Consider the following 94,673-nt stretch of genomic DNA (forward strand, 5'->3'; position numbering starts at 1 on the left):
AACCGCCGCCCACGCCCCACCCTCAACCTCGAAACCCCCGCCTACCGCCTCAACCAGCTACTTCTCGAAGCAAAAACCCCCGCGTTGCCCTGACCACTTGACTTTGCCCGCGCAAAATGGCCTCAAAGTCACGGCTCGGTGATTGAAACTCACGGCTCAGCGAAGCGGATGGCCGACCCGACCCGCCCAGATCCCGCCATCGACGCGAGCGGATGCCTGCACCTACTCGATCAGCGCGCGCATTCCGCGGTCGAGCTCGTCGAGGGCGGCCTGCGCCGCGGCACGGCGCTCGACCAGGGTGCCGACCGTGCTTCGGGTGTCGATATACACCTTGAGCTTGGGTTCGGTACCGCTTGGGCGCACCATGACGCGCGATCCGTCGGTCAAACGGATGCGCAACACGTCACTCGGCGGCAGGTCACCCAGCCCCCACCGAAAGTCGTCGATCTCGTCGACGCGAATGCGCCCGACATGGGTCGGCGGGGATTCCCGTAGGCGCGTCATGACCAAGGCGATCGTGGAGACTTCGGAGACCCGCACCGAGATCTGCCCCGAGGCATAGTGTCCGAACTTCTCACTGAACCGGTCAAGGTAGCCGGCGAGGGTTGTCCCTTCCGACTTGAGGTCGCTGACCAGCGAGAGCAGGGCGACCGCTGCCGAGATGCCGTCCTTGTCGCGCACGCTGTCCGGGTTGACCAGGTAGCCGAGCGCCTCTTCGAAACCGTAGACCAGGCCCGGCACCCGCGACACCCATTTGAACCCGGTGAGGGTTTCGACGAAACGCAGGCCGTAGGCATCCGCTACCGCGTGCAGAGCCGGCGATGACACGATTGAGCAGGCTAGCGCGCCCGGGTTTGAGGCGTCAGCAGTAGCCAGGGCCGCGGCGCGCCAGCCCAGAATCGCTCCGACCTCGTTGCCGCTGAGCCGGCGATAACCGCTCGCGCTTGAGAGGTCGGGAATGGCGACGGCAAGCCGGTCGGCGTCGGGATCGTTGGCAATAATGAGCTCGGCGCTCACCTCACGCGCAGTCTCGTAGGCGAGGTCCATCGCGCCGGGCTCTTCAGGGTTCGGAAAGGCGACGGTGGGAAAGGCCGCGTCGGGCGCGATCTGCGCGTCAACCAGGGTCGGCAGGTCAAAACCGGATTTTTCGAGCACGCGACGGGTGGTGTCCCAGCCGACGCCGTGCATGGCGGTGTACACCGAGTTCACCTGCGCCCGCGGTGTGTGGGCGATGCTGGCCGTTTCGGCGATGTAGGCCTGGACAACGGTTTCTTCGGCGGTCTCGTAGCTGGCGCGCGGCAGGTGCGGCACGTGCTCGTCGGCGGCGACGCGCAGAATCTCGTCCGAGATGGCCTTGTCGTCGGGGGAGACGATCTGCGCGCCATTGTTCACGCCGCCCAGGTACACCTTGTAACCGTTGTCGTTCGGCGGGTTGTGCGAGGCCGTTACCATCACGCCGCAGCTTGCGTCGAGATGCCGCACGGCGAAGGCGAGCACGGGCGTGGGCAGCAGACGCGGCAAGAGGATGGCGCGCACCCCCGCGCCCGCCATCAGCGCCGCCGTGTCGGTCGCGAAGACGTGTGAGTTCTTGCGTCCGTCGTAGCCGATGACGACTGACGGGGTCACCCCGGGCGCAGCGTGTCGCAGCAGGTAAGTGGCCAGGCCAGCGGCGGCCTGCGAGACGAGCACGCGGTTCATGCGGTTCGGTCCGGCGGAAATCTCACCGCGCAGCCCGGCCGTGCCGAAGGCGAGCCGGGTATCGAACCGGGAATGCAGATTGGACAGCGCTGCGGTGTCGCCGTCTCCGACGGCATTGATAAGAGCGCGCAACTGTGCCTGCGTCTCCGGATCTGGGTCCTGGTTGAGCCAGGCCCGCGCGGCCTGTAACACCGTCGCGGTGCGGTCAGTCGGGGTCTCCGGGGTTTCGTGGGCCACCGGCGCGGTCGCTAGGTCGTCGATCTCAGCGCCATCGTCGGTCGTGATGGTCTGAATGGCAACCGTCGCTTCCACGGTGTCATCGTCGTTGTCCGGCACAATGGTCTGAATTGCGACGGTCGGTTCTGAGCCGGCATCGTCGCTGTCCTGCACGATCGGGAGGGCGCGGGTGGGAGTCTCGGTCTCGTCGGCCGGGTCGGCGTCGGTGACGTGCGGGGAAGCCGGCGTGCCTGGCGGGGTGACTTCGACAGTCGCATCCGCTGGCGGGCCGGAGTGACGACCGCCACTACGTTCGACCGGCTGCTCGACGTTGTCGCGATCCGGGCCGCTCACAGCGCTGCCACGATCCGCGCGAGGAGCGCACTGATCACAGGTTCGGCCAGAGCACCGGCCTCGATAACCTCGCCATGGCTGAGCGGGGTCGACTGAATGCCGGCGGCGAGGTTGGTAATGAGCGAAAGACCCAGCACCTCCATGCCGGCCTGCCGAGCGGCGATGGCCTCAAGCGCGGTCGACATTCCCACGATGTGGCCGCCGATCGCCTTGGCCATCTGTACCTCGGCGGGCGTCTCGTAGTGCGGCCCGCGAAACTGGCAATACACGCCCTCGTCGATGGAAGGGTCGATGCCGCGCGCGACATTGCGCAGCCGCTTCGAGTACAAATCGGTCAGGTCAACGAAGTTTGCGCCCTCGATCGGCGAATCGAAGGTCAGGTTGATGTGGTCGCTGATCAACACCGGAGTTCCAGGCTTCCACGATTCACGGATGCCTCCGGCCCCGTTGGTCAGGATCATCGTCGTCGCTCCGGTGGCCGCTGCCGTGCGCACACTGTGCACGACCCGGCGCACGCCGTGACCCTCGTAGTAGTGCGTGCGGGCGCCGATCACGAGCGCGCGCTTGCCGCCGGGCAGCAGAATCGAGCGCAGGGTGCCAGCGTGGCCGGCCAGCGCGGGGGCGCTGAACCCGGTGATGTCGGCGGCGGCCACGGTGTGCGTGGTCTCGCCGATGAGGTCGGCCGCCTTGGCCCAGCCGCTGCCGAGCGTCAGGGCGATGTCGTGCCGGGGCACTCCCGTGATGCCGGCGATCTCCGCTGCGGCCGACCGAGCTGCCTCAAACGGGTCAGTTTCGGGCAGGTCTAACGGGTTGATCTCGTTCGTAAACATTTCACTACTCTAGAACCCCCGCCAACCAGGCGGAGATTTTGCGCGAATTCTGCTCATCGGCGCGCCGAACCGGCACTCTGGCGACAATACGGCTCGAATTGGGCCGATTTGGCGGACGATCCACGTGCCGCGAACATACCCACGGTTTGGCGGGGGGTGCGCAGGCCACGAGAATGGAGTACATGGCCTATGAGTTCGAACGCAAGCAACGCATCGCAGTATTAGGTGGAGGGCCCGGCGGATACGAAGCGGCCATCGCCGGAGCACAGCAGGGTGCCGATGTCACCCTCATCGAAAGCGTCGGTGTCGGCGGCTCCGCCGTGATAACGGATGTTGTCCCCTCCAAATCCCTCATCGCCACCGCCGAGGCGTCCAACTCCATCGGAGAAGCTACCGACCTCGGTGTGCAGTTCTTCGTACGCGGCGACACCGGCAAGCCCACGCGCCCCGAAGTCGCCATCAACCTGGCCGCAGTGAACAAGCGCCTCCTCGCGCTGGCGCGCCAGCAGTCCGAAGATATGAAGGCCACGCTCATTCGCGCCGGTGTGCGCTACGTGCAGGGCCACGGACGGCTCGACGGCACCACCGGTATCATCGTCGCCACCTCCGGCGACTCGACCGCGACCGACTTCGACCGCATCGACGCCGACACCCTCGTCGTCTCCGTGGGGGCCAGCCCGCGCGTGCTGTCCTCCGCACTTCCCGACGGCGAGCACATTCTCACCTGGACCCAGCTCTACAACCTCAAGGCGATCCCCGAACACCTCATCGTGGTCGGCTCCGGCGTTACCGGCGCCGAGTTCGCCTCCGCCTACCGTGCCCTCGGCGCGAAGGTCACCCTCATCTCCAGCCGCGACCAGGTACTGCCCGGGGAAGACGCCGACGCCGCCAATGTGATTGAGAACGTGTTCAAGCGCAACGGTATGACCGTGCTCTCCAAGTCGCGCGCCGGTTCGGTCAAGCGCACCAAGACCGGTGTCGTCGCTACCCTCGAAGACGGACGCACGGTCGAAGGCAGCCACTGCCTCATCGCCGTCGGGTCGATTCCGAACACCGCGAATATCGGCCTCGAGCAGGCCGGCGTGCAGATCACCGAGTCCGGGCACATTCAGACCAACCGGGTCGCCCGCACCTCCATTCCGAACATCTACGCGGCCGGGGACTGCACGACCGAGCTCCCGCTGGCATCCGTTGCCTCGATGATGGGCCGCACCGCGGTGTTCCACGCCATGGGCGACACCGTCAACCCGATTGAGATTCGCAACGTCGCCGCGAACATCTTCACGCAGCCTGAAATCGCGACGGTCGGCTACACCCAGAAGCAGATCGAAGACGGACTCGCCCAGGGCGATATCTACAAGTTGCCGCTTGCCGTGAACCCGAGGGCCAAAATGATGGGAATCAAGGACGGTTTCGTCAAGATCTTCGCCCGCACCGGCAGCGGAACCGTCATCGGTGGCGTTATCGTCGCCCCCAAGGCGAGCGAGCTCATCTTCCCGCTGGCTCTCGCGGTCGAGCACCGGCTCACGGTCGACGAGGTCGCTCGCACGTTCCCGGTCTACCCCTCGCTCACCGGTTCCATAACGGATGCCGCGCGCGCCATGCACGTCGTCCGGTAGCCCCTAAATCCCCGCGCAGTTCTCGGGGCAGCCCGCGTTCTCGACGCCCTGCCCCTGCTTTTGTGGACGGGGTTGGGGTTCCGAGGTAGGCCGCGAAAACCGGGTCATCCGCTCCTCGCTCAGACATCGCGGGTGCGTGGGAAGGGTCCGAATGCTTTTCTCGGATCCCTTCCTGAAAACCGGCATTGGTTGAGCTGAGGAGCGGTTGTCTTGTCCCCAACCCCGCCGGCAAAATCATGCGCAAGTCTGGTGTGCTGCCAGCCAATCGACGAGTGTCGAGCGGGCTACGCGGCGTCGGAGACGGTCAGCAGAACCGAACCGGAGGAGACCGTCGTGCCGACGACGGCGGCCAGGTTGCCCACGGTGCCGTCGCGGTGGGCGACGAGTGGCTGCTCCATTTTCATGGCCTCGAGCACGAGCAGCAGGTCGCCCTTGACGACAATGTCGCCCTCGGCGACCAGTAGCTTGACGATGGTCGCCTGCATCGGTGCCTTGATGGCGTCTCCGGTGGCGGTATCGACCGAGTGCAGACCGTCGCGACGCTTGGGGGCCGGGCCCACCGAGCGTGCGCTCGCGCCGCCGGGCAGCAGACGCGTCGGCAGGGTCACCTCGATGCGGCGTCCGTCCACCTCGACGACGATGCTGTGGCGTTTCTGCGGTCCGACGGCGTCTTCCATGCTGCCGGTCCACGGTTCGATGTCGTTGTCGAACTCGGTCTCGATCCAGCGGGTGAAGACGCTGAACGGCTGGCCGTCGGTCGGAGCGAAGGCCGGGTCGCGCACGACCTTGCGGTGAAAGGGCAGCACGGTCGGCAGGCCGGCAACCTCGAACTCGTCGAGGGCGCGGCGCGAACGCTCCAGGGCTTCCTCGCGAGTCGCGCCGGTGACGATGAGCTTGGCAATCAGGGAATCGAAGGAGCCGCTGATCACATCGCCGGACTGCACGCCGGTGTCGACGCGCACGCCGGGGCCGCCGGACGGCTTGAACACGTGCACCGGGCCGGGCGCGGGCAGAAAACCGCGGCCGGCATCCTCTCCGTTAATGCGGAATTCAAACGAGTGAGCGGATGCGACGGGGTCGCCATAGGTAAGCTCGCCGCCCTCAGCGAGGCGGAACTGTTCGCGCACGAGGTCGATGCCGGTGACCTCTTCGGAGACGGTGTGTTCGACCTGCAGCCGGGTATTGACCTCGAGGAACGAGACGGTGCCGTCCTGGCCGATGAGAAACTCGCAGGTGCCAGCGCCGAGGTAGCCGACCTCTTTGAGGATGGCCTTGGACGCTCGATACATCTCGGTCGTCTGTGCTTCGGTGAGGAAGGGCGCCGGCGCCTCTTCGACGAGCTTCTGATGCCGGCGCTGCAGCGAGCAGTCGCGGGTCGACACGACGACGACGTTGCCGTACTGGTCGGCCAGGCACTGCGTTTCGACGTGGCGGGGGGAGTCGAGGTACTTCTCGACGAAGCATTCGCCTCGACCGAAAGCCGTGATGGCCTCGCGGGTGGCGGAGTCGAACATCTCGGCGACCTCCTCGCGGGTGCGGGCGACCTTGAGGCCGCGGCCGCCGCCACCGAAGGCGGCCTTGATCGCGACGGGCAGACCGTGCACGTCGACGAAGGCGAGTACCTCGGCGGCGTCGGTGCAGGGGTTCAGGGTGCCGGGCGCCATCGGCGCGTTGACCTTTTCGGCGATCTTGCGGGCGGAAACCTTGTCGCCGAGCTGCTCGATCGCCTCGGGCGACGGTCCGATCCAGATCAGTCCGGCGCCGATCACGGCGCGGGCGAAGTCAGCGTTCTCGGCCAGAAAGCCGTAGCCGGGGTGCACGGCGTCAGCGCCGCTCCGGCGGGCGATCGACAGGATCTTGTCGATGACCAGGTAAGTTTCAGCGCCGCTGGTGCCGTCGAGACCGTACGCCTCGTCGGCGAGACGGGCGTGCAGGGAATCGCGATCCTGGTCGGCGTAGACGGCAACAGAGAGAATTCCACTGTCCTTCGCGGCACGGATGACCCGAACGGCGATCTCGCCTCGGTTGGCGATGAGGACCTTCGTTATGAGTGACACAATCACTTAGCCTATTGGGCCGCACCGCATCCATTTTGGTTCTCTCCCACAAAAAGACCGGCCAGATTCTTGCGGATGCCTACAATGACAGCGCTCCGGGGCGATTCCACAGCGTCGGCCACTCGTGCCCGAGGCCACGCACCAGCCGTCGAAGCGTCGGCAGCGACAGTCCCACCACGGTGGACGGGTCGCCGACAATGCTCGTAATAAAAGGAGCGCCGAGGCTGTCGATCGTGAACGCTCCCGCGACATAGAGCGGTTCGCCGGTCGCGATATAGGCGTCAAGCTCGGCATCGTCGAGGTCGTCGGCGAAGGTCACTTCGGCCACCGCAACCGCACCGACCGCGTCGCTCGGCACTCCGGCTGTCAGCTCGATCAGCCAATGCCCCGAGTACAGCGTTCCGGTGCGCCCGCGCTGGCGCTCCCAGCGTTCCCGCGCCGCTTCGGCGGTATGCGGCTTGCCGTAGATGACCTCGTCCAGCACGAACACCGAATCGCCGCCCAGCAGTAGCCCGTTCAACGGCTCCGCGAGCAGAACGGATGCCGCCGCCTCAGCTTTCGCCCGCGCCAGCAGCAGCACGAGATCCCGCGGCGCGAGCGCGGCTCCGGCGGCAGCCTCGGTCTCGGCGACGACTCGTGCTTCGTCGACGTCAGGGTTGATCAGCACCGGTTCGATGCCGGCCGCCCGGAGCAGGGCCAGCCGGGCCGGAGATGTGGAGGCCAGATAGAGGCGCATGCTTGTCCTTCGCAGTTTCGGTGACTCCATTCAATCAGGCTCGATCGAGCACGAGAGGAAGGGGGGGGTGTGGGATCATCAAGGAATGAGCAATTCGAGTCACCAGCCCCAGGCCGCCGCCAGCCTCCCCTCCGAAACGGTCGGCAGCGAGCTCGAGCTTGACATCACCAACATCGCGCACGGCGGAATCTTCATCGCCCGCCACGAGGGTCGCGTCATTTTCGTCAGCGACACCCTGCCCGGTGAACGGGTGCGCGCGCGCCTTACCGAGGCCAACCACAAGAGTTTCTGGCGGGCTGAGACGATCGCCGTGCTCGACGCCGCACCGGAACGTCAGCCGCACATCTGGAGCGCAGCATCCGTTGATCGCGCTCCCGAAGACCGCGCGGGCGGTGCCGAATTCGGGCACATTGAGCTCGGATTTCAGCGCGAACTCAAACGCCAGGTGCTCGCCGACGCGCTCCAGCGCATGGCCGGGATCGACAGCGACGTGGTCGTCGAACCGGTCGCGGTCAGCGCCAAGGCCAGCCCCGGCGACGCGATGGACGGCACCGGATGGCGCACCCGGGTGAGCCTGCACGTGGCCGCCGACGGCACCATCGGCCCGTACGCTGCCCGCAGCCACCGCGTGATCCCGGTCGACGATCTGCCGCTCGCCGAACACGAACTCGAGCTGCGCGCCCCGCTCGACACCCTGTTTCACAACGCCGCGAAGGTTGACCTGGTCGCACCGAGCAAGGGCGATGTGCAGGTGCTCGTCTCGGCCAAGGATTCCAACGGCAAGCCCAAGCGGGTGCCGCACGGTCTGATTCACGAGGTTGTCGACGGCCGCGAGTTTGAACTCGACCGGTCCGGATTCTGGCAGGTGCACTCCATGGCTGCCGACACGCTTTACCACGCGGTGCAGAACATCATCGACCCGGATCAGTTCGACCCGCGCGCCTCCAACCTCGACCTCTACGGCGGTGTCGGCCTGCTCGCCGCGGCCGTCGGCGACAAGTTCGGCGCGTCGACCCGCATCACCTCGGTCGAAAGCGACCCGGAAGCGGTCGCCTTCGCCGCCCGCAACCTCAAGGAATGGGCGGGCGCCACCGCCGAGGCCGACCGCGTCGACCGCTATCTGCAGCGTCTGCTACGCGAGGCGGATGCCGCGGAGCGCGCCCGCCTCGCCGCCGCCACCGTCGTGCTCGACCCGCCGCGCTCCGGCGCCGGCGCCGCCGTCGTCGATCAGCTGGTGGCCCTGGCACCCCGGCAAATCGTCTACGTGGCCTGCGACCCGGTGGCCCTGGCCCGCGACGTTGCGCTGTTCCAGAAGCAGGGATACCAGCTGCGCACACTCCGAGCCTTCGACCTGTTCCCCAATACCCATCACGTCGAGGCCGTCGCACTGCTCAGCAAATAGCTATCCTTAAGACGAGCCAACGAGAAGGACAGCGACATCGTGAGCCACGCACTACCTGATCCCACCCCAAGCACCCCCGAGCAGTCCGTTCGCGTCGGTATCGTCGACGACCACGAATCGGTGCGACTGGGACTGCAGGCCGCCTGCGAAAACTCCGGCTACGAGGTGCTGTTCGCCGCCGCGACCGCTCAGGCCCTTGTGGACGGCCTCGCCGGACGAGCGTGCGACGTGATCGTGCTCGACCTCTCGCTCGGCGACGGTTCGCTCGTGACCGACAATGTGCACCTCGTCGCGAGCACCGGCTCGGCCGTGCTCGTGCACAGCATCGCCGACCGGGTTGCCTCGGTGCGTGAGGCACTCGCCGCCGGCGCCGCTGGAGTCATCCCCAAGTCCTCGCCGACCACCACAGTCATGGCCGCCGTGGCATCCGTTGCCCGGGGCGACGTGCTCAACAACCTCGAGTGGGCCACCGCGATCGACGCCGACCGCGACTTCGCCAGGGCTCAGCTCGGTCGCCGTGAACGCGACGTTCTGCACTTGTACGCCTCGGGCCTGCCACTGAAGATGGTTGCCCTGCAGCTAGGCATCGCGCACTCCACGGCGCGAGAATACCTGGACCGAATCCGGGTGAAGTACGTCGAGGTCGGCCGCCCAGCGCCGACCAAGGTCGACCTGCTGCGCCGCGCCGTCGAAGACGGAATCCTGCCAGGACTCGACGCCTCCGACGGTGACCGCGGTGTCTAAACGGGCCGCCCGCCCGGGCGCCCTGGTGTCAACCGATACGGCCGCGTTCGGCGCGGTCAATCCGGCCGACTTCCAGGACGACCTGTTCGGACGGCCCCGGCACCCGCGCAATCCGATCAGTCACGCCCAGATCGAGATCGTCCTGTCCCGTTCGGTGGCCGGTGTCGCGGTGGTCTTCGCTCTCCAGACGCTGCCGTTTATGCTCGGACAGCTGGAAAGTCGCAAACCCGGTTCCGCCGTGCCCATCGGGATCGCCCTGGGCCTGTCAATTCTGGTGTTCGTGGTCGCAACGCTGGTTCGGCGCGGCATTCGCACTACGGCCGGCATTATCGCGGCCGTCTACCTCATCGCCCTCATCGTATGGCCGCTCGTTATGCGCGACCCCACGGTCGTTCTCGACAGCAAACCGTGGCTCTGGTACTTGTGCACCGTCGCGACCTCGTGCGCGGCGATCGCGTTTCCGTTGCTCTGGGCCATCATTTACACGGTCGTCACGCCCGTCGTCTTTGGACTCGTGCGGGTGTTGCCCTCCGGCGGTGAGGCCGAAAACCTGCTCGCCGCCCTCGATACCTGCTACGCCATGCTGCTCGGCGGTGTCGTGCTCATCATCATCTACGTGCTCCGCGACGCGACCGACAAGGTCGACACCGCCCAGTCCAATGCCCTGGCAAAATACGCCGTGGCGGTGCGCCACCACGCGACCGAGATGGAACGCGTCGAGGTCGACTCGATCGTGCACGACAGCGTTCTCGCGACTCTGCTCTCGGCCGCCGGTGTGCACAATTCCAAGGGAGCCGTGCTGGCCGCGGCGATGGCTCGCAGCGCCATCATCCGCTTGCAGGAGGCCAATGGCGAACGAACCCTCGACGATGCGACGACCGACGTGAGCCGTCTGGTCGACCGCCTTCGTGGCGCCGCCTTGAACACCGGCGCTTTCACCATCACCGAGCGGGGGGTCGACGGCCTGAGCATTCCGGAGTTCGTCGCCGAGGCCCTGTATGCGGCGAGCGTGCAAGCCATGGTCAACAGCGTGCAGCACGCCGGCCCAGCGCAAATGCGCAGCCTGACGATTTGCGGCAACGGTCGAAGCGGATGCCGCATCGAGATCAGCGACACCGGCTGCGGCTTTGATCCGACCAGCGTGGCCAGTGCCCGGCTCGGCGTGCGGGTCTCTATTCGCGACCGGATCGCCAGCGTGGGTGGCGTCGCCGTGGTGAACTCAAGCCCCGGCCGGGGCACGACCGTGGTCATCAGCTGGCCGCGGGTTGAGGTCTCCGCCGACAGCGAAACGGATGGGGGCAGCGACGCGGGGCTTCGAGTGGCGCCCGCATCGGTCGAGTATGCCGTCACCAGTCTCGACACCGACCGGGCGGGTGATCGCTGATGACCAGCGTTGTCAGGGTGTCGCGCACGCTCACCCTCGTCGTAGCGGCTCTGTTCTCGGGCTATCACGTGATTCTCGGGCTGTATTCGATCCAAGAGCCGACGTCGTCGGTGCCGATCCTGGTCGCCATGGGCCTGTATGTGGGGGCGACAATGGCGAGCCTCTGGCCGAGCAGCCCGATGCGCATGTCGTTGCCGCTGGCGCTGTTCAACGTCGCGGTCAGCGTGGCACTCCCACTGATCGTGGGCAGCCAGCTTGATGGCTCTTCGGGTAATCTCGGCTACGCCACCTGGTACGTCGCCGCCATCGGCACGCTGATGACCATCACTGCCACCCGCAAGCGTCCCCAACTAGCCCTGCTGGGTGTGGCCTTGCTCGTCATCCACAGTGTGATCTGGGCCGGAGTCGGCGAACTCGGGGGACTGGGCGTCATCGGAAGCGTGGTCTGGGTGGTCGCAGCCGCGGTGCTCTCCCGTGCCCTGGTCAAGGCCAGCCGGGACGCCCGCCAGTATGCCCGAGCCGAGCGCGAGGCGAGCGGATGGCACGCAGCCCAGGAGGCTCACCTCTACGAGCGCCAGGTGCGTCTCACTCAGACCATGCGCCTTGCTATGCCGATGCTGCGACGCATCAGCGAGAGCAACGGTGAGCTGACCGCAGAGGAACAGCAGGAATGCCGGTTTCTCGAAGCGGCCATTCGCGATGAGATCCGCGGCCGCCGCCTGCTCAACCACGCGGTGCGGGAACAGGTCATGGCTGCCCGGCGTCGCGGAGCCAGCGTTACGCTCCTCGACGAGGGCGGTATCGACGATCTGGGCGGTGTTGCCCTCGACGACGTGCTGGGCACCATCGCCCTCGCCCTCGAGCAGACGAGCGCCGACAAGATCATTGTGCGTACCGCGGCCGACAGCGCGACCGTCGCGGTGACCGTGGTGGGGCTGTCGAGCCCTGACCCGGCGGTGAGTGCCCTCGGGCTGGACTCTGCGGGTGACGATGAGGTCAACCTGTGGCTGGAAATCCCCCGTCAGATCACGCCCTAATCAACCAGCTCCCTGTTCGGGACCCTGGGTACGCGAAAGGGGACCAGCCGAAGCTGGTCCCCAACCGTTTATTCGAGAAAGGACGACAACCCGAATGCCATCCGTTCTCGCCCCCAACACATTCGCTCGCTTACCCTAGTCAGCGAATGATTGGTGGTGAAACTCCAGGAGTTGCACCGAGCAATCCCCAGTCTGCACTAATCTCCAAAGTCTCGCTGTCGGCATTTAGGAGGACAGACGCGAGGTCGGTTCTACCCCCGTCTGGGCCCACCTTGTGAACCGATGCCCAATTTCTAAACTGGGCCCGTGGACGGGGCCCCGTCCACGAAGAAGGTGGGGCGCCGGAGGGGGTCAGCCGGCGAAGCCGCGCCAGCGACCGGCGCCGGGGTGCACCGGCTGGCGGATGGCGCGCTGGCCCTGCTGCCAGGCGCTCCGGTGCTGTACGGGAGCCGCCCGACGCTCGTCGGATTCCTCCCGCAACAGCCCACGGATGATGGCGCTCACCGCCGACACCTCGACGTCGCTGACGTGTCCGGTGACGAAAATGAGCTCCGAGGGATCGAACTCTGAGGGCTTGGGCATTAGAGGGGGATGTTTCCGTGCTTCTTCGCGGGCAGGGTGGCCCGCTTGGTACGCAGGGCGCGCAGGGCCTTGACGACCGACACGCGGGTGGCGGCGGGCTCGATGATGCCGTCGAGCTCCCCGCGCTCCGCGGCCAGAAAAGGGCTCGCCACATTGTAGGTGTACTCGTTGGCCAGGCGGGTGCGCACAGCGGCGACGTCTTCGCCGGCCTGCTCGGCCGCCTTGATCTCAGCGCGGTAGAGAATGTTCACGGCGCCTTGGCCGCCCATGACGGCGATCTCCGCGGTCGGCCAAGCCAGGTTGGTGTCGGCACCGAGCTGCTTGGACCCCATCACGATGTACGCGCCGCCGTAGGCCTTGCGCAGAATGACGGTGACCAGCGGCACGGTGGCTTCGGCGTAGGCGTAGAGCAGCTTCGCCCCGCGACGGATGATGCCGGTCCATTCCTGGTCGGTGCCCGGTAGAAAGCCGGGCACGTCGACCAGGGTGAGGATGGGAATGGAGAACGCATCGCAGAACCGCACGAACCGTGAGGCCTTCTCACCGGCCTCGATGTTCAACGTGCCCGCCATGGCGTTGGGTTGGTTGGCGACGATCCCGATCGACCGGCCCTCGACCCTGGCGAAGCCCACGACGATGTTCGGGGCGTACAACGGCTGCGTCTCGAGAAACTCGCCGCGGTCCACGATGTGCTCGATGACCGTTTTCACGTCGTAGGGCTGGTTGGGGGAGTCGGGGATGATCGTGTTGAGCCGACGGTCAGCATCCGTTGTCTCAAGCTCCACCTCGCTGTCGAACACGGGCAGCTCGGCCAGGTTGTTGTCGGGCAGGTAGCTCAGCAGTGCGCGGGCAAAGTCGAGCGCGTCGGGCTCATCGCTCGCGAGGTAGTGCGATACCCCGGAGACCTTGTTGTGGGTGAGGGCGCCGCCGAGCTCCTCCATGCCGACGTCTTCACCGGTGACGGTTTTGATCACGTCGGGGCCGGTGACGAACATCTGGCTGGTCTTGTCGACCATGATCACGAAGTCGGTCAGCGCCGGAGAGTAGACCGCGCCGCCGGCGGCCGGGCCGCAGATGATCGAGATCTGCGGGATGACGCCCGAGGCTGCCGTGTTGCGGCGAAAGATTTCGCCGTACTTGCCGAGGGCCACAACGCCCTCCTGAATGCGCGCTCCGCCGGAGTCGAGAATGCCGATGATCGGCACCCCGGTCTTCAGGGCAAGGTCCATCACCTTGATGATCTTCTCGCCGGCGACCTCACCGAGCGAACCGCCGAAGATCGTGAAGTCCTGGGAGTACACGGCCACCTGGCGGCCGTGAATCGTGCCGGTGCCGGTGACGACGGCGTCGCCATACGGACGCTTCTTTTCCATGCCGAAGGCCACGGTGCGGTGCCGCACGAACTCGTCGAGCTCCACGAAAGAACCCTGGTCGAGCAGTAGGTCGACGCGCTCGCGGGCGGTCATCTTGCCCTTGGCGTGCTGCTTCTCGATGGCGGTGGCCCCGCTGGCGGTCACAGCCTCGTGATAGCGCAGCTTGAGGTCGGCGAGTTTTCCCGCCGTCGTATACAGGTCGGGTGCCGCGGCGGGCGTCTTATCAGTCACCATTTCACTCTACCGGCACCCCCCGACCGCTCCTCGTTGACGATGTTCTACAACTTTGCCCCGCAACACTGGTTCTTTCCCCCTCCGTCGGGTCCCTTGGACTGCAGAAACCGGACTTCCCCGTGCATAACTCCTGCAATTTCTTCAAAAACTACCCGAAATAGGTGTTTTGAGGCCAGATTCGAGAGAATTGCAGGAGTTATGCACACGAGAGGGTAGGCACGATGGATTTTTCGCTCAGCCGCAACGAGGTGAGCCGGTTCGAGTACCGTGCAGAGGCCTCCTCCACCAACGATGTGCTCAAAGATCTCGCCAGTGCTATTGGTTTATCTGAGGCGGATGCCGCAGCCTGGCCCGACCTCTCGGTGGTCGTCACCGACAACCAGACTCAGGGGCGCGGCCGGCTCGGTCGTGTCTGGTTGGCCCCGACCGGCAAAGCCCTGGCCATCTCCGTACTCATTCGCCCGGAGTTACCGTCGCACAGCCTCGGCTGGTTCCCCCTCCTGGCCGGCGCCGCCATGACCCGCGCCGTGCGCACCATCGTTGAGGCCTGCACGCCGCCGGTGCACGACGTAAATCTTAAAGAGGCCGAGGATCCCCGCCACGACACGACCCTGAAGTGGCCCAACGACGTGCTCATCGACGGCTACAAGGTGTGCGGCATCCTGTGCGAACTCCTGCCCGACGGCAAGGGCATCGTCATCGGCGCCGGCCTCAACCTCTCGCTCGATGAACACAACCTGCCCACCCTCACCTCGACCTCTCTCCTGCTAGTCACCCGCACCGCGCCCGACCCGGACGCAGTACTCGCCGCCTATCTGCACGAGCTCGTCACCCTGTATCGGGCCTTCGTCGAAGCCGACGGTGACGCACAGAAGAGCGGTCTCCACGCGGAAGTGTCGAGACTCTGCGGCACCCTCGGCAGCGTCGTGCGGGTGGAACTGCCCGGCGGAGTCGACCTGGTCGGCACCGCCACCGGCATCGACGCCGAGGGACGGCTCAGAGTCGTCAACCAGGCCGATGGCGAAGAACGGTCTGTCGCCGCCGGCGATGTCACCCACCTGAGGTATTAATAGAAGTAATGAAACCGAAGAAGACAGAGACCAACGAGACCGAACCCTCCGGTTACGCCCGGGAGAGTCGGCCGGAGGAGGTCGTCGCCCGCTTGCGCCCGCACGCCCGGGTGCTGCTCTGGCCTACCCTGCTGCTCTTCGCCGTGGCCGGCGCCACCGGTTACTTCGCCGGCAACCTGCCCGAACCCTGGCAGAACGCGGCCCTGCTGCCGGGCGCCATCGTGCTGGCCGTGCTGGGCTGGCTGCTGCCGCTCGCCGCCTGGCTGACCAAGCGTTACACGATTACCTCCCGGCGCATCATCTTTCGCCACGGATTCTTCGTGCGCACCCGGCAAGAACTGCTGCACAGCCGCGGCTACGACGTGAGCGTGCGGCAGAACTGGCTGCAGGCCGGGTTCCACTCGGGCACGGTGCTGATCAATTCGGGGCTGGAGCATCCGCTCATCTTGAAAGACATCCCCAACGTCGACCTGGTGCAGAGCGTGCTGCACGACCTGATGGAGCAGTCGGTGACCGTCATGGGTTCCCGCCGGCAGGAGCAGTCGGCGCACGCCGACGAGTCAGCGTTCTGGGGCCGCCGCTAGCGCAATCGCGCCACTGCGAGTGTCCGCATGGGTAACGGATGCCGACGCGCCGCTGCGACTCGGCGCAAACACCCAGTAGCGGTACAGCGTGAAGCGAAACACCGAGCCCAGAAAAAGACCCACCACATTGCCGGCGATATTGTCGGCGAGAACGCTGGTGTAGCCGAGCACATAGTGGCTGAACCACAGGCATCCGATGCCGATGCCCATACCGACCAGGCTCACCGCGAGAAACTCCAGACCCTCGCGTACCGTATGGTTTTGGCGATTCTTCCTGAAGGTCCAGTGCCGGTTACCGAGCCAGTTCACCAGAATAGCCAGCACGGTCGAGATGATCTTGGCGTAGATGGGGCCGGCGTGCACGTCGGTCGAGTCGAGCACTGTGGTGCGCAGCAGGTTGAAGACAGTGAAGTCCACCACGAAGCCGAGGGCGCCGACGGTGCCGAACTTCAGGCCCTGGCTCAGAAAATTGAGCAGGCGCTGCTTCAGTGTGATCGACATGCGTCCGTCCGCCGTTCGGTAAAGTGGCACTAGGAATGCAGTGAAGTCTCGCAGTCTACGGCGTGCGGAATTCTCCGGGCTGAGTACGAACGTGCGTTTAGCTGAACGCTTGCACAGAAAATGGTGAACAGATGGCTTTGACCGTCGGTGTGATTGGCGCGGGCCAGCTGGCCCGCATGATGATTCCCGCGGCTGTGAACCTCGGCATCGACCTCAAGGTACTTGCCGAAGCCGACGGTATGTCCGCCGACCTGGCCGCCGTCAGCGTCGGCGACTACCGCGACCTGCCCACGGTGCTGGCCTTCGCGAAGACCGTCGACGTGATCACCTTTGACCACGAGCACGTGCCGCAGGAGATTCTGCGCGAGCTCGTCAGCGCCGGCGTCAAAGTACATCCCGGCCCCGACGCGCTGCTGTACGCGCAAGACAAACTGCTCATGCGCGAGAAGCTGGCCGAGCTGGGCTTGCCCGTACCCGATTGGGCGCGCATAACGGATACCGCCGGCCTCGCCGAATTTCTGCAGGCGCACGGCGGCCGCGCCGTTGTGAAGACCGCCCGCGGCGGCTACGACGGCAAGGGCGTGCGCGTCGTCAGCCACGAACACGACGTTGACGACTGGTTTCTGGCGCTCGCCGAAGACGGCAACGGCGGCGCCCTGCTGGTCGAAGAGCTCGTGCACTTCAGCCGGGAACTCGCCCAGGTTGTCGCGCGCCGCCCGAGCGGGGAGATCGCGGTCTGGCCGGTGGTGGAGACCGTGCAGAAAGACGGTGTCTGCGCCGAGGTGATCGCGCCGGCCCCGCAGTCTGCAGGCCGCCTCGCCGACGTCGCCACCGACATCGCGGTGGCCGTGGCCAAGGGAATCGGCGTCACCGGGGTGCTCGCCGTCGAACTGTTTCAGACCACGGATGAGCGCCTCCTCATTAACGAGCTCGCCATGCGTCCGCACAACAGCGGCCACTGGTCGATTGACGGCAGCACGACGAGCCAGTTCGAGCAGCACCTGCGGGCCGTGCTCGACCTGCCGCTCGGGGCGACGGGCGCCCGTGACCCGTGGACGGTCATGGTCAACATCTTCGGCGGGCCCTCGGAAGGCTCGCTCGGCGACCGGTATCAGAGCGCCCTCGCGGAGCATCCGCTGGTGAAAGTGCACAACTACGGGAAGGCGTCACGGCCCGGCCGAAAGGTCGGCCACGTCACCGCGGGCGGCGACGATCTCGACGAAGTTGCCTACCAGGCGCGTGCCACTGCACAAATCTTTCAGTCTTGAGCAATAGGATCATCTGCGTGCCAGACAACATCGAGCCCTCCGCTGTGCCCATAAACGCTGTGCCCATTAACAGTGTGCCCGTGAACTCCAGCGCGCCGCTCGTCGGCCTGGTCATGGGCAGCGACTCCGACTTCACCGTCATGAGTGCCGCCGCGCAGACCCTCAAAGACTTCGGGGTGGCGCACGAGGTGCAGGTCGTCTCTGCGCACCGCACCCCCGAGAAGATGCTCGACTATGGTCGCAACGCGCAGGCCCGTGGCCTCAAGGTGATTATCGCCGGAGCGGGAGGAGCAGCGCACCTGCCCGGTATGCTCGCCGCCATGACCACGCTGCCCGTGGTCGGGGTTCCTGTTCCGCTCGGCCTGCTCGACGGCCTCGACTCGCTGCTGTCGATCGTGCAGATGCCGGCCGGCGTGCCGGTCGCGACCGTGTCGATCGGCGGGGCCAAGAACGCCGCGCTCATCGCGATCAAGATTCTCGCCACGAGCGATGACGCGCTGCGCGTGAAGCTCGAAGACTATTCCGTCGCACTCGCCGACCTGGTCGAGCAGAAGAACCGGGACCTCCAAGAGCGATTATGAGCAGTGTGACTGACCCGATCCGGCACCCGAATTCCGGCTCCACGCGCATCATGACGACGCGTGCGTGGTGGTTGGTCGTACTCAATTTCGTGCTCCCCGGTTCGGCGCAGGTACTCGCCGGCAATCGACGACTCGGCCGGTTCGGCCTCGGCGCCACGCTCATCCTGGTGGCCTCGGCAATCGTCGCCGGGGCTGTCTACCTGTTCTGGCCCGAGGCCGTGCTCACGGTGTTCACGAGCACGATCGGCCTCTGGGCCGCCGCCGCAGTGCTCGCGTTCTACGCGCTCACCTGGCTCGTGCTCACCGTCAACACCCTCAGCCTGATCAACCTGCTGAAAGCCGCGCCCGGCGCCCGCCCGCTGATCGCCGCTTTCTCCGCAGCCCTCATGGTCGTCGTCTGCGGCACGGCTGGCTATGGCGCCTTCGTCGCGACCTCGGCGAGCGGATTCCTCTCCTCCGTCTTCGTCGCCGGTCCGAGTGAACCGCCAGTCAATGGCCGCTACAACATCCTGCTGCTCGGCGGGGATGCCGGCGCTGACCGGGACGGCCTGCGCCCCGACAGCCTCTCCGTGGTCAGCATCGACGCCACGACCGGCCAGGCCACGACCATCAGCCTGCCGCGCAACCTCGAGGACGTGCCGTTCTCGGCCGGTTCCTCGCTCGGCGCGCTGTACCCCGAGGGATACGGATCGATCGACGGATGCGACGTGTCGGCGTGCATGCTTAACTCCATTTTCACCGAAGCCGAGCTCAAACGCCCCGAGTACTACCCGAATGCCGTGGCCGAGGGCAGTTCCCCGGGCATTCAGGCCACCCTCGAGGCCGCGCAGGGCATCACCGGACTCACCATTCAGTACTACGTGCTGATCGACATGCAGGGGTTCTCCGACCTCATCGACGCCCTCGGCGGCGTCGACATCGACGTGCAGAACCGCGTTCCCGTGCACACCGACGAGAGCTTCAGCGAGGTTCTGTTCTGGTTCGAGCCGGGCATGCAACACATGGACGGCTACCACGCCCTCTGGTATGCCCGCTCCCGCCACGGCACGAGTGACTACGACCGCATGCAACGCCAGACCCAGATGCAGGAAGCCCTCCTCGCGCAGGCCAGCCCCGCCAACGTGCTCACCAAGTTTCAGGGCGTCGCCTCCGCCAGCAGTCGCGTCGTGAAGACCGACGTGCCGCAGGGCATGCTCGGCTACTTCGTGAACCTGGCAGCGAAGACCAAGGAACTGCCGGTCGTGTCGGTGCCCCTGATCCCCGAAAACGGTATCGACCCCGAGAACCCCGACTACGCCGCCATCACCGCAATGATCGCCGCAGCCCTGGCCCCCGCGCCCACCGCCACTCCCGCCCCGTAGCCCTGAGGCTGCTCCTGCACGCCGTTGTGCGTGCGGATCCTGCATGTGCGTCCAAACGTTGCGCGCGCGTGGCGCGCTGCTAGCGCCAGCATCCGCTGTCCGCTCCGGCAGCTTTCGCCCGCGCGACCGCCCTTACCAATGCGCGCATTGCGAAAGCTGATGCCAACGCGCGCTAAATGACGATCACTTCGGGGCCACCAAGGTCTGACAAGACCTGGAAATCGGCGTCCTGGGTGTAGACGGTGAGCGAATGCACGAGTGCCGTGGAGGCAATCCACAGGTCGTTGACGTTGAGCCGACGTTCGCTCTCGCGAAGTTTTTGCCGCAATCGAGCCCAATGCGCGGCCACTGCCTCATCGATATTGAGCACCGTCGCGATTGACACTGTGTCAAGGGTCTGCAGTCGGGCTCCCCGTGTGTCGGCGTCCCGCGCTGCATGTACTCCGGCGTACAGCTCACCGAGCGTCACGGCGCTGACAAACTGCTCTTCTGGCAATCTGTCGAACTGTATTGCACGATTTGTCTCGAGCCCCACGAACACGCTGGTGTCAATCAGGCCCCGTGAGGGGGTCACTGGATGGGGCCCAGATCGTCCGTTGTCTCGTCGGGTTCCTCGTCGTCGTAGTATTCCGCGATCGGATCGCCGGGACGTCGCACCAGGCGTTGCATATCGGCTTTCGTGAGAAACGCCTGCTTGCCTGAACGGATCGGCACCAGCGTCGCGATTGGAACGCCGTTGCTGGTAATTGTTACTTCTTCACCCTGGCGCGCGCGCTCGATCACATCGGCGGTGTGATTGCGCAATTCTCGAACCGGAACCAAGCTCATGCGCTGAGTGTAGCCGGGAGTCGCACGCTGTAGCAAGCATCGGTCCCGCACGAAAGCGGATGCCTACGAGTGCGTCAACTGGTTCACTCGCTGCGTCGAGAGCCTGAGTATGAGGACGTGGATGCTGTCAGCCCTTTCACTCACCACTGCGCCGAAACGAAAACTTCTTGTGCCCGAAGAAGCTCAGCAGCGTCGTGACCACGAGAATCACCAGTTGGGCGAGCAGCGGCGGCACCCCGGCGACCTCAACCAGCAGCGGCAACGCCGCCGCATTGATGCCGATCGCCACCAGATACACGCTCACGAACCGGACAAAGTCCCGCAGCACGTGGCCACGCACCACAAACACGAATCGTCGGTACAGCACGAAGGCCAGGGAAATGCCAACCACGTACGAGAGAGCGAGGCTCAGCAGATAGCCGAGGTAGACATCCGCGAAGACCCAGAGTGTGAATGCCGAGAAGACCAAGTACCCGACGAGCGTGTTTGTCGCGCCGACCGCGAGAAACCGCACACGCTGGTCCTGTAGAAAGCTCGCCATGGCCTACAGATCCGCGTGCAGCTGCCAGACGCGCTCGGCCGAGTCCCGCCAGCTGAACGCCCGCGAGCGGTCCTGACCGAAGACGCTCATGCGACCCCGCAGCACGCTGTCGCCGAGCACCCGGTTCACCGCGTCGACGAGCCGCGAGGGATATTCCTTCGCGTTCGATCGCTCCACTGCGACGCCGGCGTCTCCGGCCGCTTCGAGCAGTGCCGGGGCGTCGGAGTGCACGACCGGGGTGCCGAGATGGAACGCCTCAATGATCGGCAGGGCGAAGCCTTCTTCCAGGCTCGGATACACAAACACGCTGGCCCGGGCAATAACAACGGCCAGGTCGGAGTCGCTCAGCCCGGAGAGAGCGCGAACGCGCCCCGGCTCGAGCCCGGCTTCATCGGCGACCGAGGCCAGGTCGAGCTCGCCCCAGGTGTCCGGGCCGAGCACGATCAGCGGCAGGTCCGGCGCGCCCGGCAGACCGAGCGCCGTGATCAGCGCAGTGACCGCCTTGCGCGGATCGAGCGACCCCGAGGTCAGAATATACTGCGACGGCAGGCCCAGCGCCTGTAGGCGCTCTTCCACGAGGGGAAGGGTCGGCAGCACGAGCCCCCGACCCACGGCGCCGCCGATCACGCGCACCCGGTCGCCGAGGTCCATGATCTCGGTCAGCTGGTTCGCCACGGCGTGGCTCGGCACGACAATGGCGTCGGCGTGCTTGCGGGCGCGCTTGAGCATGCTCTTGGTCCAGGCCACGGTTGTCGGCGTCAACGATGACGGATGCGTCCAGGCCAGCACGTCGTGCAGGGTCACCGCAATCTGGGTGCCGTCTACGGCCCGATCGTGGCGGCGCAGCGGGGCCAGTAATCCCGGCGCATGAATCAGGCCAGTGCCCGACGACGCGGTCACGCCAAGCGCCCAGGCCGTGGCCAGCTCGCGGCGGGCCAGCGTCGTCTTGAACAGGTTCGCCAGACCGGGCAGCGCGGCCTCAATGAGTTCATACTGTGCGGGCGGTGAGGACGAGACGATGCCCTCCACCGCGCATTCGGCCGGAGCGGTCGCAATTAGCGCACGCGTGAGTTCCTCGGTGTAACGCCCGACGCCACCCGGAACCGGGGCGACCATCTGGTCGACGACTACCCGCAGAGTGATCATGCTGTCTCGAAGACTCCCGCGGCGAAAGCTTCGGCCTGGGCCGACTGCCAGCTGCGCATCGGCTCAAGCCCGGCGGCCGCCCAGTTGGCGTGGCCGAGCACGGAGTACGCGGGCCTGGGCGCCGGCAGTACAAACGCCGAGCTGTCGGTCGGCAGCACGCGTTCCGGGTCAAGTCCGGCCAAAGCGAACACGTCGCGGGCCTGGTCGAACTTCGACGCCACCCCAGAGTTCGTGCCGTGGTAGATGCCGGCGGGCGCGTCGGAGTCGAGTAGCAACACGATCTGCGCGGCGAGGTCGACCGTCCAGGTGGGCTGTCCGACCTGGTCGTTGACGACGTTCAACGTGTCGCGCGTGCCAGCGGCCTTGAGCATGGTCTTGGCGAAGTTCGGACCGTTCTTGCCGTACAGCCAGGCCGTGCGCACGATGTAGCTGCGGGCGCCGTTCTCGGCGAGCACGAAGTCTTCACCGGCGGCCTTGGTGCGACCATAGGCTGAGATCGGGCTGTGCGGCGTGTTCTCGGCGTACGGCCTGGTCGCACTGCCGTCGAAGACGTAGTCCGTCGAGATCTGCACGAGCTTCGCCCGCAAAGCGGATGCTGCCAGCGCGAGATTGCGCGGCCCCACCGCGTTCACGGCGTAGGCCGCGTCTTCGTTTGTTTCGGCGTCGTCGACCTTGGTGTACGCGGCGCAATTGATAATGACGTCGTGCCCGGCGACTGCGGCCGTGACCGCGTTGAGGTCGGTCACATCGAGGTCGCTCCGGCCGAGCGCCGTCACCTCGCGACCGGCCAACGCCGTCTGCAGGTCGCGCCCCAGCATGCCGGTGGCCCCGGTGATCAGATAACGGGTCATGCTAGTTCAGCGCCGCCCGAGCCTTGAGCGGTTCCCACCACTGGCGGTTGTCGCGGTACCACTGCACCACGTCGGCCAGGCCCTCTTCGAACGGAACCTCGGGCGCGTAGCCCAGTTCGGCCTGAATCTTGCTGATGTCGACCGAGTAGCGCAGGTCGTGTCCGAGACGGTCGGCGACGCGGTCGACGTACGACCAGTCCTTGCCGGTCGAGTCGAGCAGCAGCTGGGTGAGCTCCTTGTTGGTGAGTTCGGTGCCGCCGCCGATGTTGTAGATTTCGCCGGCGCGACCGCCGACGAGCACCATGGCGATGGCGCGAGTGTGGTCGTCAACGTGCAGCCAGTCGCGAATGTTGTTGCCCTCGCCGTAAAGCGGAACGTGCAGGTCGTCGATCAGGTTGCTGACGAACAGCGGAATGACCTTTTCGGGAAAGTGGTACGGGCCGTAGTTGTTCGAGCAGCGCGTGATCGACACGTTCAGGCCGTGCGTGCGGTGGTAGCTGCGGGCGAGCAGGTCACTGCCCGCCTTCGACGCTGAGTAGGGGGAGTTGGGCTCCAGCGCCCGCTCCTCGTTCCAGGAACCTTCGGCGATGGAGCCGTAGACCTCGTCGGTGGAGACGTGCACGAACCGGGCCAGCTTGTGGCGGAGAGCCGCGTCGAGCAGCTGCTGGGTGCCCAGCACGTTGGTCTCGACGAAGATGGTCGAGTCCATCACGGAGCGGTCCACGTGGCTTTCGGCGGCGAAGTGCACGACCGCATCGAGCCCGGGAAAGAGTGTGTCGAGCAGCTTGCCGTCGCGAATGTCGCCGTGCACAAAGGAGTAACGGGGCGAGTCGGCGATCGGGGCGAGATTTTCGAGGTTGCCCGAGTAAGTCAGTGCGTCGAGCACGACAACTTCGGCGCCTTCGAGACCCGGGTACTTGTCTTCAATCGTGCGACGCACGAAGTTGGAGCCGATAAAACCGGCGCCGCCGGTGACGAGGATCTTCATATAGGAGTAACCGTTCCGTTCGCTTCAATGGCCTCCGCGATTCTACCGGACCCCGATTGGTAGACTGCCGACCGTGCAGATTCGCGAACTCTCTATCCCCGATTCATTTGAAATCACCCCGAAGCAGTTTGGTGACGACCGGGGAGTGTTCCTCGAGTGGTATCGATTCGACAAGCTCGAAGAGAAGGTCGGGCACAGACTCGACCTCGCCCAAGCGAACACTTCCGTGTCCAAGCGCGGTTCGGTGCGCGGCATTCACTTCGCGGATGTGCCGCCGAGCCAGGCAAAGTACGTCACTGCGGTGCACGGTGCCGTTCTGGACTACATCATCGATATTCGGGTCGGGTCGCCCACGTACGGGCAGTGGGACAGCGTCTTGCTTGACGACGCCGATCGTCGCGCGGTCTATATTGCTGAAGGACTCGGGCACTGCTTCGTGGCATTGACCGACAACGCCACCGTGAGCTATCTCGTGAACAGCACCTTCAGCCCGGGCCGCGAACACGGCATCAGCCCGCTCGACGAAGAGGTCGGCCTGGTCTTTCCGCCTGAAGCCGGGGAACTGCTGCTGTCTCCCAAAGACACGGATGCCCCCACTCTCGCAGCAGCCGCTGCCGCCGGCCTGCTCCCCACCTGGGACGCCGCCCGTGCCTACTACGCCACCTTGAACGACAGGAACTAACGCTCATGCGCGGAATCATCCTCGCCGGCGGCTCAGGCACGCGCCTGTGGCCGATCACCAAAGGCATCTCCAAGCAGCTCATGCCCATTTGGGACAAGCCGATGATCTACTACCCCCTGTCGACGCTCATGATGGCGGACATCAAAGAGATCCTGATCATCACCACCCCGGAGTACAACGAGCAGTTTCGGGCGCTCCTCGGGGACGGATCTGATTTAGGCATCCGCATCGAATATGCCGTGCAGCCTTCGCCGGACGGCCTCGCCCAGGCATTCATCATCGGCGAAGAGTTCATCGGCGATCACAGTGTTGCGCTGGTCCTCGGCGACAATATCTTCCACGGCGCAGGCCTGGGGGCGTCCTTGCGTGGAAATGCTGAGATCGAGGGCGCGCGTATTTTCGCGTACCACGTCAGTAACCCCACGGCCTATGGTGTCGTCGAGTTCGATGAGTCGGGCACCGTGGTGTCGATTGAAGAGAAGCCGACGAAGCCTAAAAGTAACTACGCCGTTCCTGGTCTCTACTTCTACGATAATTCCGTTGTCGCCATCGCCAAGACGATCGAACCGAGCGCCCGCGGAGAGCTGGAAATCAGCACCATCAATGAGCACTACCTCAAACAGGGCAAATTGCAGGTGCAGGTGCTCGACCGGGGCACCGCCTGGCTCGATACCGGAACTTTCGAGTCCATGATGCAGGCATCAGAGTATGTGCGCGTCATCGAAGACCGCCAGGGGTTCAAGATCGGCTGCATCGAGGAGATTGCCTGGCGGGCCGGTTGGATCAGCGACGCCCAGTTGGCCGAGCTGGCAGCCCCGCTGGTGAAGAGCGGGTATGGCACGTATCTCCAGGCCATTGTGCAGGCGGATTAAGACGGTGTGATCGCCGCTACCCGCGGGTAGCCCACCAGGATCGAATCGACAGGGTTCCTCGCAGTACCCACCGCACGGGCGCGAGATACCACGACCGGTACTTACGGGAAAGGAAAAGGTAAGCGCTGTCGTGGTGCGCCGCGATCATACGCAACGAATCCGTGCTGGTGGAGTGAGCGCCGGTGTGCGTCACGATTGCGTCGGGAACGTACAAGTTCTGCCATCCTGCCTGACCAAGCCGATAGCCGAGGTCAACGTCTTCGAAGTACATGAAGAAGGCCTGGTCGAAACCACCAATGTCGTCGAAGGCAGAGCGGCGAATGAGAAGGCACGCCCCGGAGAGCCATCCCACTGGCCGTATTTCGGTGCCGGTCGCGTTCTCAGAGCGGTACGACCGAGTCCAGGGGTTGGACGGCCAGATTCGCGAGAAGATCGCATGCCCGACCCCGGTTCGTAACGACGGGATGCGGCGGGCCGAGGGATATGTCGTTCCATCCGAATTCAGTACCCGTGGCCCGATCGCAGCGGCCTGCGGATTGGCCCGCATGACCTCTTCCAGGGTGCTGATGGCTCCGGGGTGCACAAGTACATCCGGATTGGAAACCAGTACGAACTCGTACGACAGTGGCACCGACCGCACGGCCGCGTTGATGGCACCGCCGTATCCGAGATTCCTACCCAGTGACAGCACTGTCGCGCCGAATTCGGCGGCGATTGCACGGCATTCGTCGATGTCAGCCGAAAGATTGTCGGCAATGGTCACGGGCGGTGGGCTCGGCTCGCTGACAATAACCGAATTCAGAAATGGGCCTAGGGCGGCGCTGGAATTGTAGGTGACGGTCACAACAGCAGTGCGAACTGCCGGTGAGAGTGGGTTGCCGTGCATTCGTACCATCATACGAGAACGCCGACAGAGGGGCTGCCAGTAGACGGGAGTCGCTGGCCGGGCAATGTATCCTTAGTGAACCCTGCGCCCGGTGGGGCCAAACGTCATTCAGGATGGATCTGTGGCTGTATCAAGCGAGTTCAAGCGGTCACGTGAGCTGTTCATCAACCTCACGCAGAGGGAACTCAAGGGAAAATACAAGCGCACGGTGCTGGGGCAGCTCTGGTCATTGGCCAATCCCCTGGCGCTCATGCTCGTTTACACCTTCGTTTTCTTCTTTATATTTCGCATCGCCCCACCCGTTGGTTCGCCCAGCGGTCTGGACGCCTTCCCGCTATGGCTGTTGTGTGGGCTGTTGCCGTGGATCTTCTTCTCTAACGTCGTGCAACAGGGGATGGGCGTGCTTCTGGCCAACGAAGGCCTGATCAAGAAGGTTTACTTTCCCCGCAACGTGCTCATCTTCTCCAGTGCGGCGTCCCTGGCGGTGAACTGGGGGATCGAAATGATGGTGCTTATCGTCGCTCTGGTCATCGCCGGCGCGTACGGCGTCATTCTCTGGCTTCCCGTCATCGTCTTCTTCATGTTCTTGCTCGCGGTGTTTGCTGTTGGTATTGCGCTCATGCTGTCGATCGCAAACGTTCACTTTCGGGACACGCAGTATTTTGTCGGAATCATTCTTCAGCTCGGCATGTACCTCACCCCGGTGATCTACCCGATCTCGTTGGTTCAGGCGCAGTCCGATCGTTTCGGGAGTCTGTTTGGCGTGTTCTCCTTGGTCGACCTGTACCGGCTCAATCCGATGGAGCGCTTCCTGAGCGCATTCCGTAGTCTTTTGTACGACAACACGTGGCCGGCTCTGGGCGATACCGTCGCCTGCGTGCTCATCTCGGCAGTTGTGTTCGCCTTGGGCTGGGTGGTTTTTCGCCGTAACGAGAGAAAGCTAGCTGAAATCCTGTGACCGAAGTAGCAGTGCACATCGATGACGTTTCGAAGAAATTCCGTTTGTACAAGGAGCGCAACCAGTCCCTGAAGTCAGCGATTATGCGCGGCCGCAAGTCTGTTCACGAAGACTTCTGGGCGTTGAACGATATCTCCTTCGACATCAACACGGGTGAAACCTTTGGACTCGTCGGGGACAACGGGTCGGGCAAATCAACACTTCTCAAGTGCATGGCGCAAATTCTTTACCCCGATAAGGGCAGCATCACCATGAAGGGGCGCGTTGCCGCTCTTCTCGAGGTAGGTTCGGGATTCCATCCCGAGCTCTCTGGGCGTGAGAACATTTTTCTCAACGGATCGATTCTGGGCATGGCCAAGCAGGAGATCGTGAAGAAGTTCGACTCGATCGTTGATTTCTCCGGCGTCAGCGAATTCATCGATCAGCCCGTCAAGAACTACTCGTCGGGAATGTACGTGCGGCTGGGCTTCTCGGTGGCGATCCACGTCGACCCCGACATCCTCCTCGTCGATGAAGTGCTCGCGGTCGGCGACGAAACATTTCAGCAGAAATGTGCCGATAAGTTTGTGGAATTCCGTCGGGAAGGCAAGACTGTAATCATCGTCAGTCACGCACTGGGCACGATGATGACGATGTGTGACCGACTAGCGTGGTTGAGCCATGGGGAGCTCCAAACAGTTGGGAATCCCGAAAGCGTTGTCGCTAAGTATCGCGGTGTCGCCAAGTAGAGAACGACCAGCTGCGCTCAAGCGCACTGACATTTATGACAAGACCCAAAGGTTTCACATGATCAGCGTCACCGCTCGACCGTCAAAAGCTCGCCGCAAACCTCTCCTCGTGTGGGCGCTGGCGGTTGCTTTGGTCTCCTCCTTCCTCGTGGTGGCGGCGCCGGCCGCCCCTCCGGCCCAGGCGTTGTCGGGTTCGGAGTTTGATCCAGGCAATATCATCAGCGATGCAAATTTCTTCACTCGCAGTGCGATGACAGAAAATGAAATTCAGGGTTTCCTTGACGCCACGGTCGGAACGTGTCTCAATACGAACTGCATGAACGTCTTTCAGATGGCCACGTTCACCCGCGCCGCTAAGGAAGATTGTCGGCAGTACGTGGGGGCAGCGGTCGAGCGCGTTTCACGAATCATCTTCAAGGTGCAAGAGGCGTGCGGCATCAGCGCCAAGGTCATACTCATCACCCTGCAGAAGGAACAGGGGCTGCTAACGAGCAAGCAGCCGTCGGCAGGTGTCCTCCGGAAGGCCATGGGAATGGGCTGCCCGGATACGTCTGTCTGTGATTCCGCTTACTACGGTGTTTACAATCAGATATACAGCGCCGCGCTGCAGCTGACCAGGTACACCAAAGGTTCATTCACCTACTTCCCAGTCGGTCGCCCGTCTCAAATCAAGTGGCACCCAGAGAGCAGCAGATGCGGAGCAGGCACTGTTACCGTAGCCAACCGAGCGACGGCCGCACTTTATTACTACACGCCGTACCAGCCCAACGCGGCTGCGCTTGCCAACCTAGGCGGCAGCGGCGACACGTGTTCCTCGTATGGAAACCGCAACTTCTGGGTTTACTACAACAATTGGTTTGGTTCTACGCAGGCCAGCCCCGCACCACTGGGCGCCTTTGAATCCATCAGCGCAACCGCCGGGCGAATAAACCTCAAGGGCTGGGCCTTCGACTACGACACCCAAGACTCGATCGCTATCCACGCTTACAGTGGGTCAGCGTTTGTCGGCGGATGGGTCGCGAACGGGTCGCGAGCGGATGTCCAGGCCGCCTACCCGTCGCGCGGCCTGCTGACCGGTTTCAGCGAAACCTTTGCCGTGAACCCCGGGTCGCGACAGATCTGCCTCCACGCCATAAATAATGGCGCGGGTAGCAATACGGCGTTGGGGTGCAAGACCGTAACGGTGCCCTCGACCGCTCCGCTGGGCTGGTTTGATTCCGCCACGGCAACCTCGAGTGGCGTCGCCGTGAGCGGCTGGGCTCTGGACCCCACGACGGCGGCATCCAGCAGCGTTCACGTCTACGTTGACGGGGCTTTCTCGGCGGGCTTCTCGGCCAGTAACATTCGTTCCGATGTCGGCAGCAAGTACCCAGCCCTCGGATCCCGGCACGGGTTCTCGTCGACCATCGCATTGAATGCCGGCAGGCACTCGGTCTGTGCCTACGCACTGAACGTTGCGGGCTCGCAATCCACCAGTCTTGGGTGCAAAACGGTCACTGTTGCGGCCGCGGCCGCGGCCGTCCCACGAGGGAATCTGGAGTCCGTCACGGCCACGCTGACCGGAGCGAATCTGGCTGGGTGGGCCTTCGACGCCTCCACTACCGCGTCAACGGACGTGCATGTATACGCTGACGGCCGCTTCGTTTCTGGTTTCTCGGCCAACGGAACTCGCACAGATGTGCAGCGGGCGTTCCCCAGCCAGGGGAGCCGGCACGGTTTCACCCAGGCGATCTCGCTGAGCGCTGGTAGGCATTCAGTCTGTGCCTTTGCGTTGACCGCATCAGGTTCGTCGTCAGCGGCGTTGGGTTGCAGATCAATCACGGTAGCGTCGTCGGCCCCGCGCGGATACCTCGACTCTGTGCAGGGGGTAAGCGGCGGCGCACAGGTTCGCGGCTGGGCTCTCGACCCGACGACCGCAGCGTCGACCGCAGTGCATGTCTATGTGGACGGTCAATTCAGCTCGGGCTTTTCCGCCAGCGTTGAGCGCAGCGACCTTCTCAGTGTGTACCCGGACCTCGGTGCCCGGCACGGATTCGATTCCCTGGTGTCGTTGACGCCAGGATCGCACCGCGTCTGCGTGTTCGGACTGAACGCGACCGGTAGCGCTTCGGTCGATCTCGGCTGTTCGACGGTCACGACGACGTAGGGTCGCACGGAGGGTCCGGTGACGGATCCCTGATCGGATGGGTAAAGGGCAAATGCGGGCTGAGTAACTCAGCCCGCATTCTGCTTTCGCAGCGCTCTTTTAGGTGCGTGCTCGTTTAGGTGCGTTCAATGTCGCGCATCTGCAGCGCCGCCCCGGGGTTTCGCCCGCGACCGACAACACGACCGAGTGGTCCGAGAACGCGTGCAACGCTGAGTGACAGACGATATTTCTGACTGTTCTTGATCTCGGTGAGTTCGTGCAGGTAGAGCGCCGTGCGCTGCAGCAGGTCGTCGGTCACGATGGTCATCGTTCTGACGGCCGAGTGGCGTCGACGCAGACGGTCCTGGTCGATCGGCGCGTCAAGGGTGGCGAGTACCTGGCCCCAAAAGTCCCTGTTGTAGTCAGCCAGGGTGCGTAACGCTGGGGCGCTCGACGTGACCAGCGGTTCGGCGTCGTAGGCCGTTTGAACGCGAGCAGTCAATTCGGAGAAGAGACTGAAAAAGCTCACGTTCTCTTCGAGAGCCAGTGCGGTGGTGACCTCTCGAGCCACCGCTGTATCGAAGACGACGATGCGCTTATTGAGCTGCGCAGCCTCGGGAACGGGTAATCCGAATCCTTCGTACGCCGAAGGGAAGAGCACCACACGCGCTCGCGAGTAGACGGTCCCCACCTCGGCATCGGTGAGGGTGCCCCCCGGCAGAGCGTGCATCATGGGGAATTCTCGTGCGATATCCGGGCTTCCGAGAATGACAATGGGCAATGCACTACTGCGCAGCGCCTCCAGGGCAGACCGAACTTGCTTGTGCGGAAATGCATTCCCGATGACGAGAACGTAGTTGCCGCGAGCGATGACTTCAGCACAGGCCGGGGTGATTGCCGCAGAGAAATGGTTGACTTCCGTGACATCCGCTGGCAAGCCGGAGCCCTGGTGCAGAACGGCCGTTCGAGAACGCAAGGTCTGCAGATCGGGAAAGAAATCCATGGCGTCATCGAGCGTGGCCTCGCTGATCGCGACGACACTGTCGGCATAGGCCAGTGCCGCATGCACGATTTCGGGCTTGTACGGCACCATGAGCCGCAGCCCCCAGGAACGCAGTGCGATGACATCGAGGTAGGAGACCACCCACTTTGCGCAGAACCGGTTGAGCGACGTTATCTGCCCCAAAGAGGTGACCGGCGCTATCGCGACGCCGACATCGAAGACCTCATCGATATCTCCGTAGGGGATCACTCGCAGATCCGACGAATGTAGGTCGAAAAAGTCGATGACGTCCTGGGGAGCAGCCACGGTCACTGCTATCGAACCAGGGTCGACGTTTTCCTTGACAAACTGCAGAAAACTCAGAGCATTCTTCGTGGATCCGTCGAAGGCTAGTGAGAGGTGGTGCAGGTCGATCAAGACCTTCTTGCCCGGACCATCCGGGTGCGCAATGATGTCCGCGAAGCGGTCGAGCACCGAGTACTCGTTCTTGATGAAGTTACTCACGGCGGCCGGATAAAACGGGTACCGGGCGTGCAGAATCTTGGAGTTCTCTGCCTCGAGCATCGCACGCTGTTCAGTACCAAAGCTCGTGCTTCCGACGTGGTAAACCAACGCATGGTTCGCGATGAGTGACGAATAGCCGAGGGCGTTGAGGCGCAGGCAGAAATCGTTCTCCTCGTTGTAGCCCATTCCGAATACCTCGTCAAAGAGGCCATTGTTGGCGACCAGGGAGCGACGGATCAGGAAACAGAATCCGATTGCGACCGGTGTTATGTAGTAGCGGGGAAGACTCGGCGAGATGGCATCAAACACACGTGCTGTGCGGGCCTCGTCGCGGTCCGCAAAACGGTCGCGCTGGTAGAAGGGCAGGGTCGCGATGGTGGCATCGTTGCTTCGCGGGCAGACGACCGCGTGGCGTTCGGAAAGGTTGAGCACCCGGCGCATTTCATCGAGCGAGCCTGGCGTGATGCGGGTGTCGCTGTTGAGCAGCAGAAGGTCGTTGCTCGTGCGATCGAGCTCGAAGGCAGCACGATTGCAGGTGCGGACAAAACCGAGATTCGAAGGATTGCGCTCGTATCGAAAGTTGGGCAGCCCGAAGATCATGCCCAGCAGGCCAGCCTCAATCACATCGGCGTCGGGCCCACAGTCATTGACGATCAGAACGTCGTAACTGTCGGCAGGTGCGTGTTCGATGAGAGCGGCAATGCAGCTGCGCAGGGATGCCCAATCTCCGTAGACCGGGACCACAATCGTGACGCGATTTAGATTCTTGTCCGCAGCGGGAGCCTGTGTCGAGGCGGAAGTCGCGGTGTCTTGTTCCTGAGGAGCGGGCATCCACTCAGCCTACCGGCGGGATCAATGAGGTCGGAAAGCTAAGGTTGTTCAGTGAGAGTTCTCTTGTTGTCGCATAGTTCCGCCGTCGAAAATCTGGGCGGCGCGGAATTGTCAATGTTGCAGATGATCGACAACTGGAGAATCTACGACCCGTCGGTAGAAATCATGGTCGTATCGCGCACCCCTGTGGGTCTTCTGCAGCCCGAACTCGAGCGGCGCGCCGTTCCGTGGCTGAACCTGGAATTTGGATCGTGGGTACTCCCGAAGCTGATCGTTGCGCCGGAGGATGTGTACCGAACCGCGCGTCACGACTTTTTGGCCACGAAGGCATTGGTGCGGTTGATTCAGGAGCTGGCACCGGACATCGTTGCAACCAACACGATCGTGGCTCCCTGGGCAGCGCTCGCGGCGAAAATGGTGGGCGTTCCGCACATTTGGTTCCCCAGCGAATACGGCGACGATCACGAGTTTGCGATCGGAGTCGACCACACCTTTGAAGACTTGGGAGCGCTGTCCGACCTCGTCGTCGCGAACTCGGGGGCGCTGAAATCGTACCTGTCGCGCTGGATTCCGGAAGAAAAGATGGCCGTCTTGTATCCCGCACTGGACTTTTCTGACATTGCAGATCGCGTGAAGGGGAACGCAGAGTGGGTAAATCCCTTCTCGGACGAACCCGAGACCCTCCGCGTGGTTTGTGTTGGCAGAATTGCGCCGTCAAAAGGGCAGGCGCGGCTGGTGCGCGCCGTGTCCGCGCTCCTAGAGCGCAACGTTCGCGTTGAGGTGGCATTGGTAGGGAGCGGCAGGGACGGTGACCTTGCCAGCATCCGTTCGCTGATTGAGGAGCTGGGCGTGGGCGACAGGATCACCCTCACCGGCGAGGACGCAAATCCCTTTCCGTATATTGCCGCAGCCGACGTCGGCGTCGTTGTCTCGGTCAGTGAAGGGTTCGGGCGCGTCACCGTTGAGTACCTCGCGACCGGAAAGCCGGTCGTCGCAGCGCGGGTCGGAGCGACACCGGAACTGGTCGCAGACGGTCGCACCGGGCTTCTCTACGACCCCACTGACGAATCAGCGCTGGAACGGGCGCTGCTTACCTATCATCAAGACCCGACGTTGTTGGCAGCCCACGGCGCGGCCACCCGGGCAGCGGCTGCTGAGATTGTGAACCGCAACACCCTGCCCGCGATCGTGCGGCAGATCGAGAGCTGCATTGTGGCCGGGTCTGCTCCCATCGAACGGATGCCCCACCTGGTCCTGTCGTGGATGACCCTGCCGGCTGCCGCGCAACAGATGTTTCGTGACGTCGGAGCGTCGATCGATCCGCACGACTCGATTACCTGGACTGTAGGAAACACACTGGCTCGGCCGCTACGCGTTGGCCGTCGAACGGCTGCGCGCTTGGCTCGGCGCCTAGTGCCACGCAGCATTCGGAACGGATGGCACTCATGAAGGTATTTATTCTCTCGCACAGCTCGGCGGTTGAAAATCTCGGTGGCGCCGAGCTGTCGTTGCTGCACCTGATCGACGCCTGGGCGAAAGATGATTCCGAGGTGACATTCTCGGTCGCGGCGCGCGGCCCGGTGGGACTGTTGCAGCCTGAATTGGCGGCTCGCGATGTGACCACCCACACCCTGGATTTCGATGCCTGGGTGCTCCCGCTCGTGCGCACAGACCCCGCCGACATTCTCGACACAGACCGTCGAAACTCCGAAGCCGTCTTGGCCATCGTTGGGCTCCTGCGCCTCGAAACCCCCGACGTCGTCATTACGAACACGATTATTTCGCCGTGGGCAGCACTTGCTGCGCGGTATCTCGGCATTCCCCACGTGTGGTTCGTGCATGAGTTTGGCGATCTGGACCACGGCCTGCAGTTTGAGATATCGCGCGCATCCACTTTTGAAGATATCGGTATTCTCTCCGATCTGGTCGTCGCCAACTCGCGTGCCGTTCACGAGCACATAGGCCAGTGGATTCCGGCAGACAAGCTCGCGATCGCCTATCCGGTCATCGACCTGGACCGCGCCCGAGATCTGGCCGGCCAGGAACCGTTGTACCCGATCGTGCCCGACGCCGCTGCCGAGCTCACCGTCGTGATGGTCGGCCGGCTGGCGCCGTCGAAGGGCCAGTGGCGTTTGCTGGACGCCCTGGCGGAGCTGCGCGATGAGGGAACGAGCATCGCGGCAATTCTCGTTGGCGGCGATCAGGGCGTCGTCGCCGACGACGTGAAGAACCGAATCCGTGCCCTAAACCTGAGCGGCCAGGTCGTTCTGACCGGGGAGACCGACAACCCGTTCTGGTACATCGAGCGCGGAGACGTCGGAATCACCGCATCGACCAGCGAAGCATTCGGCCGAGTGACCGTCGAATACATGGCCCTGGGCAAACCGGTCATAGCCGGTCATGGCGGGGCAGGCGCCGAGCTGGTGCGCGACGGCGTCACGGGGCTGCTCTTTGATGCAGACAGCCCCGATGATCTCGTGCGCGCGCTGCGACACGCCGTTGACCATCGAAATGATCTCCCAGGAATGGGGGAGTCGGCTCGCAGATCGGTCGCCGAGATCTCCAGTGCCTACCCGCTCAACACCGTGGTCGAGCGAATTGAGCAACTCGTCGCTCGCGGTGCGGGCCCGATGGCTCGACTGCCGAACGCTCTCAACCTCTGGCTTGATTTGCCATCTGCAGTGGAAGGCACCGGACGCGCGCTCCACGACCGCAACTCGGCGGTGCTTGGCTCCGCCTCGTGGCGGCTGGGCACCTATGCGCTCGCGCCCGCGCGGCTCCTCAAACGAACTGCTCGACGATTGGTGCGACGTGCCCGACGCAAGTAGGCGATTAGCTCGTGCGGTGGGAGTCACTCACTCGTCAGAGCCGGAGGCAACCGAGAACTCGCGACTGACCCAGCCCCTGCTCGCGCTGGTCATTGCGCTGGCCTTCTTTCTGCTCTTTCCGCCGGTCGGTTTCGAAAGCCGCTACTCACTCCTTGAGCTTTCCCTCGTGATTCTGGCTGCCGTCCTGTTGATTTCTGCGCACCGTCGAGCGGTAATTCGCGTTGTCGTCGTTCCGACGGCCCTCGTGGTCTTGCTCGGGCTCATGTGTGCGTCAGCGGCATGGAGCTTCGCCTCGTGGGAGACCGCGAGGGATGCCCTCACCTTTGTCGTGCTCGCTCTGGCGGCCGTGTTCGTCGTTCAGATTGCACGTCTCAATACAATCCTGATCGGCATTGTGGCCGGTGGTCTGGTCGCACTCGGGGGCTCCCTGGCACTTATCGTGCTCGCACCCGAGCAGGCGTTCTATCACACGGGCGCCGTGCAGGGCTTCTACGGCACTCGCAATGGCTTCGGCTATGTCATTCTTGCGGCGCTCCCAGCAGCCATGGCCGTTCGTCTTGCCTTCCGCGGGGGGTTTCTGGTTAAGGCCGCCATTGTCCTGGCGCTGGCAGGAGGGGTGGTCGCGAGCGATTCCAAGACCTCAATATTTGCCATGCTGCTCGTTGGGCTGGTCTGGGTGGCCCTCGCTCTGCTCAGGCGCAGCTGGATCTATCTGGCAGTTCTGGCGGTCGGCGCCGCAATAGTTGGTGTTGCTGCCGTCGCCAACTTCGGTCGCGTTCTGGATTTTCTGGGCAAGGATCAGACCCTCAATGGTCGATCCGAGATTTGGTCTGCGGTGCTGTCGGTCGTGCCACAGAGCCCGGTGCTCGGTTTTGGTTGGTCGCGGTCGTGGCCCGCCGGCTCTCCGCACAGCGCGGCGGTGGTCGATGCACTCGGTGGCGTCACCGTTTTTCACGCTCACAATGAGGTGTTGAACTGGCTCGTGACGCTGGGCGCGGTCGGTCTCATCGTGGTTGTCGCGCTCTACACCTTCGTGCTGTGGGGGGGCATCCGCATGTACAGCCGGCCGACTGTCGATGGTGGTACCTGGATTCTCCTGGTCGGCGTCATGCTCGTTGGGCGTGGCCTCACGGATATTAGTGAGACCTCCCCCCAAGGGTGGCTCATGCTCATGCTGGCGGCCTGCGCCGCGGCGAAGTACTGGTCGGCGAGGTCCGCGAATCCAACGTCACGCCTGGTCCTCCTCAGTTGGCATCAGCGCCAGCGCGCACCGCGACTCAACAAAGAACAAGAAATGGTAAATTCAGAGTGATGATAAACCGCACAGAGACCGTTGTCGTAGTTGGCCAAGGATACGTAGGGCTCCCCGTTGCAATGCGCGCCGTCGAGCAGGGGTACCGGGTCGTTGGGGTCGACGTCGACACTCGACGAGTCGACAGCCTCAAGGCGGGGGTCTCCTTCGTTGATGACATCTCTGCCGAACAGCTCAAGGCGGCGCTCGAATCCGGCGCGTATCTGCCGACCACAGATTATGCGGATGCGGCCCAATTCGATGTCGCAGTCATCACGGTTCCGACGCCTCTGCGCGAGAGCCTTCCCGACCTCACGTTCATTGAAGACTCCGCAGCCTCCCTCGCTCTGCTTCTCAAGAAGGGAGCCGTCGTTGTTCTGGAATCGACGACATACCCGGGGACAACGGAGGAACTCTTGGTTCCCATCCTGGAGAAGGGGTCGGGGCTCCTCGCCGGCGTGGACTTTCACGTTGGCTACAGCCCGGAGCGCATCGACCCGGGCAACAAGACGTGGGGCTTTGTCGAGACGCCCAAGGTCGTGTCGGGTATCACCCCGGCGTCCCTAGTCGCGGTTCAGGCGTTCTACGACAGCCTGGTGAATCAGACCGTCCCGGTGAGCACCCCCAAGGAAGCGGAGCTCACCAAGCTGCTCGAGAACACTTTCCGACACGTCAACATCGCGCTCGTGAACGAGCTCGCCATTTACGCTCACCAGCTGGGCGTCAACGTGTGGGAGTCGATCGAGGCTGCCAGCACGAAGCCGTTCGGTTACATGAAGTTCACGCCAGGTCCAGGCGTTGGCGGTCACTGCCTGCCGGTCGACCCGAGCTATCTGTCGTGGCAGGTGCGGCGCAAACTGGGTCAGAACTTTCGCTTCGTCGAACTCGCCAACGATATCAACGACCACATGCCCGACTACGTCGTGCAGCGCCTCATGCTCATGCTCAACAAGCTCGGTAAGTCGGTCAATGGGTCGCGAATTGTTCTCGTTGGCCTGTCCTACAAGAAGAACACAGGCGACATTCGCGAATCGCCGTCGCTGCGCCTGATCGAGATTCTGACCGAATACGGTGCAACGGTTGTGGGCATTGACGAACACGTTGAGGCACACCGTTGGCCGTCCGGCGTGGAAAAGGGCTCGCTCGATGCAGCCACCCTCGATGGTGCGGACGTGATTGTCATGGTCACCGATCACGACGACTTCGACTTCGACTTGCTCCGCAACACCACAACGGGCATCCTCGACACCAAGAACAAACTCTCCGGAGAGCATGTCGAACGGCTCTAGGGCGTTTTCGGCAAATCACGGCGGGGACCAATCGTGAAGTCGTTGCTTCCGACACTCGTGAATGCGGCATCCGTTTTGGCGGTGCAGGTCTTCGCTCTGGTGACCTTGGCCCCAGCGTCCTTTGGGCTGTTCTCCATTCTGTACCTGCTCTTCGCCCTCGGATCGTCGTTGTCGCTGTCGCTGATCAGCGAAGCGTGGTTGCGGGCCGACTTGCGTGGCGGGGGACGCGCGGAGTGGGCGGAGTACTCTTCGGCCAGTCTTTATTTGGCGGGGGCGGCCGGAGCTGTCACCTTGACCCTTTCCCTCCTAGTCGAGCCGCTGCGTTCGGTGGCGTGGCTGGGGGCATTGGCCGTGGCAGCGGCCGTCTACCGCAGCTCGGCACGGTACTATTCGGTGCGTATGGGCGAGGTGGGCGGCATCCTCGCGGGAGACGCGGCCGGCCTCATTCTGGCAGTGTTGGCCTGGGTCGCTCTCTACATCGCGGGCGTTCGCGAGCTATGGATGATGACCGCAGTTTGGGCGGTTTCTGCGCTGGCTGCCGCGGTGTTGTCGAAGCGTCCGAATCTCCTCAAGCCAAAGTCACTGCCGGAGTGGCGTCGCCGACATGTCAAGGAGATCCGCCCACTTCTGCGGGACTCGCTGCTGATGGACGCGGGTTCCATCGGGACCCCATATCTACTGGCTCCGGCACTCGGTCTTGCGAACTTCGGCGTCTATCGGGCGATCTCGAATGTTGCCGCGCCCGTTCGTCTGGTATTGAACCCGATTCGGCCGCAACTCGCCGCGGCACCCATCGAGAGTCAGAGATCCTCACGGCGAGTTACCGTGGTGATCGCCGGAAGCCTCCTCTTCGGGGGCGCTGCGTACCTGGGGCTCCTGCTCGTGGGTGTGCTCCCCGTGGACCTCGGCTCACTCAGCGCAATCATCGACTTCGCTCTGCCGGCATCGGTGTTCGTGGCCGCAAACTTTTTGGGACACTACTTCTACATAGTCGCCCGGTCGCACGCAAATGCTCGACGCTTGCTGGCTGGTCGAATCGTGCAGACGCTGCTCGCGATTGTGGTCCCGATCGCTGGCGTGATGGTTGGTGGCCTGACCGGGGCAATCTGGGGCTACGCAGGCTGTACTGCGGTGTCCGCTGTGGTTTGGATGGCGCTAGTCTTGCGGCCAACTCAGGGCGATGCCCTCAAGTCAGGTTGAGAGCTGTGCGCCAGGTCGGCGCCCAAGCCGCAAAACTGTAGTCCTCCGTGACTGTCGCTAAACCGGCGTTGCCGCGGCGGGCGCGTCGCTCAGGCGATTCCTGCACAAGTGTTTCCATGGCGGAGACCCAGTCGTCGGACGACGAGGCTGCCAAGCCGTCGCTACGCCGTAAAACGTCCGTGTTTGCGCCCACCGGGCTGCCAATCATCGGGAGTGCTGTGGCACCGTACTGAAGGAGCTTATAGGCGCACTTGCCGCGTGTCCAGGGTGTGTCATCGAGCGGCATGATGCCGAAGTCGGCCCGCGCCAGCTCGATAGGGACGTTAGCAGGGTGCCACTCGACTCTGTCCACGATTGACTCCAACTCGCCGAGAGGCGCAATGCCAGCGCTGATGACGGTGAGCCTTAGCCCCGTGGACTCATTGAGCGCCAAAAGTGGCTGGGCTACCGGGTTGAGATATATCTCGGTACTCGGAGAACCCAACCAGACTGCTCTGGGAAGATCTACCCGTTCGAAATCCAGCTTGGGCACGTACTCGCTGGGATTGACGCAACTCGGCACGACCACGACGGAGGAATTCAGTTCTGCCGCTGCTGCGGCGAGATACTCGTTCCCTGCTATCACGACGTCTGCCGCGGCGACCGATCGCGCCCAAACTTCGCGCTTGGACCAAGGGGTCGTCAAACCCCGTTTCGGTGAATGGAAGAGAGCATCATCGAAGTCGTAGACGCCATGTGACGCCTGTCGGAGAAGTCGCGATTCAACACCGCCATTGCTGAAGGGGCTCGCCTGACGAGACAGGAGAAGGGTCTCATCTCGTATTTTGCCCTTGAGGGTCCTGAGTCGAGATTCGGCGGCCAGAACACGCAACGGTGATTGAACCACAACTTTGGTTGAGTTCGAAGCCTCATTTAAATACGTCTCGTGGATTGCCTCAAGTCCCGTCCAATCAAGCCAGTCGAAAACTCTGACTCGAGCGCTGCCCGCTCTTGGGCCATAGGCCGTGACTGTGCGGATGCTGGCCGGATTAGTTACGGTCATGAGAGCAGGCTGTCCACTTCTAGACGAGGTCGCGCTGAACTTGAGTGGCAGAAATTTTGGGGTGTCGGAGCCACCGCCTTCGAAGGACTTGAGTAACGGGTCGCTCAAAGAGGAGAAAGCAACAAACTCCGGCGACCACGCACAGGACGACCGACAATGTTGCAACGGCGACGAGGATAACGTACCCATCCCACATTCGGGGAACAATAACAGCGGCGATAGCTGCAAGAACGTACTGATGTCCGAGGTACATGGAATATGAACTGTCTCCTATGCGCTTGAGGATTCTCGGTAGTGGCAGCCTTCCAAGGCTGCGTTCAAGTGAGACTGCTCCAATAACAATTGCGGCAGCAGGCACCCCAAACACTAAGAATCTCAATTCTCCAAAATCTCCATCGAATAGGTCGAGCTGTGCTGTAATCAACAGCGCTAACACGCCGCCCACGATCACCGCCGTCGATTTCCACCTACTGATCTGAAATCCTTTCCGAAACGCCAATCCGATTAGGCAACCAAAGAGGAACTCAAACGTAAGTGGATTCGTAATGACCATGGCCCAGGCCGCGTCAATGTCCCAGATTTGTCCAGAGATAAAACCTGCCGAGAAAAGTGTAGCGAGGGCGGGTAGACACCAGTTTCGGGGGAGCATCAGGAGGACTGCAAAGAGAAGGTAGAAAAAAGCCTCAAAGGCCAGGGTCCATCCCACACCGACAACCATCCCAATCTCTCCGACGTTGTTACGTGAGAACAGAAATAAGTAGGATGAAATCGCTTGCGTTAGCGAAAAGCGCAATTGTCCGTAGAGACTAGGAAAGAATAGTAGGATTGCTATCGTTAGCGTAGTGAACAGATAATACGTCGGTGCGATGCGAACGAAGCGATTCTTTAGAAATGCGAGGCCGGCACCCTTGGTTTCGAACAGATTGAAAGAAACGTACATCATTATAAAGCCGCTGATCACGAAGAATAGGTCGACGCCTGCGGCGCCGAGCTTCGAAATTGACTCAGCCTGCGCAGGCGAGCTGGCCAGCATGTGTTGTACATGGTAAATTACGACGGCAAGCGCGGCAATCGCCCTCAGAATTGTGATCGAATTTAGAATTGCCGTACCTGCTTCTCGGGCTACGTTAATGGTGACCGGATGTCCGTGACAGTCGGTTCTTGATCGTCGGCACTATTCGAATTGACGAATGTCTCCAGCCAGATCTTATCTGACAGCATGGCCCGTCGCCCACGTGGTTAGTCGAGTGTCTCGCGCAACTAGTTCGCGGACCGCTGACAAATATGATCGAGTCCCTCCAAGTGTATCCACCGGGCTGTGCATGAGTCCTGCGTCCGAGTCGCTTGCCAGTGCGCGACCTGACAATCTCCTCGCACTCGCACTCGCACTCGCACTCGCACTCGCACTCGCACTCGCACTCGCACTCGCACTCGCACTCGCACTCGCACTCGTGCTGCGGACCCACGCCAGAGAGAAGACGGGACCTCGTCCGTTGTGAATCTTGAAAATTGTAAGGGGCTCCGTGGCAGATGGCCATTGAGGCAACGTCTGCACCGCAATTTTTGACGACCTGTGAAGGTATTGTTGAAGGTCAGTACAGATAATACATAGGAGCATTTCGTGGAAAAATCAGAGTTCATCAGTCTCGTTGAGGAGACCTTGGAAGTCGGTTCGGGAACCATCTCCCTGTCTGATCGGCTTGCGGAGATCGATTGGGATTCTCTGGCCAACATCAGTTTTATCGCGGCCCTTGACATGAGCCACAGTGCGGTCGTGGATGCCGAAACGCTTGCTCGTTGTGAAACGGTTCAGGACCTTTTTGAACTCGCCGAGTCAGCGATCAAAGGAAAGTAGTCATCCCCGATTTCCTGCAGCTTGAGGGCAAGACCCTCCTGGTCACCGGTGCGTCGAGCGGAATCGGACGCGCAGTTGCAGTCGAAGCCAGTAAGTATGGGGCTCGCGTAGCGCTCCTCGCCAGGAACGTTTCTAAGCTCGAGGAAACTCGCGCGTTGATGGCTGGTGACGGCCACATGACGCTTTCGTGCGACCTGACCCTATTGAACGGAATTGGAGGTGCTGTGCGCACGGTTTCGACGCAACTCGGGGGACTCGACGGGGTTGTTCACGCCGCCGGAATGCACCAGGCGGCTCCGCTTCGCATTGTGGAACCGTCGGATTACCATGAACTTTTCGATCTGAACGTCGGTTCCGCGCTCATGGTGGCCAAGGCCTTTCGTCACAAGCAAGTGCGGCGGCCAAATGCCTCACTAGTCTTCTTGTCCTCGGCAGTCGGAGTCGTCGGTCAGCCGGGAGTGAGCCTCTACTCCGCGAGCAAGGGAGCAATATTGGCTCTCACCAAGTCGCTCGCCCTCGAGCTCGTACGCGACGGTATACGAGTGAATTGTGTCAGTCCGGGTGTCGTTCAAACTGCAATGACGCAGTCCTTGGCAGAAACGATTGGCAGTCAAAGCTTTGAGACAGTGAAGGCAGCCCATCCGCTCGGCCTCGGCCTGCCGGAGGACGTTGCTGCTGCGGTGCTCTACTTGCTCTCTCCGGCGTCGCAGTGGGTCACAGGAACGTCCCTGACTGTTGACGGGGGATACACAGCGCAATGAGCAGGCTGGTCATAATTGGTGCGGGTGGATTCGGACGCGAGGTTTTCGCCTGGCAACGGTCATCACCCCGCTTTCTTCAACGTGAAAAAATCGACAGCGTCGTCTACGTCGACGATCGAGATGATCTGAGTGGGCTGCCAGCGCCAATTGTGGGAAGTATAGAAGATTACATACCGTCGGAATTCGATAAGCTCATCTGTGCGATTGGATCGCCGAAGTTGCGGCGCCAAGTTGTTGAGAAAATCGAGGCGCGTTCAGGAGTATTCGCCCAGTTTGTTCATGACACAGCTGTCGTGGGACTGAACGTTGTGGCAGGCAGCGGTTTGGTGGTGTGCCCTAACGTCGTTATTTCGTCAGACATAGTCATCGGCGTTCACTCGCACATAAATGCTAATTGCACAATTGGTCACGATGTTGTTATCGAGGACTTCGTCACTCTGAGTTCTTCGTGCAATTTGACCGGGGGTGTCGTCCTGGAAAGAGAGGCCTTTCTCGGTACGGCGGTAACCGTCATACCAGGGAAGAGGGTTGGGGCAGGCGCCCTCGTTGGAGCGGGGAGCGTAGTCCTCCGAAACGTGCCACCCGGAGTCACAAGTTTTGGAAATCCGAGTAAGTCTTATGGATCGAGGAATGTGTGAGCGCTCATTTGCGTGGAATCGAATATTATCTTCCGTCAAAGGTCGTAACCAATGCGGAAATTGACGCTGAATTTCCTGATTGGAAAATCGATAGAGTTGCGGCAAAGACCGGGATAATGACCCGGCACGTTGCCGGGCCTGAGGAATTCACGTCGACTCTTGCCGTTAACGCCGCCAGGAATCTTTTTACGTCTCAAGGAGTAGATCCGAAATCCATCGATTACCTGATTCTCTGCACCCAGACCCCTGACTTTTTCCTGCCTACGACGGCGTGTCTCGTTCAAGATTCGCTGGGTCTCCGCACAGAAATCGGAGCCGTTGACGTGAATCTTGGGTGCTCGGGTTACATCTATTCGCTGGGAATGGCCAAAGGCCTAATCGAATCAAACCAAGTCAAGAATGCTCTCGTCATCACCGCAGAAACTCACAGTAAGCTCGCGAATCCTACGGATAAGAGCACTCGTCCAATCTTCGGGGATGCAGCGACAGCCACTCTTGTCGGTGGAGATATGCCGTCCTCGCGGCTAACTGGCTTCACCTACGGGAGCGACGGTCTCGGCGGTCCTAGCTTGGTGATCCCAAATGGAAGCTTGAGGCGGGGCGACCAGTACTCTCCTCGTTCGAACGCCGCGACTCGCGGACTAGAGACCAACGGATACGACATGTACATGGACGGGATGGAGATCTTTAATTTCACCCTTCGTGTCGTACCTGATTGTGTTGCACAAATTCTTGACCGGACTGGTTTGACGCTCGACCAGATCGACTATTTCGTTTTTCATCAGGCGAATGGCTATCTGATTGAGCATCTGCGAAAGAAGTTGGGGATTGATGAGTCGAAGTTCGCGGTTGAGCTCTCTGACGTGGGCAACACGGGGTCCTCAACGATCCCCATAGCCCTCGCTCGAGCACAGAGCGAAGGCAAGATTAGAGAGGGCAGCAGAATTATGATTCTAGGCTTTGGCGTCGGGTTGTCGTGGGGAGGTGCTGTCATTGAGTGGAGTTAACATTACGACCAAGGCCGGCATCGCCGCTGTTAGCTACTACCTTCCCGAAAAGCGACTGACAAATGCGGTGCTTACTGCCGAGTTTCCTGAATGGACGGTCGAGAAGATCGCCTCCAAAACGGGGATACGGTCACGAGGGATCGCTGGTGAGGACGAGTTTTCCTCTCATCTGGCAACGAAGGCTGCCGAAAAGCTGTTTCTTGAACACGGGGTCAATCCCGAGAGCGTCGACTATATTATCGTGTGCAGTCAGAGCCCGGACTTCTATATGCCGGCAACGGCGTGCATCGTGCACGGCAACCTCGGCCTGTCGACTCGTGTGGGGGCCAGTGATATTAGTCTTGGATGCTCGGGGTATATTTATGCGCTAGGTCTCGCGAAGGGGCTGATTGAGTCCGAGCAGGTGAAGACTGTTCTCGTCCTTACATCCGACACTTATAGCAAATTCATCAATGACAAAGACAAGTCTGTACGGACGATTTTCGGAGATGGCGCGTCGGCGACATTGGTAACAGCGTCGGGGCAAGCGGAAGAACTTTTTGCTTTTAGTTACGGTACCGACGGGTCCGGCGGAAAGAACCTGATAGTACCTGGGGGAGGCCTTCGCCCCGCTGATTTGATCGCGCCGAACGCACTTCCGGCAGCGCGCAACTTGGCTTCTAATGGGTTCGATTTATATATGGATGGGCCTGAGATATTCAACTTCACTTTAAGAGTGGTTCCCATCTCTGTGGAGAAAATCTTGGAGAAGGCATCGATGGCGCTGAAGGATGTAGATCTTTTTATTTTCCACCAGGCCAACCGTTACATGCTTGAGCACTTACGTAAGAAGCTCGGCGTCGAGGAATCGAAGTTTTATGTGAGTATGGAGAACTCAGGGAACACCGTTTCATCGACGATTCCTATCGCGCTTAGCGAAGCCAAGAAGTCGGGCGTATTAACGTCGGGAATGACCGTGATGCTTCTCGGATTCGGCGTCGGCTACTCCTGGGGCGGCATGATAGTTCGCTGGTCGAACTAGTCCGAGTTGGAAGCTCAGAATCCCGGTTTGTTGGGGATCCTAGGGGCGCGAATCCGAGTGTTGGAATGTGGAATGAGCGAAACGAGTCCAGCGGCTGCGACGGGAATCATCAGGAATGTCGATTGTAATCGCAGCCGCTCCATAGTGCCGTAGTTCCCGCTTCCAACAATGAGTGCTGCTAGCAGCACGGCCGCCGGCAGCAGCAGAACTGCTACGCGCCTATCCCCCACGGCAAAGCAGCCTATTACTGTTAAGCCCAGAACTGCGAGCCAAGCCAGCCCATCGAGCGCTAGCGGAGCAGACATTGACGGCCACTCCCACGGATACGGACCGAACATCACTCTTGGAAAGGCGACAATTAGCGCCTCCCACGCGGAGGCCACGCCGGTCACTTCAACCGTGGGCCAGCTAGTAGTGGCAGAGCCGCTGAGCGCTGTGCGAGATGTGTTGAACGTTTCAACTGTGATTCCGCCGACGATGTCATTCAGTCTCGCTCCCACAGGGCTTACGAAAACGATCAGCGCGCTGAGTGCTGTACCCAACATAAAGGACAGGTAGCGTCGCCGAACGTACGCGATGGCGATTAGGCCTGCAGCTGCTACCGCCACGGCAGCCGTCCCCCGTACAAGTAGGAGTCCCGTAATAGCCGCTATAGCGAGAGCAATGTCGACCAGGCTGACACTTCCACGAGCCAGTCCTGCGAATGCGAGGGCACAGAGACCAATGAGAAGCCAGCTAAATGACTCGCGCAAGAGGAAGGAGCTCCAGATGATTCCTGACGGAAATGCCGCGGTGAACCATGCGGTCGGTCCAATGGGGAGATTCAGCCGTGCAGCGGTCAAACCCGCAACACAAACTGTAAGAGCTGCAAACGTCGCGTTCAGGACTAGGCCGAGTTCAGGAAAGTGTCCAATTCGACTGTAAATGGCACCCAATATGAGAATCCAGCCTTCCTTACCGGCCGTTACGTTGACCTCAGGACCGTCACTCGCGAGCGCCGATGCTGCCCTGTCGTAGTACTCCGCATCTGGTGCGCCGAGTCCGACTGCGTAAAAAATGGACAACGCTGCGACAGTGTGCACGAGAAAGGAAGCAGCGGTTGGCACCAACGTCTGCGAGTAACGTCCGGCAAATAGGCTCACGCCCAGACCGACGACAATGAAAGTGCACGTCGCCAAAGCAGCCAAGAAAGTCACGTGCTTAGCCCAATTCCCTCTGTGTGGGCACGTCCTGTGGCCCAAGCGACTTGAAGAACTCAGCAAGATTTGCCCATACAAGGTTACGATCGAAATTCTTCGAGACGTGCGCCTTCGCGGCACTGCCCATCACTGACCTGGAGGTTGGGTCCAGGAGTAGTTTCTCAAGTTTGTTCGCGAGTGATCTCGAATCCCCAACCTGGGCGATCAGGCCCGTTTGACCGTCAATAACGGAATCGACGGCTCCTGTCGCGTTCGTTGTTACAGTCGGCAAGCCGGAGGCGCCCGCCTCTAGTACAACATTGGGGAAGCCTTCGCGAAGTGTCGGCAGGCACAGCACGTCCATCAGGCAATAGTACGGTATCGGATTAGAGACGTATCCTGTTGCAACGACAGGTCGGCCGGCGGCCTGCAAGCGGACAAGTATGTCCTGATCCTGACCCTCGTCGATTTCACCGACGAGCAGAATTTGATGATCGATGTTGCGTTTGGTTAAAATTTCCCGGGCGACAGCGAGGTCCGCCAGGCCTTTGTCGTGCGTTAGGCGGCCAACAAAGCCCACTACAGGGATGTCTGAGATGATGCCGAGTTGTGTGGCGAGACTCGCGACTCGCTCATGGGAGATTTTCGTTGGCGAGAATGCTGCTAAATCTACTCCGTTGGAGCTTCCGTGACCGAGCACGCGAACCTTCCCAGGGGCCACGAGTCCAAGGGATATGACGCGCTGGCGCAGGCTCGGACTTACCGCCAGAATCTGAGTGGCCGTCGAAAGAGAGAGCCTCTCAAGATTTAAGAGGACCCATCGTTGAAAACCGTGAGCAGTTTCAAGGCGCAAACCGCGCAGGAGGTAAACACGCTCGGGTACGCGTGCAAGCAGGCTGGCTATACCCCCTAGGAGTCCTGCCTTGGGAGTGCCGACGGATACAATATCGGGCCGGACTTTCCTTAAAAGGTGGAGCCAGGCAGCCAGCGCGAGGACATCTTTTACGGGGGACGGCTGCCGCTCCATCGGGAGGGAATGCGTGATGACACCGTTTAGTCCCGATAATGACGTGAGGACGGGGCCGGGGGTACTGACGATATGAACCTCCCAACCAGCGTCGCGCAGGTACTCCGGAAATCCGCGCATGAGCGTGAGCGAGATGTCCGCTGTCACGCCGAGCATTATCCTTGGTGGTCGTGTCATGCGCCGTTGGTCGCTCCGGCTTTAACTTCCTTGAACCAAGCGACGGTTTGCGCTAAGCCGAATTCAAGTGTGACCGGTTCGACCTGAGGAAACAATGCCCGAACCCGTACGCCGTCGGACTGCGAGGCGCGTACGTCGCCGACTCTGGTTGCCTGATGCGCCTTGCCAACGGAGTGGCCCAGAGCCATCTCGATCTGAGAAATAAGCGCTAGAAGCGTCGTGTTGGTGCTGAACGCCAGATTTACCGGGTCATTTGAGTGTATTTTCTCGGCTATAGACGTGGTGATGACGTCGCAGACCGTGCCGACAAACGTGAAGTCTCGGGACTGAAGTCCGTCCCCATGGATAAGCAGGCTCTTTTCGGATAACGCAGCATCCAAAAATTGTGGAATAACCGCTGCATAGGCGTGCCCAGCGGCCTGGCCTGGCCCATAAACATTGAAGAATCTAAACGCGAGGTTCTTCATTCCATACGAGAAATTGTATGCCAGCGGATACCCTTCTGTAGCCTGCTTGCTGACGGCGTAGGGGCTCATCGGGCGGGTCCAGTCAAATTCTGACTTGGGGAGTGCAGGGTTGCTTCCGTAGACGGAGCTGGACGAAGCAACGATGACTTGCTCGGTGCCCGCCGTGCGTGCGGCTTCAAGAACATTGAGCGTGCCTGTTGAATTGGCCTCATGGGTCGGACGGGGCTCTGCGACGGAACGAGGGACGCTGGGAATGGCGGCGAGGTGCACGATTGAGTCGACGCCGTCTGACGCTGCGGCGAGTATTTCCAGGTCCAGGATGCTGCCCTCGAAAAAGTGGGCGTCAAGACCGTCGAGATTTTCGCGAAATCCGGTGCTTAGGTTGTCCAGTATGCGCACCTCCCACTCGGGGTGCTGAGTGTTGATGTGGCGGGTGAGATTGGAGCCGATAAATCCGGCGCCGCCGGTGATGAGAACCTTCATTACAAGTACCTATTCCTGATCGTGTGTCCAAAAGTATTCGCGGTATGGGGCGGATTCTTAGGTCGGGCCTGCCTCGCCCGCACCGAACTCGGGCATCGTCGCACTATGTGCTGCGCTTATCCCCTCGCGTTTCAGCAGGGTTTTGACAGTCCTTGCCAGGATCGAGATATCAAGGGCAAAAGACTTGTGGTCAACGTAGTACACGTCCAGGGCGAATTTTTCGGTCCAGCTGATTGCATTGCGCCCAGACGCCTGAGCTAGGCCGGTTATTCCGGGGCGCACGTCGTGTCGCCTGGCCTGCTCGGGGGTATATCGATCGAGGTACGACACGAGGAGCGGACGCGGACCGATGAGGCTCATGTCGCCACGTATGACGTTGATGAGGGTTGGCAGCTCGTCGAGACTCGTGGCGCGGAGGGCGCGACCGAATGGTGTCAATCGCTCCGCGTCGGTGCTGAGTCCTCTGGTGGGGTCGGCAGTCTTCATCGTGCGAAATTTATAGAGCGTAAAAACCTGACCGTTCAATCCGGGGCGTGGCTGTCTGAATAGCACCGGGCGGCCGAGCTTTACGGCGACCAAAGTCGCGATGATGACTTGGACGGGCAAAGAAGCGAGCAGTGTAATGGTCGCGATCACCGCATCACTGCCGCGTTTAACCTCGTCATACGGAATTGTGCGTCGCCTCATTTTGTGCCCAGGAACGCCTGAATGGAAGCCGTTATTCTCGCGAGATCCTCATCGCTGAGCACGGATCCGCTGGGAAGAGTGATCCCGGTTTCAAACAATCGCTCTGATACCCCGTTCACGAGGGCGCGGCTGTGAACGAATACTGGCTGTAGGTGCATCGGCTTCCATAGCGGACGGCTTTCGATGTTCTCCGCCGCGAGTGCGGCAGAGAGTTCACTAGCTCGCCAGCCGGTGACCATCGGATCGACCGTGATAGAGGTCAACCAGAAGTTATCCCCGGAGTCGTTGTCGCCGCCGAAGATTGCAACGCCTGCAATTGGGGCGAACAACTTCCGGTATACGTCCCGAACGTGCTGACGTCGCGCGATCATGGATGGCAGTCGTTCCAACTGGGCTCGACCGAGCGCGGCCAGAATATTGCTCAGGCGGTAGTTGTAGCCAATTTCCGTGTGCTCATAGTGGGCGACGGGCTGGCGAGCCTGCGTGGCGAGATATCGCACGCGGGCGGCGATGTCGGGATCGTCGGTGAGGAGCATGCCGCCACCTGACGTTGTCATTATTTTGTTCCCATTGAATGAAATCGCCGCGGCCGATCCAAACGATCCAGCGGGGTGGCCGGAGCGGCTGGCTCCGAGAGACTCAGCAGCGTCGGAAATTAGCGGAACATCGAAGTGAGCGGTGAGTGCAAGGATCGCTGGATAGTTGGCGACTTTGCCGAGGAGGTCCACGGGCAGAACTGCTCCGACGCGTTCACCCCGAGTGTAGAGACCAGTCAACGCTTCGTCCAAGAGTGACGGGTCGATATTTCCGGTGGAGGCGAGTGAGTCTATGAAATATGGCTCAGCGCCCACGTATCGGATCGCGTTAGCGGTGGCGGCGAACGTCATTGTTGACGTCACAACAACGTCGCCGGGTTTCACCCCGTGAGCCAGCAGAGCAAGGTGAAGCGCCGCGGTTCCGGAACTCAACGCAACTGCATGCGAACGCTGTGTGAACTCCGCAATCGAACTCTCAAAAGCATCGACGTCTGGGCCGAGGGGTGCAATCCAACCGGAGCGAATGGCATTCGTGACGTACGTTTCCTCAAGAATTCCGACGTCGGGTGCGGACATAAAGATACGTTTACTCATAGTGTTTGATGCTCCGACACGCTTTGGTAGGGAGAATTAACCCCGGCACGGCGATCCCATTCAGGCTTATCCAGTTTGCTGGGCTCAAGGGCGGCCACGAGTGCATGAGAAATCTTTGGATGCAGCGGGCGCGAATCAGATTCGCTATCCCCGAGAAGTTCTTCGTGGAGCTTCTCCCCTTGGCGGAGGCCGGTGTAGACGATCTCGATGTTCTTGCCCGACATGGCGATCATGCGTTGCGCAATATCCAAAATACGCACGGGAACACCCATATCAAGAATCAGGACCTCACCCGGCCGTCCTATGCCGCCAGCCTGAACGACAAGCTGGCAGGCTTCGGGGATGGTCATGAAGAATCTGGTGACATCGGGATGCGTAATTGTGAGGGGGCCGCCGGACTCGATGAGTGCCGTAAATGTCGGTAGCATCGAGCCTCTGCTTCCTATGACGTTGCCAAAACGTACGGAAAGGTAGGTCTTACCAGTCTCCTGAGCCGCCCACGAAGTCAACTTCTCGGCGACTCGTTTTGAGTGACCGAGGATACTCGTAGGGTTGGCAGCTTTGTCGGTTGAGATGTTGATGAACGTACCGACGCCGACAGCGCGTGCCGCCTGCAGAACGTTCAGCGTACCAATCACGTTTGTTTTCCACGCTTCGTCGGGGTACTGCTCCAGCATCGGCAGGTGTTTGAGTGCGGCCGCATGGAAAACGACCTCAGGTCGACGCTCACTGAATATCTTTGAGATTGCCTCAGGGTCTCTGATGTCTGCGAGAATAACGTCCCTGGTATCAAGGAGCCCATTTCCATCAATTGCGATTTGGGTGGACTGAAGGCCCGATTCGTCTCGGTCGAGCATCATGAGTTCGGCCGGAGCAAATTTCGCGATTTGTTTGCACAGAACTGAGCCGATCGACCCACCGGCACCGGTGACCAAGATCTTCTTGCCGGTCAGATAATCGGCGATCGATTCAATTTCCGTGTCAACCGGGTTGCGCCCAATGAGGTCCTCAATTGAAACGTCTTTGAGGTCTCCGAGCCCGAATCCGCCCTCCAGTAGTTCGTCCATGAGCGGCAGAACAAGCACACGGAGTGCGGCATCACTCGCGGCGTCGGTGATACTCCGAATGAATGCTGCATTGGCTCGTGCGATGCACACGATAAGCACCGTTGCTTGGGTACGCGCCGCGACAGTCTCAAGATCATGGCCTGCGCCCAGTACTTGGATGCCATGTACGGAGAAGTTTCGCTTTGTGGGGCTGTCATCGATGAGAGCCACGGGGAGATATTTTGAACGGCGGTCAGTAAGCATTTGCGGAACGAGATGACTGGCCAGGTACCCAGCGCCATAGATGATTGTTCGTTGTGCCGTCTCGTCGGGTTTGGCGTTCTTCTCGGCGCGTAAACGCCGTAGATAACGCGCGGCACCCATTAGTACCAGGACGATTGGCAAGGCAACGAGGACAGCGCTGCGCGGAATTTGCAGGACGATTCCGAAAAGTAGAACTGGCAGTCCGATTATGACTGCGACGATTGAGGCGGTTAACGCGAGCGACTGTACCTCGTGGAACGTTCCGACCTTGAATCTGCCCCGGTAGAGGTGGAGCATACGGCCCGCCAACCACTGCAGAACGATCGCGGTTGCGCAGAGGCTGAGAAGAGGTAACCACGAGACGTACTGCAGCGCAAACTCGTACCGAAAGATGGTCGCGAGGATAAGGGCGGCAGCCCAAGAGGCAGAGTCAAAGAAGAATTGTCCACCAAACAAGATCCGCAACGGTGCCAAGCGTTGATGCAACCGTGTTCTCGATCTCTGACTAGTCATTGCTTCAATTCTCTCCACGGCCAGTTGTTCCATTCAAAAGACGCATTCATCGGTTAAGCAGCGCCCGTTGCGACAAAGCCAACCGGCAGTTTCCCAAGTTGCTCCAGAGTGCGAACAGCCTGCACGAGTTCCTGACGATGGACGACCCCCACGCCAGCTACAAGGAGAACAGCATCAGCCGCGGGCAAAAGAGAAAGCGTGTCTGAACGGGCTAAAACGGGTGGAGCGGCAATCACTGTGACCTCAAACTCGGATGTCAACTCTGAGAGCTTTTTTAAAACAGCACCGTGCGACATGAAATCGGAACCATCGTCGGTCTTTGCGCCCGCTGTTAGAACGCTCAGGGAACTTGTGCCGACATGGTGCAGTAGATCCTCCAAAGACGCTGCCCCCGTGACTAGGTCAACGAGTCCCCCGTTATCGTCGAATCCAAAGTGGGCGCCAACGTTGCGATCGCACAGATCTGCATCGACGAGCAGTACGCGCATCCCAGTTTCAGCGATAGACGACGCAAGATAGATTGCGACGTCAACGGCATTCTCGGCTTCTTGAGTGGAGGTAATGAGGATGTTTCGCGCTCCAGGTGCTTTCATCCGCTCCAGCACAACGGCTCTGATGCGACGAAAAGAGTCGGCCAGCATTGCCTCTGAGGCAGGCTTCTGTCGCCGGTTCGCCTGAACGCCGAGGGGAAGAGATGCCACAAGATTGAGGCCAGTCAAGTCTTCGGCCTCCCGGGGGGTTCGAAGACGACGATCTAAGAAATATCTCAAAAAGGCGAGGCCCAACCCCAGTGCGAGGCCGAGAGTGAGCCCTAAGACGACGGCGGTGGTGGCTGACTCAGTGAGCGTCTGCGTACCGACAGCAGGATCTGACACGAAAAGCTCGACGTAGGAACTTTCTCCGCTGACGCCGTCGATTGCTGAGCTTCGATAATTCATGACTGCGGCTGAAACAGCGTTTGCGAGCACTGCGGATTGAGCCTCAATCGGCCAGTCAATGCTGACCGTGAGTTGGGGATTTCCCGTTAGGGCTACAGCAGTAATTGCGCCCGCTAACATTTGTGCGTCTACTTTGAAATCGACGCTTGACGCTGTTTGACGCACAACGGGATCTGACGCTGCGAGATCCGCGTAGATGATCGCGCGCTGCACGGCGTACGCCGTGCCCCTCACGGGGTCGCAGCCGGCACCGTCCTCGAACGTCACACAGGCAGCGACTGACAGAGTCGCAGTTGATCTGAAGACCGGTGACTGCAGCGAGTTCAAACCTAAAGCGAGCGCACCCACCGAAAGGCAAAAGATGAGGATAAGGGCCCAGCTGGTTCGTAGCAGTCTTAGATATTCGCTTAGTCGCATCATCGGTTCCGTCATTAGATCACTTCACGCTCGGCTGGCATATACCAACATTCTACAGAAAACGTAGGGGGCGAGAGCACCTTCGAACTCGCCCGTCGCGCGGATTGGTAGACTTTGCTCTGCATTAGTTCCCCGTATGAGAGGCCCGCATGACCAAGCTCCGACCGGGTGTCGTTTCCGTTGTACTCGTGAATTACCGAGGCACCGACGACACGATCGAGGCGCTCGAGCACCTCAAGAAATTGAATTGGTCGCAGGACCAGCTCGAAATCATCATCGTCGAGAACGCGTCGGGTGACGACAGCGAGGCTCGTTTGCGAGCCGCTGCGCCGCACGTCAAACTGGTTGTCTCGAAAGAGAACCTCGGGTTTGCCGGCGGCTGCAACCTGGGCGTGGCAGCGAGCTCCGGGCAGTACCTGGCGTTTCTGAACAACGACGCCAAGCCGGATGCGCAGTGGATCGCCGCGGCCGTGGCGACCTTCGAAAAATCCCCTCGTATTGGCGCGGTTGCCAGCAAGGTTGTCGACTGGGATGGCCTTCTGGTGGACTACATCGGGTCGGCCATGACCTGGTTCGGCATGGGCTACAAGCCCCTCACCGGGCAGCCGCTACCGACAACGCCGGACGTTGAGCAGGACGTGCTGTTCGGCACTGGCTCGGCCATGTTCGTTCGCCGGGATGTCTATGACGAGCTCGGCGGCTTCGACGAACGCTACTTCATGTTCTTTGAAGACGTCGACCTGGGTTGGCGGCTCAACCTCAAGGGATACCGCTATGCGTATGCGCCGGCATCCATCGCCTTCCACAAACACCACGCGTCCATGGGCTCGTACGGATCGTTCAAGGAGACTTATCTTCTTGAACGCAACGCCCTGTTCACGCAGTACAAAAACCTCGGCGACGAAGCTCTGGCCAAAACGTTCCCCGCCACACTGGCCCTGGCCGTGCGCCGCGCCGTAGCTCGCGGAAGCCTCGACTCCACCGAATTCGATCTGCGCAAGGGCGCTGACAACGGTCCAGACACCACGGTGGCCAAAGAGACCGTCGCCGGAATGTACGCGATCGATCAGTTCGTCGAGAATCTGCCGTCTCTGCTGGTATCGCGCAATGAAATTCAAGCGAGCCGCGTGGTAGCCGACAACCGAATCTGGCCGCTATTCGTTGAAACGGATGCTCCCTCCTACCCGACCGAGCACTACCTCGAGGGCTACGACAAGATCATTCAGGCCTTCGGCGTGACCGAGGTGCCCGTGCTGAACCGGGTGCTCATTATTACCGGCGACCCGATCGGCGCCAAGATGGCGGGTCCGGCCATTCGTGCCTGGCACATGGCCGAGGCGCTTTCCAAGGACAACGCCGTGACTCTCGTGACTCTGGCGGGAGCCGAGCCGGTCTCTGCCCCATTCGAGATCGTGCACGTGCGACCGGGCGATGACCGGGCCATGCGCAAACTGGAATCGGCCAGTGACGTCATCGTCTTCCAGGGCCTCGCCATGGCGCTGTTTGATTCCCTGCGCAAGAGCGACAAGATCATCGTCGCCGATATCTATGACCCGATGCACCTGGAGCAGCTGGAACAGGGCCGGGAGCAGGGCACGGAGCAGTGGAAGCGGCAGGTCTCCGACGCCACCGACGTGCTCAATGAGCAACTCGCTCGCGGAGACTTCTTTCTCTGTGCCTCGGAACGCCAGCGCCACTTCTATCTGGGACAGCTCGCAGCGCTGGGGCGCGTCAACCCGGCAAACTACGCCGACGACCCCGACCTCACCGAGCTCATCAACGTCGTGCCGTTCGGCCTCAACCCCGTCTTTCCGCCAGCGACCAGCCCGGTGCTCAAGGGCGTGCTGCCCGGAATCGGCACCGACGACAAACTGCTGCTCTGGAGCGGTGGGCTGTACAACTGGTTTGACCCGAAGACACTGATTTCTGCCGTGGCCGATCTGTCAACGCGCCACGACAACGTTCGACTGTTCTTTCAGGGCACCAAGCACCCGCACCCCGGCGTGCCCGAGATGGGAATTGTCGCCGAGTCCCGCGCCCTGGCCAGTGAGCTCGGCGTGCTGGATCGTGCCGTCTTCTTCAATGCCTCCTGGGTTGACTACGCCGAACGGCACAACTACCTCGGTGAAGCGGATGCCGGCGTCAGCACGCATTTCGCGCACGTCGAGACCACCTTCTCCTTCCGCACCCGAATTCTCGACTACCTGTGGGCCGGGCTGCCGATGGTGGTCACCGAAGGCGATCATTTCGCGGAACTCGTCGCCGCGGAGAAGCTCGGCATCGTCGTTCCCTCTGGCGACGTCGCGGCGCTCACGGATGCCCTGGAAAAGGTGCTCTTCGACGAGACGTTCATCAAGGCCGCACGCAGAAACATCAAGCGGGTTCGCGCTGAGTACGAGTGGCAGACGGTGCTGGAACCGCTGGTCAGTTTTGTTGCTGATCCTCGCCATGCTCCCGACCTGATTGAGAGCGGCGTCGTGGCAGCCGGAAACGGCGTTGTGCGTCGTACCTTCGTGCGCCGGCCGAAACATGGCATTCGGCACGACATCGGTCTCCTCGTGCACTACCTGCGTGCCGGTGGACCGCGCGTGGTCGTCAAGAAAGTTCAGAGCAGACTGCGCCGCCGCAAGTGATCGACATATCCGCGCGCGGAGTCATCATCTTTCGGGAGGGCTCCGGTACAGTCAGGTCGTGGGAAGGGACGCTGCCTCGAGTATGAGATTCTTCAACAGGACCAAAGTGGTGCACGAGCCTTCTTATTCGCAGAATTGGGAGTTAGGGCACGGAACGAGCGTGGTTACAGACGGAGTTTCCGAAACCGTTCTGGCTCGAATTTCTATTACCAGCGGTTCCAATTGTTCGATTGACCTTTCCGGGCTTGCCACCTTGAATACGTCATTGCAAATATTTATGTCCGACGGCTGCCACCTGATCCTTGGCGAAGGGATGATGGTCAACGGTGCACTCCGGCTATTCATGCACGAGCCGTCTTCTATCACCATCGGAAGTCACTGTCTGTTTGGCGGGGGTGATGTGTGGACGTCCGACATGCACTCCATCCTCGACAAGGACACTGGCGAGCGACTGAATCCTGCCGAAAGTATCGTCATTGACGACAGAGTTTGGTTGGGCGCCGAGGTGCTGATCTTGGGAGGGAGTCGCGTTGGACGTGACTCTGTGGTCGCTGCCAGGTCGCTCGTAACGGGCAAGACCTTTCCCGACAACTCCGTTATCGGTGGGCAACCGGCGAAGGTGCTGCGCAGCAATGTCGTCTGGGATATTCGAATCCGATAGCGGAATCGATCGCTTACTGTTGAAACTTGGGTTCACCGCGTCTCCTCGCGGATCTCAGGCTTGATCGAGCAAGGGGAAAATGTGTCATCGTTTCAGACGGGGGGAGCACCATCAGCTTCGGCTGAGTGGTTCGCCCGATATCGCCGGTTCATTTCACCGAAAAGCGACAATCTGCCTCGGGTGCGAGTGCTTCTGGCTCTGCCGGCATTACTCGTGCTGGTGGGAATCGTGCTGGTGGCGCTCGGGATCAATGGATCTTCCTCGGGAGTCTTCCACGACCAGATCTCGTACGGGAGTGACCCTGACCTGATCGCCGGCCAGCCCCAGGCCACTCGATCCGACGAGTGGAACGTGCAGACCGTGTGGGCGATCGCCCAAGTAGAGCAGGGCCTTCCACTCACCAATGAGACGTTTCCGGGCGGGATGGATGCCACCCTGCCTCAGGACCTCCCGCGCGTGGACTGGACCGTTGCCTTTCGCCCGCACCTATGGGGTTTCATGGTGATGGACGTGGACCACGCCATAGCCTTCAAATGGTGGCTGCCGGGATTGGCGCTCATCGCGGCTGCGTACGTGTTTCTTGTGTCGGTCATTCCCCGTCGTCCAATCGTTGTGGCCATGATTTCCGTCGGGTTTTTCTTTAGCCCGCTCTTCCAATGGTGGTATTTATCCACGACTCTTTGGCCCGCAGTGTGGGCTTTGACAAGCATGGCGGCCTTAGTTTGGGCGTTCAAGAGCTCATCGGTGGCATCACGATGGATCTGGGCAAGCATTGTCGGATATCTGACTGTTGTAATGGCGACGGGGATCTACGTTCCATTCATAGTGCCTGCCGTTCTGGTGGTCGTCTTCTTTGCCGTTGGTCAGCTCGTAGATCACCTTCGACAGAGGCCCTTCCGAGGTGGTGTTTTCAAGCGCATAGCTCCACTGCTGGCCGGGGGCCTCGTCGCATCCGCGGTTACCGGTCTCTGGCTGTATTCCAAGCGCACTGTTGTGGATGCGTTTCTTGGAACGGCCTACCCTGGAGACCGCTCGTCGCCGCCCGGAATGGGCGATCTGCCGAGTTTCATGTCAGCTGTCGGATCGTCGTTCACACAATCACTCAACGACCAGCGCGCGGGGCTTTTGGGCGCCAACTCTTCCGAGGCATCCACTTTTTTCTATATTGGGATCTTTCTGCTGCCAGTCGTCATTTGGATCATTGCCCGGGAGATGAAAGCAAAGAGGTCCGTACCGTGGACCCTGGTCGGCCTGATTTTCGTTGTGGTGCTGTTTCTTGCCTACCTTTTTCTCCCCGGCTGGGACGGTCTGTCGAAGCTCCTTCTGCTCGACAAAACAACCGGAAACCGTGTTCGCTTAGGCATGGGGCTGGCCTCAATCGGGCTGCTGGCTTACGTTGTCAGCTATCTGGACAAGTACCGGTTGCGGGCCGGTTGGTGGCTCGCAATTATTCCTGCGGGGTTGTTTCTAGCATCTCAATTGCTCATCGGATACGTGGCTCTTCGCGGGCTCCCCGCGATGTTGGAGACGGCGCAACTGTGGTGGGTTTGGGCCACCTTGTCCGCTGCATCAATTTTCTTCTTCGCCCGGCGGAAGCCGCGGCTCGGTGCTGCGGCATTTCTCATCGTCACCGTAGCTGGGAGCGGACTCACCAACCCGGTGTACCGCGGCGTGCTCGACCTGCGCGAAACAGACGTCTCGCAGGCCATCATGGCCATTGATGAAGCAAACCCGCAGACCTGGGTGGGGGTCGGTAGCGGGTTGACAACCGCAATGCTGCTTGAATCTGGTGTGCGCGCCTATAACGGTTTTCAAGGCGCGCCTTCACAGCAAATGTGGTCGGCTATCGACCCAGCGGATGCCTACGAGTTTGAATGGAACCGACTCGCCGGGGTGAGCTGGACGGCAGCGCCAGGGGAGCCAGTCGTATCCAATCCCGCGGCAGACCAAATCAGCGTTACGTTCGACGCATGCTCACAGTTCGCCCAGGAAAATATTCAATACGTGCTATCGACCGACCAGCGCATTGACCACGCTTGTTTGTCCACAGAGTCGGGTTTCGACCTACCGAAGTCACAAATGTTTATCTACAAGGTCGTACCGAACAGCTAGGAGTCCTGCGCCACCATACTCACCTTGAGTCCTAGAACGTGCCGAACGAGAACTCGCAGGCCTGAGCTGTTACGTGCCGCTACCGCCTCGGGGATCCTGGTCATCGCATTAATCCGCGATGAAGCATGCGTGCGCGCCACTCGGGCGGCACGTCGCCAGCCTCGATTGGAAAATTCTCGTGTAAGACGCCGAAAAAACGCCTGCTCTTCGGCAAACCGGCTGCCCTCGGCTGCACGCCACGACGACACGCTGCCTGAGTGACGCCGATACTCGAATACCACTTGATCATCGACGACCAGTCGTGCACCCGCAAATGCTAGATCGATGGCGAGTGCGAGGTCTTGAACAACTTTGTAATTGGGGCGGAATCCGATACGACAAATAGCATCCCGCTGCCACGCTATGGCCGGGAAGTTCATCCAGTTGCCTCGGGTGAGGCTGAGCGCCATCCGCTCACCGGAAAGCTCGAGGGAACCGTGGAAGCGTGGGCGATATACCGCCTTCATTCGATCAACGAGGTTCATCGTGACATCGCCATTTTCGTCAATTACCCGCGTTCCCGGGTGGATGAAGGTGGCCTCGGGGTGCATGTCGATCAATTCTTTGATACGCGCAACGTAACCGGGGAGCATGACGTCGTCACAACCGAAAATCGTAAGCCAAGGAGCCTCAGCTAGGTCGATGGCGCTCTGAAAGTTTGCGTTGATGCCCACATTCACCGTGTGACGGACATACCGGATTCGCGGGTCTCCAAGCTCGACCAGCCACTGTCCGGGAGCCTCCTCGGGGTTGTGATCGTCAATGACCACCAACCTCCAGTCAGGGTCAGTCTGGGCGAGGATGCTGTCGACCGCGGCGCGAAAATGGTCCGCTCGGCCGTAGAAGGGCATCATGATGTCCAGTGTCACGTTGAGGCTCCTTTGTCGGGCGGCACACCGAATGGCTCGTGCCTGCACTGCTGCCGGGTAGCATTTGTAGGTGAATCGATCCGCACTCGCGTCCCAGGCCGCTGTCTCCACAGTAGGCGTACTTGTGCTGGGTCTGTCTCGCTTCGGATACTCCGTGCTGATCGGGCGCTTCATGGGGCCCGGCGATCTCGCGCACGTGTCGGCCTGGTTGGCTCTGGCGCTCATCCTGTCCCTGCTGTGGCCGACGGGAGCCGGGAACGCGGCGTCACATTTTCTTGCACACGCGCGTTCGTTAGGTCACACCCCTGTCCATTCCATGCGACTCATCCTGCGAACATTCTGGCTCTCGTGCGTTGTGATGCTTGCCATCGGGATACCCATTAGCATCCTGGCTTTGGGAGCGGAGCTTGCCGACGTCGTGATGATCGCTGCCCTGATCGTTTCCTATTCTGGGTACATCTTGGCGCGGGGAATTGAAGTGGGCCTCGGGCGAATTGAACGAGCAGCCATATGGGACGTCGTGGCGGCGCTTGCCACCATGACGTTGCTTGCTGTCGTGCTCTGGGCCGGGCTGTCGTGGGCTCTTTTGTGGCCGATCACCATCGGTTATGCAATCTTCGGTATTCAGACCTGGCTGCGGGCGCAGCATGGACACGAGGGATTGCGACAAGAAAGTATTGTTGAACCGACGAGCATTTTGAAGCTGACGTCGTGGAATTCCCTGGGGCTGCTGGCTTCAAACGGTCTGATTCAATTCGCGATGGTCTACGTATTTATTGTTGAATCGCCGGTTAAGGCGGGCTTGTTCGCTGCGGCGATGTCGCTCGCGACTCCCGCCTCGATGCTGAGCCAGGCAGTCACTCAAGTTCTAATTCCCCGTTTCTCAGAATGGTTGGCAACGGATCCAGCTGGAACCCGCCGTCGATATGTTCTGGTCTTGGCGGGTATGGCGGCTGGACTTGCGGCTGTTTTTGGCGCGGTTACCCTCGCGAGTCCCCTCATCGTGAACGTGGTCTTCGGAAGCCAATATGACGGCGCATCCACAATCATGTCCATGCTGTTGGCAGGTATTTTTGCATTCTCCATCGGGCTGGTCGCGACCGCGTATCTTCTCACCAGCAATCGTGTTGTCTCTGCCACGGTCTTCTCCATCACGGGGCTGGCCGTTGGGCTCGGAACTATGATCGTTGTTACGCCCCTGTGGACGGGAACTATCGCGGCCTCGATCGGCGTCACTGTCGGCTATACCGTGACTGCACTCGGGGTTGTGGTGGTGTCGCTCCTGCCCCAGAGAATGCCCACCCTGCGGGCGACGACTTATGATCCGATAGGCTGAAAAGCCGTCTTCGCAACACAAAAGGATGCAATGCTCGACACCAGCACTATTGAACTCTCGATTGTCATGCCTTGCCTCAACGAGGCCGAGACTTTGGCAGTATGTATCGACAAAGCGATGGGGTACCTCAAGCGGTCCGGCGTTGTTGGTGAGGTTGTCATTGCTGACAATGGCAGCACCGATGGCTCGCAGCTGATCGCGGAAGAGCGCGGCGCTCGGGTCGTCGCGGTCGAAGCCAAGGGCTATGGCAGTGCGCTAATGGGGGGCATTACCGCGGCGTATGGCACCTACGTGATCATGGGCGACGCCGACGACAGCTACGATTTCGATAACTTGGAGCCGTTCGTTGAACGCCTGCGCGCGGGCGATGAACTCGTGATGGGTAACCGTTTTCGTGGGGGTATCGAGCCGGGAGCTATGCCGCCGCTACACAAGTACCTCGGTAACCCCGTTCTGTCCACGATCGGACGTATGCTGTTTCGTTCCGAGATTCGTGACTTCCACTGCGGGCTTCGAGGTTTCAATCGTGAGTCCATCCTGAGTCTGGGATTGGTCACGACCGGCATGGAATTCGCCAGCGAGGTCGTCGTCAAATCGACTTTGGGGGCGCTCCGCGTCAGTGAAGTTCCGACCACTCTCAAGAAGGACGGCCGGAGCCGCCCTCCTCACCTGCGCAGCTGGCACGACGGATGGCGCCACCTGCGTTTTCTGCTGATCTTCAGCCCCCGCTGGCTGTTCTTGATTCCGGGGACGGCCGCATTCGTGCTTGGTTTTGTCGGCGTGATGTTGCTGGGATTCGGTCCCGTCGTTGTTGGCCGGGTCGGCTTCACCTATTCGTCGCAGCTTTATCTCGCTGCGCTCACCGTGGTGGGCTACCAGTCGGTATTGTTTGCCATTCTCACGAAGATTTATGCGCAGCGTGAAGGATTTCGCATCCCTCGCAGCCGCAACTTCGATCGCTTGCAGAAGCGCATTAGCCTCGAGAGTGGCGCTATCGTCGGCCTTTTGCTCTTTGTCGTCGGACTCGGCGTAGCTGTTGCTCAGCTCGTTGGTTGGGCCTCGAACGACTTCGGCCCCCTCGAGGCGGGTGCCACGCTCCGAGCGGCAATTCCGGCAGCATTGCTCATGATGCTTGGGGCGCAGACGATCATGGCCGGTATGTTCCTTGGTGTCTTGTCGGTTGGTGTGAAGCGTAGCTAATGGCCGCGCGTGTCTCAGTCGCATTGTGCACCTACAACGGCGCCGCCTATCTTGAAGAGCAACTGCTCAGCGTTTTGGGGCAATCGTTGCGACCCGACGAGATTGTGGTTTCCGACGACGGTTCGACGGACGAGACGTTGGACGTCGTTCAGCGAGTTATCTCAGCCGCGCCTGCCGTGGAGGTTCTTGTGCTGACGAACGCAACAGCCCTCGGGGTAACGGCTAACTTCGAGAAGGCCCTCGCGGCCTGCACGGGCGATCTCATCGCGCTCTGCGACCAGGACGACGTCTGGTGGCCCGACCGGGTGGAGCGCATGGTGGCCGAGTTCACCAGTCGACCGGCATTGCAGATGGTGCACGCCGACGCGCGGCTCGTTGATGCTGCCGGCGCTCCTCTGGGTCTCACCTTGCTGAAAACCTTGGGTGTGTCGGATGCCGACCGCGCGGCTGTGCACGCGGGGCACGCGACTGACGCTTATCTTCGCCGCAATATCGTTACCGGCGCAACGATGATGGTTCGGCGAGAGCTGGTCGAGCGCTCACGGCCGTTCCCCGCCGCGTGGGTGCACGATGAGTGGATGGCCATGGTCGCCGCAGCGACCGGTCTGGTCGACCTGCTCGAAGAGCCACTCACCGACTATCGGCAGCACGGAGGCAACCAGATCGGCGTGACCACGCTCGACGCCTCCGGCAAGCTCGGGCGGCTGCGGGCACCGCGCACGGCACGCAACGCGCGGCTGTTGGCGCGAGCCGCCGAGCTGCAGCGTCGGGCGGCGACGTTCGAGCCGGACGCATCCGCTTCGGTGTTGGCGCTGATTGATGCGAAGCTCGCGCACGAGACGCGGCGCAGCGCGCTGCCGGTGGCGCGGTTGCTGCGGGTTGGGCCGATTGTGCGCGGATGGAGGTCGGGGGACTACTCCCGGTTCGGTCTGGGGCTACAGGATGTGCTGCGGGATCTTGTGCAGCCGGTCTGACGTACCTTCGGCCCAAACTTCGAACGCTGTGACGTAGCGCCTAGTCGGTGCTGCGCCCGGGGGTGCGTACGCGCAGGCCGACGGCGTCGGCTGCCGTCTGCTGTCGAGCATCGTACGTGATGAACTCGTTCGCTCCCGCTTGAAGCGCCGCGGCGATGTGGAGGGCGTCTAGGCTCCGCAAGCTGGCGCCGCTGAGGAGTCCGGCTTCGCGGAAGACGCTGCGGTTCATGTCCATCAGGGCTAACCGTGAGAGCACGTCAGTGACCGCGGTCTGCGGGATTCCTGTTCGCGTGGCTATGCGCCGTAATTCGGTTTCCACGAGAAAGGCCGAGACCAGATCGGCGTCCCCGCCGGCGACCCTGTCGTCCAGGTGCTTCCGGAGAGCACTGCTCTCTGCCTCGTCTCCGAGCAACTTTGCGACGGCAGAGGTATCCAGGTAGGTAATCAATGCTCGGCGCGCAGCTCTTCCAGAGCGGACTCGGTGCTCACTGCAATCTTGAAGAGCGGCAGGGCTGAAAACCCGCCGCGGATCAGTGGCGGGCGGTGTCGAATCCCGCCGAGCGGCACTACGGGCGGTGGGGACAGTACGGCGACGACCTCGCCGTGATTGGTGACCTGGAGAGTCTCGCCATCCCGGACGGCCCGGAGCACCTCGGCACTGTTGTTGCGTAAATCGCGATGAGCGATTGTTCTCATGCCGTCACTGTAGCAGGCGTAGCAGTTGGGACCAAGGGGTGGAGCTGCCGAATCGATCGCGTTACGGGGCGTCGGGGTGCGGTTTGTGCGGCAGGGCGCTGCGCCAGCTCAAGCTCTGCGCGGCCTTGACCGAACAGATCACCAGCAGCAGCCAGCCGAACTCGAACAGAATCGTGCTCTCCGCCGCGCTGCTCACCAGCAGGGTGACGAGTATGAGCGGCGCCCAGACGTAGACCAGCGAGCGCTTGTTCGAGGCGAGCAGCCAGGAGCGCACAAAGGCCAGCAGCACCAGGGCGAGAAAAGCGAGAAAGCCGATCAATCCAACCTGAAAGTACACGTCCAGGTAGGCGTTGAGGCCGGTCTGGTGCATCCGTCCGGTGGTGAATTCGAGCCAGCCGTAGGGTGTGACGTCTTGCGGCCAGAATCCGGCCCAGCCCCAGCCCTCGAGCGGATGCAGCTCTACCAGCCGCCACATCTCCCTCCAGAGCGAGGACCGCGCTTCGAACTCGCTGCCCGCGTTGAGGGTATCGATGATGGCCGTGCGACCGAGCCAGGCCGCGCCGGCAGCGACGAGGGCCGCGCTCAGGAGGCCGAGCTGCAGCATCCGTCTGCCGGCAACGGGGGTGCGACGCAACCGGTAGAGCGCCAGCGCTGCGACGGTGACGCAGATCGCGACGACGACCACGACAGGGGAGCGGGTGAGTACCAGGCAGATGCCGGCCAGCCACATCGAGCCGAGGCCGAGGCTGCGCGGAATCGACCGGGCGCGCAGCTCGACGTAGAAGGTGACGGCGGCGATGAGCGCGATGAGTCCGAAGACGTTGCGGGAGCCGAAGATGCCCTGGATCGGGCCGAGCTGGTCGATATCGCCGACCACGTCGAGAAAGGCGATCGGCAGGTCGAGCAGCAGGCCGGAGAGCACTTCGAGCACGATTGAGAGGCCGAGCAGCACGCGCAGCACGTCGCCGGTGGCGCGCACCACCTGAAAGGTGTCGCGCACGAGGGCCACGTAGATGGCGAGGAATCCGACGGTGACCTGGTAGCTGACGCCGATGATGGTCGAGGCTGTGTAGCCGCTCCACACACTGGACAGCGCGCACCAGGCCACGAATACGATGATCGAGATGGGCAGCAGGCCGTGCCACTCCACGATGGGGCGGCGGGCGAGCAGGGAGAGCACGGCGAGAACGACCAGGCCGCCGAAAATGCCGATGAGCCCGGCCCAGCCCATGACACTGCGCAGCAGATGGGTGCTGAACGCGGTCGCCAGAATAATGAGCGTGAGTGCGGCCGCGAATTTCGGCGACGCGAACACCCGGCGCAGGTCCTCAGGCAGGGTGGTCATCCTCTAATTTACCGCGCGCAGGTCACGGCATCGGCCTGGGCGCGTGCTGCTGCCGTTTGGTGACGACGGCGAGCACGATGAGAATCACCCAGCCGCTCTCGATCAGCAGCCGGCTCTCGGCCACGCTCTGCGCAATCAGCGCGGCGAGCAGCAGCAGGGGCAGCAGCGCGGAGACGGCGAACGGTTCGGTGTCCTCGATGCCGAGGCGCGGCCGGTCGACGGCGAGAAACCAGGCCCGCCACAGGGTCGAGAAGACCAGGGCGGCGAACAGAATCACGCCGACGATGCCGAGCTGCAGCCACACGTCGAGCCAGGCGTTATGCGCCTGCAGATAGGTGACGCCCTTGCGCACGGCGAGGTCGTTGAACGGTTCGACCCACGGCACCCAATAGCTCACCCAGCCCCAGCCGAAGACGGGGCGTTCCTGGGCGAGATTGGTGACGCTGGCCCAGATGTCGAAGCGACCGGTGAGATCCTCGCTGCGGCCGAGCAGCCCGAACAGCTGCGACGAGAACAGCGCGAGGGCCGCTGCCACCGCCAGAACGGATGCCGCGGCCACGAGATACAGCGGCCGCCGGTGCTGGTCGTGTAGTCGTCGGGCCCAGAGCGCGAACAACAGGGCTGCGACGACCGCGACCAGCGAGACGGTGACCGTGGCGGAGCGGGTGAGCAGCAGCATCCCGACGGCCAGGCCCAGCCAGACCAGGCCGGCGCCGCGCTTGACGAGGCGGGCTCTCAGTTGCACGATGAAGACGATGATGGCTGTTAGCGCGATGAATCCGAGCAGGTTGCGGTTGGCGACGATGCCCTCGATGGGGCCGCCGGCGAGCAGCAGGCCCTGTGACCAGTAGAAAGCGTCGGGAACCTTGGCGTTGCCGTAGTCAACGAAGAACGGCAGTACCGGATTTCGGATGACGACGGCGACGAAAAGCTCGAATACGAGGCTCAGCGCGAGTACCCAGCGCAGGGCGCCGGCCAGGGTACGCAGCAGCTCCGGCCAGGTGAGGGTCACGGCCAGGAACAGGGCGGCGAGGGTCGTGATGAGTTGCAGCGTGATTCCCAGAGCGGATGCCCCCGGGTAATACGACCACGCGATCGACAGGGTGGCCAGCAGCAGGAACGCGGTGATGGTCTTCGGAAACTTGCGCCAGTTCAGCGCGGGGGCGAGGGCGGCCTGGTAGGTGTTTCCGCGGGCGATGTCGCGGTCGGTGGGGGTGTCGTCCTGGGCCGGTGTGGGCGCTGCGGTCGTTGAAACCGCGGCTGCGCCGTCGGCATGTACCGGGACCGAGGCTTCCGTGTCAGCGTGCGAGGAGACTGCGGACGCGTTTGCGGGGGCTGCGTTTAGGCGGGTTGCTGTGGCTGTGGCTGTGGCTGTGGCTGTGGCTGTGGCTGCGTTGGCGGTTGCCCGGCGGCGGGCGTTGTGGCGCTGGGTGCTCAGGCCGATCACGCTGCCGATGACCACGATCACGGCGATGGCGCCGAAGCCCCACCAGCCGCCGAGGTTGCGCCAGAATTGGCCGGCCAGAACGGTGAACCAGACGAAGGTCGCGAAGAGTCGAATGACGAGGCGACTCTGCACGGCGGACATGGCTTCAGATTACCGGTGTTGTTCTCACCCCTATCGCGAGAGCGCAAAAAGTGCCCGATTGGAGGGCTCAATCGGGCACTTTTTGCGCTCTCGCGGGACAACTAGTCGGCGTGGCCCTCGGCGAGGTAGGCGAGGCGGCGCAGGGTCTCCGAGTTGCGGTAGCGGATGGCCAGATCGCTCAGGGTGGTGGGAACCAAGCGTGCCGGGCCGGCGACGACGTCTTCGGTCATGCGCACGAGGCATCCGTTTGGGTGATCTTGAATGTCGATCGACACGTGGGCCTCGCCAATCGGCCAGCCGCGGGCCTGCAGCAGGGCGTGGCGGGGCGCCTGCCATTCGAGTACGGATGTGCTGTCGTCGAGCAGGGCCGGCCAGACTCCGACCGAGTGGTGCAGACGGCTGCCGACCGCGGGCCAGATCGTGTCGACGTCGCGCATGCGGCTCGCGCCGACGACCCAGGTGGGGTAGAGCCATCCGTTGTGCAGCACCGCGAAGACCTGCTCGGGAGTGCAGCGGAATTTTCGATAGTTCACAGCCATCGGGTCTCCTTCGGTTTGTCGCGAGAGTGCAAAAAGTGCCCGATTGCAGTGCCCAATCGGGCACTTTTTGCGCTCTCGCGGGTTGTTAGGGGGAGAGGTCGGGGGGCGTCGTGATGTTGTACTCGTGGCGGAGGGCGCTGAGGGCGGCGCGGTAGCCGCACATTCCGTGCACGCCGGGGCCGGGCGATGTCGACGACGAGCAGAGGTAGACGCCGGGCAACGGGGTGTGCCACGGATCGCCCGAGAGCACCGGACGACGCAGCAGCTGCGCGAGGCTGATCGCGCCGGCCGCGATGTCACCGCCGACATTGTTGGGATTGTGGTTCTGCATCTGCGCGGCGGTCTGCCCGGCCGAGGCGAGAATGACATCGCGAAAGCCGGGGGCGAAGCGCTCGATCTGCCGGGTGATCTGCTCGGTCTGGTCGCGGGTCGAGCCAGCCGGCACGTGTGTGTAGGCCCAGAGCACGTGCTTGCCGGCGGGAGCGCGGGTGGCGTCGAGGATGCTCGGCTGTGCGGCGAGCACGTAGGGGGAGTCGGCGTGCCGGCCGCGGGCGACGGCGTTTTCGGCGCGGGCCTGGTCGGCGCGGGTGCCGCCGACGTGCAGGGTCGGCGCTCGCCGCAGGTCCGCGGCGGTCCAGGGCACCGGTTCGGAGAGCGCGAAATCCACCTTGGCGACGGCGTTTCCGTAGCGAAACCGTGTCATGGCGGCCGCGTAGCGGCTGGGCAGGGCGGCGGCGGCGAGGCCCACGAGGGCGCGGGGGGTCATGTCGAGCAGCATCACGCGTGCCGGCGGCAGCTCTCGGAGACTTACGATGTCGGCATCCGTTATTATTTCGCCGCCGTGCGCGAGCAGGTCGTCGGCGAGGGCCCGCACGATGGCACCGCTGCCGCCGGTAGGAATCGGCCAGCCGCCGGCGTGCGCGTGCGCCGCGAGCGTCAGCCCGGCGCCGGCGGTCGACGGGCTCGGCAGCCGCCCGATCGAGTGCGCAAACGTGCCGGTGAGCAGCGCCGGGGCGGTTTCCCCGGTGAAACGCCAGTTCCAAACCGGACTGCCCTGCTCCAGCGTGCGCAGCCCGAAGCGGGCCAGCGTGAGCGGATGCCGCGGCACGCGCAACAGCGCATCCCCGGTCAGCTCGGCGATGGCTCCGATCTGGTCGACGAGCGGCCCGAGCAGGTTCAGCCAGGCCGGGCCGTCACTGCCGAGGCCGGCGGCGGTGCGTTCGATGTCGTGCCAGGACACGCCGGCCCGGCCGCCGGGCAGCGGATGCCCGTAGGAGATCTCCGGAACCCTGAGCTCGATGCGATCCTTGAGGCCGAACTTTTGAAAGAACTCGGAGGCCAGCGCGAGCGGGTGCACGGCGCTCCCCACATCGTGGTGAAACCCGGGCAGGGTGAGCTCGGCGGTGGCCGCCCCGCCGCCGATCTGAGGATTGCGCTCGTAGACCCGCACTTTGAGCCCGGCGCGGGCGAGCGTGACCGCCCCGGCGAGTCCGTTCGGGCCGGATCCGACGACGATCGCGTCGAGCTCCTGGTCGGTCGTCACGCCGGTCCGTGCTCGTCAAGTGTCATTCCGACACCGTAGCCCGAGTCGGGCGGACGCACACCCTGCGCGGGCATCCGCTCGCGTAGCCAACGCCGGTAAATTTGCGACACGCTGTCTCAAACGGATTGCGGTGACCCGGCGTGTTGCAAAATTCACCGGCATTACGGACGGCGCGACTCAGACGAAGGCAGCCTGGCCCGTGATGGTGCGACCCACGATGAGCGTGTTCATCTCCTGGGTGCCCTCGTAGGAGTAGATGGCCTCGGCGTCGGCGAAATGGCGGGCCACGTTGTATTCGAGGGTGACTCCGTTGCCGCCGAACAGCTCCCGGCACCAGGCCACGGTCTCGCGCATACGGCTGGTCGTGTAGGCCTTGGTCAATGCGGAGTGCTCGTCGCGCTGCACGCCCTGATCCTGCAGCTGCGACACCCGCACCACCATGCCGAGGCTGGCGGTGATGTTGCCGAGGCTCTTCACCAGCAGGTCCTGCACGAGTTGGTGCCCGCCGATGGCCTTGCCGAACTGCACACGTTCGTGTGCGTAGGCGACGGCCGCGTCGTAGGCGCCGATGGCATTGCCGACGGCCGCCCAGGACACCTCGGCGCGGGTGGCCCGCAGCACCTTCGCGGTGTCCTTGAACGAGTTGGCGTTCTGCAGGCGCAGGCTTTCGGGAACGATCACGTCGGTCAGCACGATGTCGGCGTTCTGTACCGCGCGCAGGCTGATCTTGCCCTCGATTTTGGTGGCCGTGTATCCGGCGGTGTCGGTAGGAACGATGAAGCCCTTCACCTGATTGTCGGCCGTGTCCTTGGCCCAGATGATGGTCACGTCGCTGAAGGTGGCGTTGCCGATCCAGCGTTTGGCGCCGTTCAGGGTCCAGCTGTCGCCGTTGCGCGTCGCGGTGGTGCGGAGGCCCTGCGCTGCGTCGGAGCCGCTCAACGGCTCGGTCAGCCCGAACGCCCCGACGATCTCGCCGGAGGCCAGGCGCGGAATCCACTCGGCGCGCTGCTCGTCCGAGCCGCACGCTTCAAGGGTGCCGGCGGCGAGACCGTTCTGCACACCGACGAAGGTGGCGACGGATGCATCCACTCGCGCCAGTTCCAGCGCCACGAATCCCCGGAACACCGCCGAATTCTCAAACGGTTTCGTCGATTCCCATCCGAAGGAGTACATGCCGAGCTCGGCGAGGGGCTTGATGACCTGGGTGGGAAATTCGGCGCGATCCCAGCATCCGTTTGCGATGGGCCGCACCTCCTTTTCGAGGTAGGCGCGCAGCTTGATGATCGCGGCTTGCTCGGGCTCGGTGAGCAGGTTTTCGTAACCGAAGAAGTCGCTGCCGAGTAGTTCAAAGGTCATGGTTGCTCCGTTGCATAGACTGCGGCCGACAGGCGACCGGTGAATTGCCGCCAGCCTAGGGGGCTTGTCTGAGCGCCCCAACCCGGTTGGTAGTTTGGTCTAAACAGTTGTAGAAGGAGCCGAACATGTTTGTGGGCATCACCAATACCCCGCGCAATTACGCCTGGGGTTCCACTCGCGCCATCGCCGACCTGCTCAGCCGCACGCCGTCGGGCGGGCCGGAGGCCGAACTGTGGTTGGGAGCCCACGCCGGGTCGCCGTCGGTGATCGAGGATCCGGCCCTGGTCGGCGGGTGTGACACCCTCGCCGCGTGGATCGCGGCGGCGCCGGAGGTAGCACTCGGCGCTGATTGGGCCAGTCGAGAAGCGGCTGCGGCCCCACGCCTCCCATTTCTGCTCAAGATTCTCGCGGCCGGTCGCCCGCTGTCGCTGCAGGCGCACCCGACGAGCGCGCAGGCCCGCGCCGGGTTCGAGCTCGAGAACGAGGCGGGTGTGGCCATCGACGCCGGCAATCGCAATTACCGCGACCCGTTCCACAAGCCCGAGCTGCTCGTTGCGCTCAGCGACACCTTCGAAGCGCTCTGCGGTTTTCGGCCGCTCGCCGAGGTGCGCGGCATCATCGCCGAGTTGAGGCTGCTCGATCTCGCGACCGATGATTCGCAGGCCGCGATCATCGACCTGCTCGAGAGCCACCTGACCCGGGGCCTGCCCGACACCGTCGACTGGCTGCTGCGCGACGGTCGCGGCGGAGACTCCGGCGAGGTGGAATGGCTGGTCGAACGGGTCGTGGCGCTCGCCGAACACGCCCAGTTTCTGGCTGAGGGGGGAGCGGCCATCGGCTATGCCCGCGAACTGGCGGCGGTACGTGTGCTCGCTGCCGAGTACCCCGGTGACCCCGGAATCGTGCTCGCCCTGCTGCTGAACCGGGTCTCCCTGCAGCGCGGCGAGGCGATGTATCTGCCGGCCGGCAACATCCACGCGTATCTGTCCGGGCTGGGCGTCGAACTCATGGCCGCCTCCGACAACGTGTTGCGTGGTGGGCTGACCGCCAAGCACATCGACATCGAGGAGCTGCTCGCGGTACTCGACTTCTCTCCGGCTCCCTCGCCCTACCTCGCGCCGATCGTTCTCGGCGATGGTGTCTCGCTGTATCGTCCGGACGTGCCCGACTTCGAACTCGTGCACATTGAAGCGGATGCCGATGCTGCGTCGTCGTCGCCCGTTACGATGCGACAGATCACCCTCACCGGTCCGGCGATTGCCATCTGCACGGCTGGCGGGTTTCTGGTGGCCGGGGCCGCGTCGTCGCGGCCGCTGAAGCGCGGCCAGGCTGTCTATGTCACGCCCGACGAGGGCACGCTGACCTTCGCTGGAACTGGCGAGGTGTTTTTGGCGACGACGGGCGCGTAAGCCGGGTTTCGCAGGCAGTCAAGCATTGGTCGATTGCGGTCTCGACAAGCTCGACCAGCGGACTGTCTGGGTCTCGTAGGCGAGTCGGGAGCAGCCTCGGGGAGGCAACCATTTCTCGGCGGTCGAGCTTGTCGAGACCGCCGTACGAACGACGTGAGGCCGCGCGGTTAGCCGGCCTTGCGGGGGCCGAAGGCCCGCCGGTAGGCGGTGGGAGTGGTCTGCAGAACCTGCAGAAAATGATGGCGCATCACGGCCGCCCCGCCGAAGCCGGTGTCGATGGCGATCTCCTCGAGGCTGCTTGAGGAGTCCTCGAGCAGTTCCTGCGCCCGAAGCAGCCGCTGCCGGTTGAGCCAGCGGGTCGGCGTGGTGCCGATTTCGGCGCGAAACCGGCGGGCGAAGGTGCGCGGTGACATGAGCGACTTGCGGGCGAGTAGATCGACGGGCAATTCCTGGTCGAGGTGGCGCAGCATCCACTCGGTGACGGCGGCGAAGGATTCGTCCTGGCAGTCGACGACCGATGCTTCGATGTACTGGGACTGGCCGCCATCGCGCTGCGGCGGCACGACCATGCGGCGTGCGATCACGTTCGCGACGGTCGCGCCCAGTTCCTTGCGCACGATGTGCAGCGCGGCGTCAATGCCGGCGGCGGTGCCGGCTCCGGTGACGACGTGATTGTCTTCCACAAACAGTACGTCGGGGTCGACGGTTGTATTCGGGTAGGCCCGGGCGAGGGCCTCGGTGTACATCCAATGGGTCGTACTGCGGCGCCCATCGAGGATGCCGGCCTCGGCCAGCACGAACGCGCCGCTGCACACGCTGAGCACCCAGGCACCGCGAGCCTCGGCGTCGCGCACGACCTGCAGCACGCGCGGGTCGATTGCCACTCCGATAGCGTAGGCCGGGATTGCGATGAGGTCGGCGTCAGCGGCGGCGGCGAGGTCGTCGTGCACGACGATGTCGAAGCCGATCTTGGTGCGGATCGGGCCGGGTTCGGCGGCGACGACGTGAAAGTCGAACGCCGGCCCTCCGTGCACGCTGCGGTCGATGCCGAACACCTCGCAGATGACGCCGAATTCGAACGGCGCCAGACCGGGGAGGGTGACGCAGACGATTTTCTGAAGCATGGGCATCCGTTCTGCTGAGGTTGGATATGGCAGAAATGTGTCGAACAACGTCAACTGTGCCACTCGCGGCAGAAAAGCACAATACATAGAGTTTCTGCCATGTTCATTCTTATTTTTCTCCTCACAGTCCTCGCGATCGCCGGTGTTGTGGCCACGATTCGCTCTTCCGGGCGCGACGGTTACGGTCGCCAAAGCGTTCGAGCAACCGACGACGATGACGCACTGATTCGCTGGCGCTAGCCTGAAGCGGTGGCACATCGGTGTCACCGCGAACGAGCGGGGCAGTATGGCGTGGTTGGTAACCGGCGGAGCGGGCTATATCGGATCCCATGTGGTGCGCGCTTTCCAGGCTGAAGGGCTCGACGTGGTTGTGCTCGACGACCTCTCGAGCGGCCACGAATCTTTCGTGCCGGCCACAGTGCCGTTCGTGCGGGGCAGCGTGCTCGACGGCGATCTGCTCGTGCACACCTTTCGCGAGCACGACGTGCACGGCGTCGTCCACGTCGCTGGATTCAAGTACGCCGGCGTCTCGGTGCAACGCCCCCTGCACACCTACGAACAGAACGTCACCGCGACGGCCACGCTGCTCGCCGCCATGGAGGGGGCGGCGATCGACCGCATCGTGTTCTCCTCGAGCGCTGCGGTCTACGGCACGCCGCACACCGACCTCGTCACCGAAAGCACCGCGAAAAGCCCGGAATCGCCCTACGGCGAATCCAAACTCATTGGCGAGTGGCTCCTGCGCGACCAGGGCGTAGCGACCGGCCTGCGGCACACATCGCTGCGCTACTTCAATGTCGTCGGCTCGGGCGACCTCAGCCTGAGCGACACCAGCCCGCACAACCTCTTTCCGCTCGTCTTTGCGGCGCTGCTAGAGGGTCGCACCCCGCGCATCAACGGCGACGACTATGCCACGCCGGACGGCACTTGCGTGCGCGACTACATTCACGTCGCCGACCTCGCTCTCTCGCACGTCGCCGCGGCACGCCGGCTCGACTCTAACGAGGCGATCGAGCCGGTCTACAACCTCGGCAGCGGCGACGGCGTCTCGGTCGGCGAGATCATGGCGACCGTGCGTCGGGTCACCGGCATCGACTTCGTTCCGGAGCTCGGACCGCGACGCGTGGGCGACCCCGATCGTATCGTCGCGTCTGGCGCGCTCGCGGCCCGCGACCTGCGCTGGAGCATGCGCCATACCCTCGAGCAGATGGTGCAGAGCGCCTGGGACTCGTCACGCGCGGCCGTTCATTGAGGGTCGACACGCCGCTGAGGGCGCATATCGTGCTCTGTTCGCAACGTTCAGACGCCCCCCAAATGGCCGAATTTGTCGCCATGGGCGCGTCGCAACTCTCTAGCCCATATTGAGGGTTTACGATTCGCGACTTGACGATATCGAATTACACGGGTGTAATTAGGTGCGGCACTGATTGGTGCGGATCGAGCGCTGGGAGACGATATGGCATTACCTGACTATCGTTCCGGAGTACCAGAGGACTGGTTCATTGACCCCGTCGCCCTCGGTGTTCCGGGAGTACGACAAGACCACGGCGACGAGAACCTATTGGCCTGGCAGGCCGACTCCCTCTGCGCGCAGACCGACCCTGAGGCATTCTTCCCCGAAAAGGGCGGCTCCACCCGCGACGCGAAGAAGATTTGCTCCGGTTGCGAGGTGCGCAGCGAATGCCTCGAATACGCGCTCAGCAATGACGAGCGGTTCGGAATCTGGGGTGGGCTGTCCGAGCGCGAACGGCGCAAACTGCGCAAGCGCGCCTAACCCGTTCCGCGCAGTTTTTAAGCGGATGCTGTCGGCTGGCTCGGTCCGGGCGCAGCTTTCTCGGCCCTGACGCGGTGGGAAGCGAGCCAGGTTGCGGCCGCGCTACGCCTGGGCGAAGGGGAAGCGGATGCTGACGCATCCGCTTCGCTATTGCCCTGCCAATATTTGAGGCGCGCCCTCTCGGTTGAGGGGCAGCGACCGATCCCGACCTAGGCTGGTGCTGTTATGCAACCGAGAGTCACCGCCATCCTTGTCGCCCGAAACGGTGCGAAACACCTTGAGCGAACTCTCAAGGCGTTGTCGTTGCAGACCCGCAAACCCGACATTGTGATCACGGTGGACTGCGGATCGAGCGATGCGACAGCCAAGATGCTGGCCGATTTCGGGCCGACCCAGTTCATTGCCGCCGATGCCGACCTGAACTTCGGGCAGGCGATTACCGCCGCCGTGCGCGTGACCACGCCGCCCACGCACGACCGGGAGCTGCTCTGGCTGCTCGCCCAGGACAGCGCCCCAGACCCGACCGCCCTCGAAGTCCTGGTCGACGCGCTCGAGATTGCGCCGTCCGTTGCGGTGGCCGGGCCCAAGGTGATGGAGTGGATCGCCGGCGAATACATCCACAACTTCGGCGAGTCGATGACGCCGTTTGGCGCGACCGTCACCCTGGTGGAGAGCGAACTGGACCAGGGCCAGCACGACGGATTGAGCGATGTGCTCGCCGTCAGCGCCGGCGGCATGCTCGTGCGCCACCAAGTGTGGGAACAGCTGGGTGGTTTCGACCCGGCGCTGCCCACCGTCGACGATTCCCTTGACTTCTGTGTGCGGGTGCGCCTCGCCGGGTATCGCGTTTCGGTGGTGCCGGCCGCACGGGTGGCTTCGGCCGGCGACGGCGTGGCCGGCCCGAACCAGTCCTCCCGCGGGCGGCTGCGCCGCCGCCGGGTGCGAGCCGAACGCTCGGCGCAGCTGCATCGCCGCCTGGTCTATGCGCCGGCCGGAGTGCTCGCCCTGCACTGGCTGACCCTGCTGCCGCTCGCCTTCATCCGCTCGATCGGCCAGCTGCTGCGCAAGGAGCCCGGAGCGATCGTGGGCGAATTCTCGGCCGCATTCGGCGCTGCCTTCAACGGCCTGCGCGTCAGCAGCGCCCGTCGCATGTTTACGAAAACCCGCACCCTCGGCTGGGATGCCATCTCCACCCTGCGCGTTCCGTCGGCCGAAGTTCGCCGGCGGCAGTCACTCAAGCGCGAGGCGAGCCTGTTCGGCCTGCACGGTGAACGCGCCGAAATTCGGTTCTTCTCCGGCGGCGGAGCCTGGACCATGCTCGCCGCCGCGGTGGTCGGCATCGTGATGATGGTGCCGCTGCTTGGCGCCGACACCCTCATCGGTGGTGGGCTGCTGCCGCTGTCGCCCAGCCTGCCCGAACTGTGGGCAAGCGTCGGCTACGGCTGGCGGGACCTCGGACTCGGCTTCGTCGGCGCCGCAGACCCGTTTGCCGCTGTGTTGGCCGTGCTCGGCTCCATCGCGTTCTGGTCGCCGTCCTTTGCCTTCGTGCTGGTCTACGCGCTCGCCTTTCCGCTCGCTGCGGTCGGCGTCTGGATGGCGGCGACCCGCCTGACCGACCGGGGCAGCCTGCGCGCCCTGGCCGCCGCCCTGTGGGTGCTGGCGCCGAGTTTTCTGGCCGCCCTGGCAGACGGCCGCCCGGCCGCCATCCTCGTGCACCTGCTGCTGCCGTGGCTGTTTTTCACCTGGTTCGCGGCCGCGCGCACCTGGTCGTCCTCCGCCTCGGCTGCACTGTTGTTCGCGGCGGTCGTGGCCTGTGCGCCCTCCCTCGCCCCGGCGCTGCTCGTGGCCTGGCTGCTCAGCGTGGCCATTGCTGGTCGCCGGGTAATGCGTTTCATCGGCATTCCGCTTCCGGCGCTCGCCCTCGCGCTTCCGCTTATTGCCGACCAGGGCCTGCGCGGCACCTGGCTGAACCTCGTCGCCGACCCCGGCCTGCCGGTACCGAGCGATCACGCACCGACCCTGCAACTGCTGCTCGGGCTGCCCGGCGGCAGCGGTTGGGCCGGTGTCCTCGATCGGTTCGGGGTGCCTGGTCTCGACCCGCAGCTGTTCGTTCCCATCCTGCTCACGCCCATCGCCGTGCTCGCCCTGCTGGCGCTGTTACTGCCGGGCGCCCGGCTCGCGGGCGGCGCCTGGCTGGTCGCCCTGCTCGGATTCGGCACCGCCCTCGCCGCCAACCAGCTCGTTCTTGCCGCCATCGGTGCCGAACCGGTGCGGGTGTGGTCGGGCGCCGGGCTCAGCCTGTACTGGCTCGGCCTGGTCGGCGCCCTCCTGATCGGCCTGCGCGCCCTGCGCCGATTTGCGCCGGCGCCCGGGGTCGTCGCCGCGCTGGCCTTGGCCGTCGTAGTGCTGCCGCTTCTGGGCTCCCTGCACCTCGGTACCGCCGCCGTGCGCGAGGGAACCGGGCGAACCCAGCCGGCCTTCGTCGCCGCCGAAGCGCAGATCGATGACCGGGTCGGCACCCTGCACCTCGTTCCGCAGGCCGACGGAGGCCTGCTCGCCACGATCGAGCGCGGTGTCGGCGCCACGCTGAACCAGCAATCCACCCGCGGCAGCACCGACCAAACGCTCAGCGCCCGCGAGAAAGCGCTGGCGGAGCTCGCCGGTAACCTGGCCTCACGCAGCGGGCTGGACACCAGCGCGGATCTGGCCGAATTCGGCATCCGCTTTATCGTGTTGCAGCCGGCCGGCGCTGATGTTCTTGCCGGTGACACCCAGCTGCGCACCGAAACCGCCCTGGACGGCAATGCCGCACTGGCCCCGGTGGGCGACACCGAATTCGGCCGACTGTGGCAGTTCGGCGAAACGGATGCTGCCGGTGGCGTTCCAGCGCCGGCTCGCGCCGGCGGCGTCTTCGGCCTGGTCACCCTGCTGATTGCCGTTGCCGTGGTGGGCAGCGCCGTTCTGCTGTCGCTGCCGATCGGCGCCGGCCGTGAAGCCGTGCGCCAAGCCAACCGTGATGCGATTCGCCGTGCGGCCAGGGCCAACGCCAAGCCGAAACCGAAACGAACCCGCCGGGGCAAGAGCATGGTCGTTTCCGACCTGGACGCCGATCGGGAACCGCCGCTCGGTACCGATCTAGAGGCCGACTTGGCCATGGACCAAGAAACCGGCGTCGGTACCGGGCTGGAATCGTCCACGGAAGACACTGTGGAGGACGATCATGCCCGCTAGAAGCACTCTCGTCCGCATTGGTGGTCGGGCCGGTCGCGGCGTGCTCGGTCTGGTCGGCATCGCCGTCGTTGTCGCTGTCGGCGCGGCCTCGACCCTCGTAACGCTGCCGACCGTTGAGAACGAACCCCGCTCGAGCGAGATCGTGCCGCTGCCGAGCGAGCAGCAACGGGTCTGCCCTGGACCGCTGCTCACCCTCGCCGAGGATTCGACGCAGGCCCAGTCGGCGTCGAGCGTCGGGTTCGCTGCAGCCGTGTATGGCGCTATCGACGCTGCCGGGAGCGACTTTGACCAGATTCGCCCGGACGTCACCGAGATCAGTGCGGTCGACGACTCCAGCAGCCGGCAGCCGCCGCTGTTGCTGACCGTTCCCGTGCAGGATGGCGCCACCGTGCCGCCGCTCGTCGCCGGCAGCCAGTCGCAGGTCGTCGGCACCGACACCCTGGGCGGGCTCGCCGTCGCGTCCTGCACCGAAGCGGCCAGCGAGAGCTGGCTCGTTGGGGGATCCACCGATATCGGCGGCAGTAGCCTGCTGCTGCTCAGCAACCCGTCGACCGTGCTCGCGACCGTCGACGTCACCGTCTACGGTGAGAGCGGAATCGTCGACGCGCCCGGCGCCTCCGGCATTCTGGTGCAGCCCGGCGAGCAGCGTGTCATTTCGCTGGCCGGCCTCGCCCCGAACCTGAAATCCCCGGTCGTGCGCGTGTCGTCGCGTGGTGGGCAGGTGGCGGCAGCATTGGAGCAGAGCAGCATCCGGGGGATTGAACCCGGCGGAGTCGAGATCATTGGCGCCACCGCCACGCCGGCACTCAACCAGACAATTGCCGGGGTGCGTGTCACGTCGGCGGTCGCCGCGGACACCGTCACCACCGGCGAAGGGTTCAACGCCGATACCCCGTCGATTCGGGTGTTCGTGCCCGGCACCGAGGCGGCGACCGTGCAGATCGGCGTCACGAGCGCCGACGGGGCTGCTGACGGCACCTCGACCCAGGTGGAGATCGAGCCCGGAGTTGCGACCGAAATTCCGCTGTCGCCGTTGACCGTGGGCAGTTTCTCGGTGAAATTGCGTTCCGACCAGCCGATCGTCGCGGCCGCCCGTACCTCCAGCGCGGGCGCTGACGGCCGGGACTTCGGTTGGTTCGCGGCCTCGGCGTCGCTCGAGGGTTCGTTCACGGTGGCCGTTGCCGAGGGGCCGTCGCCGACCCTGCACCTCGTCAACGGCGGGGGAGCGGATGCTGCGCTCACCCTCACGCCCGACCGCGGCTCTGCCGTCGACCTGCAGATCGATGCCGGGGCGAGCGCGACGGTTCCGCTGCGGAGCGGGGCTCGCTACCTGGTGAGCGGCGGGGAATCGGTGTGGGCGCTCGTGGACTACTCCAGCGACGGCCTGCTGTCGTCATTCACCGTGAACCCGCCCGGACCGCTCGCGTCGTCGATCCGCGTCTACACGCACTAGCCGGTTGTCGTTCCGGGCGTTCCTCATTTGGGGCTTCGTGCGCGTTCGGGGCATTCTGTGCGGACGGGGCCATTCTTTGCGGACGGGGCCCGAGCCCGGAACACCTGGGGCCGCCGTCCGCGGCGCGGGCTCGTCGGCCATTTAGGACCGGGCCGGGTCAATCGGGGCGGGGGCATCCATTTTGGTACGGCGGGCTTTCGAGGGCACGCAGCTTTCAATGGCAGACTGAACACTCGACTCGTAACCCGCTGGGAGCCGCTAGTGAAGATTGACCCTGTGCTTGACCCGACCGCGCGCGCGGACGTCGCCGTGATCGGCGGATCCGGCCTCTACGAACTCGTCGACCCCGCAACCGCGGTCACGCATCGGATTCCGACGCCGTACGGGTCGGCGTCGGTCACGATCGGCCTGCGCGCGGGTCGCCGCGTCGCTTTTCTGCCCCGGCACGGCAGCGGCCACAGCGTCGCGCCGCACCTGATCAATTACCGGGCCAATCTGTGGGCCCTCGCCTCGATCGGCGTGCGGGCGATCATCTCCTCCTCGGCGGTGGGCGGGGTCACGCCGGAATATCCACCGGGTCTGCTCGTCGTCACCGACCAGTTCATCGACCGCACGTCGGGCCGCCCCGACACGTTTTACGACCGGGAATCGGTGCAGCACCTTTCCGCCGCGGACCCGTTCGACCCTCAGCTGCGCGGGTACGCCCGGCGCGCGCTCGAGGACCTTGGCGAGAACTTCGCTGCCTCCGGCACGGTCGTGGTCATCCAGGGTCCACGGTTTTCCACCCGGGCGGAGTCGGTCTGGTTCCGTTCGATGGGCGCGCACATTGTCAATATGACCGCGTACCCCGAAATCGTGCTGGCCGGTGAGCTCAACATGGGCACGGTCAACCTCTCCTTCGTGACGGACGCCGACGCGGGACTCGCGCCGACGCCTTTTGCCGTCGAGGTTGGTCTCGTGGTCGATGCCTCCGGTTCCGCCGCTCCTGGCTTGCCTGTGCCCGGCGTGGCCGCTGCGGGCTTGGCCGTGTCCGGGTCACCGGCTTCAGCGTTGTCCGCGCCCGGGACTTCCGGCGGCCCCGTAACGTCTGGCCCGACCGCGACCAGCGAAACGGATGCCGTCACCGCATCGGTCGTGTTCCGTCGCCTCCGAGAGGCCCAGCCGCGCATCCTCGCGGCCATCGACGGGATCTTGCGCGCCTTGCCGACCGACTTCACCCCGCGCGAGCTCATCGACCCGGCCCAGGTCGACGCCGTTCTGGCGCGGGCAGTGAGTTTGGACCCCGCGCCCGATGCTTCCCCGCCCGTGCTGTCCGCCCCAGCCGGGGATCTCACGTGACGACCGGTCGGTCCGAGCCTCGTCGCAGGTTCCCCGGTGCGTCCTGGCCGACCAACCGACTAGCTCGTGCCTGTTACCGAGGCCTCGCATGAGCGGCGTCCGTCTGCTGATCACCGGCGGCGCCGGATTCATCGGTTCCGCGATCGTTGAGGCAGCCCTCGCCCGCGGCTACGAGGTGCGCGTGCTGGACTCACTGCGCGCCGACGTGCACGGCCCCGCGGCAGAGTCCACAACCGGTCCGGGCCCGGGCCCAGAAAGTGGGCCCATGATAGAACATGGGCCCCGTTTCCGGGCCCGGGCCCGGAACGTCAGGCCGGCGGGACTGGACCCGCGGGTCGAGTTCGTGCACGGGGACGTGACCGACCCGGCCACCGCAGCCGGCGCCCTCGCCGACATCGACGTGGTCTGTCACCAGGCAGCCAAGGTCGGCCTCGGTGTGGACTTCGCCGACGCCCCCGACTATGTGCACAGCAACGAGGTCGGGACGGCCGTGCTGCTGGCCGCGATGGCCGCGCGGGGCATCCGTCGCCTGGTGTTGGCGTCATCCATGGTCGTCTACGGCGAGGGGAGCTACCGGGGCCCGAACGGCTTCACCCGGCCCGGCCCCCGCTTGGCCAGCGACCTCGATGCCGGACGCTTCGATCCCCGTGACCCGGCCACCGGGGAGCCGCTCGAGCCCGTTCTGGTCAGCGAATCCGATCCGCTCGACCCGCGCAACGTCTACGCGAGCAGCAAACTCGGCCAGGAATATCTTGCGACCGCGTGGGCCCGCTCGACCGGCGGACGCGTCGCAGCCCTGCGCTACCACAACGTTTACGGGCCGGGCATGCCGCAGAACACGCCCTATGCCGGAGTCGCCTCACTGTTTCGCTCGGCACTCGAGCGTGGCGAGGCTCCCCGCGTGTACGAAGACGGCCGGCAGCGCCGCGACTTCGTGCACGTACGGGACGTCGCCGCGGCCAACATCGCCGCGCTTGACTTCACCGGGCTCGACTACAGGCCGCAGGCTGCCGGCCTTGGCCGAGCGCACGCCGACTCTGCAGCTGCTGAAATCGCACCCACCGGCTCAATGAATTTCGATGCCGGAATATTTCGTCCGTTCAACGTCGGCAGCGGAATCGTTCACACCATCGGAGACATGGCGACCGCCCTTGCCGCGGCGGCGGGCGGCCCGGCACCCATCGTGACCGGGCAGTATCGGCTCGGCGACGTGCGGCATATCACGGCGTCCTCGGAGCGTTTGCGACGAGAACTCGGCTGGTCGGCGCAAATCTCCTTCGACGACGGAATGCGCGAGTTTGCGACCGCCCCGCTGCGCGCCGCCGTGCGCCCCTGATTGGTCGTCCCGGCGCATCCGTGAGGTGCCACTTTTTGGCCCTTGAGCAGGCCCCGCGGTGCCACCCCTGAGCGGGTGAATGGTCGCAATCGGCGCCGCATCAATACCGCTCAGCCAAGCGGATGCTGCGGCAGCAGCAAATCAAACCGACACCCATTCCCCACATTGGTCACCGTCACCAACCCGTGATGGGCCTCAGCGATCCCCTGAACAATAGCGAGTCCGAGCCCGGCGCCGCCGCTGCGACCGCCGGTTCCCCAGGCAGACACGGTCCGCGGCTCGCTCGCCCGCCACCCGGCCTCGAACACCCGGCCGAGGTCCTGTTCGGGGATACCGCCCGCCGCGTCAACGACCGAGATGATGGCCCGCCCGTCGACGTGCCGGGTTGCAGAGACCACGATCACACTGTCGGCCGGCGAATGTTGGATGGCATTCATCACCAGGTTGCCCACCGCGCGGGCCAGCTGGCGGGCATCCGCTTGCAGCATCAGACCGCGTTCACCCTCGAAGCGCAGGTTGAGCGATTTCGCGAGGGCAACCGGCGCCAGATCGGCCACCGTATCGCTCATCAGGTCATACAGGGAGACCCGTTCGAGCGACAGCTGCAGCGCTCCCGAATGGATTTTGGACAGCTCAAACAGGTCGTCGACCATTCCGCTGAGTCGGTCGACCTGCCCGCGTATCTGCACGTAGTACCGCTCGGGATCTGGCGCCATGCCGTCTTCCAGCGCCTCGGCCATGGCGCGGATTCCAGCCAGCGGGGTGCGCAAATCGTGCGAGATCCAGGCCACGATTTCGCGTCGGGACGCCTCAACGCGTTCTTCCCGCTCGCGGGATTCGGTCAGCCGATCGGCGGTTGCGGCGAGCTCCCCGGCCAGCGCTGCGAACTCCAGACTCGTGTGCCGATCCGGGGAGAGAACCGATTCGCCTCGACCGATGCTCGCCGCGGCGGCCCGAAAATACTTGTTGTCGCGTGCCAGTGAGCGTCCGAGCACCGACGCCATCACAAGCGACACGACACCCGCCACCGCAGCGACCGCGTAGAACACGATCAGATCGTGCGCCGACAGGTACATCAGCGAGGCGACCGCAGCTGTTCCACTGACCACCGATGCGACGGTGGCGAAGGCGACGACGACGATCTGGGCTACCAAAGACCCGCGAGACAGCAGCCGCAACGCGAGCAATCCGAGCGCGCCCACGACCAGCGCGCAGCCGAGTGCGATGCCGGCGACCGCGGCGAACACCGAGGCGGTCATGTCGTGCCGCCGGCATTCTTCGGGCCATCCGCGCTCTGTGCGCCCCGCGCAGTCCCAGCGTTCTCCGCCGACACCGTGCCAGCCGCAGCCCCCGCGCCCAGCGGCACAGGGTCGAACCGGTAGCCAACCCCCCAGACCGTGTTCAATACGAGCGGATGCGCCGGGTCGGCTTCGATCTTCTCCCGCAGCCGCCGCACATGCACGGTCACCGTAGACAGGTCACCGAATTCCCAGCCCCAGACCGAGCGGAGGAGTTCCTCGCGGGTGAGCACCTTGGAGGGGCGCCAGATCAGGTAGGCGAGCAAATCGAATTCGCGCGCGGTGAGCACGAGGGGGGTCCCGCGCAGGCGAATCTGGTGCGCGGCCAGGTTGAGCGTGAACTCGCCGGCCTCGAGAATCCCCTCCGGAATCGACTCCGACCGGCTGCGCCGCAGCACCGACTGCACCCGCAACACAAGTTCCCGCGGCGAGAACGGTTTCACCAGATAGTCGTCGGCACCGGCCTCGAGTCCGGCGATGCGGTGCTCTTCCTCGCCGAGCGCGGTGAGCATGATCACCGGAAGGGCGCCCCAATTTTGCCGAATGCGCCGACACACTTCGATGCCGTCGAGCAGCGGAAGCATGCGATCGAGCACGACCAGGTCGGGCGGCACCGCCTCGGCTCGGCGCAGTCCGGCGAGCCCGTCGACGGCTTCGTCCACGACGAATCCGGCGGAGCGCAGGTATTGTCCGACCACCTCACACACCATCGGATCGTCCTCGATGACGAGCACGCGGCGCCCGGCCAGGGCATCGGCTTGCGGCGGCGCGAAATATTGGGAGGGGGACACCCCCTCAGACTAGGCGCGCGGTCGCGTCACCGCGCGGTACCGCGCGGCCGATCTGTACGCCTGGTCAACGGATGCCCCGCCCCATGCCGCCACTAACCGTTCGGGGACTGGGCCCGGAACGCGGGCCCAGTCTGCAAACTGGGCCCCGGTTCATAGGGTGGGCCCGGTCGATGGCTTGGCTTGCTGTGGAGCTGCTCGGTATCCTTCCCAGGTTCGTAACCACTTTCGCCCTGAACACTCAGACCCTGTGCATAGGGTCGAACGATGACGAGTATTCGGGTTGACGTGGTGCTGCCCTGCCTGAACGAGGCACAGGCGCTTCCGTGGATTCTCCAGCGGATGCCCGCCGGCTACCGGGCGATCGTGGTTGACAACGGATCCACGGACGGTTCGGCGGATATTGCCCGTGCCCTCGGCGCCGAGGTCGTGCACGAAACCCGTCGTGGATTCGGCGCCGCAGCCCACGCCGGGCTCCTTGCCGCGACCGCCCCGATCGTTGCGTTTTGCGACGCCGACGCCTCGATGGACCCGCGCGACTTGCCGCTCGTGGTCGACCCGGTCGCTCAAGACGACGCCGATCTCGTGCTCGGAAGACGCCGCCCAACCACCCGAAATGCGTGGCCGCCGCATGCCCGGTTAGCAAATACCTATCTTTCCTGGCGACTGCGCCGAATAACAGGTGTGAACATTCATGACCTCGGCCCCATGCGGGCCGCCCGCCGCGACCACCTCCTCGCCCTCGATTTGCGCGACCGCCGCAGCGGGTATCCGCTGGAGATGTTTCTCGGCGCTGCCGCGGCCGATTGGCGCATTCGTGAGGTCGACACCGGCTATGCGCCGCGGGTCGGCCGCAGCAAGGTGACCGGAACCGTGCGCGGCACCCTCACCGCCATCCACGACATGTCCGCTCTGCTTCGCGCCAGCAGCGTCGTCCGGAACGAGATTGACGACAGCCCACGCCGGAATGACAGCGACGCCAGTGGCAACGCTGCCCGCGCCAGCCGCATTGGGGACCGCTCATGACCGCCATCGTCGTCATCGCCAAGGAATGCCTGCCCGGCAAGGTGAAGACCCGTTTGCACCCGCCGTTGTCGCTCGGGCAGGCCGCTCTTCTCGCCGCATCGAGCCTCGCCGACACCCTAGCGGTCGCCGCCCAGCTACCCGCGACGCGCCACATTCTCGCCTTCGATGGTGTCACGCCGCCCCCAGAAGCATCCGGTTGGCAGATTCTGCCGCAGACCAGCGGCGGACTCGATGAACGCCTCGCCGCCATCTTCGACCACCTAGACGAGCCGACCCTGCTGCTCGGAATGGACACCCCGCAGGTCAGCGCCGAGCTGCTCGCACCAGTATTCCAAAACTGGAATGAAACGGATGCCTGGTTCGGCCCCGCCAACGACGGCGGGTTCTGGGCGCTCGCGCTGAAAGACCCGAGCGGTGCGCTGCTCCGAGGCATCCCGATGAGCCGCTCCGACACCGGCGCACACCAGCTGGAACGTCTCGATCAGGCCGGCCTCACCGTGCGCCTGCTGCCCGCGCTCACTGACATCGACACCATAACGGATGCCCAGACCGTCGCCTCGATCGCCCCCCACACGCGCTTCGCGCGTGCCTTCGCGGGGGTGCGGGCATCCGCTCAACCCGGTGATGCAAACCAGCCCGCGACCGAACGGCGCTCGCCGGATCGGCCCCCCGCGGAGGGGCGAGCTGTCGACGCGCGTGCCCCCGACCTGCACCCGGTGGCCCCGTACCCGGCCGACCTGCACTCGGCGGCCACGCGCGCTGCCGACCTGCTCACGCTGACCGGAACACGCTCGTGACCCTCGTCTCCCCGCGCCTCTGGGACCAGCCGGCGAAATGGCCGGTCAGCGAGGGTCCGAATGCCGCTGACCGATTCACTTCGGAACTCGTCGGGGAATTGGCCGAGCATGGGGCCGCGAACCGTTCGGCTGCCGACCAGACGACGGCCGACCGTTTTCGGCGCCCTACTACCTTCGGTGCCGGCGGATCCGAACCCTACGCCCAGGCACTGCAAAGCGACGACAACGTGCTCTACCTGCACGGCCGCCGCCACGACGCCGATCCGGAAACGGCCGCCCGCGTTTCCACCATGCACGCCGGACGGTGGAGCGCCGGAGCCGATGCGATCGACCGTTCCCTGCTGGCGGGCGTCGCCGGACCGGTGCTCGATATCGGCTGCGGACCGGGCCGAATGATCCGGGCCGCGATGGACGAAGGCCTCGACGCACTCGGCGTCGACGTGTCACCGACCGCCGTGCGGATCGCCCTGGCCGCCGGACTTGCCGTGCTGCACCGCTCCGTCTTCGATCACCTTCCGCTCGAGGGAACCTGGGCAACCCTGCTGCTCGTCGACGGCAATATCGGCATTGGCGGCGACCCCGACGCGCTCCTCGAACGCTGCGCCGCGCTGCTCGCCCGCGACGGCATGCTCGTCGTCGAGGTTCACCGCGACCCCGAACACGACCTCGCCTATGTGGGCACCCTGCACGACGCCGCCGGACATATGAGCGACGCCTTCCCCTGGGCCGAACTCGGTGTCAGCGCCCTGCGCCGCCGGGCCGCACAAGCAGGCCTGACCCCGGTCGCCGAATGGTCCCGCGGCGGCCGCACCTTCGCCCGCCTGGCTCGCGCCTAGTCGTTTATCTTTCCGGGCCCGGGCCCGGGAACCGGGCCCATGCTGGATCATGGGCCCGGTTCCCTAAGGTGGGCCCGGACCAAGGTGCTTAGGAGTCTGACCGTGCACCGACGATCTTCAACGTCTGAGCGAGACGCGGATGACCCGCTGGCGCCGCTCCCGCAGCAGCGCCCACACCGACAACCCCGCCGTCAAAACCGCCAGCACGAGCCAGAAAATCCCCAGGTTGAGCCCGTAATCCAGCGGCAGCACGGTCGGATTCGCCGGAGCAAAATTCTTCGCCACCATCGTCGGCACCGCGATCAGCGACACAATAGATCCGACCACAATTGCGCCCTGCACGATCGCAATGACCGTGCCGGTCGTCCGCCGCCCGACTCGGCGCAGCGCAATCCCACACGCAAACACGATCGGCGCCAAAATCGCATCGTGCAGCACGATCGCCGCCGCAATCCAGAGCGCCACCCCGGGAATCCGGGTCAGCCGCACCGAATCGAACATCACAAACGCGCCCCAGGCCAGCAGCAGCACACCAGCACCCACCAGCACCAAACGGATGCTCCGCATCCGCCGGCTGGTCGACGCCGCGATCCCGGCCGGTGGCGGAAACAGGCCAGTCCCGGCGTTCTCGGTTGACGTGGTGGCCGAACCCATCGGGGCACCCCTGCCGGTCACCCCCACTCCGGTGTCGACACCGACGTCACCGCCGGCCGTCTCGCCGCGTGATCCGCGCGCATCCGCTCTCATGATTCGATCGCCTCGATTCGGCTCAGCCATTTGGTTTGCAACACCCCGGGCCGCCCCGGCGCGATCATGCGGGCCGGATACCCATGCTCGAGGTCGAGAGTCTCGCCGTTGAGCTCGAGAGCCACGAGCGTGAGCGAGTCGCGCACATATTCCCGGCCCATCTGGGTTTTGCTGAAGCTGCCGCGTTCTTCCAGGCTGATCAGACGAAACGAGGTCTCCGGGTCGGCTTTCATCAGGTCGGCGAGGTCGCGCAGCCGCACACCGCGCCACGTCGCCATCTGACTCCAACCCTCGACGCAGGCGATCGGCAGCCGAACCTCGGTCTGAGGCAACGCGAGCAGTTCGGCCCGGGTGAAGGAGCGCTCGGTGCCGGCCACCGCGAGGGTAAGAGTCCACGATGAAGCGAGGGCGGCATCCGCCACCTGCGCCTGCTCGCTGGTGCGATTCACCGGAACCCCCTGCTGGCCGACGCCCTTCTTGCGCGGCGCGAACAGGTTGACCGCGTTCAGCGGCGTGAAGGTCTGGCCGGCGGTCAGGGCCACGACGGCCGTCGTGGCGACGCCGACGGTGGTGAGAAATCCGCGCCGGCTGACCCGCGAAGACGGACGCGGCGTCGCATCGATATAGTCGAGCAGTCGCCCGGTGAGGCCCCCCGGCCGAGTTGTGCCCCACAGTCGCACCGCCTCCGCATCAGCCGCCCGGTCGGCCGACACCGCGTCGACCAGATGATCGCCGTCGCCCGAGTCAGAACCCGAACCCGACGACTTACTCCAATACCGCGTAATCACTGGCAGCTTGACCGCAATGTGAATCACCAACAGCCCGATCAGCACCCAGCCGAGCGCAAAGTGCACCTGCCGAAACGGAAAGGGCCACGGATACCACTGAAACGTGTTGAGCAGTCCGATCGTGATCTGCACGAGCGAGGCCCCCACAAACAGGGCGATCGAGGCCCGTTCGAGAAAATGCACGAAACCGCGCACCGGGGGATAGGCGAACAGGTCGGGAAAAACGATGTACAACTTGGCCAGCAGCAGCGGAAAACAGGCGATGCCGGCGATGATGTGCGTGCCCTGGGTTACCTGATACAGAAATTCCGGCCGGGTCGCGAAGCGCATCCAGTCGAGCGGTTCCTGCAGAAAATGGCTGTACAGGCCGGTGCCGAAGCAGATCAGAAAGGCGGCACCGAGCAGCCGCCCGATCACGGTCGCCATGCGCGGATTGCGCACCGGTGACGCCAGCGCTCGCTGGGTCTCATACATCAATTGCCGCATACTTCTATTGCATCACCACAGCGCGTTGCAAACCGGAAAAATTCCTTACGATGTGCGGGTGAGTTGGGGAACGATCACGGGCAAACGAACACCGTACGAGAGACTGAACCGTGCGCATAACGATCATCGCGGTCCTGCTGGTGCTCAGCGCTGCCCTCACCGCATTCAGCGTGACAACCCTCGACCTGTTCCCGCCCGAGCGTGACGAAGTGCAATTGGTGTTGGTCACGGCTGCGCTCTGGTTTGTCTTCGGCCTCGCCTGCTGGCTGCTGCATAAAATCAACGGCAAAGCGGTGGTTGCCCTGATCCTGGCTGGCTCCGCCCTGATCGGCGGCGCGGCCATGGTCGGCCCGCCCAACACGAGTACCGATTCGGCCCGCTACGCCTGGGATGGCATCGTGCAAAACGCAGGAATCAGCCCCTACGCCTTCACCCCAGCGGATGCCCGCCTCGATTCCCTGAGACCAGGCTGGCTGTTCCCGACGCCCCAGAGCGAGGCGGGCGGGGAGGAGAAATGTGTCGGCGAACGCATCGCCACCGCACGCACGACCGACGGCGACCTGCTCTGCTCGTCCCTGAACCGCACGGCCCTACCCACGATCTACCCTCCGGCCAGCGAAATCTTCTTCGCCGGCGTGCGCTTCCTCACCGGACCCGAGCCGGCCTACTGGCCGTTGCAGCTCGCCGGGCTGCTGCTCAGCCTGGGCACCACGGTCATGCTGCTGGTCGGCACTCGCCGCCGAGGCCTCGACCAACGCAACGTCGCCCTCTGGGCCTGGTGTCCACTCGTAGCGACCGAGGCGATCACCAACTCCCACGTGGATATGCTCGGCGTCATCTTCGTCGTCGCGGCCGTATTTCTCGTGTCCACGAAGAAGGTCTGGCGTGGCGGCATCGCCCTCGGGATCGCGATCGGCACCAAGCTCATCCCGGTGCTCGCCGCGCCAGCGCTGCTCCGGCGCGGTGGCTGGCGAATGGTGACGGCATCCGTTCTGAGTTTTGCCCTGCTCTACGTTCCCTATGTGATCGCGACCGGCATCGGGGTCCTCGGTTACCTGCCCGGCTACCTGAGTGAAGAGGGGTATCAGGACGGGTCGCGGTTCGCGCTGGTGTCCCTGGTGGCGCCGGGGGCATCCGCTGTGATCGTCGCTGGCCTGATTCTGGCCATCGTCGCCGTGCTGGTGATTCTCAAGACCGACCAGAACCAGCCGTGGGTCGGCCAGCTCGTCATGATCGGCGCGACCCTGCTCGTACTCAGCCCTCGATACCCCTGGTATGCGCTGCTGCTGCTGCCGTTCGTGGCGCTCAGCGGCCGCTGGGAATGGCTGCTCGTGCCGATGGCGCTCACGCTGCGTCTGCTGGTGCCGAGCGTTCCGCTCACCCGAGCGTCGATCGCGATCGCGATCATCGTGATCGTGGCGGTTTCCCTGCGTCGCGCTGGTCCAGGCTCAGCCAAGCGGATGCTGCGCCCCCTGCGCGCCCGCCGGTCCTAACCTCGCCGCTTGGCAGCCCTGCCTGACCGCCCTGCTGTCTGACCGCCGTGCCTGACCGCCTTGGTGCGGCAGCCCGCCTCAACCCGCTCGCGGCACTCGTTAGAGTTCGTGGCATCCCTAGCACCGGGCGCCCGTTTCGCTAACGAGTGCCGCGAGGCGCACACGTGCCGCAAAGGCCCCCGGGCACGCAACAAACGGGGCCCGCCGTGTGGCGAGCCCCGTTTGTGCTGTACAGCCGAAAGCTGTGGAGAAGAACTACTTCGTGGCGGCGGTGATGGTTGCGATGCCAACGAGCATCTGGTCGGCGACGGCGTCGGTGCTGAAGGTGGAGTTCAGCAGGCCGGCGGCGACGGAAGAGATGTGAACCGTGGTGCCGGTGAGGATGGCGTTGTCGCCGTCCATCTTGAGCGGCTCAAGGGTTCCACCGTAGAGGTCGAACAGCAGGGCCTGGGTGGCAGCGGACTCGCCGTTGACCGAGACGTCACCGAAGAGCTCCGAGGTGCCCGGGTCGATGGTGAAGTTGGTCAGCTCGACGACGATGTCGCCGGCGGTCAGCGAGAAGCCGGATCCCTCGTGCTCAATGGAACCCTGAACGAAGGGGCGGTAATCTTCGGCCGGGTCGTAGTAGTCCACGTTTCCGCCGGTGATCGGGAAGTGCAGGCTGCCCTCTTCCAAGGTGGCCGTTCCCACGGTTCCGGCGGCCAGGCCGAGGCTCGTCAGAGCGGCGCCGAAGTCGGCGTCGAGCAGCACGGCGGTGTCCACGCCGGACAGGCTGGGGATCGAGGCGAGCGGCGTCGGGTCAGCGGAGGCCGAGTCGGAGGAGCTGGAGCTCGAAGCGGGCGCCGGGGTCGTCGTGCCGGCGTCCGACGAGCAGCCGGCGAGACCGGCGATGAGAATTCCGGCGGAGGCGAAACCAATGGTGGCCTTGGTGAATGTGCGCATGGGATGAATCCTTTTCTGTCAATCGAGCAGGTGGTGTTGGGGTCTGCATGGTGTTCGGTTCCACCCTTGAAATGGTTTGGAATTGCCTCAATCCGTTACCGTTCTGTTACTTAATTCAGCAAACGTTCAGACAATACTGGCGCGCCAAACACCCCTCAATCCCGCTCCTGGACAGGGATCGACGCTGATCAGCCGAGCGGATGCCGCCCTCGCTCGCGGTCCACGTTCTGACCACATGCGAGCTTTTCAAGCGCGCGCCGCGCCGACCTGCGCAGCGGTTTGGCATCAGCGGATGCCCGACTTGGGCGCAGCACGGCTTGCGCAGCCCAAGCGGTGACGGCCGAGAAGTGGCGGCGGCCTAGAAGTGGCGGAAGCGATCCGGTGCGAGATCCCACGGGTCTTTGCCGAGCAGCTCGGCGACTCCGCGAAAGACGCAGGTCTCGATCATCATGCGCTGGTGCATCTCGTCGTTTTCGTGCAGGCGGGACAGTCGCTGAATTGGCAGCCGGTAGAACACCACCCGATTCGTCGCCGGCGTGACCATCCAGCGTTCCACGCCGATGCCCGGCTTCACCGAGCGCGGACCGGAGGCCACCTCGAACACGGCGTGGCCGAGTTCTTCCGGCCAGACGCCGCGCAGGTATTCGATCGTGGAGGCGACCGTTATGTCGAACAGGTCGATTCGGGTGCGCAGCGGCGGCAGAAACGGACCGGTCGCCGAGCTGCGAATTCCGCGGCCGTGCCGGTCGCGCCCGCGACCGCGTACGGTCGGTTCGGGCGCTGCAGAACGTCGAGATCGGGCCATGCTGCCATCCTAGGCGGGTCGACGGGTACCCTGAGAGGCAATGACATTCCGTCCGTGTTCCCGCGTTGCCTGCCTCGAACCCTCGGTGGCCACGCTCACCTTTGACTATCGAGACTCGCTGGCCGTACTCGGCCCACTCGCCGGCCGCAAAGAACCGCACACCTTCGACCTCTGCGCACGGCACGCGGAGCGAACGACCGCTCCGCAGGGGTGGCAGCTGATGCGGCACCGCCTCGTCGCCGACGAGTCCGACCCCGTTGAGTAGCCAGCTCCGACTTGCCCCGGCCGCCTCGTCCCGCGGTCGAACCCCTGACCCGGCCCGCTGCCCTGCTCGTCTATTGGGCCGTTTCGGCCTCGCCGACTAGTGGCCGTTTCGGCCTCTTGGAATTACTTCGTTGACAAAACCTGGCCGTCTCGTCCCGCAGGCCGTCTGCCCACGGAAGTGGGCAGCATCCGTTCCGCCGCTGCTTAGCATTATCAGCGTGCGGTCGAACCAATTTTCGTCGGGGGCGTTCAGGCGGAAATGGCAAGATAGCACCATGACTGTCGCTTCGGCCACCGCGCCCCCCACGTTCACCTATAAGATCGCCGATTTGTCACTCGCCGAGGCTGGACGCCACCAGTTGCGCCTGGCCGAGAACGAGATGCCCGGGCTCATGGCCCTCCGCACCGAATTCGGCGAATCGAAGCCGCTCGCCGGAGCCCGCATCGCCGGATCCCTGCACATGACCGTGCAGACCGCCGTGCTGATCGAGACCCTCGTCGCGCTCGGCGCCCAGGTGCGCTGGGCCAGCTGCAACATTTTCTCGACGCAGGACGAAGCCGCCGCCGCGATCGCGGTCGGCCCCACCGGCACAGTGGATGCCCCGGCCGGCGTTCCCGTGTTCGCTTGGAAGGGCGAAACCCTCGAGGACTACTGGTGGTGCACCGCGCAGATCTTCGACTGGAGCACTGAAGCGCAAGCCGCCGGAACCAGCTGGACCGGCCCGAACATGATCCTCGACGACGGCGGTGACGCCACCATGCTCGTGCACAAGGGTCGCGAGTTCGAATTGGCTGGCGCCGTACCAGCGGATGCTGCCGGTGACAGCCACGAATACGGCGTCATTCTCGCCGCCCTCCGTCGCTCTCTGGCCGAGTCAACCGACCGCTGGACCCTGGTCGCGGCCGACCTCATGGGCGTCACCGAAGAGACCACCACCGGTGTGCACCGCCTCTACGAGCTCGCAGCGAGCAAGGAACTGCTCTTTCCGGCCATCAATGTGAACGACTCCGTCACCAAGAGCAAGTTCGACAACAAGTACGGCATTCGCCACTCGCTGCCCGACGGCCTCAACCGGGCAACGGATGTGCTGATCGGCGGCAAGGTCGTCTTCGTCGCCGGTTATGGTGACGTCGGCAAGGGCGCCGCCGAAGCGCTGCGCGGCCAGGGTGCCCGCGTCATCGTGAGCGAAATCGACCCGATTAACGCCCTGCAGGCGGCGATGGATGGATTCCAGGTCGCCCGCCTCGACTCCGTCGTCGAACAGGTCGACATCTTTGTCAGCGGCACCGGAAACTTCAACGTCATCGGTGTCGACCACATGCTGCGCATGAAGCACCTCGCCATCGTCGCGAACGTCGGTCACTTTGACAACGAGATCGACATGGCCTCGCTCGAGTCGCTGCCGGGCGCCGTCAAGGTTCAGATCAAGCCGCAGGTCGACGAATGGCGTCTGCCGAGCGGGCGCAGTGTGCTCGTCCTGTCCGAGGGACGCCTGATGAACCTCGGCAATGCCACCGGACACCCCTCGTTCGTGATGAGCAACTCGTTCACCAACCAGGTGCTCGCGCAAATCGAGCTGTATGTCTCACCGGAGAAGTACCCGGTGGGCGTGTATGTGCTGCCGAAGCTGCTCGACGAGAAGGTAGCGCGCCTGCACCTCGACGCCCTCGGGGTGGAGCTGACCGTGCTGACCCCCGAGCAGTCCGCCTACATCGGTGTTCCCGCCGAGGGCCCGTACAAAGTAGCCCACTACCGCTACTAGCCCCCGTCCGGACCGGGCCCATGTTCTATCGTGGGCCCGGCTCCATAAGGTGGGCCCGGTCGTTCGAGTCGGGGAGCGGTTTCGTGGTTCTCGCTGGTCGAGGAGTGGGCCCGTTTTGGCCCGCGTCTCGGCGCGGAGCCGGGCGACACGCCCGGGTGGGGGGCGTTTTGACGGGTGGGTGGTCTGGCCGTAATGTATCTATACGTACCCCAAAGGTGCGGAAAGCCGTAGTGCTTTCCGGCCTCATGTGG

84 protein-coding genes are annotated in these 94,673 nt (G+C 63.4%); 45 read left to right on the forward strand and 39 right to left on the reverse strand.

Annotated elements, in window-relative coordinates; genetic code table 11:
• Nucleotides 1-222: 222 nt before the first annotated feature.
• Complete coding sequence (locus tag E3T41_RS12915) at nt 223-1,935, reverse strand: phospho-sugar mutase (protein WP_092452384.1); 1,713 nt, start codon at nt 1,933-1,935, stop codon at nt 223-225.
• Nucleotides 1,936-2,264: 329 nt separating this feature from the next.
• Nucleotides 2,265-3,098, reverse strand: a complete 834-nt coding sequence (locus tag E3T41_RS12920; protein ID WP_092452326.1) for a purine-nucleoside phosphorylase — start codon at nt 3,096-3,098, stop codon at nt 2,265-2,267.
• Between the two features lie 182 nt (nt 3,099-3,280).
• On the opposite strand from E3T41_RS12920, the gene E3T41_RS12925 reads away from it, so the two are divergent.
• Nucleotides 3,281-4,717 (forward strand): NAD(P)H-quinone dehydrogenase, encoded by a 1,437-nt coding sequence (locus E3T41_RS12925; RefSeq protein ID WP_092452323.1) that lies wholly within the window; start codon nt 3,281-3,283, stop codon nt 4,715-4,717.
• A 284-nt stretch (nt 4,718-5,001) separates the two neighbouring features.
• Here E3T41_RS12925 and E3T41_RS12930 read toward each other — a convergent pair whose 3' ends face one another.
• Together E3T41_RS12930 and E3T41_RS12935 are read right to left on the reverse strand one after the other, a co-directional pair.
• On the reverse strand, nt 5,002-6,774 hold the full coding sequence (locus E3T41_RS12930) for a biotin carboxylase N-terminal domain-containing protein (protein WP_092452381.1): 1,773 nt from the start codon (nt 6,772-6,774) through the stop codon (nt 5,002-5,004).
• Nucleotides 6,775-6,853: 79 nt separating this feature from the next.
• Nucleotides 6,854-7,510 (reverse strand): nucleoside triphosphate pyrophosphatase, encoded by a 657-nt coding sequence (locus E3T41_RS12935; RefSeq protein ID WP_092452320.1) that lies wholly within the window; start codon nt 7,508-7,510, stop codon nt 6,854-6,856.
• Nucleotides 7,511-7,595: 85 nt separating this feature from the next.
• Between E3T41_RS12935 and E3T41_RS12940 the strand changes: the two genes are divergently transcribed.
• From E3T41_RS12940 to E3T41_RS12955, 4 genes are read left to right on the forward strand one after another with little or no spacing between them, the layout of a single operon-like run.
• On the forward strand, nt 7,596-8,912 hold the full coding sequence (locus tag E3T41_RS12940) for a class I SAM-dependent RNA methyltransferase (protein WP_134478926.1): 1,317 nt from the start codon (nt 7,596-7,598) through the stop codon (nt 8,910-8,912).
• A 39-nt stretch (nt 8,913-8,951) separates the two neighbouring features.
• Nucleotides 8,952-9,656: a response regulator transcription factor gene (locus E3T41_RS12945; protein WP_104131962.1), complete on the forward strand. Its 705-nt coding sequence runs from the start codon at nt 8,952-8,954 to the stop codon at nt 9,654-9,656.
• A complete protein-coding gene (locus tag E3T41_RS12950) occupies nt 9,649-11,040 on the forward strand; it encodes a sensor histidine kinase (RefSeq protein ID WP_134478928.1) in 1,392 nt (463 codons plus the stop codon). Before E3T41_RS12945 ends, E3T41_RS12950 begins: the two co-directional genes overlap by 8 nt.
• Nucleotides 11,040-12,077, forward strand: coding sequence for a hypothetical protein (locus E3T41_RS12955; protein ID WP_134478930.1), 1,038 nt, complete (start codon nt 11,040-11,042; stop codon nt 12,075-12,077). Before E3T41_RS12950 ends, E3T41_RS12955 begins: the two co-directional genes overlap by 1 nt.
• A 351-nt stretch (nt 12,078-12,428) precedes the next feature.
• Here the strand turns inward: E3T41_RS12955 and E3T41_RS12960 are convergent, their stop codons facing one another.
• Both E3T41_RS12960 and E3T41_RS12965 read right to left on the reverse strand, forming a co-directional pair.
• Nucleotides 12,429-12,659: an acyl-CoA carboxylase subunit epsilon gene (locus E3T41_RS12960; RefSeq protein ID WP_092452307.1), complete on the reverse strand. Its 231-nt coding sequence runs from the start codon at nt 12,657-12,659 to the stop codon at nt 12,429-12,431.
• Nucleotides 12,659-14,266, reverse strand: coding sequence for an acyl-CoA carboxylase subunit beta (locus E3T41_RS12965; RefSeq protein WP_092452304.1), 1,608 nt, complete (start codon nt 14,264-14,266; stop codon nt 12,659-12,661). Before E3T41_RS12965 ends, E3T41_RS12960 begins: the two co-directional genes overlap by 1 nt.
• Nucleotides 14,267-14,487: 221 nt before the next feature.
• Here E3T41_RS12965 and E3T41_RS12970 point away from each other — a divergent pair, with 221 nt between their 5' ends.
• The gene (locus E3T41_RS12970) at nt 14,488-15,336 is read left to right on the forward strand and encodes a biotin--[acetyl-CoA-carboxylase] ligase (RefSeq protein WP_134478932.1); all 849 of its coding nucleotides are present in this window, start codon (nt 14,488-14,490) and stop codon (nt 15,334-15,336) included.
• 8 nt (nt 15,337-15,344) lie between these two features.
• Nucleotides 15,345-15,920 (forward strand): PH domain-containing protein, encoded by a 576-nt coding sequence (locus E3T41_RS12975; RefSeq protein WP_092452299.1) that lies wholly within the window; start codon nt 15,345-15,347, stop codon nt 15,918-15,920.
• Here E3T41_RS12975 and E3T41_RS12980 read toward each other — a convergent pair.
• Complete coding sequence (locus tag E3T41_RS12980; protein ID WP_104131967.1) at nt 15,897-16,421, reverse strand: GtrA family protein; 525 nt, start codon at nt 16,419-16,421, stop codon at nt 15,897-15,899. The two genes, E3T41_RS12975 and E3T41_RS12980, sit on opposite strands and share 24 nt — an antisense overlap.
• A gap of 131 nt (nt 16,422-16,552) precedes the next feature.
• Here E3T41_RS12980 and E3T41_RS12985 point away from each other — a divergent pair, with 131 nt between their 5' ends.
• The 3 genes from E3T41_RS12985 (at nt 16,553) to E3T41_RS12995 (ending at nt 19,631) form a co-directional block, all read left to right on the forward strand.
• Nucleotides 16,553-17,689, forward strand: coding sequence for a 5-(carboxyamino)imidazole ribonucleotide synthase (locus E3T41_RS12985; RefSeq protein ID WP_092452294.1), 1,137 nt, complete (start codon nt 16,553-16,555; stop codon nt 17,687-17,689).
• Between the two features lie 113 nt (nt 17,690-17,802).
• Nucleotides 17,803-18,270, forward strand: a complete 468-nt coding sequence (purE, locus tag E3T41_RS12990) for a 5-(carboxyamino)imidazole ribonucleotide mutase (RefSeq protein WP_092452378.1) — start codon at nt 17,803-17,805, stop codon at nt 18,268-18,270.
• Complete coding sequence (locus E3T41_RS12995; protein ID WP_241991167.1) at nt 18,267-19,631, forward strand: LCP family protein; 1,365 nt, start codon at nt 18,267-18,269, stop codon at nt 19,629-19,631. Before purE ends, E3T41_RS12995 begins: the two co-directional genes overlap by 4 nt.
• A gap of 172 nt (nt 19,632-19,803) precedes the next feature.
• Here E3T41_RS12995 and E3T41_RS13000 read toward each other — a convergent pair whose 3' ends face one another.
• The 6 genes from E3T41_RS13000 to rfbB all read right to left on the reverse strand — a co-directional run bounded on the left by E3T41_RS13000 (nt 19,804) and on the right by rfbB (nt 23,985).
• Nucleotides 19,804-20,205 (reverse strand): type II toxin-antitoxin system VapC family toxin, encoded by a 402-nt coding sequence (locus E3T41_RS13000; RefSeq protein WP_166791557.1) that lies wholly within the window; start codon nt 20,203-20,205, stop codon nt 19,804-19,806.
• A complete protein-coding gene (locus tag E3T41_RS13005; RefSeq protein ID WP_104131970.1) occupies nt 20,202-20,459 on the reverse strand; it encodes a type II toxin-antitoxin system Phd/YefM family antitoxin in 258 nt (85 codons plus the stop codon). The genes E3T41_RS13000 and E3T41_RS13005 overlap by 4 nt, the downstream gene beginning before the upstream one ends.
• 136 nt (nt 20,460-20,595) lie before the next feature.
• Nucleotides 20,596-21,000, reverse strand: coding sequence for a GtrA family protein (locus E3T41_RS13010; protein ID WP_092452285.1), 405 nt, complete (start codon nt 20,998-21,000; stop codon nt 20,596-20,598).
• A 3-nt stretch (nt 21,001-21,003) separates the two neighbouring features.
• Nucleotides 21,004-22,146: a glycosyltransferase family 1 protein gene (locus E3T41_RS13015; RefSeq protein WP_134478936.1), complete on the reverse strand. Its 1,143-nt coding sequence runs from the start codon at nt 22,144-22,146 to the stop codon at nt 21,004-21,006.
• A complete protein-coding gene (gene rfbD, locus E3T41_RS13020) occupies nt 22,143-22,997 on the reverse strand; it encodes a dTDP-4-dehydrorhamnose reductase (protein WP_134478938.1) in 855 nt (284 codons plus the stop codon). Before rfbD ends, E3T41_RS13015 begins: the two co-directional genes overlap by 4 nt.
• 1 nt (nt 22,998) lies before the next feature.
• On the reverse strand, nt 22,999-23,985 hold the full coding sequence (gene rfbB, locus E3T41_RS13025) for a dTDP-glucose 4,6-dehydratase (RefSeq protein WP_092452278.1): 987 nt from the start codon (nt 23,983-23,985) through the stop codon (nt 22,999-23,001).
• Between the two features lie 73 nt (nt 23,986-24,058).
• Between rfbB and E3T41_RS13030 the strand changes: the two genes are divergently transcribed.
• Entirely contained in the window at nt 24,059-24,667 is a 609-nt protein-coding gene (locus E3T41_RS13030) for a dTDP-4-dehydrorhamnose 3,5-epimerase family protein (RefSeq protein WP_092452275.1), read from the forward strand.
• Between the two features lie 5 nt (nt 24,668-24,672).
• Nucleotides 24,673-25,539, forward strand: coding sequence for a glucose-1-phosphate thymidylyltransferase RfbA (gene rfbA / locus E3T41_RS13035; protein ID WP_134478939.1), 867 nt, complete (start codon nt 24,673-24,675; stop codon nt 25,537-25,539).
• A 16-nt stretch (nt 25,540-25,555) separates the two neighbouring features.
• Here the strand turns inward: rfbA and E3T41_RS13040 are convergent, their stop codons facing one another.
• Nucleotides 25,556-26,437 carry a glycosyltransferase family 2 protein gene (locus E3T41_RS13040; protein ID WP_370257657.1) on the reverse strand — a complete coding sequence of 294 codons (882 nt, stop codon included), beginning with the start codon at nt 26,435-26,437 and terminating at the stop codon, nt 25,556-25,558.
• 79 nt (nt 26,438-26,516) lie between these two features.
• On the opposite strand from E3T41_RS13040, the gene E3T41_RS13045 reads away from it, so the two are divergent.
• The 3 genes from E3T41_RS13045 to E3T41_RS13055 all read left to right on the forward strand — a co-directional run bounded on the left by E3T41_RS13045 (nt 26,517) and on the right by E3T41_RS13055 (nt 30,257).
• Entirely contained in the window at nt 26,517-27,383 is an 867-nt protein-coding gene (locus E3T41_RS13045) for an ABC transporter permease (RefSeq protein WP_241991169.1), read from the forward strand.
• Nucleotides 27,380-28,111: an ABC transporter ATP-binding protein gene (locus E3T41_RS13050; RefSeq protein WP_241991170.1), complete on the forward strand. Its 732-nt coding sequence runs from the start codon at nt 27,380-27,382 to the stop codon at nt 28,109-28,111. The genes E3T41_RS13045 and E3T41_RS13050 overlap by 4 nt, the downstream gene beginning before the upstream one ends.
• 250 nt (nt 28,112-28,361) lie before the next feature.
• Complete coding sequence (locus tag E3T41_RS13055; RefSeq protein ID WP_134478940.1) at nt 28,362-30,257, forward strand: hypothetical protein; 1,896 nt, start codon at nt 28,362-28,364, stop codon at nt 30,255-30,257.
• A 115-nt stretch (nt 30,258-30,372) separates the two neighbouring features.
• Here E3T41_RS13055 and E3T41_RS13060 read toward each other — a convergent pair whose 3' ends face one another.
• Entirely contained in the window at nt 30,373-32,574 is a 2,202-nt protein-coding gene (locus E3T41_RS13060) for a glycosyltransferase (RefSeq protein ID WP_134478942.1), read from the reverse strand.
• 114 nt (nt 32,575-32,688) lie between these two features.
• On the opposite strand from E3T41_RS13060, the gene E3T41_RS13065 reads away from it, so the two are divergent.
• The 5 genes from E3T41_RS13065 to E3T41_RS13085 are packed head-to-tail and all read left to right on the forward strand — an operon-like array spanning nt 32,689 to nt 39,182.
• Complete coding sequence (locus tag E3T41_RS13065; protein WP_134478944.1) at nt 32,689-34,023, forward strand: glycosyltransferase; 1,335 nt, start codon at nt 32,689-32,691, stop codon at nt 34,021-34,023.
• The gene (locus E3T41_RS13070) at nt 34,020-35,402 is read left to right on the forward strand and encodes a glycosyltransferase family 4 protein (RefSeq protein WP_166791558.1); all 1,383 of its coding nucleotides are present in this window, start codon (nt 34,020-34,022) and stop codon (nt 35,400-35,402) included. Before E3T41_RS13065 ends, E3T41_RS13070 begins: the two co-directional genes overlap by 4 nt.
• 16 nt (nt 35,403-35,418) lie before the next feature.
• The gene (locus E3T41_RS13075; protein WP_166791559.1) at nt 35,419-36,714 is read left to right on the forward strand and encodes an O-antigen ligase; all 1,296 of its coding nucleotides are present in this window, start codon (nt 35,419-35,421) and stop codon (nt 36,712-36,714) included.
• Complete coding sequence (locus E3T41_RS13080) at nt 36,714-37,982, forward strand: nucleotide sugar dehydrogenase (protein ID WP_134478950.1); 1,269 nt, start codon at nt 36,714-36,716, stop codon at nt 37,980-37,982. Before E3T41_RS13075 ends, E3T41_RS13080 begins: the two co-directional genes overlap by 1 nt.
• Nucleotides 37,983-38,015: 33 nt before the next feature.
• Complete coding sequence (locus tag E3T41_RS13085; RefSeq protein WP_134478952.1) at nt 38,016-39,182, forward strand: hypothetical protein; 1,167 nt, start codon at nt 38,016-38,018, stop codon at nt 39,180-39,182.
• On the opposite strand, the gene E3T41_RS13090 is transcribed toward E3T41_RS13085, so the two are convergent.
• Together E3T41_RS13090 and E3T41_RS13095 are read right to left on the reverse strand one after the other, a co-directional pair.
• A complete protein-coding gene (locus tag E3T41_RS13090; protein ID WP_166791560.1) occupies nt 39,169-40,224 on the reverse strand; it encodes a glycosyltransferase in 1,056 nt (351 codons plus the stop codon). The two genes, E3T41_RS13085 and E3T41_RS13090, sit on opposite strands and share 14 nt — an antisense overlap.
• Nucleotides 40,225-40,243: 19 nt before the next feature.
• The gene (locus E3T41_RS13095) at nt 40,244-41,356 is read right to left on the reverse strand and encodes an acyltransferase (RefSeq protein WP_134479022.1); all 1,113 of its coding nucleotides are present in this window, start codon (nt 41,354-41,356) and stop codon (nt 40,244-40,246) included.
• Nucleotides 41,357-41,845: 489 nt separating this feature from the next.
• Between E3T41_RS13095 and E3T41_RS13100 the strand changes: the two genes are divergently transcribed.
• Genes E3T41_RS13100 through E3T41_RS13120 form a run of 5 tightly spaced genes read left to right on the forward strand, consistent with a single transcriptional unit; the run spans nt 41,846 to nt 45,506 of the window.
• Nucleotides 41,846-42,079: a phosphopantetheine-binding protein gene (locus E3T41_RS13100; RefSeq protein ID WP_134478956.1), complete on the forward strand. Its 234-nt coding sequence runs from the start codon at nt 41,846-41,848 to the stop codon at nt 42,077-42,079.
• A gap of 38 nt (nt 42,080-42,117) precedes the next feature.
• Nucleotides 42,118-42,840, forward strand: a complete 723-nt coding sequence (locus E3T41_RS13105; RefSeq protein ID WP_255455287.1) for an SDR family NAD(P)-dependent oxidoreductase — start codon at nt 42,118-42,120, stop codon at nt 42,838-42,840.
• Complete coding sequence (locus tag E3T41_RS13110; RefSeq protein WP_134478960.1) at nt 42,837-43,478, forward strand: acetyltransferase; 642 nt, start codon at nt 42,837-42,839, stop codon at nt 43,476-43,478. Before E3T41_RS13105 ends, E3T41_RS13110 begins: the two co-directional genes overlap by 4 nt.
• Nucleotides 43,475-44,485: a 3-oxoacyl-ACP synthase III family protein gene (locus tag E3T41_RS13115; protein WP_134478962.1), complete on the forward strand. Its 1,011-nt coding sequence runs from the start codon at nt 43,475-43,477 to the stop codon at nt 44,483-44,485. The genes E3T41_RS13110 and E3T41_RS13115 overlap by 4 nt, the downstream gene beginning before the upstream one ends.
• Entirely contained in the window at nt 44,472-45,506 is a 1,035-nt protein-coding gene (locus E3T41_RS13120; protein WP_241991172.1) for a 3-oxoacyl-ACP synthase III family protein, read from the forward strand. Before E3T41_RS13115 ends, E3T41_RS13120 begins: the two co-directional genes overlap by 14 nt.
• A 14-nt stretch (nt 45,507-45,520) precedes the next feature.
• Here the strand turns inward: E3T41_RS13120 and E3T41_RS13125 are convergent, their stop codons facing one another.
• From E3T41_RS13125 to E3T41_RS13155, 7 genes are all read right to left on the reverse strand, one after another.
• The gene (locus tag E3T41_RS13125; RefSeq protein WP_134478964.1) at nt 45,521-46,570 is read right to left on the reverse strand and encodes a hypothetical protein; all 1,050 of its coding nucleotides are present in this window, start codon (nt 46,568-46,570) and stop codon (nt 45,521-45,523) included.
• 136 nt (nt 46,571-46,706) lie between these two features.
• Nucleotides 46,707-47,858, reverse strand: coding sequence for a glycosyltransferase family 4 protein (locus tag E3T41_RS13130; RefSeq protein ID WP_166791561.1), 1,152 nt, complete (start codon nt 47,856-47,858; stop codon nt 46,707-46,709).
• 26 nt (nt 47,859-47,884) lie between these two features.
• On the reverse strand, nt 47,885-48,838 hold the full coding sequence (locus E3T41_RS13135) for an NAD-dependent epimerase/dehydratase family protein (RefSeq protein ID WP_134478968.1): 954 nt from the start codon (nt 48,836-48,838) through the stop codon (nt 47,885-47,887).
• Nucleotides 48,839-48,895: 57 nt separating this feature from the next.
• Nucleotides 48,896-49,525 carry a sugar transferase gene (locus E3T41_RS13140; RefSeq protein ID WP_134478970.1) on the reverse strand — a complete coding sequence of 210 codons (630 nt, stop codon included), beginning with the start codon at nt 49,523-49,525 and terminating at the stop codon, nt 48,896-48,898.
• Nucleotides 49,522-50,655 carry a DegT/DnrJ/EryC1/StrS aminotransferase family protein gene (locus E3T41_RS13145; RefSeq protein WP_134478972.1) on the reverse strand — a complete coding sequence of 378 codons (1,134 nt, stop codon included), beginning with the start codon at nt 50,653-50,655 and terminating at the stop codon, nt 49,522-49,524. The genes E3T41_RS13140 and E3T41_RS13145 overlap by 4 nt, the downstream gene beginning before the upstream one ends.
• On the reverse strand, nt 50,652-52,511 hold the full coding sequence (locus E3T41_RS13150) for a nucleoside-diphosphate sugar epimerase/dehydratase (RefSeq protein WP_241991173.1): 1,860 nt from the start codon (nt 52,509-52,511) through the stop codon (nt 50,652-50,654). Before E3T41_RS13150 ends, E3T41_RS13145 begins: the two co-directional genes overlap by 4 nt.
• Before the next feature lie 20 nt (nt 52,512-52,531).
• Nucleotides 52,532-53,629 (reverse strand): CpsD/CapB family tyrosine-protein kinase, encoded by a 1,098-nt coding sequence (locus E3T41_RS13155; RefSeq protein ID WP_134478974.1) that lies wholly within the window; start codon nt 53,627-53,629, stop codon nt 52,532-52,534.
• 353 nt (nt 53,630-53,982) lie between these two features.
• Here E3T41_RS13155 and E3T41_RS13160 point away from each other — a divergent pair, with 353 nt between their 5' ends.
• The 3 genes from E3T41_RS13160 (at nt 53,983) to E3T41_RS13170 (ending at nt 59,239) form a co-directional block, all read left to right on the forward strand.
• Nucleotides 53,983-56,466, forward strand: coding sequence for a glycosyltransferase (locus E3T41_RS13160; RefSeq protein ID WP_134478976.1), 2,484 nt, complete (start codon nt 53,983-53,985; stop codon nt 56,464-56,466).
• A gap of 160 nt (nt 56,467-56,626) precedes the next feature.
• The gene (locus E3T41_RS13165) at nt 56,627-57,127 is read left to right on the forward strand and encodes an acyltransferase (protein WP_134478978.1); all 501 of its coding nucleotides are present in this window, start codon (nt 56,627-56,629) and stop codon (nt 57,125-57,127) included.
• A gap of 81 nt (nt 57,128-57,208) precedes the next feature.
• Complete coding sequence (locus E3T41_RS13170; RefSeq protein WP_166791562.1) at nt 57,209-59,239, forward strand: hypothetical protein; 2,031 nt, start codon at nt 57,209-57,211, stop codon at nt 59,237-59,239.
• Here the strand turns inward: E3T41_RS13170 and E3T41_RS13175 are convergent.
• A complete protein-coding gene (locus E3T41_RS13175; RefSeq protein ID WP_134478982.1) occupies nt 59,236-60,147 on the reverse strand; it encodes a glycosyltransferase in 912 nt (303 codons plus the stop codon). The two genes, E3T41_RS13170 and E3T41_RS13175, sit on opposite strands and share 4 nt — an antisense overlap.
• 70 nt (nt 60,148-60,217) lie before the next feature.
• Between E3T41_RS13175 and E3T41_RS13180 the strand changes: the two genes are divergently transcribed.
• The 3 genes from E3T41_RS13180 to E3T41_RS13190 are packed head-to-tail and all read left to right on the forward strand — an operon-like array spanning nt 60,218 to nt 63,657.
• Nucleotides 60,218-61,483 carry a lipopolysaccharide biosynthesis protein gene (locus E3T41_RS13180; RefSeq protein WP_134478984.1) on the forward strand — a complete coding sequence of 422 codons (1,266 nt, stop codon included), beginning with the start codon at nt 60,218-60,220 and terminating at the stop codon, nt 61,481-61,483.
• A 30-nt stretch (nt 61,484-61,513) separates the two neighbouring features.
• The gene (locus E3T41_RS13185; RefSeq protein WP_134478986.1) at nt 61,514-62,683 is read left to right on the forward strand and encodes a glycosyltransferase family 2 protein; all 1,170 of its coding nucleotides are present in this window, start codon (nt 61,514-61,516) and stop codon (nt 62,681-62,683) included.
• The gene (locus tag E3T41_RS13190) at nt 62,683-63,657 is read left to right on the forward strand and encodes a glycosyltransferase family 2 protein (protein ID WP_134478988.1); all 975 of its coding nucleotides are present in this window, start codon (nt 62,683-62,685) and stop codon (nt 63,655-63,657) included. The genes E3T41_RS13185 and E3T41_RS13190 overlap by 1 nt, the downstream gene beginning before the upstream one ends.
• A gap of 40 nt (nt 63,658-63,697) precedes the next feature.
• Here E3T41_RS13190 and E3T41_RS13195 read toward each other — a convergent pair whose 3' ends face one another.
• The 7 genes from E3T41_RS13195 to E3T41_RS13225 form a co-directional block, all read right to left on the reverse strand.
• The gene (locus E3T41_RS13195) at nt 63,698-64,105 is read right to left on the reverse strand and encodes a type II toxin-antitoxin system VapC family toxin (RefSeq protein WP_092452606.1); all 408 of its coding nucleotides are present in this window, start codon (nt 64,103-64,105) and stop codon (nt 63,698-63,700) included.
• Nucleotides 64,102-64,353: a type II toxin-antitoxin system Phd/YefM family antitoxin gene (locus E3T41_RS13200; RefSeq protein WP_134478990.1), complete on the reverse strand. Its 252-nt coding sequence runs from the start codon at nt 64,351-64,353 to the stop codon at nt 64,102-64,104. The genes E3T41_RS13195 and E3T41_RS13200 overlap by 4 nt, the downstream gene beginning before the upstream one ends.
• Before the next feature lie 61 nt (nt 64,354-64,414).
• Nucleotides 64,415-65,698 (reverse strand): O-antigen ligase, encoded by a 1,284-nt coding sequence (locus tag E3T41_RS13205; protein ID WP_134478992.1) that lies wholly within the window; start codon nt 65,696-65,698, stop codon nt 64,415-64,417.
• 22 nt (nt 65,699-65,720) lie between these two features.
• Entirely contained in the window at nt 65,721-67,286 is a 1,566-nt protein-coding gene (locus E3T41_RS13210) for an O-antigen ligase (RefSeq protein ID WP_194088211.1), read from the reverse strand.
• A 101-nt stretch (nt 67,287-67,387) separates the two neighbouring features.
• Entirely contained in the window at nt 67,388-67,825 is a 438-nt protein-coding gene (locus E3T41_RS13215; protein WP_104132003.1) for an SRPBCC domain-containing protein, read from the reverse strand.
• Between the two features lie 85 nt (nt 67,826-67,910).
• Nucleotides 67,911-69,368, reverse strand: coding sequence for an NAD(P)/FAD-dependent oxidoreductase (locus E3T41_RS13220; protein WP_134478994.1), 1,458 nt, complete (start codon nt 69,366-69,368; stop codon nt 67,911-67,913).
• A gap of 177 nt (nt 69,369-69,545) precedes the next feature.
• On the reverse strand, nt 69,546-70,724 hold the full coding sequence (locus E3T41_RS13225) for an acyl-CoA dehydrogenase family protein (protein ID WP_134478996.1): 1,179 nt from the start codon (nt 70,722-70,724) through the stop codon (nt 69,546-69,548).
• A gap of 125 nt (nt 70,725-70,849) precedes the next feature.
• Between E3T41_RS13225 and manA the strand changes: the two genes are divergently transcribed.
• Nucleotides 70,850-72,133, forward strand: coding sequence for a mannose-6-phosphate isomerase, class I (gene manA / locus E3T41_RS13230; RefSeq protein WP_134478998.1), 1,284 nt, complete (start codon nt 70,850-70,852; stop codon nt 72,131-72,133).
• Nucleotides 72,134-72,300: 167 nt separating this feature from the next.
• Here manA and E3T41_RS13235 read toward each other — a convergent pair whose 3' ends face one another.
• Nucleotides 72,301-73,257 (reverse strand): GlxA family transcriptional regulator, encoded by a 957-nt coding sequence (locus E3T41_RS13235; RefSeq protein WP_092452628.1) that lies wholly within the window; start codon nt 73,255-73,257, stop codon nt 72,301-72,303.
• Nucleotides 73,258-73,356: 99 nt separating this feature from the next.
• On the opposite strand from E3T41_RS13235, the gene E3T41_RS17955 reads away from it, so the two are divergent.
• The 7 genes from E3T41_RS17955 (at nt 73,357) to E3T41_RS13265 (ending at nt 82,389) form a co-directional block, all read left to right on the forward strand.
• Entirely contained in the window at nt 73,357-73,497 is a 141-nt protein-coding gene (locus tag E3T41_RS17955; RefSeq protein WP_166787614.1) for a hypothetical protein, read from the forward strand.
• 46 nt (nt 73,498-73,543) lie between these two features.
• Complete coding sequence (gene galE, locus E3T41_RS13240) at nt 73,544-74,509, forward strand: UDP-glucose 4-epimerase GalE (protein WP_134478999.1); 966 nt, start codon at nt 73,544-73,546, stop codon at nt 74,507-74,509.
• Between the two features lie 204 nt (nt 74,510-74,713).
• The gene (locus tag E3T41_RS13245; RefSeq protein ID WP_092452634.1) at nt 74,714-75,031 is read left to right on the forward strand and encodes a WhiB family transcriptional regulator; all 318 of its coding nucleotides are present in this window, start codon (nt 74,714-74,716) and stop codon (nt 75,029-75,031) included.
• A gap of 225 nt (nt 75,032-75,256) precedes the next feature.
• The gene (locus E3T41_RS13250; protein WP_134479001.1) at nt 75,257-78,262 is read left to right on the forward strand and encodes a glycosyltransferase family 2 protein; all 3,006 of its coding nucleotides are present in this window, start codon (nt 75,257-75,259) and stop codon (nt 78,260-78,262) included.
• Nucleotides 78,252-79,715: a DUF5719 family protein gene (locus E3T41_RS13255; RefSeq protein ID WP_134479003.1), complete on the forward strand. Its 1,464-nt coding sequence runs from the start codon at nt 78,252-78,254 to the stop codon at nt 79,713-79,715. Before E3T41_RS13250 ends, E3T41_RS13255 begins: the two co-directional genes overlap by 11 nt.
• Before the next feature lie 261 nt (nt 79,716-79,976).
• Nucleotides 79,977-81,053 carry an MTAP family purine nucleoside phosphorylase gene (locus tag E3T41_RS13260; protein ID WP_134479004.1) on the forward strand — a complete coding sequence of 359 codons (1,077 nt, stop codon included), beginning with the start codon at nt 79,977-79,979 and terminating at the stop codon, nt 81,051-81,053.
• 88 nt (nt 81,054-81,141) lie between these two features.
• A complete protein-coding gene (locus E3T41_RS13265; protein ID WP_092452646.1) occupies nt 81,142-82,389 on the forward strand; it encodes an NAD(P)-dependent oxidoreductase in 1,248 nt (415 codons plus the stop codon).
• A gap of 110 nt (nt 82,390-82,499) precedes the next feature.
• Here E3T41_RS13265 and E3T41_RS13270 read toward each other — a convergent pair whose 3' ends face one another.
• Both E3T41_RS13270 and E3T41_RS13275 read right to left on the reverse strand, forming a co-directional pair.
• Nucleotides 82,500-83,648 (reverse strand): sensor histidine kinase KdpD, encoded by a 1,149-nt coding sequence (locus E3T41_RS13270; protein ID WP_134479006.1) that lies wholly within the window; start codon nt 83,646-83,648, stop codon nt 82,500-82,502.
• A complete protein-coding gene (locus E3T41_RS13275; protein WP_198416424.1) occupies nt 83,645-84,478 on the reverse strand; it encodes a response regulator transcription factor in 834 nt (277 codons plus the stop codon). Before E3T41_RS13275 ends, E3T41_RS13270 begins: the two co-directional genes overlap by 4 nt.
• 264 nt (nt 84,479-84,742) lie before the next feature.
• Between E3T41_RS13275 and E3T41_RS13280 the strand changes: the two genes are divergently transcribed.
• From E3T41_RS13280 to E3T41_RS13290, 3 genes are read left to right on the forward strand one after another with little or no spacing between them, the layout of a single operon-like run.
• On the forward strand, nt 84,743-85,501 hold the full coding sequence (locus E3T41_RS13280) for a glycosyltransferase family 2 protein (protein WP_092452651.1): 759 nt from the start codon (nt 84,743-84,745) through the stop codon (nt 85,499-85,501).
• Nucleotides 85,498-86,298 (forward strand): DUF2064 domain-containing protein, encoded by an 801-nt coding sequence (locus E3T41_RS13285; RefSeq protein ID WP_134479008.1) that lies wholly within the window; start codon nt 85,498-85,500, stop codon nt 86,296-86,298. Before E3T41_RS13280 ends, E3T41_RS13285 begins: the two co-directional genes overlap by 4 nt.
• Nucleotides 86,295-87,134 (forward strand): bifunctional 2-polyprenyl-6-hydroxyphenol methylase/3-demethylubiquinol 3-O-methyltransferase UbiG, encoded by an 840-nt coding sequence (locus E3T41_RS13290; RefSeq protein ID WP_241991174.1) that lies wholly within the window; start codon nt 86,295-86,297, stop codon nt 87,132-87,134. The genes E3T41_RS13285 and E3T41_RS13290 overlap by 4 nt, the downstream gene beginning before the upstream one ends.
• Nucleotides 87,135-87,251: 117 nt before the next feature.
• Here the strand turns inward: E3T41_RS13290 and E3T41_RS13295 are convergent, their stop codons facing one another.
• Nucleotides 87,252-87,788 (reverse strand): hypothetical protein, encoded by a 537-nt coding sequence (locus tag E3T41_RS13295; protein WP_134479010.1) that lies wholly within the window; start codon nt 87,786-87,788, stop codon nt 87,252-87,254.
• Between the two features lie 89 nt (nt 87,789-87,877).
• Entirely contained in the window at nt 87,878-89,155 is a 1,278-nt protein-coding gene (locus tag E3T41_RS13300) for a molybdopterin-dependent oxidoreductase (protein ID WP_134479012.1), read from the reverse strand.
• A 110-nt stretch (nt 89,156-89,265) separates the two neighbouring features.
• Here E3T41_RS13300 and E3T41_RS13305 point away from each other — a divergent pair, with 110 nt between their 5' ends.
• Nucleotides 89,266-90,648 carry a glycosyltransferase family 87 protein gene (locus E3T41_RS13305; protein WP_134479014.1) on the forward strand — a complete coding sequence of 461 codons (1,383 nt, stop codon included), beginning with the start codon at nt 89,266-89,268 and terminating at the stop codon, nt 90,646-90,648.
• Between the two features lie 255 nt (nt 90,649-90,903).
• On the opposite strand, the gene E3T41_RS13310 is transcribed toward E3T41_RS13305, so the two are convergent.
• Nucleotides 90,904-91,590 carry a hypothetical protein gene (locus tag E3T41_RS13310; protein WP_092452666.1) on the reverse strand — a complete coding sequence of 229 codons (687 nt, stop codon included), beginning with the start codon at nt 91,588-91,590 and terminating at the stop codon, nt 90,904-90,906.
• Between the two features lie 358 nt (nt 91,591-91,948).
• The gene (locus E3T41_RS13315; RefSeq protein WP_092452669.1) at nt 91,949-92,395 is read right to left on the reverse strand and encodes a metallopeptidase family protein; all 447 of its coding nucleotides are present in this window, start codon (nt 92,393-92,395) and stop codon (nt 91,949-91,951) included.
• 40 nt (nt 92,396-92,435) lie between these two features.
• Here E3T41_RS13315 and E3T41_RS13320 point away from each other — a divergent pair, with 40 nt between their 5' ends.
• Both E3T41_RS13320 and ahcY read left to right on the forward strand, forming a co-directional pair.
• Complete coding sequence (locus tag E3T41_RS13320) at nt 92,436-92,660, forward strand: DUF3499 family protein (RefSeq protein WP_092452672.1); 225 nt, start codon at nt 92,436-92,438, stop codon at nt 92,658-92,660.
• A 274-nt stretch (nt 92,661-92,934) separates the two neighbouring features.
• Nucleotides 92,935-94,422: an adenosylhomocysteinase gene (gene ahcY / locus E3T41_RS13325; protein ID WP_092452675.1), complete on the forward strand. Its 1,488-nt coding sequence runs from the start codon at nt 92,935-92,937 to the stop codon at nt 94,420-94,422.
• The last annotated feature ends 251 nt before the right edge of the window (nt 94,423-94,673 follow it).

The sequence above is a fragment of the Cryobacterium sp. Hh38 genome, from assembly GCF_004403235.1.
Lineage (GTDB): Bacteria > Actinomycetota > Actinomycetes > Actinomycetales > Microbacteriaceae > Cryobacterium > Cryobacterium levicorallinum.

Excerpts from the sequence above, each read along its gene's own strand:
- E3T41_RS13205 (WP_134478992.1), bottom strand. The coding sequence starts at position 65,698 with ATGACCACCCTGCCTGAGGACCTGCGCCGGGTGTTCGCGTCGCCGAAA.
- E3T41_RS13185 (WP_134478986.1), top strand. The coding sequence starts at position 61,514 with ATGCTCGACACCAGCACTATTGAACTCTCGATTGTCATGCCTTGCCTC.
- purE (WP_092452378.1), top strand. The coding sequence starts at position 17,803 with ATGGGCAGCGACTCCGACTTCACCGTCATGAGTGCCGCCGCGCAGACC.
- E3T41_RS12940 (WP_134478926.1), top strand. The coding sequence starts at position 7,596 with ATGAGCAATTCGAGTCACCAGCCCCAGGCCGCCGCCAGCCTCCCCTCC.
- E3T41_RS13320 (WP_092452672.1), top strand. The coding sequence starts at position 92,436 with ATGACATTCCGTCCGTGTTCCCGCGTTGCCTGCCTCGAACCCTCGGTG.
- rfbB (WP_092452278.1), bottom strand. The coding sequence starts at position 23,985 with ATGAAGATCCTCGTCACCGGCGGCGCCGGTTTTATCGGCTCCAACTTC.
- E3T41_RS13315 (WP_092452669.1), bottom strand. The coding sequence starts at position 92,395 with ATGGCCCGATCTCGACGTTCTGCAGCGCCCGAACCGACCGTACGCGGT.
- E3T41_RS13040 (WP_370257657.1), bottom strand. The coding sequence starts at position 26,437 with ATGATGGTACGAATGCACGGCAACCCACTCTCACCGGCAGTTCGCACT.
- E3T41_RS12955 (WP_134478930.1), top strand. The coding sequence starts at position 11,040 with ATGACCAGCGTTGTCAGGGTGTCGCGCACGCTCACCCTCGTCGTAGCG.
- E3T41_RS13080 (WP_134478950.1), top strand. The coding sequence starts at position 36,714 with ATGATAAACCGCACAGAGACCGTTGTCGTAGTTGGCCAAGGATACGTA.
- galE (WP_134478999.1), top strand. The coding sequence starts at position 73,544 with ATGGCGTGGTTGGTAACCGGCGGAGCGGGCTATATCGGATCCCATGTG.
- E3T41_RS13210 (WP_194088211.1), bottom strand. The coding sequence starts at position 67,286 with ATGTCCGCCGTGCAGAGTCGCCTCGTCATTCGACTCTTCGCGACCTTC.
- E3T41_RS13310 (WP_092452666.1), bottom strand. The coding sequence starts at position 91,590 with ATGCGCACATTCACCAAGGCCACCATTGGTTTCGCCTCCGCCGGAATT.
- E3T41_RS13090 (WP_166791560.1), bottom strand. The coding sequence starts at position 40,224 with ATGACCGTAACTAATCCGGCCAGCATCCGCACAGTCACGGCCTATGGC.
- E3T41_RS13215 (WP_104132003.1), bottom strand. The coding sequence starts at position 67,825 with ATGGCTGTGAACTATCGAAAATTCCGCTGCACTCCCGAGCAGGTCTTC.
- E3T41_RS13225 (WP_134478996.1), bottom strand. The coding sequence starts at position 70,724 with ATGACCTTTGAACTACTCGGCAGCGACTTCTTCGGTTACGAAAACCTG.
- E3T41_RS13135 (WP_134478968.1), bottom strand. The coding sequence starts at position 48,838 with ATGAAGGTTCTCATCACCGGCGGCGCCGGATTTATCGGCTCCAATCTC.
- E3T41_RS13270 (WP_134479006.1), bottom strand. The coding sequence starts at position 83,648 with ATGACCGCCTCGGTGTTCGCCGCGGTCGCCGGCATCGCACTCGGCTGC.
- E3T41_RS13245 (WP_092452634.1), top strand. The coding sequence starts at position 74,714 with ATGGCATTACCTGACTATCGTTCCGGAGTACCAGAGGACTGGTTCATT.
- E3T41_RS12935 (WP_092452320.1), bottom strand. The coding sequence starts at position 7,510 with ATGCGCCTCTATCTGGCCTCCACATCTCCGGCCCGGCTGGCCCTGCTC.
- E3T41_RS13145 (WP_134478972.1), bottom strand. The coding sequence starts at position 50,655 with ATGAGTAAACGTATCTTTATGTCCGCACCCGACGTCGGAATTCTTGAG.
- E3T41_RS12975 (WP_092452299.1), top strand. The coding sequence starts at position 15,345 with ATGAAACCGAAGAAGACAGAGACCAACGAGACCGAACCCTCCGGTTAC.
- E3T41_RS13160 (WP_134478976.1), top strand. The coding sequence starts at position 53,983 with ATGACCAAGCTCCGACCGGGTGTCGTTTCCGTTGTACTCGTGAATTAC.
- E3T41_RS13285 (WP_134479008.1), top strand. The coding sequence starts at position 85,498 with ATGACCGCCATCGTCGTCATCGCCAAGGAATGCCTGCCCGGCAAGGTG.
- E3T41_RS13140 (WP_134478970.1), bottom strand. The coding sequence starts at position 49,525 with ATGAGGCGACGCACAATTCCGTATGACGAGGTTAAACGCGGCAGTGAT.
- E3T41_RS13265 (WP_092452646.1), top strand. The coding sequence starts at position 81,142 with ATGAGCGGCGTCCGTCTGCTGATCACCGGCGGCGCCGGATTCATCGGT.
- E3T41_RS13055 (WP_134478940.1), top strand. The coding sequence starts at position 28,362 with ATGACAGAAAATGAAATTCAGGGTTTCCTTGACGCCACGGTCGGAACG.
- E3T41_RS13200 (WP_134478990.1), bottom strand. The coding sequence starts at position 64,353 with ATGAGAACAATCGCTCATCGCGATTTACGCAACAACAGTGCCGAGGTG.
- E3T41_RS13010 (WP_092452285.1), bottom strand. The coding sequence starts at position 21,000 with ATGGCGAGCTTTCTACAGGACCAGCGTGTGCGGTTTCTCGCGGTCGGC.
- E3T41_RS13235 (WP_092452628.1), bottom strand. The coding sequence starts at position 73,257 with ATGCTTCAGAAAATCGTCTGCGTCACCCTCCCCGGTCTGGCGCCGTTC.
- E3T41_RS13065 (WP_134478944.1), top strand. The coding sequence starts at position 32,689 with ATGTTGCAGATGATCGACAACTGGAGAATCTACGACCCGTCGGTAGAA.
- E3T41_RS12925 (WP_092452323.1), top strand. The coding sequence starts at position 3,281 with ATGGCCTATGAGTTCGAACGCAAGCAACGCATCGCAGTATTAGGTGGA.
- rfbA (WP_134478939.1), top strand. The coding sequence starts at position 24,673 with ATGCGCGGAATCATCCTCGCCGGCGGCTCAGGCACGCGCCTGTGGCCG.
- E3T41_RS12960 (WP_092452307.1), bottom strand. The coding sequence starts at position 12,659 with ATGCCCAAGCCCTCAGAGTTCGATCCCTCGGAGCTCATTTTCGTCACC.
- E3T41_RS13250 (WP_134479001.1), top strand. The coding sequence starts at position 75,257 with ATGCAACCGAGAGTCACCGCCATCCTTGTCGCCCGAAACGGTGCGAAA.
- ahcY (WP_092452675.1), top strand. The coding sequence starts at position 92,935 with ATGACTGTCGCTTCGGCCACCGCGCCCCCCACGTTCACCTATAAGATC.
- E3T41_RS13060 (WP_134478942.1), bottom strand. The coding sequence starts at position 32,574 with ATGCCCGCTCCTCAGGAACAAGACACCGCGACTTCCGCCTCGACACAG.
- E3T41_RS13300 (WP_134479012.1), bottom strand. The coding sequence starts at position 89,155 with ATGCGGCAATTGATGTATGAGACCCAGCGAGCGCTGGCGTCACCGGTG.
- E3T41_RS12995 (WP_241991167.1), top strand. The coding sequence starts at position 18,267 with ATGAGCAGTGTGACTGACCCGATCCGGCACCCGAATTCCGGCTCCACG.
- E3T41_RS12920 (WP_092452326.1), bottom strand. The coding sequence starts at position 3,098 with ATGTTTACGAACGAGATCAACCCGTTAGACCTGCCCGAAACTGACCCG.
- E3T41_RS17955 (WP_166787614.1), top strand. The coding sequence starts at position 73,357 with ATGTTCATTCTTATTTTTCTCCTCACAGTCCTCGCGATCGCCGGTGTT.
- E3T41_RS13015 (WP_134478936.1), bottom strand. The coding sequence starts at position 22,146 with ATGATCACTCTGCGGGTAGTCGTCGACCAGATGGTCGCCCCGGTTCCG.
- E3T41_RS12965 (WP_092452304.1), bottom strand. The coding sequence starts at position 14,266 with ATGGTGACTGATAAGACGCCCGCCGCGGCACCCGACCTGTATACGACG.
- E3T41_RS13150 (WP_241991173.1), bottom strand. The coding sequence starts at position 52,511 with ATGGAACAACTGGCCGTGGAGAGAATTGAAGCAATGACTAGTCAGAGA.
- rfbD (WP_134478938.1), bottom strand. The coding sequence starts at position 22,997 with ATGACCCGTTATCTGATCACCGGGGCCACCGGCATGCTGGGGCGCGAC.
- manA (WP_134478998.1), top strand. The coding sequence starts at position 70,850 with ATGTTTGTGGGCATCACCAATACCCCGCGCAATTACGCCTGGGGTTCC.
- E3T41_RS13280 (WP_092452651.1), top strand. The coding sequence starts at position 84,743 with ATGACGAGTATTCGGGTTGACGTGGTGCTGCCCTGCCTGAACGAGGCA.
- E3T41_RS13255 (WP_134479003.1), top strand. The coding sequence starts at position 78,252 with ATGCCCGCTAGAAGCACTCTCGTCCGCATTGGTGGTCGGGCCGGTCGC.
- E3T41_RS13295 (WP_134479010.1), bottom strand. The coding sequence starts at position 87,788 with ATGGGTTCGGCCACCACGTCAACCGAGAACGCCGGGACTGGCCTGTTT.
- E3T41_RS12970 (WP_134478932.1), top strand. The coding sequence starts at position 14,488 with ATGGATTTTTCGCTCAGCCGCAACGAGGTGAGCCGGTTCGAGTACCGT.
- E3T41_RS13070 (WP_166791558.1), top strand. The coding sequence starts at position 34,020 with ATGAAGGTATTTATTCTCTCGCACAGCTCGGCGGTTGAAAATCTCGGT.
- E3T41_RS13190 (WP_134478988.1), top strand. The coding sequence starts at position 62,683 with ATGGCCGCGCGTGTCTCAGTCGCATTGTGCACCTACAACGGCGCCGCC.
- E3T41_RS13110 (WP_134478960.1), top strand. The coding sequence starts at position 42,837 with ATGAGCAGGCTGGTCATAATTGGTGCGGGTGGATTCGGACGCGAGGTT.
- E3T41_RS12985 (WP_092452294.1), top strand. The coding sequence starts at position 16,553 with ATGGCTTTGACCGTCGGTGTGATTGGCGCGGGCCAGCTGGCCCGCATG.
- E3T41_RS12980 (WP_104131967.1), bottom strand. The coding sequence starts at position 16,421 with ATGTCGATCACACTGAAGCAGCGCCTGCTCAATTTTCTGAGCCAGGGC.
- E3T41_RS13005 (WP_104131970.1), bottom strand. The coding sequence starts at position 20,459 with ATGAGCTTGGTTCCGGTTCGAGAATTGCGCAATCACACCGCCGATGTG.